This is a genomic window from Buttiauxella sp. AC142 (genome assembly GCF_979253435.1).
Genome location: NZ_CEEDCH010000001.1, coordinates 1,842,010 through 1,956,565 on the forward strand (window position 1 = coordinate 1,842,010; position 114,556 = coordinate 1,956,565).

Below are 114,556 nucleotides of genomic sequence, written 5' to 3' on the forward strand. Positions count from 1 at the left end.
CAAAACTATAGCGTCGCAACATCATCCAGACTCCGAAAGTAAACACCCGGCGAACCGGGTGTTTTTAGCCTACGGGTGAACCCCGATAACCTTATGCAGCTGGCTGAGTTGCAGGTTTTGCTGCTTCAGTTTTAGCTACTGGTTTTTTGTAGTGTTTTTTGGCAGCTTGCGCTTTCTGAGCCGCTGGTTTTGCCGCTTCAGTTTTGGTTACTGCTTTTTTGTGGTGTTTTTTGGCAGCCTGAGCTTTCTGCTCCGTTTGTGCAGGTTTTGCTGCTTCAGTTTTCTTCACTTCTTTTTTGTGTTTTTTAGCAGCCTGAGCTTTTTGCTCGGTAGCAGCTTTTTTATGCTTTTTGTGGTGAGTGGTTTTTGCAGCTGGAGCGTGAGCAGCAGAAGAAGTTGCTGCAGGAGCCGGAGCGGCTGTAGTTTCAGCGGCGAAAGCAGCAGAAGACAGACCCATTGCAGCGGCAACTACCAGAGCTAATACTTTATTCATCTCGACATCCTCGAATTTGTTTATGCCCTTCGTACTTCAAGTTGCTGGTGTGTTGGCTTCATTTACTCACCCGAATCACTTACTAGAGTAAGCTCATCGGGACTCGGTCACTTGCCGCCTTCCTGCAACTCGAATTACTTTGGGTCAATGTTTGAACCCCACTGCGGGGCCGTTGAGATGAACTATAGACTTGTGGATCAAAGGGTTCAGTGAGTAATTGGTATCGGCGTGTAACGGTTTGTACACTGCGCCCGTCATACTTTGAATTGTTGATGCGCTTGCCGCCTTTCTGCAATCCAAATTATTTTGGGCGCGGAAAGGCGGGGAACACTAAAGGTAACGCGCTTCTAAATGTTTACGGAAATACAACGGGTTAAGGTCTTCGCCGGTTGCGTTGGTAATCAATTCTGAAGTGGTGAATCGGCTGCCGTGCTGCCAGATATTCTGACGTAACCAGTCGAACAGCGCGGTGAAGTTACCTTCTGCGATGTCGCTTTCAAGCTGCGGCAGTGCCAGTTTTGCGGAGTTGAACAATTGTGCGGCATACATCGCACCCAGCGTGTAAGAAGGGAAATAGCCAAACGCGCCGTCCGTCCAGTGAATATCCTGCATACAGCCGTTGCGGAAGTTATCTTTAGTCGAAAGTCCCAGCCAATGTTGCATTTTCTCATCCCACAATGCCGGGATATCTTCCACTTCGATATCGCCATCAATCAGCGCACGTTCAATTTCATATCGTAAAACGACATGAGCCGGATAGCTGACTTCGTCGGCATCAACGCGAATAAATCCACGCTCAACGCGCTGATTAACGGCAATAAAGTTCGCGGCCTCGAACGCCGGTTGCTTGCCAAAGCGAGCTGTGACCATCGGCAGCAACAGTTTCAGGAACTCTTTGCTGCGGCCCAACTGCATTTCAAAGAACAGACTTTGTGATTCGTGGATAGCCGTGGAACGCGCCAGTGCAACGGGTTGGCCGAGCCATTCCCGCGGCAAGTTTTGTTCATAACGCGCGTGACCCGTTTCGTGGATGACACCAAACAGGGCGCTAACCAGGTCGGATTCATCATAGCGCGTGGTGATACGCACATCTTGTGGCACACCGCCGCAGAACGGATGCGCACTGACATCGAGTCGCCCGCCGTTAAAATCAAAGCCCAATAGCTTCATGGTTTCCAGACCCAGTTCACGTTGGTCCTGGGTGGCAAACGGGCCAGTCGGCGTAACAACCGTTTCCTTTTCTTGTTTATCAACCACTTTTTGCAGCAAATCGGGCAGCCAGGTGCGTAAATCTCCGAACAACACATCGAGTTTAGCGCTGGTCATGCCGGGTTCGTAGATATCTAACAACGCGTCGTAGCAGGATTTCCCTTTCGCATCGGCACGCAATTTTGCTTCTTCGCGGCTGACGCGTACCACTTCTTTCAGATTGGCCGAAAACCCCTGCCAATCGTTTGCTGGGCGCTGGGTACGCCAACCATGTTCACAGCGTGTGCCGACCAGTGATTTCTCTTCCACCAGAGAAGCGGGCAGTAAAATAGCCTCCTGGTACTGGCGCGTCATTTCACGCAAGTTAGCACGCTCGACATCATTCAGATTCTCCTGAACGGCCGCCTGCAACAGCGTGGCAATTTTTTTATCCGTCAGGATCTGGTGGCGCAAAACGCTGAGTTCAGCCAAAGCGTCGCCTCGCGCGGCGCTACCGTTGGGAGGCATATTGGTGAACATATCCCAGCCAGCGATGGCTGAAAGATGCTCAAATCTTGAAAGACGCTGGAAGGTGCGGGTGAGGTGGTTGTAATTTTGCTTTTCCATATGGCCTCGAGAAGAGATGATTTTCGCCTGTGAAAATAGCAAAAAGCATCCACTAAAACGAGGCTGTAAGCCGCTTATTGTGCGCGATGATGCAAACGCGTCCCCACCAGTAATGACAAGACCAACAGCGAGCCGATAAAACTCGCCACACCTGCCCAACCAAACTGGTGCCAGAACACACCGCCGAGTGTCCCCGCAAGGCTTGAACCCAGGTAATAACTGAATAAATACAGGGAAGAAGCCTGGCCTTTTGCACGTTTAGCCCGTGGGCCAATCCAGCCGCTGGCGACCGAGTGCGCGGCGAAAAATCCTGCTGAAAAGAGCAGCATTCCCGCAAAAATAACTGGCAAGGGGGAGAACACCGTTAACAGCAGGCCGGTCAGCATGATGGCGGTGGAAAAAATCATCACCGGGCCGCGACCAAATTTAGCCGTCATCGCGCCTGCTTTTGGGGAACTCCAGGTGCCGGTTAAATAAGCCACCGATAGCAATCCCACCACCGCCTGGCTTAAATACCACGGCCCTTGCATCAGTCGATAACCGATGTAATTAAACAGCGTCACAAACGCGCCCATTAGCAGAAACCCTTGGGCAAACAGCAGCGGCAAACCCCGGTCGCGCCAGTGCAGGCGGAAGTTGATAAACAGTGTTTTTGGCCGCAAAGAAGAAGGGCGGAAATGCTTCGAGGCCGGCAAAATCTTCCAGAACATTAAAGCGGATGCGAGCGCGAAACAGCCAATCGCGGCGACGGCAATGCGCCAGTTAAAGAAGTCGGTTATTACACCGCTCAGCAAGCGCCCGCTCATGCCACCAATGGAGTTCCCGCTGATATACAACCCCATCGAAAAGGCCACTACGCTTGGGTGAATCTCTTCGCTCAGATAGGTCATGCCGACTGCCGCCACACCGCTGAGCGACAACCCAATCAGCGCCCGCATCATTAAAATGCCGTGCCAACTGGTCATCATGGTCGAAAGCAGTGTGCAAATTGAGGCCAGCAAAAGCGCTGTCACCATCACGGGTTTACGACCTATCGCATCGGAAAGTGGCCCGGTAAACAGCAGGCCGATGGCCAACGTGGCGGTAGAAACGGATAACGAAATACTGCTGCTGGCAGGGGATACACCAAATTCATGCGACAGAACCGGCAAAATGGGTTGGACGCAATAAAGCAGAGCGAAGGTGGCGAGTCCGGCAGAAAATAGCGCCAGCGTGACGCGCATAAACTGAGGTGAACCACGTTTGATAAAGCTCGTCGGCTGGGGCAAAACTCTTTCGTCAACGTCCTGTGCCGGGGCGGTGTTGACGAGGGTTGTACGACTCAAAATGGGTCCTTATTGTGCAGGTGTGGTCGAATTCTCAGAGTAGAAAAACATGAATGTTCTGTCTAATATATTAATAATCTCAATTGATATGTTTAAAGTATGAATATTGAATTACGTCACCTGCGCTACTTTATTGCCGTTGCTGAAGAGTTACATTTTGGCCGTGCTGCCGCACGCTTGCGTATCTCGCAACCTCCTCTTAGCCAGCAAATTCAAATCCTTGAACAACAAATCGGCGCGCGTTTACTGGCGCGCACCAACCGTAGCGTTAGCCTGACAGCGGCGGGCAGTCAGTTTTTGCTCGATTCACGGCAGATTTTAAACCAGGTAGATGCCGCCGCTGGGCGTGCCGCGAGATTGCATCAGGGCGAAACGGGGGAGCTGCGTATCGGTTTTACTTCATCGGCACCTTTTATTAAAACGGTGTCCGACAGCCTGTCGACTTTTCGTCGTAGTTACCCTGATGTTCATCTCCAGATGCGTGAAATTAATACTCGTGAGCAAATCGCGCCATTAAATGACGGTGAGCTGGAGTTGGGTTTGATGCGCAACACCCGCCTTCCGGATACGCTCGCCTGGAGTGTGGTATTGCGTGAACCGCTGATGGCGATGGTACATCGGGATCACCCTCTGGCGGCGTGTTCAGCCATTTCCCTGCACCAACTGGCGCAAGAGCCGTTTGTCTTTTTTGACCCGCATGTGGGAACGGGCCTGTATGACGATATTCTCGGCTTGCTGCAACGCCATGGGATTTCGCCCTACATCACGCAGGAAGTGGGTGAGGCGATGACGATTATTGGCCTGGTATCCGCAGGATTAGGCGTTTCGATACTTCCGGCGTCATTTAAGCGGGTACGTTTATCCGAAGTGGTATGGCTGCCGTTGAAAGAGGCCGAAGCGCAGTCGGAAATGTGGCTGGTCTGGCCTAAACATCGTGAGCTTTCTGCCGCCGCACTTCGGATCTCCGCCTTGTTAACTGAGTCAATAACGGTGTTAAAAGAGCCGTAAACCGGCGGAATATGTGCGGTAAATCACAACCCTACGTAAATATTTGACTCCTTCACTTGAAGTGTTTCACCATAGCCCAAAGTTTATTTCGCAGCGCGAAAATAAAGGGAGTCGCAAGTGGTTGCTGATAGCCAACCGGGCCATATTGATCAGATCAAGCAAACTAACGCTGGCGTAGTTTATCGCTTGATTGATACCCATGGGCCGGTGTCGCGCATCGATCTTTCTCGCCTGGCGCAACTGGCTCCAGCCAGTATCACGAAAATTGTTCGTGAGATGATTGAAGCCCATCTGGTGCAAGAAACGGAAATTCAGGACCCGGGTAGCCGGGGGCGTCCTGCTGTGGGGCTGATGCTGGAAACGGAAGCATGGCACTATTTATCTGTGCGTATTAGTCGCGGGGAAATCTCACTCGGCCTGCATGATTTAAGCAGCAAGTTGATTGTCGAAGACACCGTCGAGCTGGCGGTTGAAGACACGCAACCGCTGGTCGAGCGCATCATCGCGCAAATCGACCAATTTTTTATCCGCCATCAACACAAACTCGAACGCCTCACCGCCATCGCCATCACCATGCCTGGGATTATTGATACCAAGCGCGGCATTGTGCACCGTATGCCGTTCTACGAAGTTTGCGATATGCCGCTGGGCGAGATTCTGGAAAATTACACCGGCGTGCCGGTTTATATCCAACACGACATCAGCGCATGGACGATGGCAGAAGGGCTGTTTGGTGCCTCAAAAGGGGCGCGAGACGTCATTCAGGTGGTGATTGATGATAATGTCGGCGCAGGTGTAATTACCGACGGGCGTTTGCTTCATGCCGGAAGCAGCAGCCTGGTCGAAATCGGACATACGCAAGTCGACCCTTACGGAAAACGCTGTTATTGCGGCAACCACGGTTGTCTGGAAACCATCGCCAGTATCGACAGCGTGCTTGAGCTGGCGCAGCTTCGTATGAGTCAGTCTATGGGTTCTATGCTGCATGAACAGCCGCTGACGGTGGAGTCACTGTGCGATGCCGCATTAAACGGCGACTTATTAGCGAAAGATATCATTTTGGGTATCGGAACCAACGTCGGCCGAATTCTGGCGATCATGGTCAATTTGTTCCATCCACAAAAAATCCTGATTGGTTCGCCGTTTAACCGAGCCGCGGATATTCTGCATCCGGCTATTACAGACTGTATTCGCCAGCAGGCGTTGCCCGCCTATAGCGAACACACTTACGTCGAAAGCACGCAGTACAATCACCGTGGAACCATGGCGGGCGCGGCGCTGGTAAAAGACGCAATGTATAACGGTTCGTTATTAATTCGTCTGCTGCAAGGCTAATGTCGTTGGTTGATCCACTAAAAATTGCGCTATCTCAAACTGGTCAAATCACTATTCTTTTAGACTTTCACTCCTGAATTATTCAATTTTTAATCACTTTGAGCATCACCTCGGGAGTTCGTCATGCTTACGCGTTTCTTTATAACGGGTACCGATACCGCAGTCGGGAAGACTGTGGTTTCTCGCGCTTTGTTGCAGGCTCTTGCAGCCAGCGGCAAAAGCGTCGTCGGCTTTAAGCCGGTAGCCAAAGGCAGTAAAGAGACGCCAGAGGGACTTCGCAATAAAGATGCGTTAGTTCTGCAAAGTGTTTCTACTGTCGATGTGCCTTACGAAGCCATCAATCCTATCGCGCTGAGCGAAGAAGAGAGCAGCGTTAGCCACAATTGTCAGATTAACTATTCGCTGCTGTCTGATGGGCTACAACGCTTAACTGCGCAAGCGGATCACGTTGTGGTCGAAGGTACGGGCGGCTGGCGTAGCCTGATGAACGATTTACGCCCATTATCTGAATGGGTGGTTCAGGAACAATTACCGGTGTTGATGGTTGTGGGCATTCAGGAAGGCTGTATTAACCATGCTTTACTGACGGCGCAGGCCATCGCCAATGACGGTTTGCCGTTGATGGGTTGGGTCGCGAATCGTATCAATCCGGGTCTGGCACATTACGCCGAAATCATCGACGTCCTAAGCAAAAAATTGCCAGCGCCGCTGGTGGGTGAGTTGCCTTACTTGCCACGTGCAGAGCAGCGCGAACTGGCGCACTACATCGATTTATCCCGCCTTAGCGGCGCTTTGATGGTAGACCGTTTGCGGGCGTAACCAGCGCGAAAGTGCTGAAGCAATCACGCATGCCAGCAGTAATCCGGGGAGCAATGAAAACTCCCCGGTCATTTCACAGACCATCAGCGTTGACATAATCGGGGCATGAGTCGTAGCCGCCAGAAGGGTTGCCATACCGGTTAAAGCCAGCAATATCGCCACGTTATCGCCGCTCCACGTCCAGATCCCAAACCATTGACCCACGACCATTCCCAGTGCAGCACCGACGAATAGCGTCGGGGTAAAGACGCCGCCTGGCGCACCCGAACCGCTACTTGCCAGCACCGCAGCCAGTTTGTAAACCAGAATCCCGGCGACGAAGAGCAATGCCGGAGGCTGCGAAAGAAACGACTGCACTACGCTGTAGCCATTTCCCCAAACGAGCGGTGTGATCAATGAAAGTAGCCCGACCAGCAATCCGCCCAGCGCCAGTTGTAATGGCGGCGTTAAGTGCAAACTCTGGAAAAATTGACTACTTTTCGACATCAACCACAGGAACAGTGGCCCAGCAATCCCGGCTATTAAACCGAATGTCGCCATCAGCAAATATTGGATGGGCTGCGGAGCGTTTAACGTGCGCACGGCATATAACAGCGCTTGTTGGTCATTCAATAAATGAGTCACCAGCAAAGCGCTGACGGCGGCAATAACCACCGGGCCGAGTGAGGCGAGCATCAGGGTGCCAAACAGAATCTCTGCGATAAACAAACTGCCCGCCAGCGGCGCGTGATAGGCGCTTGCCATCCCGGCGGCGGCACCGCAGGCCACCCATAATTTCCATTCATCTTTGTTTGAACATCGCTGGGCGAATACCGAAGCAAAAACGGTTGCCAGCAGCACCATCGCACCTTCACGGCCAATGGCGCTTCCGCTGGCCACCACAATCAGCGATGCCGCCGATTTGACCAGGCTTGCGGAAACATCTAACCGACCATCGCCCGTTTCAATGGCTTCCATATAATCGGTAGGTGCAGAAGGGCGCTGACGCGTGGCGCGTTGCCAACTCCAGAGCAATGTCCCGGCCAGTAAACCGCCGAGTGCCGGTGTCAGTAAACGTCGCCATGAAGGTAACGCCGCGGCAGCGGCGACCAGGCTTCCACTGTGGTCGCCCAAAAACAGGCCTTCAAGAAGATACATCGACTGGCGGAACAGCCAGACCACCACCGCTGAGGCGATGCCAATCCAGACGGCAAAAATGAGCCGTCGTAACATGCCTTTCATGTCGGGGAAGTGGTTTAAGCGGTGCATAGCAAGCATTGTAGGGTGGATACGCGCAAGCGTCATCCACCATTTACACCATCCGCCAACGATGAATTATGGCTGATAAATATTTAACGCCCGACGCGTTCGCCCTGAACTGAGATAATCGGCAATATAATCCTGCGAAATCTCGCCGCTGTAACGGCCATCTTCGTCGGTAATGGGCATCCACACCATGTTGTGCTCATAGAGTTTCGACAGCACGATACGCAGGTTATCTTCGGCGCGTCCGGTAATACGGAACGGGTGCAGGATATCGGCACATGTTCCGGTTGCGCCACGCGCTTCCCGGCGTTTCACGAAACCTAACGGTTTGCCTTCGCCGTCGACTACGGTAATCGAACGCATATCGTTGTCATCCATAGTGGCGAACGCTTCCGGCAGCGGCGTGGATTCGCGAGCGGTAATAGTCGGCTGTTGGTCCGTGACATCCCCGGCCTGAACCAGCAGTAGGCGTTTGAGTGTGCGGTCCTGGCCGACAAACGAGCCAACAAATTCATTGGCCGGTTTAGCAAGCAGCTCATCGGGGCTGGCGCACTGCACGATTTTGCCCTGACGGAATACGGCAATACGGTCGCCTAATTTCAGCGCTTCGTCGATATCGTGGCTGACCAGCATGACGGTTTTCTTCAACTGGCGCTGCATTTCAAGAAACTCATTCTGAATCGTTTCGCGATTGATCGGGTCGACGGCGCCAAAAGGCTCATCCATCAGCAGTACCGGAGGATCAGCCGCAAGTGCCCGAATCACGCCGATACGCTGTTGCTGGCCGCCGGACATTTCACGTGGATAACGGTTCAGGAACTTGCTCGGGTCGAGCGCCACCATGCTCATTAATTCGCTGGCACGCTCTTTACATCGGGCTTTGTCCCAACCCAACATGCGCGGCACAACGGTAATGTTCTCTTCAATCGTCATGTTCGGAAACAGGCCGATTTGCTGAATAACATAGCCAATATTGCGGCGCAGCGTCACGGTATCCAGCTCGTTGGTATTTTTACCGTTAATCAGAATATTGCCGCCGGTCGGGGCAATCAGGCGGTTGATCATTTTCAGCGTGGTGGTTTTGCCGCAGCCGGAAGGGCCGAGCAATACGCACATTTCGCCTTCCGGCACGTTCAGGCTGACATTATCCACGGCGTTAAAAGTCTGACCGTTCTTCTGAACAAACTGTTTCGTGAGGTTTTCTAGTTTAATCATTATCGAATCCCCTTAGGAGTCAGCACCAGCTGTAAACGATGCAATAACCAATCAAGCACAATAGCCAAAACACAAATCATGACGGCACCCGCAATCAACATGCGAATGTCGCTACTTCCGATGCCGTTAAGCAGTAACAAACCCAAACCGCCCGCGCCGATAACCGCAGCGATGGCCATTACGCCAATGTTCATGACCACGGCGGTTCGGATACCGCCAAAAATCACCGGCAGAGCCATTGGGATTTCGACCCAGCGCAGGCGTTGCCAGAACGTCATGCCGATACCGCGTCCGGCTTCACGCAAACCTGGCGGCAGGCTGTCGAGGGCGGTATGGGTATTACGGACAATCGGCAGCAATGAATAGAGGAAAACGGCCGTGATCGCAGGCAACACGCCAATCCCTTGCCCGACCATGGAAAACAGCGGGATCATCAACCCAAACAGGGCGATAGAAGGGATGGTCAACACAATAGTCGCAATACCCAACACGGGTGTGGCGAGCCATTTGTGGCGCACGATTAAAATGCCCAGCGGCACGCCAATCACAATCGCCAGCCCCACAGCTAAAAGCACTAACCACAGGTGTTGCAGCGTTAAACTGCCCAGATACCCTGCGTTATCCATCATATAATTCAACGTTTCCATGATGCCTCCTTAGAGCAAACCTTTCTGTTGCAGGAACTCTTGCGCTACTTTTTGTGGGGTTTCATGGTCGATATCCACTTTGGCATTCAGGGTGGAGATCACGTCGTTGTTGAGCAGGCCGGAGAGGGTATCAAGGGCATCTTCAAGGCCAGGATTGGCTGCCAGCGTCTCTTTACGCACCACAGGCGTGACGGCATAACTTGGGAAGAAACCTTTATCATCTTCCAGCACTTTCAAATCGAAGCCTTTTACGCGGCCATCGGTGGTGTAAATCAGACCCGCGTCAACGAAGCCATCGCGCACCGCGTTATACACAAGACCTGGGTCCATCTGGCGAATCTGCGGGCGGTCGAGCGGCATGCTATAGGCTTGCTGTAACGGTTTCATACCGTCGCTGCGCCCGGCGAATTCCAGGTCCAGGCCGAGCATCCAGTTGTTATCTGGGTCGGTTTTGCGAACCTGTTCTACTTTGGCTACCAGCTCCGACATGGTGTTAATGTTCTCTTCCTCAGCGCGTTTACGCTGCATCGCAAAAGCGTAGGTGTTGTTCATATCCGCCGGTTTTAGCCACACCAGCCCCAGTTTCGCATCAAGCTTTTTAACCGTGTCGTAGGATTCCTGAGGACTCATACGCTTGTTGATATGGTTAAAAATAATCAGCGAGGTGCCGGTATATTCCCAGGTCATATCGACCTGTTTGTTAATCATCGCGTTACGCGAAATTACCGTGGCGATGTTGGTTTGCGGAGTCACCTGGAAGCCTTTTTTACGCAGGTACTGCGTTGTCATTGCCGATAAAATATGCTGCTCGGTAAAGCTTTTCGTCGCCAGCACAATCGGCTCGGCTTTGGCTGTGCCAGCCAGGAGTAGCGTTGCGGTCAGCGCCGCAATCAGGGGTTTAATGGATGTCATTATTCGCTCCTTTTTATTGTTGTTATTTCGCTGTGTGGGGGCTTAAAACACGGCCTAAGCCCGCAAGTGCAATATCAAGAATCAGGGCAAACATGGCTGTGGCGGCGGCACCTAATATCAGGGTCGGGAAATCGTTAAGATATATCCCCGGGAAAATCAGTTCGCCGTAACTGCTGGCACCAATCAAAAATGCCAGTGGCGCGGTGCCCACATTAATCGCCGTCGCAATGCGGATCCCCGACAGAATGACAGGCCAGGCGTTGGGTAGTTCGACCTGGCGCAGACGCTGCCATTTCGTCATGCCGATACCATTGGCGGCTTCAATGAGCGAAGCCGGAACGCCGCATAAACCCGAATAGGTATTACGAACAATTGGCAGCAGTGAGGCGAGGAACAGCGCGATAATCGCCGGTTTGTCACCAATCCCGATGAACACCATCGCCAGCGCCAGCACAGCTAGCGGGGGCAATGTATTGCCGACGTTAAATATCTGCATCACGTATTCGGCCCAGCGGCGGGCGGCAGGGCGGCTGAGCAGAATGCCGCTCGGGACACCGACTAACAGCGCCAGCGCCATCGAGCTAAACACTAAAATCAGGTGCTGTTGCCCGAGATAGAGCAAATCGACCTGACGGGCTTTGATCGTCTCCGGGCCAATTCCCCAGACGAGCAGCCCGAGCACGACGATCAGTGCCAATGCACCTGCGCAGGTGCGTTTAACGAGTGATGAATTTTGCATTGCAGTGTGTCTCCCTGTTGCACGTGTTATAGCCACCGCGCGGGTCGCCTGTTGTTATGCCTTGTGTCGGCAGGGTGTTTTGACCTATAGCAACGTGAGGGGAATGATTCCAGTTTATGTGGAATTTAGCAGGCTTATGATTTCTGTGGGAATGACGAGTTTGGCCTTGTGCCGCCTCGCTTGAGGAGGAAGGTAAAGAATTGTCTTAAAATGGATTTATAGAAGTTACGGTGTAACTTTTATTGTTTTGGTAAGTGTCGGATGTCGCTGCGCTAATCCGACCTTCAAGGGATGATTTTAGAGGGTGGATGACATCCACCGCTTCTCAGATTCTTAGGCGTGTAATTCTTTGGTTGCGACCGGAATCAGCAGGTCTGTGCGCCAGTCAGCAAGGGTGATTTGGGTTAACTCACCTAATGCCTGATAAAACGGGTGTTCGGCATGGGCGATAAACAGCTCCAGAAAACGCCCACTCCACGGCAAAATGTGCCATGCCAGCAGTTCATCGACTTTCTGCTGCAAGCCTTCTTCAGCAAGCCAGGCGGCCAGCATCAGTAACAAACCGATGTGATCTTCCGGTTCATTGCTCTCTTGCTCATTGGAAATATCGTTTTTGCGCATCCAGCGGCGCAGTTCCAGCATTGAATCGCCAAACAGGACACTTTCTTTATCGAGATAAACCGAACCCCACGGAGAGGCAGGTAATGCGTAAGGGCCAATAAACAGGCGTTGCCAGGCTTCGCTAAGTGTTTCTTGCGAATAATCCAACCCGTCAGTCATGCGTTGTGCAATCGCTGCCAGTTCATCGTGCTGCACTGGCCATTGCTCGGCCCATTTCGGGTCAGCCAGTGAGGCGTATAGCGAGGCGACGTCCCGGCTTTTTGGTTCTTGATAATAAAGCGCACCCAGGACTCTACCTGTCAGGGCGATAGTCGCCAGGCGTTGTGTTGTTGCCGACGTACTTTTAGACATTCTTCTCTTCCTTAATTGCGCGGGTTTTCCCGCGCATTTTGTACCAATTAACCGGCCACCGCCATGCCGACGGTCATATGCAGGCCATAAAAAATCCCGCGACCAATACATTCACCGACAACGATCAGGATAAACCCTATCAACAAGCCAGGCGTTTTAGGCTTAACGCGGCGTAAAAGCGGGCAAATCCAGCAGCCTAAACCGAGCGCTAACAGTGCGATGCGCCAGACCTGAAGCGAGGCGTAATCAGGAACCAGGGCGCTGGCATGCTGAACGGAACTTTGAATTGCCGCGAGTTCACTGCCTTGCAGGACGATAATCGCCACCGCCACAAATAACGCCAGCACGCTCAGCGCGGCGAGTTTTATGTGGTGGAAGGAGTAATCGACGGCGCGTAACAGCAAAGTCCCAAGCAGAGGGCCACCCAACACCACGGTGATAAAGAAACTCAGCGTGGTGTAGCTATTGTGCCAGGTCGGAACGGTGTCAATCTGGTAAACGCGAGTCATTGCCCAGACAAAAACCAGCCCCAAAACCATCGTTGCGGCAAGCCATACCCGGCCAATCGCCAGCGGCATTTTCTTCAGCACTGTTATCAGCCACCAGAAACCACCCACCGCGAAGAACACTGAACCGCTGGCAATTTCATTGCTCAATGCCGACTGCCCAACGCGATTGAGCGAATTAAACGCCCGTAGCGGTGAACCGAGGTGCATGACCGATGCCAGAAACGCAATGCCCATCAGCACCCAGATAAAGAACATGGCGCGAACCATTTTTTGCTGTAACTCGCTATTATTACTCGCCGAGTTCCACGCCAGCCCCATCACAATGACAGCGCCCACCACGCACTGGCCCAATACGGTAAATAACACTAACGGCCATTCATGCCATCCGCTTCCCATCTTAGACCTCCAGAGGATTGGCCAGATAACCGGTTTTATCCCCACAAGGGCGGCTGTTGGCGTTGGGTTTAATAACAATATTGGGCTTGGTGAAATGCGCAGAAGGCAGCGGCGCGATTGCCGCCTGGTTGCCATATTTTTGACGCAGTTCAGCAATCGGAGCCATATCCAGAGCACGAAGCGGGCAGGATTCGACGCAAACAGGTTTCTTGCCTTCCGCGATGCGTGAATAGCAGCCATCGCATTTGGTCATATGGCCTTTTTCCGCATTGTATTGCGGCGCACCGTACGGGCAGGCCATGTGGCAGTAGCGGCAACCAATGCAAACTTCTTCATTCACCACCACAAAACCATCTTCACGCTTGTGCATCGCGCCGCTCGGGCAAACCTTGGTACACGCAGGGTCTTCGCAGTGGTTGCAGGCAATCGACAGGTAATAAGCAAACACGTTTTGCTGCCAGACACCGTTGTCTTGCTGCCAGTCGCCGCCTGCATATTCATAAATGCGGCGGAAACTGACATCCGGGCCTAAGTTTTTGTAATCCTTGCAGGCCAGTTCGCAAGTTTTACATCCGGTGCAGCGGCTGGAATCTATGTAAAATCCGTATTGAGTTGTCATTCGCTATTCCTTACGCCTTCTGGATATCAACGAGATTGGTATGTTGTGGATTGCCTTTCGCCAGCGGTGAAGGGCGCTGCGTGGTCAGCGTGTTGATACACGAACCGTGGTCAATGCGATCGCCGGTCATATTGGCTTCGTGCCAGGCGCCCTGGCCCATGGCGGTCACTCCCGGCATGATGCGCGGGGTGACTTTCGCCGGGATCCGCAACTCGCCCCGGCTGTTAAACACGCGCACCATATCGCCACTGGCGATACCGCGAGCCTGCGCATCAATCGGGTTAATCCACACTTCCTGGCGACATGCGGCTTTGAGGACATCAATGTTGCCGTAGCTTGAGTGGGTGCGGGCTTTGTAATGGAAGCCGAAAAGTTGCAGCGGGTAAGTGCTGCGTTCAGGGGCATCCCAGCCGTCAAAAGTGGAGGCGTAAATGGGCAGTGGACTGATGGTTTCGTCTTTTTCCAGCTCCCAACTGGCGGCGATTTGCGCAAGCTGGCTGGAATAGATTTCGATTTTACCGGACGGCGTTTTCAACGGATTGGCATCCGGATCTTTGCGGAAATCTTTATAAGCGACAAAATGCCCGTTCGGATCTTTACGCTTAAATATTCCCATCGCGCGCAGTGCTTCATACGACGGCAGTGCGGGATCTGTTGCCAGCATCTTGGCGTAGAGATACTTCAGCCATTCTTCCTGGGTACGGCCCTCGGTAAACTTCTGGTAGATATCCGGCCCGAGGCGACGGGCGATTTCGCTGGTTATCCAGTAAATCGGCTTGCGTTCGAACTTCGGTTCAGTCGCCGGTTGGATGAAGATCAGATAGCCCATATTCCCGGCGTAATCATTCGGGATAATGTCTTCTTGTTCGACAGTCATTAAATCCGGCAGCAGGATGTCGGCGTATTTCGCTGATGAAGTCATAAAGTTTTCGATGACCACAATCATTTCGCATTGGCTATCATCTTGCAGAATATCGTGGGTTTTATTGATGTCGGAATGCTGGTTAGTAATGGTGTTTCCGGCGTAGTTCCAGATGAATTTGATGGGCACATCGAGCTTATCTTTGCCACGCACACCGTCACGTTTGGCGGTCATTTCTGGCCCGCGAGCGATGGCATCAGTCCAGCTAAAGCAGGAAATCTGCGTTTTCACCGGGTTCGTCAACACCGGCATGCGTTCAATGGTGATGGTGTAGGTGGACTCGCGTGCGCCACTGTTACCGCCATTGATACCCACGTTGCCGGTCAGAATCGGCAGCATGGCGATGGCTCGTGAGGTTAATTCGCCGTTGGCCTGGCGTTGCGGCCCCCAACCCTGCGCGATATACGCCGGTTTAGTGCTGCCAATTTCGCGGGCCAGTTTGATGATTTTATCTGCCGGAATACCGGTAATCGCCGACGCCCATTGCGGGGATTTTTCTACGCCGTCCTCGCCCTGACCGAGAATATAGGCTTTGTAATGCGAGTTGGCGGGCGCGCCTTCCGGCAGGGTTTTCTCATCGTAACCTACGCAGTATTTATCGAGGAAAGGTTGGTCGACGAGGTTTTCGCGAATCAAAACGTGAGCAATACCGGCCACCAGGGCGGCATCCGTACCCGGACGAATCGGCAGCCATTCATCTTCGCGCCCGGCTGCGGTGTCTGTGTAGCGCGGATCGATAACGATCATGCGTGCGTTGGAGCGCTCGCGAGCTTGCTCCAGATACCAGGTAATCCCGCCGCCGCTCATGCGCGTTTCGGCAGGGTTATTACCGAACAACACCACCAGTTTGCTGTTTTCAATATCAGACGTGCTGTTGCCGTCGTTGCTGCCGTAGGTGTAAGGCATCGCGCAGGCAATTTGCGCGGTACTGTAAGTGCCGTAGTGGCTGAGGAATCCGCCATAGCTGTTCATCAGGCGGGCAACCAGCGAGGCGTAAGGTGACGAACGCGTAATATTCCCGCCGACGATCCCCGAGGTGTAGTTGATATAAACCGCTTCGTTGCCGTACTTTTCCACCGTGCCTTTCAGGCTTTTGGTGATGGTGTCCAGCGCTTCATCCCAGGAGATGCGTTCGAACTTCCCTTCACCGCGAAGACCTACGCGCTTCATCGGGTAGTTCAGGCGTTCCGGGTGATTGATACGGCGACGAATCGAGCGTCCACGCAGGCAAGCGCGTACCTGATGATCGCCATACACGTCATGCCCGGTGTTATCGGTTTCAACCCAGGTGACTTCATTATCGCTAACGTGCAAACGCAGGGCGCAGCGACTTCCGCAGTTCACTGAACATGCGCCCCAGACCACTTTATCTTCAGTATTTTGATTTACCGCAGCGCCAACAGCCGTGGCTGCGGCCCGCAAGCCAAAGGGCAGGGATATTCCACTGACCGCAAGGGCAAGCCCACCAATGGCGCTGGTTTTCACCAGGCTTCGACGGGTGATTCCATCAGGGCAACTTTGGTTCGACATAACTCACTCCATGACATTTTATTTCAGGTCGGGATGTCATTGTTTTTGTAGTTTTAGGTGTAATGACAGCGGCGCGAAAAATTGCTTATCAGGCGAATATTTTCGTCAGGAAGGAGTTTTACTCATTTAGGGGTAGCGTTTGTTAACACGGGTCAAAGTTAATGCGGAGTTTTGAATGAAAGTTGACTTGTATGGTGCCAGGGAGAGAGCGGGGCTGTGATGCCCCGGTTTAAGAGATTACTGCGGCTCGGTTTGTGTTCCATCCTGAGTGGTGCTGCCACTTGCCGGATTGTTGCCGCTGCTGGTCCGCGTATATAAGATTTTCTGCGTATCATTAGCGCAATGTCCTACGACCTGCGCATCGGGTTGGTCGGCCTGGTCGTTAGGGACAATCGTCAAACTAAATCCCGACTCAGGGACACCGTTATTAATAATCTTTTGCTGAATGTCGGCCTTAACTTTATCGCATGATGTCTGCGCGGCTAACACTGGAGTGGTCGCGATTAACAGACATACACCCAGCCAAATCGAGTGTTTCATGATCTCTTCCTTATGTTGAGAGTGCTATTAAAGAATAGTCGCTTTAGTGTAAATCGCTGTATTTGCTTATATCATGATTGTTACCTATCAAGTCGATGACAGGATTTACGTGAATAAAATCATTATCCTCTGTGCCCTGGCGGTGTCTATTGCCGGGTGCGACAATCAGAACAGTACCCTTTCCTACACGCCTGAAATGGCGAGTTTCTCCAATGAATTTGATTTCGATCCGTTGCGCGGGCCGGTTAAAGATTTCAGCCAAACGCTCATCAATGAAAAGGGCGAAGTGATTAAACGCGTGGTGGGTTTGGTGTCAGAGGAAGGGTGTTTCAACGAACTCGAATTTCACGATCTGGAAAATAATACCGGAGCCACGCTGGTGCTCGACGCCAATTATTACCTTGATTCGGTGAGTCGGGAAAGGCGAGTCAAGCTGCAAGGGAAATGCCAACTGGCTGAATTACCGGGCGCTGCCGTAACGTATGTGACGGACGATAACGGTTTTGTGGTCGCGGCTCACGGCGAAGGCACCGCCATCACTTATCAATATGATGCGCAGGGCTATCCTTTAGGTAAAACGACGACGGTAAAAACCGAGACTCTCGCCATCACCGCGAAAGCCGGTAGCGACGATAAGAAAAAGCTCGATTACACCTCTGAAAGTACGCTCAACGGCAAAGCGATTGCGGTGGTTAAGCAAACCTGCGATTACGATGGCCATTTCAACCCGCTGGAATGTGTTTTGCGCATTACCGATGAAAGTGTCGAACCGCCTAAAGTTGAAAGTTACACCATCAAAAACAGTATCAATTACTATTAATACTCTGGGTAAAACTTGCTTTAAGGAAGCCGGATGAATTGGTTGCAGCGTCTGAAAATTGACACATTTTTGCTGATTATGATTGGCGTGGTCGTAGTGGCTTCACTCTTCCCCTGCGAAGGGGCCATCAAAACGATGTTTGAATATCTGACAACCGCCGCGATTGCGCTGCTGTTTTTCATGCATGGAGCCAAACTTTCGCGCGAGGCCATTGTGGCGGGAGCGGGGCACTGGAAATTACACCTTGTCGTGTTTCTCAGCACCTTCGCACTGTTTCCGTTATTAGGCCTGGCGATGGGTTTTCTCTCGCCCGCCATTCTTAATCAGCCGCTGTATATGGGCTTCCTCTATCTTTGTGCGCTACCTGCCACGGTGCAGTCGGCCATTGCATTTACTTCGGTCGCGGGCGGCAACGTTGCGGCGGCGGTGTGTAGCGCATCGGCCTCCAGCATTCTGGGGATTTTCCTGTCGCCCGTTTTAGTTGGTGCGCTGATGAATACCCAGGAAGGAAGCACTGACACGTTACATGCGATTGGGAAAATCGTCCTGCAATTGATGGTGCCGTTTGTGGTGGGACATTTGTCGCGTCCGTTGATTGGCCGCTGGGTCGATAAACATAAGAAATTGATCAGCCTGACTGACCGCTCATCCATACTGCTGGTGGTGTATGTGGCGTTTAGCGAAGCGGTGGTGGAGGGCATCTGGCAGCAGGTGAATGGCACCGCGCTGCTCGGTGTGCTCGGTTGTTCTATTGTGTTGCTGGCGATTGTGCTGGTGATCAACACCTGGGTTGCACGCTTAATGGGTTTCATTACGGCAGACGAAATTACCATTGTGTTTTGTGGCTCGAAGAAAAGCCTCGCCAATGGCGTGCCGATGGCAAACGTGTTGTTCCCGGCGAGTGCCGTGGGGATGATGGTGCTGCCGCTGATGATCTTCCACCAGGTGCAATTGATGGTTTGCGCGGTGCTTGCGCAACGCTACGCGAAAAAAACGGCGAAGGAAAAAAGCGAGCTTGAGTCAGTTTCCTGACCCAAGCTGTAACAGGTTTAAGCCGCGCGAACTTTAGCGATCAGCGCCTGCTTTTCTGCGTCGGACAAGAAAGCAATTTTCAAACCATTCTCTTGTGCGGTGCGAATCTGCGCCGCACTCAAACCCGCCTGCGGTGCGGCAACCGTGTATTCATGAATAATATCGATGCCCTGAACCGCCGGGTCATCGGTATTAATCGTCGCCAGTACGCCTTTCTCGAGGAAGGTGATTAACGGATGCTTATCCAACGACGCGATGGTGCTGGTCTGGATATTCGACGTCAGGCAAGACTCAATGCCAATACCGTGTTCGGCCAGGAAATCCATTAACGCGGGATCTTCGATGGCTTTCACACCGTGACCGATACGCTCGGCACCCAGTTCACGAATCGCCTGCCAGATACTTTCCGGGCCTGCGGCTTCACCTGCATGAACGGTGATATGCCAGCCTGCGTCACGTGCGCGGTTGAAATGGTTCAGGAACAGGCTTCCTGGGAAACCCAACTCATCACCCGCCAGGTCAAGAGCAGTAATGCTATCGCGATGGGCGAGCAGCGCTTCGAGTTCGGCAAGGCATGCGGCTTCACCGAAAGTACGGCTCATAATGCCAATCAAGCGCGCTTCAACACCAAAATCGCGGCAACCCTGGCGTACGCCTTCAATAACGGCTTCCACCACGCCCGCAACCGGCAGGTTATGCGTCATCGCCATGTAGCCCGGTGAAAAACGCAGTTCAACATAATGCAGGCCGTTACGCGCGGCATCTTCAATATTTTCCCACGCCACGCGGCGACAGGCATCAAGGTCGGCCAGGACTTTCACGCCCCAGTCCAGCTTTTGCAGGAAACTCACCAGGTCCGGCGCAGTTTCAACGACTTGTACATGAGGACGAAGGGCTTCAAGGGAATCCGCCGGCAGCGGTAAATTAAACTGGCGGCCGAGATCGAGAATGGTTTGTGCACGAATATTGCCATCAAGGTGGCGGTGCAAATCAGTTAGCGGCAGGGTGGTATCAATCATGGTCGCACTCTTTTTTTGATTAAAGTGCGTAACAGTATAAAAACAAACGCACCTAAATAGCTACGTTGCGCAAATAATAAAGGGGAAGTTTAATTCCCCTCGTTGTTATTTCACGGCAGATTATTGCAGGGACTTAATCGCTGCAATCAGGCGTTTTACACCTTCTTCGAGCTTCACTCGCGGGCAACCCGCATTCAGACGCACGAAGCCTTTCCCTTCCTCGCCGTAAGTGTATCCCGGCATGATAGCGACTTTTTGCTGCTCGATTAACGCAGTTTGCAGCGCATTGTCATCAATACCCAGCGGGCGTAAATCAATCCACGCCAAATACGTTGACTCTGGCGGCTGCCAGTTCAGTTGCGCAAACTCAGCGTTGAGTGCATCGGCCACATAACGCAGATTACTTTGCAGGTAAGTCCGCAGTTCATCCAGCCATGCCGCGCCTTCCTGGTAAGCAGCAATATGGGCAATCACCGCAAGAATAGCGGGTGAGGAGAGACCGTCCTGGCCTTTGAGCACATTCAGGTATTTCTGGCGTTCATCGGCGTCATTAATCAGGCCATATGCCCCGGTTAATGCCGGAATGTTGAAGCTTTTGGAACCCGAAGTGAACAGTGCCCACTGGCCTTTTCCGACTTCATTCCAAGGGGTATGACGGTGGCCTTCCCACACCATATCCATATGGATTTCATCGCTAATAACACGTACACCGTGGCGTTCGCAAAGCGTTGCCATGGTATCGAGTTCCGCCCGCGTCCAGACTTTACCGGTTGGGTTTTGTGGGCTGCACAGCAGCATGATTTTGCATTCAGGCTTCGCCAGTTGTGCTTCAAGCGCTGCCATGTCGCACATCCAGCCGCTTGCGGTTTTATGCAGCGGCGCGCTAAATACCTGGCGCTTATTGCCCTCGATGGCTTTATAAAAGGCGTCGTAGGCCGGAGTGTGAATAAGCACGGCGTCGCCTGGTTCTGACCACTGGCGAATCAATTGTGAGACCATATAAATCACTGACGGGCCGTACACCACAGATTCTTTATCAATGAGGCTGTTAAAACGGACGTTGTACCAGTGAGCAATCGCCCCGAGGAACTCTTCATTCTTCCAGCGGCTGTAGCCTAAAACGCCGTGAGACAAACGTTTTTGCAGGGCATCGAGAATGACCGGAGCGGTAGGGAAATCCATATCGGAGATAGTGAAGGGCAGGAGATCGGCGGCACCGAAACGGTCTGCGACATAATCCCACTGGGTACACCAGGTTCCGTGACGGTCAACGGGGGTGGAGAAATCGAACATATCACCTCGCAACAAAGGGCGCCGAAGCGCCCATTGTGGTTTACGCCTGAGCAGTTTGCATCAGGTGCGCCATTTCATCTTTCACCGACTGGACCTGCGGCCCAATCACCACTTGCAGATTATGCTGGTTGAGTTGCACCACACCAATTGCGCGCAGATTTTTCAATGCAGCACTGTCCACCAAAGCCATATCTTTCACCGACATACGCAGACGCGTGATGCAGTTATCGAGTGAGACAATATTATCCGCACCGCCGAGGGCTGCCAACATCGCTGGGACATTGTAGCCAGATTTACCGACCTGACCGGCGATGGCTTTTTCAGCGCTGGTGGTGGTGTCAATATCGCGACCTGGTGTTTTGATATTGAAGCGCGTAATGGCGAAGCGGAAGATGGCGTAGTACGCCGCAAACCAGATAGCTGCAACCACTGGCACCATATACCATTTTGTTGCCAGACCGTGCAGGATACCAAACACCACAAAGTCGATAACGTTGCCATCGGTATTGCCGATTGTCACGCCAAGAACAGCCATGATGGTAAAGCCAAGGCCGGTCAATAACGCGTGGATAACATACAGAACCGGAGCCACGAACAAGAACAGGAACTCAAGCGGTTCAGTGGTGCCGCCAATCACACAAGCGATCACACCAGAAATCAGCAGGCCTTTAATTTTATGACGGTTTTCTGGGCGAGCACAGTGATACATCGCCAGTGCCGCACCCGGCAAACCCCCGAGGAACGCAGGCATTTTACCCTGAGACAGGAAGCGGGTCGCACTTTCGGAGAAGCCATGAACACTCGGGCAACTCAACTGCGCCTGGAAGATGGTCAATGCGCCGCTGACGCTATGACCACAAACATCCATCGTGCCGCCTGCATCCGTAAAGCGAATCAGCGCAACAAGGATGTGGTGTAAGCCAAATGGCAGCAATAAACGCTCGCCCGTCCCGAAGATCATCGGGCCAAACATGCCTGCGCTGTTGATCATATTGCCCAGTGCGTTGATCCCGGCTGCAAAAACAGGCCAAATCAACGGGATAACCAGACCTACCAGCCCCATAACGACTGTAGTAATGATTGGCACAAAGCGCGTACCGCCGAAGAAGGCTAAAGCATCTGGCAGGCGTACATTGTGGAAACGTTCGTGAAGCAGGAAAACGATGATCCCGACAATGACCGCACCCAAAATACCGGTATCAATAGACTGAATACCCAGGATATTTTGAATGTTGTTTGCTTTCAGGATTGCTGCATCAGTGGTTGGCAGAATGCCTTTGGCGGTTAGCCAGAAGTTCACCGCCAGGTTCATTACCGCATAACCGACAAAACCGGCAAACGCAGCAACACCTTTGTTTTCACGCGCAAGGCCGAGTGGGATGGCGATACAGAACATGATCGGCAGGAAACTAAAAGCAAACGAACCGACTTTGCCCATCCAGGTGAAAATCAGTTGTAAAACGGGATTACCTAAAGCCGGAAGTAATGTAACAACATCGTGACTGCTTAGTGAACTGCCGATACCGAGCATGATGCCGCAGAATGACAACAATGCCACTGGCAACATAAACGTTTTGCCAAGGTTTTGAAAAAACTCCCAAAGCGTAATTTTTTGTGGTGTATTAGCCGCCATAACGACTCCTTTAACCCTGGTTAATAAATGAGTAGTGGTACAAAACGAGACGGATGATAAAACGTTTTACCAAGCTTTATTGAGTGTTAGTTCACAGATCCAAAGCGCAGTACAGTGCCTAATATGCTCATACGGGTTAAACGTTTTATCACCCAATTTGCTTCATGGAGGATTCGTCTGACTAATGACGATTCAAGAAAAGAAAATAACCATTCACGAAGTCGCTGAAGCCGCAGGGGTTTCTGTCACGACAGTTTCGCTGGTGCTTAGCGGCAAAGGTCGCATCTCTCCGGCGACCGGGTTACGCGTGAATGAAGCCATCGAAAAATTAGGATTCGTGCGCAATAGACAAGCTGTTTCATTGCGTGGAGGCCAAAGCGGCGTGATTGGTTTGATCGTGCGCGATCTTTGTAACCCTTTCTATGCGGAGCTGACGGCAGGCCTGACGGATGAACTGGAGAAGCAGGGCAAACTGTTGTTTCTGACGCAAAGCGGCGCGCAAGGGCAGCATATGCAGCGTTGCTTTGACATGCTGGTGGCGCAGGGCGTGGACGGGATTATTGTGGCAGGCGCGGCAGGACAGGGGGCAGATATGCGCGCCATTGCCGAACAAAAGAACCTGCCGCTGGTGTTTGCCTCCCGCGCCAGTTATCTCGACGAAGCCGATATCATCAGGCCTGATAACATGCAGGCCGCGCAGCTGGTGACCGAGCATTTAATCAAACGCGGGCACCAGAGGATTGCGTGGCTGGGTGGCGACGGATCGTCATTAACTCGCGCCGAACGCGTCGGCGGCTACTGCGCCACATTGCTGCAATACGGTTTACCATTCCACAGCGAGTGGATTATTGAATGCGAACCGAGCCAGAAAAAGGCAGCAGACGCCATTACCACATTGTTGCAGCATAACCCGACCATTACCGCCGTGCTTTGCCACAACAGTATTGTGGCGATGGGCGCATGGTTCGGTTTACTGCGAGCGGGGCGGCAAAGCGGCGAGGGAAGTATCGACAGTTACTACGACAGGCACGTGGCGCTGGCAGCTTTCGCGGAAGTGATGGACGACGAACTGGATGATTTGCCCTTAACCTGGGTGTCAACACCGGCCCGAGAAATCGGCCGCAGTGCCGGGCAGCGGATTATTAAACGAGTGCAAAACGATAACGAAGAGGCTCGGAGTCAGATTATGCCGGCGAGATTAGTGATACGTAAAAACTAAATTGAGATCCCTGATGTAAATACCCTGCGGCATCGCTGCCGCAGGGTATGCATTTATGGCGTAACGATATTGAACCAGAACTCAAACTTGTCCATATAGCCCAACATCTCATCGAGCTTCGCACCATTACCGGTGACTTTAACCTCGCCTTTATCTTCAGCCTGCTTCAGGGTTTCTTCTTTCAGGATGATTTTATTCAGCGTGTCACGGTTCAGAGCAATCGTGGCATCAGCATCTTTCGCTTCGGCATTAGGCGTGTGGTTTAGCACGCCGTTTTCCAGCTCCAGCTTGTACTTACCGCCGTCGCTACCCAGGTCGATATTAAATACCGCTTTGGCATTACCCGCTTTTTCACCGTTGATATGTACCGCCAGGAAATCGAAGAACATTTCAGGCGTCATCGCACGAACGGTATCCGGGCTTGCCGTATTCGGTGTTGGGCCTTTAACCACACCATTGCGCAGCTCCTGAGCACCGGTCAGGTAGAAGTTACGCCATGGGCCAGACTCTGCCTGATAACCCAGTTGTTCCAGTGCGTCCGCTTCCAGGTTACGCGCATTCTGGTTATTTGGATCGGCAAACACCACTTTACTCACCACCTGAGCAACCCAACGGTAGTTACCCTGGTCAAAGTCGGTTTTCGCTTTCTGAAGAATCGCATCGGCACCGCCCATGTACTCAACAAATTTCTTAGCCGCTTCTTCCGGCGGTAATTCATCAAGCGTTGCCGGGTTGCCATCGTACCAGCCGAGATACAGCACATAGGTCGCTTTTACGTCATGGCTGATGGAGCCGTAATAGCCGCGGTTAGCCCAGGTCTTCGCCAGGCTGTCTGGTAGTTTGAAGTTGGCAGCAATTTCATCGCGTGTCAGGCCTTCGTTAGCCATGCGCAGGGTCTGGTCGTTGATATAACGATACAGGTCACGCTGGCTTTTCAGCAGGCCAACCACGTTTTCGTTACCCCATGTCGGCCAGTGGTGCTGAGCCATAATGATTTCGGCTTTGTCACCCCAACGCACAATGGCTTCGTTGATGTATTTCGACCATGGTAGCGGTTCACGAATTTTCGCGCCGCGCAGAGAGTAAGTATTGTGCAGAGTGTGAGTCACATCCTCTGCGGCTTCGATGAGTTTCTTCTCTTCGATATACCACAGCATTTCAGACGGGGCTTCTGAACCCGGTGCCAGCATGAAGTCATACGTCAGACCATCAATGACTTCCTTCTGACCATCTTTCTCGATGATGTTCGTTGGGGCAATCAGCGTCACGGTACCCGCTGAGGTGGTGGTGCCCAGACCCGCGCCGACCTGGCCGGTGGCTTCAGGTTTCAGGAGGTTGCCATACATATAGCTGGCACGGCGGCTCATGACATTGCCCGCCATAATGTTTTCCGCGACCGCTGCTTCCATGAAGCCTGCTGGCGCATAAACTTTTACCTTCCCGGATTTCACATCCGCTTCATCTACCACACCACGCACGCCGCCATAATGGTCAACGTGGCTATGGGTATAAATGATGGCGACGACAGGTTTATTGCCGCGATTTTTGAAGTACAAATCCATGCCGACTTTTGCTGTTTCTGCTGAAACCAGCGGGTCAACGACGGTAATCCCTTCTTTACCCTCAATGATGGTCATGTTGGATAAATCGAGGTTACGGATCTGGTAAACGCCCTCAGTCACTTCAAACAGACCGCTGATATTGATCAACTGAGACTGTCGCCAGAGGCTCGGGTTTACGGTGTCAGGGGATTTTTCCCCTTCTTTAATAAATGCATACTGTTGCGGGTTCCAGATAACATTTCCCTGCTCGCCTTTAATCACCTCCTGAGGTAAAGCGGCGATAAAGCCTTTGTGAGCATTCGTGAAATCGGTGTTATCGGAAAAAGGAAGCTGGTTATAAAGTGCATCGTTAGCTTGCTTTGTTGACGCTGTGGCACCTTTTGGTGCTACCTGCGCGAACAAAGGTGTCAGTGCAGTGGAGGAAAGCAACCCTGCCAGTGCAAGACTTTTGACGATCAACGTAAGTCTCATTTGTACCCCTCATGTTAAAACCTTCTAACTACTCAGCTTCTTCGAGTAATCACATCTGGAAATTATTTGGTCGCTTAAGTGATAAGAATCACTGCTAAGCATTTTCGTTTTATAAATATAACCAAAGAGTTACATTTCGCCACTTAAGAATACAAATAATTTATGTTTGTGCTACTGAGGGGGATTCTGTTTAAAAAGATTTTCAAAAATGCACCATCAACGGAAACAAAAGCGCGTTACCGCCAGTGCCAGAATGTGAATCGAAGGATGCGATAAACGAAAAAGCCTCCCGTGGGGGACTCACTACCCCCTTGATACACAAGGGGGTCTATAACAATCAATGAGTTAACTTTTCAAAGTCGAGCTAACAAGCACTAACTAGTACAGGATTGTGGACATTCTATGGACACTGAGACTAAAGGATTTCGACTAACAGCATCATGTAAATGGTCTGGTGCAAAATGAGCATAGGCCATCGTTTGTTGTATGGTTGCATGACCAAGAATTCGTTGCAGGGTGATAATATTTCCCCCGTTAATCATGAAGTGTGTTGCAAACGTATGGCGCAAAACATGAAGTGCCTGCCCGTCTGGTAAATCAGGTTTCATGGATTTAAGTACATTTCTTACTCGCTGATAGTTAGCCATGAGTAATTTGCCGCTTTGTTTGAGCTTGATCCTTTTCTCAAGTTCAGCTGATATCGGAACAGCACGACGTCTGCCGCTTTTGGTTTGGTTAAAAATAACTTTACCTCCGATGATGTTCTCAGCTTTTAACGACGAAACCTCTCCCCATCTCCCACCAGTTGCGAGACTTAGAAGAACGACTTTCAGATCATCACCCTCTAACAGGGTAAGTAGTTTCTGAATCTCCTCAGTCGTCAGATAAGTCATTTCGCTTACCTGTTCTTTGAGGCGCTTAATTCCCCTGAAAGGGTTATCGTTCTGAAATTCGCCAGCATTAACCAACTTTGTGAACATGCCACTAAGGAAAATGTGGTGTCTGTTGACACTGGTATTTTTCAATCCGGCATCAATCATTTTCGCTCTGTAGCTCATGATTGATTTTGTCGTGAGTTGGTCTGCGCGAGTGATGCCCATTTCAGCTAAATAGCCGATAATCGTCGTCAGTCGTTCTTTGTCCTTCTCACCGCGAGCATGTGAACGCCCAAAATACAACCACCATAAATCAAGTAATTCAGTAAGCTTACGCCTATCTGCTGCCTTTGAGAGCCAGGGTTTGTTATGCATCTGGCTTATTGTGTGGCGCTCAAAAATCTGTGCTTCACCTTTAGTATTAAATTTCCGCCTGATGCGCTTTCCGTCGGCACCTTGCGGTCGAATGTCCACTTCATAACGACCATCATCAAGCTTCTTAATCGACATAGCGAAGCCCTCCGATAGTGTTTAAATCAAAACTAGGTTTATTAAAAAATATTCGCCCACTCAAACAGTTAGGTTGTAAACAAGTTGAGCATTCCTGCAATGCACTTATCGTCAGCCAGTCTTTTTGTCTGAGGACGGTAATGTTGTTACGTCTTGCCCAAAGTGTGCGAGAGCCGGTGCTATTTGACCGGCCGCAGGATCTACTTCATCGAACATAAACCAATCACGGTATTTGCGAAAACGTGGGTGTTTAAAGAGCTTAATTCCTGCCTCCATGGACATTTTAGCTTTGCCTGACTCATAGCCATGGTAGCTGGAATAATTTAATCCAACTAATTCAGCAACTTCCTTGGATTTTAGGCGTTCAGAGTCCCTGATTAGCTTTAATTTCTCGGATTGATCAATTGACATTTAATCGCATATCTCCCATTATTTTGGATATCTAGACTTTGAAAGGCACCAACTAGATCTAAGTGGTTCTAATTGGAAATAAGAAATCAAATTGGAGAATAGCAAAATGATGTCTGAATCTGAAATGCTTCAATCAATTACCCTTGTTGATAAAAAAGTTAACGAGGAGAAAGGACAGAAAAAACTGGTGGGTTTATCCCCAGTACCATCAGAACTTCTCTCAAAAGAGGGCTTTGCTCTTTATGTAGGTAAGACCACAACAGCTGTAGTTGCAATGGCAAAAGCAGGCAAATTACCAGCTTTTTACATGGCTGATCCTAGTAAACCCGGTGGACTTGCTGAATTGTGGATTCACAAAGGGGAATGGGATAAGTACGCGCGGCAGTTAGTCGATAGTGCTCCCGAAGAATGGCACGACTGGAAGAACCGCATAAGCGCAAATAAACCTCGTCGTCACCATGCGGCATAAGGGGAAGGGCATGTCAGAACCAAGATGTATTGCTCAACTCCTGCATAATCATCAGGCCACTCGCCCGATGGATTTCACTATTACCCACGGTAAAGGACGTCGAGGCGTAATTATTCGTCAGGCTCGTCGTTATAAAATTGCCGGTGCTTTTCAGCGATGCCTGAAAGTGGCAGGGAGACTATTTAAATGACAGTCATGACATTTGCAGTAGTGAAAAATCAACCGGCTGGTCTGCGTGGCCTGGTTGCTAAACATCTGGCAAAACCTCGCTGGGTTGAATCCTGTAATTTCTACAATGACATGCTGGAACGTGAACGCCTTACAGTTTGCTTTCACGCTCAGTTAAAACAACGCCATTCTGTCATGCGTCTGGAAGAAATGAACGATTGTGATCGTGAGCGTATTGTCTGTGCCATTGATGAACTACGCGGCGCATTCACAAAACAGCGAGCTATAGGTGTAAGCAAAGCAGGATTTATAGGTCGTCTTACTGTGAGCCAGCGGCGAACACTGTTTTTACATGCCGGACTGTCGGAAGACGAATTTAATCAACCTTATTGGTATATAGAAAACGAACAATGTACCTGGCGGGATGCTTTAATAAGGGCATTGCGCGAGCTATTTAATTTATTTGAGTACACGCCAGCAATATTGACAGCGGTTAAACCTGAACAATATCTCCATTAATTAACCGGTAGAAAAAATTAACACACTTCACTGTGTGGGGCTTTTTATTATCTGGAGTCAGGGTTTATGCAAAAAGAAATTAATCATCAATGTAATACAGTACAGTTAAATTCACTTCTCACTCATGCCCGAGCGGAAGCTAGGGCAGATGCGGCTGTTAAATACTCGTCACATATTGATGGGCTTATTCGCCACATTACGAAAAACGAATTATCGGGTGTTGAGATTGTGGATCTACTTCACCAGGAATCTCAGAAGCTGCATAAGTCAGGTCTCAGCTATCAGAGAGGGCTGGCCTGTGAGTAGCCGCCGGATTATCGTCAAAAACTGGTATGCGGTTTCGAAGCTGAATGGCTCCTTTGTCCTGGCTGATGTTAAACACGATAAGGACACCGGCGTAGTTTCTTATCCAACGGTCGCAATTTATTCCAGTGAGTTAAAGCTGATTTCCGACCTGATTAACCTGATGGTCAAACGGGCTGTTTATCTGAAACGAGTCAATAACACCCGCGAGCTTTTAAAAGAGATAAATCATTGTGGCGAACTGTGTCAGACCGTCATGAATAAAATCAATAATAGTGAGAGTTAATTATGTCTGTTCATATTCAGGTTAGCGATAAGTGGGTCATTACCAGCGACCAGTATCAGTTTATTTTGCAGGAAAAGAAGATTGCGAAAACAGGCAAAATGGCGGGCAAAGAATGGTTAGATACTATTGGTTATTACCCGAAGATTAACCAGCTTGTAACCGGTCTGATCCATCATCACATCCAGACCTCGGTTGTTGATTCGGTTGAGGCAATGGCCGCAGAAATTGCGCGTATTGCACAGGTATGTGAAAACGCTTTTAATGCCAATGCTCAATAATGAGCGGGGGCGTATCGCTCCTTCTGCCACACCTCTGAATCAAGGCACCGGCAAATCATTCGTCGGTGCTTATCCCTGGAACGCACCACGCGAGGCTATCTCGCGAGATCCCTATGACAGACCGCTTACACGTGATGAACACCGTCAGGTGCAAGCGGTTTTAGCTGAAATAAATACGCTCCCGCATAACCTCAGCACCAAATTCAGTAACCGCTATGACTGGCTGAAACGCCACTCAAGCCAGCTTGATGCATTGCGGTTCCTGACCTCCACTTTCAAGCGGCGCTTATGGCCACGCATTGAACGCGTAAATCGCAATCACCGGATGAACACCGACGCTTCAATACGTTTTTTGTCCGAACAGGATGCTTACTCACATCTGCCGGGTATGAACGATAAAGCGCTGGAGAAGTTCGCGGGACGGATAGCGGCTCAGTTATTCAGTGCATATGAAGAACTCAGCGACAGCTATGCCAGCGAACATGAGGGCGAAAAAAAAGAAGTGCTGTTTACCGATGAGGCTCAATCCTGGCTTTACGGTGAAATTGCGGGGGCAGCCCGCGCGTTCAATGTCACGCCGCTGCACTGGAAAAAGTATCGCAAAGGAAAGCTGACTGCACGTGAAGCGTTTTCAGCCGTTTTCCGTCTGATTACCGATGACTGGTGGGTTGCTCAGTTTAAAGCACAGCGCACCCGATGGAATGAAGCGCTGTTAATTGCGGTCGGCGAGGTCAGTAAAAAACGTTCACCTTACGCCAGCAAACAAGCCATTCGGGATGTACATGCGCGTCGCCTGGCTAATCTGGAATATCTGAAAAGCCGCGAACTAGAGAACGTGGAAACCGGCGAGCGAATCGACCTGATTGATAAGGTGCTTAAAAGCATTTCTAACCCTGAAATCCGCCGCATGGAATTAATGAACACTATTGCGGGTATTGAGCGTTACGCCTCCAGCAAGGGTGATGTCGGAATGTTTATTACCATAACGACCCCATCCAAATATCACCCGACACGCGTCGCAGGTGCGGATAAAACCGTCCTGCTTAACCATAAATGGAACGAAGAAGCCTACAGCCCGAAAGATGGTCAGCGCTATCTGTGTGGCATCTGGAGCAAGATGCGCACTGCATTCAAAGACAATGACCTGAATGTGTATGGCATGCGCGTCGTCGAGCCTCATCACGATGGCACACCGCACTGGCACATGATGCTTTTCTGCCAGCCTGACCAGCGTCAGCAGGTTATCCGGATCATGAGTCGTTACTCTTTAAAAGAAGATGGTGATGAACCTGGGGCGGCGAAAAATCGCTTTGAATGTAAGCACCTCAACAAAGGTGGGGCGGCGGGTTATATCGCAAAATACATCGCGAAGAATATCGACGGTTACGCTCTGGATGGCGAACTGGATAAAGACACCGGCAAGCCGTTAAAAGACACCGCAGCAGCCGTTAATGCCTGGGCGTCCACATGGCGCATCCCTCAATTTAAACCGATTGGTGTGCCGACAATGGGCGCTTATCGCGAGCTGCGTAAATTACCGCGTGGCGTGAGCATCGCCAGTGAGCTTGATGAGCGAGTCGAAGATGTCAGAGCCGCAGCCGACGGCGGTGATTTTGACTTGTACATTGCTGCACAGGGTGGGGCAAACGTACCACGTGACACGCAGACTGTCCGGGTTGCCCGTAAGGTGGCTGACGAGCTTAATGCGTATGACGAGGAGGTGCAGAAGGTTGTGGGCATTTTCGCCCCGCATCTTGGTTCTGACAATGTTCATGTTACGCGTACAACTCAATGGCGCATCGTTGCAAAAGCCGTTGACGTTGACCTTAATCTTTTGACCGTAAAGAGCGGCTCTGCCGCGACTCGGAGTCCTGTCAATAACTGTGGGTTAGGTGGTTTGAATAGTGAAATGGAAAGAGCACTTACGGCGTCGGAGCAAGGTGTGGAGGTGCTTAATCTGCTGGATTGTGACAATGTTAGCTGGGGTAATATTGATGTTAGAGCAGAGCTCTGGAGTATATTAAAGACAGGGCCATCAGGCTTCCCTGCTACCTAAAAATATAAAATCATGATGTAATATTTCTATGTAATAGTTGTGATGATTCTTAAGAGATATTTGTGAAGGTTTGGAATGACCACGTGGTTAATAAGGTTGGTATGTTAATAGAGCTATAATGTTTAAATAAAATGTAAGGTATTACGTATGAAAATGTGCGTGCAGACATTAGAACGCACGCACATATCAACTTTACACTGCTAATTTATCTACTACAGTATACTGATTCAGTACTGATGCCGGTAAAGCTGGCCAGTCTCTAAAGCGAAAAAGATTCATATAATCACGTTCAATGCACAACTTTAATTGTTTTTTCGCATTAAGCTCATCTCCGAGGATAAAGAAAGCGCACATTGCGACCTCACCTTTGGATTGGCGGTGTGATAGAATACTTTGCAATTCATTTTTTTTGTTTTCTAATCCCAACGCTTTTTTGGCCACTTCTCTATTTATAATGAGAACATCTTGGTCTCTGTAGTTATTAACTTTTTCAAGGTTATCATTAACAATTTTAATTGTTTCTTGATAGTTTTTTGCTTTGAGGTTTATATATGCCTTCGCCATCGTGTACCGTGTTATCGACCATTGGTGATGATATGCATTTTCAATATGTTTCAATGCTGATTTGTAATCGCCACGTATGATTTTAATGTCTGATCTTAGCTTCTCTACTAAAATTTCAGATGTGTCTTTTTCAACAGAATCCAAGAACTCGTCTACTATTTCAATATTTGATTCGTCAATTAGTAATATATCTACAATTGCCTCAACATAAGAATTGCGCCAAGGGCTGTCCATTGCTTCTTTTGCAAGTTTTATTCCTTCCGCAATATTTTTATTACAACCAATCTCATAGCGAGCTCTGAAAATCAAGAATGGTGCAGTTGATGATTCTTCTTTGTCAGGTGTATACATATCAATGAAACGACACATTAATTCATCATTTCTGTCATCAGTGTCTAAATCAAATAGGCAAAGGTGTAATTGAGTAAGGTGTTTAATGATATGTTTTTTGAATTTTCTAGAAGATTTCTCATATCGCTCATTTAATGTATTAATACATTCTATGATAGCATCCTTTGAAAGTCGGTCACACACTGCGGAAGAATACACATAAAAATAGTTGTCATGTGTAGGGTTGATACTTTTCATTGTGTCAAGAAGAGAGTTTGTTAATTCATCTCTGATTTTTTTATCAAAGCTATGCGCATGTTCTGATTTAATTGCATCATATTTAAGGCGCCAGGCTTGGTTATCCAAGCTAGCATCCTGTTTAAAACTTTGCTCTATCCATGAATATATATCCTTAAAGGTAACAATAGGATCTTGATGTTTATCTCTTAAATAATTTATGGCATATCTGGCTAATTCATTCTTAAGGGCTATGCTGTACTGGAATTTATCTGAGAGCCCTCTGAGATATATTATTTTTTCTTTGCTTTCTTTTAATAGATTGCACTTTGCGAAAGTGTAGTTAATATTATATTCGTCTAATGCAATTAATCGGTCACTTTGTTCTAAAGCGTTCTTAGTTTCACCTTTATCATCATAAACATCTATTAGACGATGTAGGTATTTTGCTTTCATATCGTCTTTCACATTACTACTCAGTAATGTAATAATTTCTTTTTCTGCAACATCATAAGAACCATTTCGCACTAAGTTATCTACAGCTAAAAGATTTTTAAAATCTTCCTCAGGTATTTTTGAATCGTTGTCATCATTGTTTGATAACTCATTGATGAGAGATGAGATATCTTGAGTGTATGTGAATTTTCTTAATTCTTTCAAATCTTCTGATATTCTCGGGTTTTTTTTCAATTCAAATTCATCTTTGATGAAATTACTTATCATCCTCTCTCGCTTGGTTGACTTATTAGAACCACCTAGGGATAATCCTTTGCCCATTTCATGCGATAATTCAGCCATGAGTTCATCAAAGCCATCTATTTCAACCCAGTAAACCTTTTCATGGTTTAACAGTTTAAAAAGCTCTGAGCTGATGACGTCACCTTTACGTTTGCACCAATATATTCCATTTTTAAGATAGTCATCTTGTTTTAATAAAAACTTCAATACATCCATTATTGAGTTGTCATTGCCAGCATAACCTACAAAAATCAAACCATATTCTTTCGTAAACTCAAGTAGTTTTTCTTTTGTGTTACTTTCTAATGATTCGGTTTCTCGCAATGAACTCTTAATGCTATCGAATAAATAGTCCCCATGTAGTTTAATTATTTTTGGTCTGGATGAGGTTACAGAAATTCCTTTAATAGAGGAGTCATGGGCACATAGAAGTGGTCTATCTGAGGAGAATTGATAAAATGCTTCATTAATCAGGTCATCAAAGTTGGTTGTGAATACCGTATCAAAACATTTAGATTCAAATAGTTCGACTAAATATGCGTATCCAATAGATGGTAATTTTTTATCGACTTGTAGCTCAACAAACCGTCTTCTTTGTGATGGTAGGTCAAATTTTTTCTCAAATAGTGACGAATATTCATTTCCTGGTTCATACCAGTCAGGATGATGGTTTTTAAGCCAGTCTTGAGCTTCTTTATCCGAATTGTACGGAGTATGCGCAAGTCTTGTGAATATTTCTCGACGCCATCCATTGACAAGCTCAACCGCAGTATGAATCCCTGAGGTAACAGAAGCACCTGCGCCTAAAAAAAGACAATAATTTGGTGAGTTGCCGGAGCGAGTTCTAATATAGTCAGCTAAATCTTTAATGGTACGCTTTTTAATTTCCAATTTTTTTTCTGCCGCGGACTGCTCTAACATTATGTAATCCTTAATTTTTTATTTTAGAGGTTGATTTTTATGCTTATCCAAAGTGTTTAGATGTTGTCATAGAAACAATAGATGCCCATTGCTGTGTGGACGTTAAAATTATCTATCAACGATTGTCTACTGTAAAAATTTAATCGCAGAAAATATGATCACGGAACGATAAAATCTTTTAGAGTTGCTGCATTTATTTGCATGCGCTTTCTTCATCTTTTTTTAAACTAATGAAGTGACGGGGGGTGGCATGAAACGAGAGATGCACCTGCATTAAAACCGACCCATGAAGCGGGCAGGCGTGGCGGGGATAGCATTGCGCGCTGGAGCATTTAATTATTTTATTTTCCACCACATGAACGCCTCGCTGAGGTGTTGAGCGATGCGCAGGTATGCACGTTGTGGTTGTGGCGTTACGCGGTGTGAGGGATGTCTGAGTAAGCGAGAAGAGGGCGTTGAAAATGCGCTACCTGAGTTGGTGATACCATGGATTATGCGGCGGGTGTCAGTTCAAATGTATTAGCTTAGATTTGAACTGACAATGGTACAGCATAGGGCTAAACATAATCTGATGGGCCGCTCTGTGCCAAAAGCGGATGTTGCAAAGCCACGCTAGTTAGGTTTACATATTGTATTCCCAATGGATATGGATTCTACACATGAAAATACGATTGTTACTGCTTATATTTATCATCAGTTCCCAGTCGTGGGCAAGTCAGCCCTCCCCAAAGGAGCAAGCTAAACAAATGGCTGAAGCAGCATGCCTGTACCAATATAATGTCATCTACTCTCGCTTTGCTTTGGGTTTTTCTGAGGAAAAAGCAATTCAAGCATCGTCTAAAATACTAACTAATTATCTGGAGAGTCATAAAACAAACGCAGGCGATTTTTTTCTCTCATCGATTCATAGAAGTACAATTGCACAATTACGGGAATTAGAAGTAAATAAAGAGGCAGTGCAGCAACTAAGATCTCCCCCGCCAAGTTTTAAGGATGATTTTTTATCGTCTTGCAATGAAATGAAAACCGAGCAGTTGGAAACTATGCATGTTTTTGGTTAAATTCAGCAGATATGCAGATATGGTTTTTGAGGACCATCACATTTGTTATTTATGTTCCTCGCTCATAGCGTACCGGGCAGCCGTTTGGACTGTCCGCTCAGTGCCAGGAGCGGACGACCAGATAAAAAAGCATATTAACGTTGAATGATTTCCTGGATGGCATTGGCTGATTAGGTCTTTACTCGACCGCATGACATATTGGCCCGATTTCATTGATTCCTGGCGTGCAGCCCACTCACTGACTACTCATCACTCTCCCTATAATGGCAACGTCAGCAGGCCATTAGCTCATCTTTCTCATGAAAAATCGCCTTGTTCAAACCTGATCGCCATCCTGGCCCAGCATCTTTCTGAGTGACGCAACCTTAACTCAGTCAGTAATAGTCACTGAGACTGAAATTGTAATGATGCTTAATTTCGTGTCTTTCGGAGCTTCAAAAAAATGAGGAATATGCATCGACAGGTCCTGATACTTGCAGGTTCTCAGGCCATCTTTCAATCCATAGCGGTACTGATAATGACTATCGGTGGGCTTGCAGGTGCGCTTCTTGCCCCCGGCCCCGCGCTGAGCACCGTACCGCTCGCAATGGCAAGTCTTGGCACTGTGTTAGTGATGTTTCCTGCATCGTTATGGATGAGCCGGATAGGCAGGAAAACCGGCTTTATAACCGGTGCTCTGAGCGGAATTATGTCGGCTATTATTTCCATGGCGGCAATGATCCAATATTCCTTCATTCTGCTGTGTATTGGTATGTTCTTTCTGGGGATTTATCAGGCGTTCGCTCAGTTTTATCGCTTTGCCGCCGGTGAAGTCGTTCTCCCGGCATTCCGGACTAAAGCTATTTCGCTGGTATTGGCTGGAGGTGTCGTTGCCGCTCTGCTTGGCCCGTTTCTGGCAAGCTTCGGAAGCGCATTTTTTAGCGTTTCCTATGCAGGGTCATTCCTCTTTATGGGAATAATGGCTTCGGTGGGTCTGTTGCTATTATCACGTTTACAGATACCGGTTCAGTCAATGGAAGCTTCTGAACACGTTATCGCGAGGTCATGGAAAAAAGTCGTTTTTCAGCCCGCTTATCTTGTTGCCCTTTTTTCCGGCGCGTCAGGATTTGGAATTATGGTACTGGGCCTGACCGCGACACCTATCGCGATGAAGCACTACGATTTTGACTTGCCTCAAATTGCTACCGTGATACAGCTCCACATACTGGGCCGGTTTGTACCGTCATTCTTCACCGGAAAACTGATCGACCGATTTGGCGTCATTAACATTATGCTGGCGGGCATTCTTCTCATGCTTGCTTACCTTGCTCTGGCGTTTTCAGGCGTCACCTGGGGAGTGTTTACGGGTGCATTAATATTGATGGGAATCGGTTGGAACTTTCTCTATGTCGGCGGAACCAGCTTATTGGCAACAACTTACACTACAGAGGAAAAGGGGGTTGCGCAGGCGACCAATGACATGAGCGTCTTTATCTTCAGCCTGATTTGTTCGCTGGGTGCCGGCCCACTGCTAAATGCTTATGGCTGGAAAACCATGCACCTCCTTTTAGTACCCTGGGTCCTGTTTCTTATGGTGCCGCTACTGTGGCTCGCTGTGCGTAAAAAACGTCAGGATAACGCTGAGAATGAGGTCACTTTACCACTGCAGTAAATTGACTCTGTGAACCTTCCAACCAATAAACCCCAAGGACTCAACATGAAAAATGCTCTGATTGTTATTGATATTCAGAATGATTATTTCCCGGGCGGAGCCTTTCCGCTTGAGGAGCCTGAGCTAGCCTGTAAAGCTGCAATGACTGCGATTGAAAAAGCGCGCAAAGAAGGTTGGCTTATCGTCGGCATCCAGCATATTGCAACGCCCGAAGCTCCTTTCTTCAAACCTGACAGTAAAGGCGCGAACATTCATCCGGATGTTGTTGCTGCACTGGGAAATGCACCCGTGATTATCAAGAAAGAGGCAGACAGCTTCTTCGAAACCAGCCTTGAGCAGTTGCTACGTGAGAATGGCATCACTGATATCTATCTTACCGGCATGATGACGCAGCACTGTGTCACACATACTGCGCTTTCCCCGCAAGCTCAGGGCATGAAGATGCATATCATTGCGCAAGCATGCGCTGCACCCACCAAAGCTCTGAGCGATCTTGCCCTGTTCGGACTGAGTGCACGCTGCAATGTGAGTTAACCAACTGATTTTGTTAAGTACAGGCCTATCCAGGGGATGTGTTTTTTCAGATAACACATCCCTTTTTTATTTCATTTGAACCGTCATTGGGTTGTAACGGAATACCACTAAACCCTGCGCATTACGATTGACCTGATTTCATCGGTTAATGACCAGAGAGCATGTCACGACCTCTCCCTTCCTCATTTTATAGTAAGCCCACTCGCATCCCCCCGGCAGCACAACAGCCAATACGGTGGGTGAATAAATCTGATTAATGACTGGAGCAATAAATGAAATTAACGCAAATCCGCAACGCCACGCTGGTACTGGAATATGCCGGTAAAAAATTCCTTATCGATCCTATGCTGGCCGAAAAAGAAGCCTGGGACGGCTTTGCTGGAAGTGCACGCCCACATCTGCGTAATCCAATGGTGGCCTTGCCTGTGGCCGTTAAGGATTTACTGACGGTTGATGCCGTTATCCTGACTCACACCCATACCGATCACTGGGATGAGGCTGCCCAGCAGGCTATTCCCAAAGACATGCTTATCTACACGCAGGATGAAAAAGATGCGGCACTTCTCCGCTCTCAGGGCTTTCTCAACATTCGCGTTCTGAAAGAGGAAAATCATTTCGTAGACGGCATGACTATTTACAAAACCGACGGCCAGCATGGCAGCAACGAATTGTACGCTGATGCCCAGTGGGGTGAGCTACTCGGTGATGCATGTGGGCTGGTCTTCACTCACCATGATGAAAAAACGTTGTATATCGCGGGTGATACTGTCTGGGTTAAGCCTTACGCAAAAAACCTGCAACGTTTCAAACCGGAGATTGTGGTGCTGAACACCGGTTATGCGGTAAATGACCTTTACGGTCCGATTATCATGGGCAAAGAGGACACACTGCGCACACTGAAAATGTTGCCCAATGCCACCGTCGTGGCGTCTCATATGGAATCGATTAATCATTGCCTTCTTACCCGTGCGGAACTTCGCGAGTTCACGCTTGAACATGGTATTGAAGATAAGGTTCTGATTCCCGCAGACGGCGAGACAATGGCTTTCTGACAGGCCATCCCACCTGACCTGATGAGGAATGCCATTACTACTGGTCACCTGTTATTGTTTGGTCAGTTAAAATAAGCGTTTTAGCCGCCGGTAAGCCGGTGGCTATCATTTACGGTAAGGTTAACGTTATGTCTGCACTGACGGTCGCCGTGATTGCCACGGCCGGATTTAGCCCATTTCACTTTTCAGTCCCTTGTATTATTTTCGGGCAGTCTATGCCGCAACCGGATTTATTCTGCGTCGAAATCTGCGCTGAAAACCCTGGCGTTGTTATGTCTGATATGGGCCTGTCCATCAACGTGGAGCATGGACTTGAGCTGCTGGACACCGCAGACATTATTATCGTGCCTTACTGGAATCATCCGGAAGAAAAACCATCTCAGGCCCTGCTGGATGGGTTAATAAAAGCATGGCAGCGTGGTGCAGAAGTGGTGGGACTTTGTCTCGGTGCTTACGTACTTGCCTATTCCGGCTTACTGGATGGGCACCGTGCTGCCACACACTGGGAATACGAACAGGACTTTATTGAACGATTTCCTGCTGTCCATCTGGACAGCAACTCGCTGTATACCAGTGATGAACGTCTGATTACCTCAGCGGGCACCGCCGCCGGTATTGATTGCTGCCTGAATATTATCCGTGACCATTACGGTTCTGCTATAGCTAACCGGGTGGCAAGAAGAATGGTTGTTCCACCTTACCGGGAAGGTGGCCAGGCCCAGTTTATTGAACGCCCGGTCCCGGTATCGACCCGGGATAGCAAAATGAATGAACTGATAGAGTATCTGCGCCGTAACCTGGACAAGCCTCATGATCTCGACTCACTTGCCGGGTTTGTCAGCATGAGTCGACGAACGTTAACGCGTCATTTTTTCAGGGCAACCGGAACGACGCTTGGCGATTGGCTGAACGCGGAACGCCTTCAGAGAAGTCAGGAGTTACTGGAAACGACAAACATTAGTATTGAACGTGTATCCGAAATGGTGGGTTTTCAGTCGCCAGTCTCATTTCGTCAGAGCTTCAAAGCGAGATTCAGCGTCAGTCCAAGCGAATGGCGTAGAGCTTTTCGAGGGCCTGCGCCTGTTGATGTCGACGTGAAGTGAGAGCCAACCCCTACCAGTTTAAATCCTCTTAGCTAGAAGGTTTGTATCACGTCCGTTCCTCGCTCTTAGCCGACTGTAATTCTAATCTCGCATTGCCGTATCACACAGTCAGAAAAGGATTCGGCTTCTACAGATTATTATTGTCTCATTGCATCGTCGTGGGATTTTTTAAATATACTGCTGCGTTTGGTTGTAGCTATCAGCAGATTGCTTTGTGGAGCGTCTGAGGAAGTAAGGTGAGGGTGTTAAAAGCCGCTTCGTGAGCGGCTTCAATCAGATTTATTCGGCGGTAGTCAGCTCGTAAGGTTTAAAGCGGATCACCTCTGCGCCAATCCACTCATTCACCTCTTTAATTCGCTCCTGCAAAGGCGTCAGCTCGTTACGCACAAACACCTGTGCAGCTTTGACCACGTCACCAAACCCGCCGGTATTATTGGGAATAACACCCATCATTTGAGGTGGTACGCGGTGCGCACTCATTAAATCCTCGGCGCTGGCTTTCTTGATGTTAAAGAAATCATCCTTCGTCGCCACTTCACTGAGCGGTACGATTTTAATGCCGTCCGGTTTCCCGTTCGGTGCGTAGAAAAACAGGTTCTTAAAATTCCCTAATCCCTTCGAGCTGCGCATTGCCTCGCGCAGTGCTTCCACGTCGGTGCTGCTCTGGGCGGCATCGGTCACATACATGATGTAACCGGCGTGCGCACCGTTCTGGTAATACTTGCGACGGAACAGCGTCGCCGACTCATTCAGCCAGGCGGAGTTAAGCGCGCTGAGGTATTCCGGCAGGCCGTAAAGCTCCTGGTTAATATCCGGTTCCAGCAGATGAAACACGGAACCGGGTGCGAACTCATGCGGGGTGACAAACGACTGCACGAACCAGTACGCATCCTCGCCGGTGCCTTTACGGGTGTATTTGGCCGGTGAGGTTTCGAGCCTTAACAGCTTGCCGGTGACGCTCATCCGCTTTTCCAGAAAAGCATTACCGAACACCAGAAAATCCAGCGCAAAGCGGCTGAAATCCTGTTGCGAAAGTAACGGATGCGGGATAAATGTTGAGGCGAGAATATTGCGTTTCACGTAAATCGGCGAGCTGTGGTGAACGGCGGCGCGCAGCGTTTTCGCGAGCCCGGTAAAACTCACCGGCGGCTCAAACCATTTGCCGTTACCGACGCACTCGGTGTAGTCGAGAATATCGCGGCGGTCGAGCACCGGCGACGGCTCACCAAAGGTGAAGGCTTCCATTTTTTGCGGTGCCGCAGCCGGTGTCGTGAGTGTGTTTTTTGCTGCATGATGTTTGCGTTTCTTCGCCATCAGTTGAACTCCAGAATTGAGGTGGATGCCTGACCGCTTCCTGCGGTTAATGGCTCATTTAACAGCGCGTGCATGGTCGCCCACGCGACATCGGCATGGCTGGCTTCTTCACTGCGGCTGGCTTCATAGGTGGCACTGCGCCCGCTGCCGGTCATGGTTTTGCGGATAGCCATAAACGAGGCGGTGATATCGGTGTAACTCACGTCGTACTCCAGGCACCCACGGCCAATGGTGTCTTTGGCTTTGAGCACCATCGCGGTTTTCACCTCCGGGCTGTAACGGATTTCCCGCGCGGCCGGGTAGAAGGCTCTGACGAGCTGGTACACACCCTGACCGATGCCGGTCGCATCGATGCCGATGTACTCGACGTGGTATTTTTCGGTCAGTTTTTTGATGGATTCGGCCTGTGTGGCGAAGTCCATTCCCTTCCACTGGTGGCGCTCCAGAATGCGGAATTTACCTCCCGCCACCACTGGTGGTGCCAGCACCACACACCCGGCACTGTCGCCGGTGTGTGAAGGATCGTAACCAATCCACACCGGACGATAACCAAACGGGCGCGTCGCGAACGGCTGCCAGTCATCCGCCCAGGCTTCCATACTGTCGACCATGCAGCGTTGCAACTCCTCAAACGGGAATACCGAGGCTTTGTCGTCGACAAACTCGCACATGAATAAATTGCGGAAATCATCGGCGCTGTTTTCGCGTTTCAGCGTGTCCAGATTAAACAGGTCACAACCCCCGGCGAGCGCATCCTCAATGGTGACAATCTGCCGCCACTGACCGTCTGCACAGGCCATGCCATTTTTTAATGCTGCGTGGCTGATATCCAGATCCACACACTCGCTTTTATCCGACCGACCTTTGTTAAACAGTTCCCCTGACCAGAATGGATAAGCCCCATGCGCCAGCGTGGACGGGGTGGAAAAATAGGTCGAGCGCAGGTGCTGCTGTGACGCCATGCCGGATGCCACTTTGCGCAGCTTCTGAAAGTTGGGGATCCAGAAAATCTCATCGACCAGCAGGTCGCCGTTATGGCTCTGCGCGGTGCTGGAATTGGTGCCGAGAAAAATCAGTTTTGCCCCGTTGTTGCCGATGACAATCGGGTCGCCGGTCAGGTCAACATCGACCAGGCGCGCAAACTGGATGATGTACTCGCGGAATACATACGCCTGCGTCTTGGATGCGGAGAGGAAAATCTGGTTATGGCCGGTTTTCAGCGCACGTAACAGCGACTCGCGCGAGAAATAAAACGTCGCGCCAATCTGACGGGATTTGAGAATATTGCGGATGCGGTGCTGGAGTCCCGCCTGATGCCAGCCGAGCTGATATTCGAAGGATTCAGCAAAGAAAATCTCTTCCAGTTTCTCGATTGCCTCGTCGCTGAAATAGTTCTTTTTCGGCTTCTTACGCTCACCCTTATTGCGGTTCGCCACATTCGGATTTAAATCCGCTTCACTGCCGGTCTGGTTGTAACGGTTCACCCGCGCCAGCCGCTCAATCTGTCGGCCTAACAGGTCGATTTCTTTAAAGTCGCCACCGTCTTTTTTGGTCTTGGTGATGAGCTGAATTAACCGTGCTTCAAGGCTGTTTTCCACGCGGGTAATGGGCGCAATGCCGTCCCAGCCGTCGCGCTGTTTCCAGCTTTGCACCGTCGGGCGTTTCTGTCCGAGCATTTCAGCAATCTGCGGCACGGAAAACCCCTGCCAGTAAAGCAGTGACGCCTGTCGACGTGGGTCAAGAGTCAGGGAGGTGTCTGTGATGATGGTCATGATTGCCTCGCGTTATTCGATAGAGGCAAGGCTACTTAAGCGGCGGGTGATGTGCGCTAAGGTGCTGTTGTGTCAGGGGTAAGCCATCCGGGATGAATGGCAGGCCGGGTGCGGAGTCAGGAAACTAAGCCTGACCCAATCACCCCACACTCAGGACTCCTGACCATGGCAAAAAAAGTTTCTAAATGGTTCCGCATCGGCGTCGAAGGTGACACCTGTGACGGTCGCGTCATCAGCGGCACCGACATTCAGGAAATGGCCGATTCATTCGACCCACGTGTTTACGGCGCACGCATCAACCTCGAACACATCACCAGTGTGTTACCCGACAGTCCTTTCTGCCGATACGGCGATGTCACCGAGCTGAAAGCTGAAACCATTGATGATGATTCAGCGCTGAACGGCAAGCTCGCGCTGTTCGCCCGCATCACTCCGCTGGCGAACCTGGTCGAAATGGTCGGTAAAGGCCAGAAGGTCTATACCTCCATGGAAATTCGCCCGAATTTCTCCAACTCCGGCAAGTGCTATCTGATTGGCCTGGCTGTCACCGACGACCCGGCAAGCCTCGGTACGGAATATCTGGAATTCTGCTCCCGCGCCAAAACCAATCCGCTGTCTGGCCGCAAAGAGCGCCCGGAAGATTTGTTCTCTGTCGCCACCCTGGCCGAGCTGGAATTTGAAGACCAGCCCGACACCCTGCTGACCAAACTCACCGACACCGTGAAAGGCATTTTCAGCCGCAAACAGGCCGATGATGACGCGCGTTTTAACGACGTGCATGAGGCGGTGACCGTTGTCACTGAGCAGGTGCAGGCCAACCACGACGCCACTGAGCAGCGCATTTCCGCCATGGAGCAGTCATTCAGCACCCTCAAGGGTGAACTCACTACTCAGCTTGAAGAAAGCCAGCAAAAACTGTCGGCGCTGGAAACGTCGCTGGATAAAACCGAGAGCTTTGCGCAGCGCCGCCGTGAACCGTCGAGCGGCGGCAATGGCGACTCAATGCTGACCAACTGTTAAGCCCGGACACACTGCCGAACAAAACCAACACTCATTCAGGAATAACGATGAAGCCACAGACCCGATTTAAATTTAATGCCTATCTCACCCAGGTGGCGAAGCTCAACAACGTCGACGCCGGTGACATGACCAAAAAATTCAGCGTCGACCCGTCCGTCACCCAGACCCTGATGAACACCATGCAGGAGTCATCCGACTTTCTGACCCGCATTAATATGGTGCCGGTCGCGGAAATGAAGGGTGAAAAAATCGGTGTCGGTGTTTCCGGCTCGATTGCCAGCACCGCCGATACCGCCAGCGGTGATGAACGCAAAACCGAAGATTTCACCGCGCTGGAGTCCAACAAATACGAATGTGACCAGATTAACTTCGACTTCCATATTCGTTTCCGCACCCTCGATTTATGGGCGCGTTTCCAGGACTTCCAGCTCCGTATCCGCAACGCCATTATCAAACGTCAGTCACTCGATTTAATGATGGCGGGTTTCAACGGTATCAAGCGTGCGGCAACCTCTGACCGCAGCAAAAATCCGCTGTTGCAGGATGTGGCGGTCGGCTGGTTGCAGAAGTACCGCAACGAAGCGAAAGCGCGCGTGATGGATAAGGTCACCGCCGACGATGGCAGCATTATTTCTGATGTGATCCGCGTGGGGAAAAACGGCGATTTTGCCAACCTCGACGCGCTGGTGATGGATGCAACCAATAACCTGATTGCGCCGTGGTATCAGGAAGATCCGGATTTAGTCGTCATCTGTGGCCGTCAGTTGCTGGCGGATAAATATTTCCCGATTGTGAACCAGGAGCAGGCCAACACCGAAGCGATGGCGGCAGATGTGATTGTCAGCCAGAAGCGCATCGGCAACCTGCCTGCGGTGCGAGTGCCGTATTTCCCGGCCAACGGTCTGATGGTGACCACACTGGAAAACCTGTCCATTTACTACATGGACGACAGCCACCGCCGCATCATCGATGAGAACGGCAAGCTCGACCGCGTCGAAAACTACGAATCAATGAACATTGATTACGTGATTGAAGACTACGCCGCCGGTTGCCTGGTGGAAAACATCAAACTCGGTGAGTTCCCTGAGCCGCCGAAAGACGAACCGGCTCAGGAGGCATAAGCCATGACGAGTCCCGCCGCACGTCACATGATGCGGGTCTCGGCCATTGTGACCGCGCAGCGGGACGATAACCCGCTGCGTCATGCAAGTGCTTACGAGCAGATGCTGGTCAAACTGGCTGCCGACCAACGCACGCTAAAAACTATTCATTCCATCGAGCGCAAGGCCGACAAAAAGCGTGCGCTGTTGCCGTCCTATGCGCCGTGGGTTGCCGGGGTGCTGAGTGAGGGCAAAGGCGCGCAGGATGACATCGTGATGACCGTCATGCTGTGGAAGCTTGATGCCGGTGACATTGCCGGTGCGCTGGAGATTGCCCGCTATGCCATGCAGTACGGTCTCACCATGCCCGCCCTGCATAAGCGCACCACGCCGTATGTGCTGGCCGAGGATGTGGCACTGGCGGCCATGCGTGCACACGCTGCCGGTGAGCCGGTGGATATCGGTCTCCTGCTGGCTACCCAGACCCTGACCAGCGCCGCCGATATGCCCGACAAAGTGCGCGGACGCCTGCACAAAATCACCGGGCTGGTACTGCGTGATGCGGGACTGCTGGCGGATGCGCTGGAGCACCTTAAGCGTGCGATGCAGCTCGATGCCCAGGCGGGTGTGAAAAAGGACATTGAGCGCCTCGAAAGTGCGCTGAAACCCAAACCTGCACCGGTTAAAAAGCCAAAGACAAAACACGGAGCGCGTAAACCTGCGACCACACCAGGCAAACGCGGTCGCCCCCGCAAAGTGGATAAAACCACCGGTTAAGAATGCGCCCCGCGCCGGACGGCACGCCGGTTGAGACTGGATTAATTCCTCATCGATACCGGCGTCCACCGTCCACCTATTTTGAGGTTGTCATGACGACAGTGATTATCAGCAAGCCCGATGTTTCGCCGGGTGTGGTTATTCCCCCGCAGCCGGTGCGCGAGCCGGTTATCAGCAACACCTTCTTTTTCCCGTCAGTCGACCCGGTGCGCGTCCGGGAGCTGATGCGCCTTGAGCACACCGTCACCCCGGAACGCCTGCGCGTGGCGATTAAGGACGGCATCGCCGAGACCAACGCCGAGTTATTCGAGTACCGCAGCGCGCAGATGGTACTCGGCTTTGAGTGCCTGGCCGATGTACCTGCCGAAATACTCGACGGCGAAAGCGTGCGTTGTTTTTACTACCTGCGTGCGGTGGTGGCGATGACCACCGCGACCCTTTACGAGCGTTATCGCGGCGTGGATGCAAGCGCCAAAGGCGACAAGAAAGCTGACGACGTGGAAAGCACCATTGATGAGCTGTGGCGCGATATGCGCTGGGCGGTGTCCCGCTTGCAGGGGAAATCACGCTGCATCATCGGGCAAATCTGATGAGGGTGATTGCCCTCCAGGGCGACACGCTGGATGCACTCTGCGCGCGCCATTACGGGCGCACCGGTGGTGTGGTCGAGGCGGTGCTGCTGGCGAATCCCGGTCTCGCCGGGCTGGGCGAGGAAATGCCCCACGGCACCGCCGTTGAGCTGCCGGATATCGATTCTTCCCCTGTTGCGGAGACGCTGAACTTATGGGACTGACAATGGAAAAAATCACGACGTTTGTCACCTACTGGCTGTCGGTGGCACTGGCGTATTTCGGGACGCAGACGCCGGAAAAAATGGCGCTGTATGTCGGCGGCGGCTGCGCGATTTTCACCGCGCTGGTGAATTTCTGGTATCGCCGTCAGACCTTCCGCTATCTGCGCACGATGGGGCTGGATGAGGGGGTAATACGTGGCATCAATCGTTAAACGTTGCAGCCTAGCCGTGGTGCTGGCGCTCGCCGTCCTGGTGCCGGATTTCCGCTTACTGAAAACCTCACCCGACGGGCTGGCGCTGATTGCTGACCTCGAAGGGTGCCGCCTGAAACCGTACCAGTGCAGCGCCGGTGTCTGGACGTCGGGCATCGGTCATACCGTCGGTGTCACGCCGAAAGGCGATATCACCGAGCAGCAGGCCGCGCAGAACCTGGTCAGCGATGTGCTGAATGTTGAGCGCCGTCTTGCGGTCTGCGCACCGGTTGCCATGCCGCAGCCGGTGTATGACGCGGTGGTGAGTTTTGCCTTTAACGTCGGCACCGGGGCGGCCTGTCGCTCGACGCTGGTCTCGTTTATCAAGCGCCAGCAGTGGGCGCAGGCGTGCAACCAGCTCCCGCGCTGGGTGTTTGTCAACGGGCAGAAAAATACCGGGCTGGAAAACCGCCGCGCACGCGAGCTGGCTTACTGTCTCAAGGGGGCGCAATGAAAACGTTGATTATTCTGCTGGTGCTGACCGTCGCCGGTCTGGTGTGGATGAAACGCGAAAACAGCACGCTGGCCCGCTCGTTTGAAAAGGCGAACCGTGTCGCCGGTGAGCAGAAAACCCAGATAACCATGCTGCGTAATCAGCTCGACGTCGCCGCAGGACTCCGGCAGCGGAACGAGCAGGCGCAGGTCGATTTACGCAATAAACTCGCCACTGCGAACACACTGGCGGCGAACCGTGTAAACACCGTGACGAGGTTACTCAATGAAAATAAAGCGCTGCGTGAGTGGTATGAGTCTGATTTGCCTGATGACGTTATCCGGCTGTACACCCGTCCCGCCTTCACCACCACCGCCGATTATTTACAGTGGCTGTCCGAAAGTGGCGCTGTGCCAGATACCGGCAAGCCGTCCGCGCACTAACGGTGATTTAAGCGCGGATATTCGCCAGCTTGAGGCGGCACTGGTGAGCTGTGCCGCTCAGACTGAAACCATCAGACACTGCCAGGACGAACTCGATGCTCAAGCCCGCCAGTTTACGCAAAGCCCTCTGTGACGCAGCGCCGGTGCTGCGTAATAACCCGGATATGCTGCGCATTTTTATCGACAGTGGGAAAATTGCCGCAACACTTGCGACCTCGCTGTCGTTTGAAAATCAGTACACGCTCAACATCGTGGTCACCGATTATCACGGCGATCTCGATTACCTCATCGTGCCGGTCAATGCCTGGCTGCGGGAAAACCAGCCCGACATCATGACCACCGATGAGGGGAAGAAAAGAGGCTTCACCTATATCGCCGATATTAACGATGACGAAAGTGTCGACGTAAGTATCAGCCTGTTGCTGACCGAGCGCACGCTGGTCAGGCAGGAAGGTGAAGCGCTCCACGTGAAGCATGTCCCAGAGCCGCCATTACCGGAGAATGTCACCCGCCCGATGGAACTCTACGTACACGGCGAGCTGGTGAGCCAGTGGCATGAATGAATTTAAACCCTTTGAGGACAAGCTCGCCGGGCTGATTGCCAGCCTTTCCCCGGCTGCGCGTCGCAGAATGACGGCTGAGATTGCTAAGCAGTTGAGAGCCTCGCAGCAACAGCGCATTAAACGCCAGCAGGCACCGGACGGCACGCCGTATGCCGCTCGAAAGCGTCAGCCGGTGAAGGGTAAAAAGGGTCGGGTGAAGCGTGAGATGTTCACGAAGCTGCGCACCAACCGGTACATGAAAGCGAAAGGCACTAATGATGCTGCGGCTGTGGAGTTTGTCGGGAGGGTACAGCGTATGGCTCGGGTGCATCAGGAGGGGCTTAAAGACAAGCCAAACCGGTATAGCGAGACCGTGCAGTATGAGGCGCGCCAGTTATTGGGATTCAGCCAAGAGGAAAAAAAAGTGATTGAGGAGATAGTCGCCAGCAACTTTGCACTATAAACAACGTATAAAATAAACACTGCGGCTCAACTTCGAGCCGCAGATGTAGTACTTTAAAAAAACACGCAACATTAACTCTGTTTTTTGCCCTCATGTTTAGATGTATTATTCGCTCTGAAGTCAAAGAATATATTTTTGTATAATTGCTTTTTTCTCCATTTTAATTCTGATGCTTTGAAAGCGTAAAAACTATTGTTTATATCTCTATAAATTGCATATGACAAAACTATCAAAAATCCAATCGTGAAGAAAAATAACACAGTAAAGTTAATTGCTGTTTTGTTTTTGTTGGTTTTTTTAATTGCTGTTGTTAATTCTTTTTTTATAGATTCATCCTTTGAAGTAATGTAATTGCATGCGGTTTTTAATGGGTCTTTATTTTTACTGCTGAGTTGTAAGCAGTCTTCTTTAGAAAGAGTCTTATCATCTTTCGGGATGTAGATAGAGTCATGAGAAATATAAATTTTTTCATTGTTAGTAGTGATGGATACATGATTATACTTCAGCTCTCGGGTGTCGTTGTAAGCGAAGCACGTGGCTGTAAAACAATAGGCAAATGCAATGCCAATCATAACCAACTCAACATTACCATGTTTTGACTTACCAATTGGTGGGCAAAATAACATTAGCCATGCTTTTTGGGGGCGCAATTTTTTGCGTTTTATTGCCAGTGCAGCCAGCTCCGCATCTTCAATGTTTGTCACGTTTATTCCGTGATAAAGTTTGAGTAATTGCAAATCAAGTAATTTTTCATCTATTTCTTTTATTGAGTTATTTGAAATGTCGAATTTAAGCGGCTTTGCGATCATTCGAAAAAGTAAGCCAAACCCTCCAGTGAAAATCAAGTGCACAATTATTAATAGCCAAAGGACTTTGTACAACCCATCAATACCACTTCCAAAATAATCAAACACATTGAATTCCTTTTGTATGCAATTTTGTAGTGACGATACTCCATACTCAATATGTTGTGTAGTGTCTTATCCATTGGTTAGAAATTGTCGGAGCACTTGTATCGCGGCATCCTTTCCCCATGAATACTCTCTCATCACTCCAGGATTTTGCGCGCCTCCTGCGCAACCTTATCCGCACCGGTATTGTGACCGACGTCGACACCGTGCGGGCATTATGCCGTGTGGAAACCGGAGGTATCACAACCGACTGGCTGCACTGGCTGACATCCCGCGCCGGTCGCTCCCGTACATGGTGGGCACCCTCTGTCGGTGAGCAGGTTTTAGTGCTGGCAATTGGCGGCGAGCTGGACACCGCTTTCGTTTTACCTGGCATCTTTTCCGATGACAACCCCGCGCCGTCAGCGTCTGCCGATGCGCTGCACATTTCCTTTCCTGATGGTGCCGTTATCGAATATGAACCGGAAACCGGCGCACTGACCGTGTCGGGCATTAAAACCGCCTCGGTGACGGCATCCGAATCCGTGGTCGTCACCGTGCCGCTTGTGACCGTCAAAGCCAGCCAGAAAATCACCCTCGATACCCCGGAAGTGGTCTGCACCAGTAAGCTCACCACCGGCACGCTGGAAGTGCAGAAAGGCGGCAGCATAAGCGGCAACATCGCGCACAGCGGCGGCACCTTCAAATCCAACGGCGTGCAGGTTGATGACCATAAACACGGCGGTGTCGAGCGCGGCGGAAGCCGGACGGAGGGAACCCAATGACCGTGCTTTATCTCGGCATGAATCGTGCCACCGGTCTGAGTGTGTCCGATTCCGTACATATCAGTCAGAGCGTGCGCGACATTCTTATCACCCCCATTGGCTCACGCGTGATGCGCCGCGATTACGGCTCGCTGCTGTCGGCACTCATTGACCAGCCCGATAACCCTGCTCTGCGCCTGCAAATTATGTCCGCCTGCTACATGGCAATCCTGAAATGGGAGCCACGCATCCGGCTGACGACCATCACCTTTGAGAGCACCACCGCAGGCACGTTATTTGTCGACATCACCGGCGTGCGCACCGGCACCGGTGGCGCGTCATTTTCCTTAACCATTCCCCTGAGCTGAGATTATGGCAACCATTGACCTGAGCCAGTTACCCGCCCCGGATGTGGTCGAGGTGCTGGACTATGAAACCCTGCTTTCCGAGCGCAAAGCGACACTGATTTCCCTCTATCCCGAAGAGGAGCAGGAAGCGGTCGCGCGCACGCTTGCGCTGGAATCCGAGCCGATTGTGAAACTACTGGAGGAGAACGCCTATCGTGAGCTGTTGCTTCGCCAGCGGGTTAACGAGTCGGCACTGGCCGTGATGCTGGCGCACGCCAGGGCAAACGACCTCGATGTGCTCGGCGCAAATAATAACGTCACCCGTCTGGTCATTACCCCTGCCGATGACACTGCTATCCCGCCGGTGGCTGCGGTCATGGAATCTGACAGTGATTTCCGTCTGCGTATTCAGCAGTCCTTTGAGGGGCTGAGTGTGGCGGGGCCGGTCGGGGCTTATCAGTTCCACGGCTGCAGTGCTGACGGGCGGGTCGCGGATGTGTCGGTTATCAGTCCGTCACCGGCCTGCGTCACCATTTCGGTGCTGTCGCGTGAAGGCAACGGCACCGCCAGCGCTGAGCTGGTGAATATCGTCTGCCTGGCGCTCAACGATGAGAACGTGCGCCCGGTGGCCGACCGGGTGACGGTGCAGTCGGCGCATATTGTCGACTATGAAATTGATGCGACCCTGTACCTTTACCCTGGCCCGGAAATGGAGCCGGTCAGGCAGGCCGCCGAAGCAAAGTTAAAAGCCTACATCACCGCGCAGCACCGCCTCGGGCGGGATATCCGCAAATCCGCTATTTATGCCGCCCTGCATGTGGAAGGCGTGCAGCGCGTCGAGCTGGCAAAACCGCTGGCCGATATCGTGCTTGATGACACTCAGGCCTCGTACTGCACCGATTATCGCCTCGTTATCGGTGGCTCCGATGAATAGCGTCCGCCTGCTGCCGGTCGGCTCGTCCGCGCTTGAGCTGGCGGCAGCAAAAGCCTGCGCGGAACTCACCCGTGTACCGGTGCCACTGCGCCAGCTCTGGAACCCTGAGACCTGTCCCGCGCCGCTACTGCCCTATCTGGCCTGGGCATTTTCCGTCGACCGCTGGGATGAAACGTGGCCGGATGAAATCAAGCGCAGCGTGATTAAAGCCGCCAAATACCTGCACAAACATAAAGGGACGATTGGTGCCATTCGTCGCGTGGTCGAGCCGCTCGGCTACCTGATTAACGTCACCGAATGGTGGCAGACCGGTGAAGCACCCGGCACCTTTCGCCTCGATATCGGCGTACTGGAAAGCGGCATCACAGAGGAGATGTATTACGAAATGGAGCGGCTGATTGCGGATGCAAAAGCGGCGAGTCGTCACCTGACCGGCCTGAACATTATTCAGGATATCCCCGGCAATCTGTACACCGGCGGCGTCAGCTATGACGGCGACATTATCACCGTTTACCCCGGATAAAAGAGGCCATCATGACCGTGAAATATAAAACACTCATTACCACCGCCGGGGCGGCAAAACTGGCCGCCGCCACTGCCAGCGGCACCAAAATCACCCTCACGCATATGGCAGTGGGTGACGGTGGCGGCACACTGCCGGTGCCGGATGTCGGGCAGACAAAACTCATTGCGGAGAAATGGCGTGCCGCACTCAATAAAATCAGTGTTGATGCGAAGAATAAAAATTATGTGGTGGCCGAGCTGGTCATTCCGCCGGAGGTGGGCGGATTCTGGCTGCGCGAAATGGGGCTGTATGACACCGACGGCACGCTGGTTGCCGTGGCGAATATGGCGGAGAGCTACAAGCCGGAGCTGGCCGAAGGCTCGGGGCGCGCGCAGACGTTGCGCATGGTGATTATTGTCAGTGCGCTGGAGTCCGTCGAGCTGGTTATCGACACCACTACCGTGATGGCAACCCAGGACTATGTCGACGATAAGCTCGCGGAGCATGAACGTTCGCGCAGACACCCGGATGCTTCGCTCACCGCAAAAGGTTTCACGCAGTTAAGCAATGCGACCGACAGCAGCAGCGAGGTTCAGGCCGCCACACCGAAAGCGGTCAAAGCTGCATATGACCTTGCCAGCGGTAAATACACGGCACAGGATGCGACCACCGGGCGCAAAGGCATTGTGCAGTTAAACAGCGCGACCGACAGCACCAGTGAGGTACAGGCCGCCACGCCGAAAGCGGTGAAAGCCGCGTATGACCTGGCGAACGGAAAATACACCGCACAGGATGCGACTACCGGGCGCAAGGGGATTGTGCAGTTAAGCAGTGCGACGGACAGCGTCAGTGAGGTGCTGGCTGCCACCCCGAAAGCCGTCAAAGCGGCGAATGATAATGCCAGCGGTCGCGTACCGGCGGCGCGCAAGGTGAACGGGCATGCACTGACCGGGGATATCAGCGTCACGTCACAGGATATTTTTGATGGTCAGAGTCAGCAGATTGGGGCAAATCAGGATCTGAATGGTTATAAAACCCCGGGTCTCTATCATCAGCCGATGAATGCCAACACCAGTGCGGCACTGCACTACCCGGAAAACCTGGCCGGGACGCTGGTTGTGTTAAAAAATGCCGGGGTCACGCAGGTCTATCATGTTTACGACTCGTCACGCCGTTATTCCCGCAGCCAGTATTCGACAGGTAACTGGACGCCGTGGACGCCGGATGATGTCTTTCCGGTGGGCGCACCGATTGCCTGGCCGTCGGACACGGTGCCGATGGGATTTGCCATCATGCAGGGGCAGACCTTTGATAAAGCCGTTTACCCGTTGCTGGCTGCGGTTTACCCGTCGGGTGTCATTCCTGATATGCGCGGCTGGACAGTCAAAGGCAAACCCGCCAGCGGGCGTGCGGTGCTGTCTCAGGAGCAGGACGGCATTAAGTCACACACCCACAGTGCCAGTGCCTCCAGCACCGATCTGGGAACCAAAAACACCGCGGCGTTTGACCATGGAACGAAAACGGCCAGCACCTTTGATTACGGGACAAAATCCACCAGTAACACCGGCGCACATACGCATAACTTTGCCTACAACAACACCTCGGCGTACGCCGAAACCCCCGGCACCGGGGGCGGCATGCACGCGACCAACGTCAGCAAAAATGCCAATAACCGGGTGCTCAGTGCCGGGGCGCACGCCCACACGGTGGGGATTGGTGCACATAACCATACTGTCGGCATTGGTGCGCACAGCCACAGCGTGACGCTGGGTGCACACGGACATACCATCACGGTGAATGCCGCCGGTAACGCTGAGAACACCGTCAAAAACATTGCGTTTAACTACATCGTGAGGCTTGCCTGATGACCTTTAAAGTAACCGGCGAAAGCCGCACCATCACCGTTTATAACCTGCGTGCCGATACCGGCGAATTTATCGGCCCGGGGGAGGCACTTATCCCGGCCTTTACCGGGCTGCCCGCCAACTGCACCACCGTCAGACCACCGGACACCACTGCCGGATTTATTCTCATTTTTGATGCGGACAAAAAGCAGTGGCTGGCCGTTGAAGACCATCGGGGGGAAACCGTTTTTGATACCGCAACCGGTCATCCGACGGACATCACGCAACCGGGGGCATACCCGCCAGGCACCACGCCATTGCCGCCTGCTAACGCCTGGCAGAAATGGGACGGCAGTCAGTGGGTGGCGGATGCACAGGCCGAACACGCCGCTCAGGTCAGCGACGCGCAGGGCATGAAAAACGGCCAGATGAAACAGGCCGGGGATGTGATTGCCACCCTGCAGGATGCGGTGGATTTTGAAATGGCGACCGAAGAGGAAACCGCCTCGCTGATGGCCTGGAAAAAATACCGGGTGTTACTGAGCCGGGTCGATCCGGAAATGGCACCGGATATCGTCTGGCCGGAGATGCCGTAATCATGCAGGCGGGCAAATTGCCCGCCTTTTCTTTGTCCGTGGTTGTGTCATTCCCCATCCATCCCGCATCAATAGCCCGCTTTCCCCGTACCCCCGAAAATACACTCACCCATAACCCACGGAGTTAACCGGATGAGTGATTACCACCACGGCGTGCAGGTTGTTGAAATCAACGATGGTACGCGTGTTATTTCCACGGTCTCCACCGCAATTATCGGCATGGTGTGCACCGCCAGCGATGCCGATGCGGCGACCTTTCCCCTGAATGAACCCGTTTTAATTACCAACGTGCAGGCCGCCATCGGCAAGGCCGGAAAAAGTGGCACCCTGGCCGCCTCCTTGCAGGCCATTGCCGACCAGTGCAAACCCGTCACCGTTGTGGTGCGCGTGGCCGAAGGTGTCGACGATGATGAGGAAGTGGCGCACGCGCAGACCCTGTCCAACATCATCGGTGGCACCGACGCGACCGGTAAATACACAGGTATTAAAGCGCTGCTGACCGCCGAAGCGGTGACCGGTGTGAAACCGCGCATTCTCGGCGTGCCGGGGCTGGATTCGCAGGAGGTGGCGGTCGCACTCGCCTCGGTGTGTGTCAGCCTGCGTGCCTTTGGTTATGTCAGCGCCTGGGGCTGTAAAACGATTTCCGATGCCATCAAGTACCGCGACAATTTCAGCCAGCGCGAGCTGATGGTGATCTGGCCGGACTTTATCGCCTGGGACACAGAGAAAAACGCCAGCGCGACAGCGTACGCCACGGCGCGCGCACTCGGCATGCGTGCCTTTATCGACCAGACCGTCGGCTGGCACAAAACCCTTTCAAACGTGGGCGTGCAGGGTGTCACCGGCATCAGCGCATCCGTGTTCTGGGATTTGCAGGCACCCGGCACCGATGCTGACCTGCTGAATGAAGCCGGTGTCACGACCCTTATCCGCAAGGACGGTTTCCGCTTCTGGGGTAACCGCACCTGTTCTGACGACCCGCTATTCCTGTTTGAGAACTACACCCGCACCGCGCAGGTCATTGCCGACACCATGGCCGAGGGGCATATGTGGGCGGTGGATAAACCGATCACCCCGGTGCTTATTCGCGACATCGTTGACGGCATCAAGGCCAAATTCCGCGAGCTGAAAACCGCCGGTTATATCGTCGATGCGGATTGCTGGTTTGATGAAACGGCCAACGATAAAGAGTCGCTCAAAGCCGGGAAGCTCTATCTCGATTACGACTACACGCCGGTGCCGCCACTGGAAAACCTCACCCTGCGTCAGCGCATCACCGATAAATACCTGGTGAACCTGATTGCGTCGGTTAACGGATAAGGAGCCTGAAATATGGCAATGCCCCGCAAGCTCAAGTCATTAAACCTGTTTAACGACGGCCTCAGTTACATGGGGGTGGCGTCCTCTGTCACGCTCCCCAAACTCACCCGCAAGCTGGAAGCCTGGCGCGGTGCCGGGATGAACGGTGCCGCCCATGTGGATTTTGGTCTCGATGATGACGCGCTGACATTTGAATGGACGCTCGGCGGCTTCCCGGATGAAGAACTCTGGGCGCAGTACGCGCTGCCGGGTGCGTCCAGTGTGCCGCTGCGTTTTGCAGGTTCTTACCAGCGCGATGACACCGAAGAAGAAACCGCCGTCGAGGTGGTGGTGCGTGGCCGTCACAAAGAATTTGACGGCGGCGACAGCAAGCAGGGTGAAGACACCGAGACCAAAATCACCACGGTGTGCACCTACTACAAGCTGACGATGAACGGCAAAGAGCTGATTGAAATCGACACCATCAACATGATTGAGAAGGTCAACGGCATCGACCGTCTTGAGCAGCGCCGCCGCAATATCGGCCTGTCTTAATGGACTTGCCGGTCAGGTTTGCTGGCCGGTTAACCCTGAATAAAACCACGGAATAAATATCATGAGCAAAGTCAAAACCGACAAGAAAACCGCAGAAAATCCGAACCTCATCACCCTGGAAACCCCGGTTAAGCGTGGGGACGAAGTGATTAAAACCCTGACGTTCACGAAGCCAAATGCAGGCACCCTGCGCGGGGTGAGCCTCGCCGATGTCGCCAGCTCGGATGTGAACGCGCTGATTAAAGTGCTGCCGCGCATGACGTATCCGGCGCTGACCGAGGCCGAAATGATCCGTCTGGAATTGCCGGATATGATGACGATTGCTGCAAAGGTGATTGGTTTTTTGGCTCCGGCTTCGGCGGATTAAGTTTCCCGCCGGGTTTATCGGTCGACGACCTGATGGCGGATATCGCGGTGATATTTCACTGGCCGCCGTCAGAACTCTACACCCTGAGCCTGAGCGACCTCATCACCTGGCGCGCGATGGCGCTGAAACGGAGCGGAAATTCTCATGAGTAATAACGTCAGAATCGAAGTGCTGTTAAAGGCGGTTGACCAGGCAACGCGCCCGTTTAAACACATCCAGACAGCAAGCAAGACGCTGTCGGGGGATATCCGCAATACGCAGAAATCCCTTAAAGAGTTAAACGGCCAGGCATCGCGTATCGAGGGGTTTCGTAAAACCAGCGCACAGCTTGCGGTCACCGGTCAGTCACTGAATAAAGCGAAGGCCGAAGCCGAAGCGCTGGCGATGCAGTTTCAGAACACTGAACGCCCGACCCGCGAGCAGGCGAAAGCCCTGGCAGCGGCAAAAGCAGCGGCAGACGGCTTGCAGACTAAATTTAACAGCCTCACCGAATCGGTGAAGCGCCAGCAACGCGAACTCGGCCAGTCTGGAATTAATACCCGCAATCTCACCCGCGACGAGAAAAGCCTGAAAGGTCGCATCAGTGAAACCACGAACCAGCTAAACCGGCAGAAGCTGGCGCTCGAGCAGGTCAGCGCGAAACAGGCCAAACTCAACGCGGTCAAAAACCGTTATCAGGCCGGGAAGGAGCTGGCCGGGACGGCGGGTGCCGTCGGTGCCGCAGGTGTCGGTATGGCAACGGCGGGCGTGGCGGCAGGTGTGGGTATTCTCAAACCCGGCTATGACTTTGCGCAGAAAAATTCTGAGTTACAGGCCGTACTCGGGGTGGAAAAAACCTCACCGGAAATGGAGGCTTTACGCCGCCAGGCGCGCCAGCTCGGGGACAACACTGCCGCCTCTGCCGATGACGCCGCCGGTGCGCAGATTATTATCGCCAAATCAGGCGGAGACAGCGCTGCGATTCAGGCAGCAACGCCGGTCACGCTGAATATGGCGCTCGCCAATCAACGGACGATGGAAGAAAACGCCGCGCTGCTGATGGGGATGCGCTCGGCTTTCCAGCTCTCAAACGACAAGGTCGCACACATCGGGGATGTGCTCTCGACCACCATGAACAAAACCGCCGCTGACTTTAACGGGCTGAGTGATGCGCTCACCTATGTCGCACCGGTGGCGAAAAATGCCGGTATCAGTATCGAAGAAACCGCTGCCATGGCCGGTGCGCTGCATGATGCGAAAATCACCGGCTCGATGGCAGGCACTGGCAGTCGTGCGGTTATCAGCCGCTTGCAGGCTCCGGTCGGTCAGGCAAAAACCGCACTCAGTGAGCTGAAAGTCAGCACCGCAGACCGCCAGGGCAACATGCGCCCGCTGTTTACCATCCTCAAAGAAATGCAGGGCAGCTTTGAGAAAAACAAGCTCGGTACGGCACAGCGTGCGGAGTACATGAAGGTCATCTTTGGTGAGGAAGCCAGCTCCGCAGCCGCCGTGCTGATGACCGATGCCATGACCGGCAAACTCGACAAACTCACCGCCACCTTTAAAGCCTCGGACGGCAAAACCGCCGAGCTGGTGAAGGTGATGCAGGACAATCTCGGCGGCGACTTTAAAGAGTTTCAGTCGGCGTATGAGGCGGTCGGGACTGACCTGTTTGACCAGCAGGAATCTTCCCTGCGCAAACTCACGCAGACCACCACCAAATATGTGCTGAAACTCGACCACTGGATTGTGCAGAACAAAGGGCTGGCGCAGACGCTGCTCAAGGTCGGCGGTGTCGCACTGGCCGTGATTGGTATGGTCGGGGCAATTGGTCTGGTCGCCTGGCCGGTGATTGCGGGCATCAATGCCATTATTGCCGCCGCCGGTCTGCTCTGGACGGCATTTACCGTGGCAGGCAGTGCCATCATCACGGTGCTCGGGGCGCTCACCTTGCCGATTGTGGCCGTGGGTGCGGCAGTCGTCGCCGGTGTGATACTCATCCGCAAATACTGGGAGCCGCTGGGTGCGTTTTTCTCAGGTGTGGTGGAAGGTCTGAAAGCCGCCTTTGCGCCGGTGACTGAGATGTTTGCGCCACTGGCTCCTGTGTTTGAGGCGATTGGGCAGAAAGTTCAGCAAGTCTGGCAGTGGTTTAAAGAGCTGATCGCCCCGGTGAAAGCCAGCAAGGACACGCTCGACAGTTGCAAAGAATCCGGCGTGGCGTTTGGTCAGGCACTGGCCGGTGCTTTCCGGTTAGCCATGACACCGTTTACCGCGCTGCGCGACGGTATCGAGTGGGTGCTCGACAAGCTCGGTATCATCAATCAGGAATCCAGTCAGCTTGATGCGAAAGCCGAGAAGGTTAATGCATACGCTAACGGTTCCGGTGCGGGTTATTCCCCATCCGGTGGCGTACTGACCGGCGGTTTTGGCAGTTATCAACCGGTGACGGCAAACGCGGGTAAAAGCTACACCGACCAGAGTCGCAACGAATATCACATTGCCATCGGTGGTGGTGTGCAGAACGGCGGCGAGCTTGACCGCCAGCTCCGTGACAGCCTGGAAAAATACGAGCGTGAAAAGCGTGCCAGACAACGCGGCAGCATGATGCACGACTAAGGAGACCGAACCATGATGCTTGTTCTTGGCATGTTTGTTTTTCAGTTACAGACGTTGCCTTATCAGAGCCTGCAACGCGATGTGGATTACCGCTGGCCGTCAAACAGTCGCGTCGGCCAGCGACCAGCGATGCAGTTTCTCGGTGTCAACGAGGAGAAAATTGTCTTAAGCGGAAGTCTGTTGCCGGAAATCACCGGCGGCAGATTGTCACTGCTGGCACTCAACCTGATGGCCGATGAGGGGCGCGCCTGGCCGCTGCTCGATGGCAGTGGCACCATTTACGGCATGTTTGTGATTAATTCGGTGAGCGAGAGTTACACCGAGTTTTTTGCTGACGGCTCGGCGCGCAAAATTGATTTTAACATCAACCTCACGCGCGTGGATGAGTCGCTGACGGCGATGTTTGGCGACATCCAGAAACAGGCCGACAGTCTGGTCGGAAACGTGCAGAGCAAACTCGGAGGGTTATTCTGATGCTGACCGGAATGACGTTAGATGCCGGGGCGACAATGGCACCGGCATTTATGCTTACCCTGAATAACCAGGACATCACGCGTAATATCAGCGACCGCCTGATTAGCCTCAGTCTGTCGGATAACCGGGGCTTTGAAGCTGACCAGCTCGATATCGAACTCGATGACAGTGACGGTTTAGTTGAGCTGCCGACGCGCGGTGCGGTGCTGTCGCTGTTTCTCGGCTGGCAGGGTTCGGCGCTACTCGGCAAAGGGCAATTCACGGTCGATGAAATTGAGCACCGGGGCGCACCGGACACGCTGACCATCCGGGCAAGAAGTGCAGATTTTCGCGGCACACTCAACTCTCGCCGTGAAGCGTCCTATCACGACACCACACTCGGTGAAGTGCTGAATACCATCGCAAGCCGCAACAAACTGACCGCCAGTGTTGCGCCACAGTTTGCCGCGATTGATATCCAGCATATCGACCAGACGCAGGAGTCCGACGCGAAATTCCTCACCCGCCTGGCGGAGCGCAACGGGGCCGAGGTATCGGTCAAAGCGGAGAAACTGCTGTTCATCAAAGCTGGTGCAGGTATTACCGCCAGCGGAAAGCCTATTCCGCAGATGACCATTGAGCGCCGTGACGGTGATCGTCATCAGTTTGCGATTGCCGACCGGGGCGCTTACACAGGCGTGACGGTGAAATGGCTGCACACGAAGGAGCCAAAAGAGCAAAAGCAGCAGGTCAAACTCAAGCGCAAGGCAAAGCCGCAGAACCTGCGCGCGCTGCAACATCCGAAGGCAAAGCCGGTAAAAGCAAAGAAAGCACCAAAGGAAAAGGAAGCACGCGAAGGTGAGTACATGGTCGGTGAGGAAGATAATGTCTTTGCCCTGACCACTATTTACGCCAGTAAAGCGCAGGCGATGCGTGCGGCTCAGGCTAAATGGGACAAGTTACAACGCGGCGTGGCGGAGTTCTCCATCAGTCTCGCCATGGGGCGGGCAGATCTCTACCCGGAAACACCGGTCACGGTCTCAGGCTTTAAGCGCGTCATAGACGAGCAGGCATGGACGATCACAAAGGTGATGCACTCGCTCAGTAATAGCGGCTTCACGACGTCCTTAGAGCTTGAGGTACGGCTTTTAGATGTGGAGTATCAGGAGGCGGGGGGAAGTAAATGAATGGTTATAAGTTATTGTTAATAAATGATTTAATGGTTAAAATATCAACATAAAACGAACTTAGTTGAGGTGTTGAAATGTTCCATTGCCCATTGTGTCAGACCGCCGCCCACGCTCGAACCAGCCGCTATCATTCCACGGAAACAAAAGAGCGTTATCACCAGTGCCAGAATGTGAATTGCAGTGCGACATTTGTGACGCTGGAGACCGTGAAGCACTACATCGTTAAGCCTGGTGAGAGAACGCCGGTGCTGCCTCACCCGATGCCCGGAGGTCAGCAAACAATGTGGATGTGATAAACGAAAAAGCCTCGGAAAACCGAGGCTTTATTTTTGATGTGGTCATTATGTGGACGTGACCTGAAATAAATCCTTTTATTTCAATGGGTAATAACTAAAAATAAGCCTCCCGTGGGAGGCTTTAGACTGCGGGCAAAACAAATAATTACTGCTGGGGAACCGCTGGAACAGCCGGAACGACCGGTGTTTCCAGTTCAGGTGCTGGAGCTGCTTCTGGTTCGCCAGGGGCCGCCATACCAAACATGCCTAACAATTCGCCAAGCGGCATTTTCTGGCCGTTCAGTGTGACCTGACCGTTTGAGTATTGCAGGCTGGAAACGACTTTGTTGTCTTCCATGGTGGTCACGCGGAACATTTGTCCCATCGCCGCCAGGCCTTTGATTTGTTGATCGGCAAGTTTTGCGGCTTCAGCAGGCTGGTAACCTTCAAGCTGCGCGACCTGAGTCATCAATTCAGTTGCCATATCCACTGGAATAACCAGTTTGCTGTCGAGTGATTTTACGACGCGATCAAGCTGCTGTTCTGGAGTGGTTGGCTCGCCAGTCGCCTGCGCCGGATCTTTCAGGAACAGGGAAAGATTAAAGCTGCTTTCGCCTTTCGCATTTTTCCAGCTTAACGGCGCAACGGTAATGACCGGGTCACCTTTTAACAGCATCGGCAAGTTTGCAGCAAATAGCTCCACAATACGCTGCTGATAAGCTTCTGGATTCTGCGCAAGATTCGGGTCGGCCAGCAGTTTTTGCGATTCAGCGTTATATTTCTGGCTGAACTCATGCACCGCTGCACCGTCGAGATTGCCGATTTTGATCGTTAACTTGCCGCTACCAATATCTTTATTCTGTACTTTCAGCGAGTTCAGGGTGTAATCAATTTGCCCGGAAAGATGTTTTTTATCTTCCTGAAGCTCAGATTTAGCATTGATATTCAAACCTTCGAACACCGCCATTTCTTTGCCTTCAACAGTCACCGCCAGCTTTTCAATAGAGGCTTTTTGGCTGCCGATGCGTTCGACAAATTCGCTGCGCGAGCTTTCACCGTCGGTTTTGATGCCGTTGAACGTCATCTGCACGTGCTGACCGTATTCATTAACGGTATTCACCAGCCCGCTTTGCGCTTCACCGCTGACGGCAATTTTGTCACCCTGACCATCAACATCGGCCTTGAACTGACCGCCGCTGAACGCCACTTTCTCTTCGCCTTTTTCGTAATTCAATGGCAGTAAATCGATATCGGAAGAGGTGTCGCCGTTGTAGCCAATACGCGTTTGTGCATCAATAAAGGACTGACCTTTAGCGATATCAAACAAAGGCTTAGTGGTTGGGTTATTCACAAGCGTGGTGTGAACTGATGCCATAGAGGGGATCAGATTGAATTTTTTCAGTTGAGCGAACGGGAATGGACCGTGATCGATTGTTTCGTTGAAGACGATACTTTGATCAGGTTTCAGAATGGCGCTTGTCTGCCCGGCGGTCGGTTTCACGACCAACTGCATGGAACTATGGAACAGGCCACGATGATAATCCTGGTAGCTCAGCGTCAAACCAGCTTCCGGCGAGGCTTTGTTCAATTCGGCGTTAGCGTTACTAACCATTTCAGCCATGCGGCCTTCGAGCTGCTTACCGGTGTACCAGGCTGTGCCCGTCCACACCACACCCAGAGCCACAATAACACCTACAGCAACCAGTGATTTTTTCATTCTGTCGTAGTCCATATTAAGTGCACCTGCCGGGAGTCCTCCGGCAGGCGAAAGAAATACCTTTTACGCGGCATCGTGTAGATGCTTGGGTAGAGGCATTTAAGAAACTCATCCTAAAGCTTAGCAATCTTGCTTCAAAAGATCAGTAAGTTGCTTATAACTCAGATTTTGGAATAAACCCGCGCGACACGACCCACACCACTGATTGAAACCGGAGATTCCTGTGCAGAAATAAAGGCCGATTCGCCAGGTTTAAGCACCAGTTGCTGCCCATCTTTGCTCAACACCGCTTCACCTTCAGTACAGAACACAATAGCGGCGCTCGGCTGCGCAAGATTTGTCTGCTGCGTACTCAGGTCGTGTAAAGAGAAAGCAAAGTCATCAACCGGAATAGGGAAGTCGAGTTCGCCCGCATGTTTCTCAGGCTGAGTCAGTAACTCAGCGGCTGGTTTTGGTTCGAATTTAACGTTGGCGACCAGCTCTGGAATGTCGATATATTTTGGCGTTAATCCCGCACGAAGGACGTTATCGGAATTCGCCATGACTTCGAGAGCGACGCCTTTGAGATAGGCATGTGGGGTTTCAGCGAACAGGAACATCGCTTCACCTGGCTGTAATTTCACCACATTGAGCAACAATGGCGAGAACAAACCGCTGTCGTCCGGGTAGAACTCGGAAATGACGCGAATGGTTTCCCACGGTTCGCCTTGCTGATTATTCAGTGCGGCTTTCAACACGCCGAGTGCGAGTGATTTCTCTTCACCTTTCATGTTCAACAGGCTGGCAAAAAGCTGCGACAGGTATTCAGCATTCGGCTCTTGCAAGAAATGAGCAATCGCCGGGTGCGCGCCGGAAACTGGCTGTAACAGAGAGACGATATCGGAGAACTCGCGGAATGCGTTCATAGCGAGGAAGGGCGTTAGCGCAAACACCAGCTCTGGCTTATGGTTTGGATCTTTATAATTGCGCTCGGCGGCATCCAGTGGAATACCCGCGGCATTTTCTTTGGCAAAGCCTAATTCAGATGCCTTTTTGTTAGGATGAACCTGAATGGAAAGCGGTTGATCGGCACACAGCACTTTGAAGAGAAAAGGTAACTCACCAAAACGCTCTGCAACGGCCTTGCCTAAAAGTGTCGGCTTATCAGCGTCAATCACATCACGTAGCGATTGCACCTGGCCGTTGTTAAGAATTTTTGAGCTGCTTTTTGGATGTGCGCCCATCCATAGTTCTGCCATTGGCAGATTTTCAGGATTTTCCACACCATAAAGTTCTGTTAACGCAGTTTTACTTCCCCAGGCATAGTTTTGCACTGAGTTAATGAGTTTTTGCATCAGTAAGCCCTATAGTAATCTAAACAAAGTTACTGCTATTAAACCAATTATCCGCAGTGAAGTAACCAGGGGATTAAAAAGTCGGTTTAGTCTCAGTTTTTGTTAAAAAATTGTGTAGCATGTTAGGCCCGTTATCTTTCAAGCCACAGCGGGGTTGGCTCCGGCTTGAAATATAAAGGGTATAAAAGATAATAATTAACGTAGTAAGTGAGAGAACAATGCCGAATAAAGACTTTCATTATCAAGAACCATTCCCGTTAAAAAAAGACGAAACCGAATACTACCTGCTCAGCAGCGATTATGTTTCCGTATCAGAGTTTGAAGGGCAGGAAGTCCTGAAAGTTGACCCTAAAGCCCTCACGTTACTCACCCAACACGCCTTCCACGATGCCTCGTTTATGCTGCGCCCGGCGCATCAGCAGCAGGTGGCTGATATCCTCAATGATCCCGAAGCCAGCGAAAACGATAAGTATGTCGCGCTCCAGTTCCTGCGTAACTCCGAAATCGCTGCAAAGGGCATTTTGCCAACCTGCCAGGATACCGGCACAGCCATCATCATGGGTAAAAAAGGCCAACGCGTCTGGACCGGGGGTGGTGATGAGGAAGCGTTGTCTCGTGGCGTTTACAACACCTTTATTGAAGATAATCTGCGCTACTCGCAAAACGCGGCGCTGGATATGTACAAAGAGGTGAATACAGGCACTAACTTGCCTGCGCAAATCGACCTCTACAGCGTAGATGGCGCTGAATACAAATTCCTCTGCATCGCCAAAGGTGGCGGTTCAGCGAACAAAACTTATCTCTACCAGGAAACGAAGGCGCTGCTGAGTCCGGGCCGTCTGAAAGAATACCTGGTGGAGAAAATGCGTAGCCTCGGTACGGCTGCTTGCCCGCCGTATCATGTGGCGTTTGTAATTGGTGGAACCTCTGCCGAAGCAACGCTAAAAACCGTGAAACTCGCGTCGACTAAATATTACGACGGCCTGCCAACAGAAGGTAACGAGCATGGCCAGGCGTTCCGTGACGTTCAACTGGAAGAAGAGTTGCTGAAAGAAGCGCAAAACCTCGGTCTGGGTGCGCAGTTTGGCGGTAAATATTTTGCTCACGATATTCGTGTTGTGCGCCTGCCACGCCACGGCGCGTCTTGCCCGGTAGGCATGGGCGTATCGTGCTCTGCGGACCGGAATATCAAAGCCAAGATCAACCGCGACGGTATCTGGATCGAGAAACTTGAGCACAATCCTGGCAAATTTATTCCGCAGGAATTACGCCAGGCGGGTGAGGGTGAGGCGATCAAAGTCGATCTCAACCGCCCGATGAGTGAGATCCTCAAACAGTTGTCGCAATACCCGGTTTCCACTCGACTTTCCCTGAGCGGGACAATTATTGTGGCGCGTGATATTGCCCACGCTAAACTCAAAGAGCGTATCGACAACGGCGAAGGTTTGCCGCAATACATTAAAGATCACCCGGTTTATTACGCAGGCCCGGCTAAAACGCCAGAGGGTTATGCATCGGGTTCTTTAGGGCCGACCACCGCCGGACGTATGGATTCCTACGTGGATTTACTCCAGTCAAACGGCGGAAGCATGGTGATGCTGGCAAAAGGCAACCGAAGCCAGCAAGTGACCGACGCCTGTCATAAACATGGCGGGTTCTATCTTGGCAGTATCGGCGGCCCGGCGGCTGTACTGGCGCAACAAAGTATCAAGAGCCTGGATTGTGTCGAATACGCAGAGTTGGGAATGGAAGCCATCTGGAAAATCGAAGTCGAAGGTTTCCCAGCCTTTATTCTGGTCGATGACAAGGGCAACGACTTCTTCCAGAAAATACACGCCTCCCAATGTACGCGATGCGTGAAGTAAGACACTCAAGCCGCCCATAAGGGCGGTTTTTTTTACCCCAAATTCTTTGGGGATGCTCAAATCTAAGGAGAATGAAATGGTAGCCGTTCGTAGTGAAAAAGACTCAATGGGCCCAATTGACGTCCCGGCAGATAAACTGTGGGGCGCGCAAACTCAGCGCTCCCTTGAGCACTTCCGCATTTCCACGGAGAAAATGCCCACCGCGCTGATTCACGCGCTGGCGCTCACCAAACGCGCAGCGGCGAAGGTGAATATGGATCTGGGTTTGCTGGTTTCCGGTAGCGGCAAGGCGATTATGGATGCGGCAGACGAAGTTCTGGCCGGTAAACATCCGGATGAATTCCCGCTGGCAATCTGGCAGACCGGTTCCGGTACCCAGAGCAATATGAACATGAACGAAGTGCTGGCAAACCGGGCGAGTGAAATCCTCGGCGGGGTGCGCGGCATGGAACGTAAAGTCCACCCGAATGACGACGTGAATAAGAGCCAAAGTTCGAACGACGTCTTTCCAACGGCGATGCACGTTGCGGCGGTGATTGCGGTGCGTGAACAACTGATCCCGCAATTAAACGTGCTGAAAGAGACGTTGCAGGGTAAAGCAGAGGCTTTCAAAGACATCGTAAAAATTGGCCGCACCCACTTGCAAGATGCCACGCCGTTGACCCTCGGGCAGGAGATTTCAGGCTGGGTCGCGATGCTTGAACAGAGCCTCAAACATGTTGAAAACAGTTTGCCGCACGTTGCCGAACTCGCCTTGGGTGGTACGGCGGTGGGGACAGGGCTGAATACGCACCCGGAATACGCTGTACGTGTAGCAAAAGAGCTGGCTGAAATTACTGGCCAGTCGTTTGTGACGGCCCCCAATAAATTTGAAGCGCTGGCGACGTGCGATGCCCTGGTTCACTCTCACGGTGCATTAAAAGGGCTGGCCGCGTCACTGATGAAAATTGCCAACGATGTGCGTTGGCTATCTTCCGGGCCACGCTGCGGGATTGGCGAAATTGCCATTCCTGAGAACGAGCCGGGGAGTTCGATTATGCCAGGTAAGGTCAATCCGACGCAGTGCGAAGCCATGACCATGCTGTGCTGCCAGGTGATGGGCAACGATGTGGCGGTCAATATGGGCGGCGCATCGGGCAATTTTGAGCTTAACGTCTATCGCCCGATGGTGATTCATAACTTCCTGCAATCGGTGCGTTTATTGGCTGACGGAATGGAAAGTTTCAATGAGCATTGTGCGGTGGGTATCGAGCCGAACCGTGACCGCATCACACAATTGCTTAATGAGTCGCTGATGCTGGTGACGGCACTCAATACGCATATTGGTTACGATAGAGCCGCCGAAATTGCCAAGAAAGCCCACAAAGAAGGGCTGACATTGAAAGCCTCGGCACTCAAACTCGGTTATCTCACCGAGGATGAGTTTGATGCGTGGGTACGCCCTGAAGAAATGGTCGGCAGTATGAAGCAGTAAGTTTCACCGCGTCTGCGTTTATGTCTCGCAATACAAATGCAGACGCGGGATCACCAGCTGTAGCGGCTGTGCATCCGGCTTATAACGATGGCGAATATTATCCGCATCGTAATTCAGCAATTCCCCCATCTCTGGTGGCACTTCGCCATTATCCCGGTTACACAACACGATTAAAGGCGATGGACATGCGTGCTGCACCTGCTTTTTGCGCTCCTGATACCAGGCGCGTGCGACGGGCTGTACTTTCACCGGGCGCTTAATCTTCAGGCGCACGTTATCCGAAAGACGGGTGATTGAATTTAGCTCGCGGGTGATTTGCTCTGCCCATTGTTCGCGGGTGTATGGGGGCACCGAACGATTCGCCTTCAGGCTCTTTTCCAGAATGTCGATAACTTCTCGGCGGGTGTAATTCTTGATGATTTGTTTATTCGCCCAGCCAAAATTCAGCGTGTCAGGGTTGTCGAGTAACGTAATCGTGCGATAAGCGTTGAGCGTAATCAGCCCTGGAAGCTGGCGGTGAACCCATTCAAAGCGTTGCACGCTGGGCAATCCCGACTCCACGCTGATAATGTTTTCCAGCTCTTGTTTTAATTGATTAATCCGCCCAACCAGCCTCTGAGTCTCGCTGCGTTCTGTTTCGTCTACCTGATAACAAAGAGCTCCCGGCAGGCGAGTCGCTGCTTTGCTGCTGGTTTTTTCCGACTGTTGCTGAATAAATAAACGAGTGAAATGGGTGAGGGTTGCCTGATGCGCCGCTTTACCGAGCAGTTGCGCCACCTCAATTTTAGTCACCGAATCGTGCTCTTTACCTTTATCAACAGCGGGTAACTGAAAGACGCGGCCAACCAATAAACGATAACTATCAAGCTGTTCCTGCAACTGGTGCAGGTCGTGTTCAAGCTCGCGAAAAGTACCGTTCAATCGATCAATCAAATCATACTTTGCCATTTCACCCTCCATTAGTTACAACATACTAAAGATTTATAACACAGGGAGACGAACCTAACCACCTGCGCCGTTTTTGGTCAGGCAGGTGAGAATGTGTTTTCTAGCGGCGAGGTGTGATGGATGCCAGTGGCAAAGGGGATTCAGTTTTTATCGGCCAGCTAAAGCGGAAGCGAGCGCCCCCCAGCGAACCGCTATCGACGACCACGGAGCCTTCCATCGCTGTCGCAACAGAATGAACAATCGCCAGGCCCAGCCCACAACCACCCGTGGCACGGTCACGACTTGGGTCCAGACGCACAAATGGCTCAAATACCCGTTCCCGTTCCTCAGCTGGAATGCCGGGGCCGTCATCTTCCACCTGCAAAATCGCGGTATCAGCATCCAGCCACAGGCTCACGCGAAGCCGTTTTTTGCTATAGCGCAGGGCGTTATTGATCAGGTTATCGGTGACGCGTTCCATCAGGCGCAGATCAATCAGGCCAAAATTGCCAGAGGCGGGCGTATCAAGCTGAATATCGAGATGCGGATGAATAATTCTGACATCGGCGATGTGTTCATCAAGCCAACGCGGAACATTCACGTGCGCCAGTTGCAGCTCGGTTTGCGGACGATCCAGTCGGGCGTAGGTGAGTAACTCTTCAATTAATGCTTCCAGCTGACCAATGTCACGATTGAGCGCCAGCAGTTCGGCTTCGGTCAGGTTGTCGCTCATCTCAAGGCGGTAACGTAAACGCACCAGAGGTGTACGAAGCTCGTGGGCAATACCGTCAATCAGCAGCTTCTTACTGGCGATTTGCGCGTTGATGCTGTCAGCCATCTGGTTAAACGCAACGCCTAAACGTTCAAAACTTGAAGCACTGTCGAAATGGATGCGTTCATCAAGATGGCCTGTACCTAATCTTTGCGCGGCGGTTTCCAGTTTAAGCATGTCCTTCCAGTGCGGACGCATCCAGATAAACACCGGGAAGGCCAGAGAGAACGCAATAAACGCCATCAGCGCAACATCCAGCAACCGCATTTGATGCAGGAAAAACAGATACGGTATCGGCCCGACTGCCAGAACATAATGGCTGCGGGGAATGCGCTGAATAAAAGTGTATTCATCGTCGAGGGCGACGATTTCCCCGGCACGCAGATGGTGCATGGTCATTTCGTCGAGTTTGAATTTATCAATCGGTTCAATATTAAGCTTAAAGGACAAATTCAGGTCGAGATCTTTAATTGTGCGGTTCCAGTCCCGTGGCGGGATCTCGCGTAATTCGCTGCGCATCAAATACAGCGAGCTTTTCATTAAATCATCGAGTGACTGGCGACCCGCGCGTTCGGCGGTAAATTTATAGACCAGGCCAACCAGCATGGTCATTACCAGGAAGCAGACGAACAGCAGAAGATAAAACTGAATAAACAGCTTTTTCATCAGGCTTCACTTTCCCAGGCGTGGGGTGCGAAAAGATAACCTTTGTTACGCACAGTTTTGATACGGAAGGGTTCGGTGGCGCTGTCGTAGAGTTTTTTTCTCAGGCGCGAAATGGCGACATCGACGCTGCGATCCAGACCATCATATGTCACGCCACGCAGGTTTTTAAGTAACGCGTCGCGGTCCATAATTTGCCCCGCATGAGTGGCTAATTCCCACAACAAGTCAAAATCCGCAGTGGAAAGGGTAATGTTTTCAGCACCGAGCGTGACCTGACGATTCACCGGGTCAATACATAGCGTCCCAAAACGCATGGCTTTGTGGGGTTTGAGTGCGCCAGGATTGCTTTCAACGGTATGTTGCGCTGAAACGCGTTGGCGCAAATGCAGACGTAAGCGCGCCAGCAAAACAGCAGGCGGAGTGGTTTTAAGAATATAATCGTTAGCCCCCATCTCCAGCGATAAAATATGGTTCATATCGCTGTCCAAAGAGGTGAGAAGAACAATCGGGCCATCCCATTGCGGACGCAGATCGCGGCACAACGTCATGCCATCTTTGCCGGGTAACATGACATCGAGCAACACAAGGTCAGGGCGTTGTTGTTGAATCGTCTCTTCGGCGCGGTCGCCACGGCTTTCAACAATCACATCAATGTCATGTTTGCCGAGATAAGCGGCAATCAACGCTCCTACTTCTGGATCGTCTTCTACGTATACGATTTTATTCATAGCCCGGCACTTCAGATCAAAAGGGAAACATACACTGCTAAATGTTTTTACACCATAAATCATGGGTAAACAGATTTAACGCAATGGGCGACCGCCATCTACCGCATGCGTTCGGCCAGTCACATACTCGCTATTCAACAGGTATTCTACCAGCCCAATGATTTCCTGCTCGCCCGGGGCGATTTTCATGAGCGACTTATTCAACGCTGCCTTGCGGTATTCGGCATCGTCATGTTCGTTAAACATGATCATCGCAGGCGCGATGGCATTCACTTTTACCTCGGGTGCCAGCTTACGGGCAAAAGAGCGCGTCATATTATCCAGCGCCGCTTTACTGGCCGCATAAGCAATATGCTTATCACTTCCACGTTCCACGACATAATCGGTGAAATGAATAATGTCCGAACCCGCCTGGCCATGGCCGCGCAATAACGGCTCAAGATATTGATTCAGCAAATAAGGCGCGTTGACGTGAATTTGCAGCATGGCGGCCAGGGTTTCCGCAGGGGAAAAGTCTGGTGATTCCGCAAGCCAGGCGCTGGCATTATGTACAATGGCGCGCAGCCCGTCGCAATGTTGCTTTACCTCAGCGGCAAATTGTTTGATGCCGTCATTGGTAGAAAAGTCACCGAACAAACAAATTGCACCAGCCTGTTCCAGTTCAGCGACCGCCGGATACCGCGTGCGGTAGCTGATAATCACAGGCTGTTGCTGGGCTAAAAAGTGTCGTGCTAACGCGAGGCCAATCCGTTTACCGGCACCGGTAATCAGAATGGGACGAGCTGATGTTTTAATCTCCATCGACGACTCCTTAATGTACTTATTTCACCAACATCCACGTTGCAGGGAACGCTGCCACCAGCATCAGGAAAATGACTGATTTTTCCTTTAAATTCAGTTTGATGTCATGCTTATGCGTGCTGCGTGTATACATAAAGACTAACAAGCCCGGCGCATACAGTACCACCGAAAGAAGTAAATGCATTGGGCCTGACGCATAAAGCAGCCATAAGCCATAAATACATGCACCTAATCCAATCGCTTTATGCAATGGGCGGGTCGAAACTTTCAGCAAAAATGCACCGACCAGGAAATAGGGCACCAGTATCATTTCTGAGGCAATCGTCAGCAGCGTGTTGTAATCCGAACCCGTCAGCCAAATCAGCACCAGGCAAATCTGGATACTAATATTGGTGAGCCAAAGAGAAGCCGAAGGCGCATTGTTTTCATTCTGACGCGCAAAAATTTTCGGGAAGGCTTTATGCGTGGCGGCAAGAAAGGGCACTTCGGCGGCCATAATCGTCCAACTCAGATAGGCTCCACATACTGAGACAATCAGCCCAGCGGCGATAATTATCTCACCCCACGGCCCCATCATTTCGACCATCAAACCGGCCATGGAAGGATTGCGCATTCCGGCAAGTTCAGGGCGGGCAAGCACGCCCAACGAAAGCAATGTCACCAGCAGGTAAACCCCTAACGCGGCAATGACCGCCAGAAGGGTGGCGCGACCGACATCATTTTTATTCCGGGCGCGAGCTGAAACGACCACGGCACCTTCCACACCGATGAAGACCCAAAGGGTAATCAGCATGGTGTTTTTGACCTGCTCCCAAACCGGAACACCCAGCGCGATGCCGCTGAAATCGAGGCTAAAAGTCGAAAGTTTGAAAGCCATGGCGGCCAGAACGACAAACAAACCTAACGGCAGCAGCTTAGCGAGAGTGGCGACCAGGTTAATGCTGGCTGCGGTTTGCACGCCGCGAAGCACCAAAAAGTGCACCATCCATAGCAATACCGATGCACCCACAATCGACTGCCAGGTATTTCCGTCGCCAAACAGGCGCAGTTCAGGCGTATCGGTGAAGAAACTGAGTGCAGAGAAAACAATCACCAGGTACGAAACGTTAGCGATAACGGCACAAAGCCAGTAGCCCCATGCCGAGAAGAAACCGATTAGCTCACCAAAACCTTCGCGTGCATAAGTAAAAATGCCGCCGTCAAGGTCGGGGCGCAGGCGGGTTAACACCAGCATTGCCAGGGCCAACAACAGAATGCCCGCACCGGTAATCGCCCAGCCAATCAACAATGCTGCGGGACTTGCCACGCTCGCCATATTTTGCGGCAGGCTAAATACACCCGCGCCGAGCATGGAACTCAATACCAATGCCGTTAACGCAGCGAGGCCAAGCTTCTTTTCCATAGCAGTCCCGTAAAATTCAAATTAAAAACCCAGAATAATTATTATGCTTTTGTGCATAAAAATGGTGGGTAACACTAAGGCGCGGGATTTTACGGAGTGTAAGAGCTGCTTGCAATGACATGAGCCATAAAATGCTCGGCGGAATAAAAAAAGGGCGGCAAAGCCACCCTTTTTAGGATTATATGAAAACTTATTTGTACAAATCAGCGCTGACAGTCAGGTTGCCGCCACGCTCTTCCCATTGACGGGTGATGTGGTAGAACTTAGCACCTTTCTTAGCGGCACGTTTCGCCACCTGGTAAGACACTTCAGTGCTGCTACCGTAATGGCCAGTGAACTTCACACTATCGAATGGAACCATTTGCGCCGCGGTGATTTTATTCACTTCTTCGATTTTGGTGCCATCAGGAAGCGTTACGGTGTAACGTCCGCCTTTAGTGGTTTGTGTTTCAAAGAAACGACCTACGTCCGAAGTTGGGGTACTGGTTGTTGCAACGCCTGGGATTTCAACTGCGGCTGCCGCAGCGCCTCCGGCTGCCAGCGCGGCTTTACCTGCCTCTGAGTTCGCAGGGATCGCATCAGGGCTTTGCAAAACACGTTTCTTAGCGTCTTTTTTATAGATGAAAGCCGTAATGCGCTGGTTGCCGCCTGAGTTTGCGTCAATCTGGCGCACGATGTAGAACGAATCTGCACCTTTCTCTTTAGCTGCGCGAGTGATTGCTGCGTTAACATCGGGCTGACTGCGATAAAAACCCTGGACTGTCACGGTATCGAACGGCTCAAGAGCATAAGCTTGATCTTTCGGTAGCTCAGTCACGCCGTTGATCACGCGATTGGTGTTTTCTTCAGCCTTAGGTGCATCAGCGTGATAGACATCTGCAACCACACGCCAGTTACCGCTGCTGCCAGTATCGTTGGTGTCCTGAACATAGAAAGAAGCTGCGCCAATTTTATCTGCACGTTTGGACACGGCATTTACCGCTTCGCCAATCGAGTTAAAACGGCCAGTGATGGTAATGCGATCAAATGGTTTAAGAGCAGCAGCTTGATCAGGAGTCAGTTCCGTTGCTGCCTGAGCGGACAGCGTAGTCAGGGAAATCAGTGCTGACGCCAGAAGGGTGTTCTTGAGCTTCATAAAAATAATCCTTCGCCTTGCGCAAAATGAATACAAATACCGCATTCTCTGTGGGTTACTTGCTAGCCGCCGATTATGGCATTGAACACTGCAACTGTCTGCGGCATTTTTAGGGTTGCAACGGTTGGTTGCAGATATTTTTCATAACTAAAATTTATATGTTAATAAAAGAACGCTTTGACCAGTAAAAGCGGTAAAGCTTACAACTTAATTAGTTAATACAATGTTAAATATGCAATTTGCACCGGAGCAGAATCGTGAATTGCGGCTTCGCTTAAGCGGATTATCAGGTCTCACAGATGAAAATCAGTCAGAAATAGCTGTCTGAAGTGCTTAGCGCTAAACTTTTACGATAATGATACAAATACTGAGATCCTGATCTGGATCACAGGCGTTATTTTCAGTAGGTTATAAAAAGTTTTACAGATGTATTTTTTCATTGTTTTGGACTTGGCCACGCCGATTGCCAGGACGATGTCTGACAAACCATCAACAAAAAAACAGATGGAAGGGAATACTATGCGTATTGGGGTACCAAAAGAGCGGTGGGCGGGTGAATCCCGAGTGGCCGCCACGCCAAAAACAGTGGAGCAATTGCTGAAGCTGGGTTTCAGCGTCGCAGTCGAAAGCGGAGCGGGCAAACTGGCTAGCTTCGATGACGAGGCGTTTGTCCACGTTGGGGCAACCATTTCAGATACTGCTGACGTCTGGCAATCTGACATTATTTTGAAAGTGAACGCTCCGCAGGATAGCGAAATCGAACTGCTGCGTGCGGGCTCGACGCTGGTGAGTTTTATCTGGCCAGCCCAGAATCCAGAATTACTCAAAAAACTGGCTGCCAAAAATGTCACCGTGATGGCGATGGACTCCGTGCCGCGTATTTCTCGTGCTCAGTCTCTCGATGCTCTTAGCTCAATGGCAAACATTGCGGGTTATCGCGCAATTGTTGAAGCTGCTCATGAATTTGGTCGTTTCTTTACCGGGCAAATTACCGCTGCGGGTAAAGTACCGCCGGCAAAAGTGATGGTTATCGGTGCTGGTGTTGCAGGGCTTGCGGCAATCGGTGCGGCGAACAGCCTTGGTGCGATTGTGCGTGCGTTCGACACGCGTCCGGAAGTGAAAGAACAAGTGCAAAGTATGGGCGCTGAGTTCCTTGAACTGGACTTTAAAGAAGAAGCAGGCAGCGGTGATGGTTATGCCAAAGTTATGTCCGAAGCCTTCATTAAAGCCGAAATGGAACTGTTCGCAGCACAAGCAAAAGAAGTCGATATCATCGTCACCACGGCGCTGATCCCCGGCAAGCCTGCGCCAAAACTTATCACCCGCGAAATGGTGGATTCCATGCAAGCGGGCAGTGTGATTGTCGATTTGGCCGCGCAAAACGGCGGTAACTGTGAATATACCGTTGCCGACCAGGTGACTGTTACGCCAAACGGCGTGAAAGTCATCGGTTACACCGACTTGCCAGGCCGCCTGCCAACGCAATCTTCCCAGCTTTACGGTACAAACCTGGTTAACTTGCTCAAATTGCTCTGCAAAGAGAAAGACGGCAATACCGTGGTTGATTTTGAAGATGTTGTCGTGCGTGGCGTGACCGTCATTCGTGATGGCGAAGTCACCTGGCCGGCTCCGCCAATCCAGGTGTCTGCTCAACCACAGGCTGCTGCCAAGAAAGTGGCTGCACCGGTAGAAGAGAAAAAGCCTGCCTCTCCATGGCGTAAATACGCGTTTATGGCGCTGGCAATTATTCTTTTTGGCTGGCTTGCAGATGTGGCTCCAAAAGAATTCCTCGGCCACTTCACCGTATTCGCGTTGTCATGCGTGGTGGGTTACTACGTGGTGTGGAACGTTTCTCATGCTCTGCACACGCCGCTGATGTCGGTCACTAACGCCATTTCAGGGATCATTGTGGTTGGCGCGTTATTACAAATTGGCCACGGTGGCTGGGTTAGCTTCCTGAGCTTTATTGCGGTGCTGATTGCCAGTATCAATATTTTTGGTGGTTTCACCGTCACTCAGCGCATGCTGAAAATGTTCCGGAAGAACTAAGGGGTAACACATGTCTGGTGGATTAGTTACAGCAGCATACATTGTTGCCGCAATTCTGTTTATTTTCAGCCTGGCAGGGCTGTCAAAACACGAAACATCTAAACAAGGTAACTTGTTCGGCATGGCGGGTATGGCTATCGCGTTAGTCGCGACCATTTTCGGGCCTGAAACCGGCAATGTTGTCTGGATTATTGTCGCAATGGTAATTGGTGGTGCCATCGGTATTCACCTTGCGAAGAAAGTTGAAATGACCGAAATGCCGGAGCTGGTGGCAATTCTGCACAGCTTCGTGGGTCTGGCGGCGGTTCTGGTAGGCTTCAACAGCTATCTGGATCATGCGCCGGGTCTTGAGCCGGTGATGGAAAACATCCATTTAACGGAAGTGTTCCTCGGTATCTTCATCGGTGCGGTGACCTTCACAGGTTCCATCGTGGCATTTGGCAAACTGCGCGGTAAAATCTCATCTAAGCCGTTGATGTTGCCAAACCGCCATAAACTGAATCTGGCGGCAATCGTGGTTTCCTTCGCGATGCTGATCATCTTCGTGCGTACCGAAAGCGTTGGCTTGCAGGTTCTGGCGTTGTTGGTGATGACTATCATCGCGCTGGTTATCGGCTGGCACCTGGTGGCATCGATTGGCGGCGCAGACATGCCGGTTGTCGTTTCCATGCTGAACTCCTACTCCGGTTGGGCAGCGGCAGCGGCGGGCTTTATGCTCAGCAACGACCTGCTGATCGTCACCGGTGCGTTGGTGGGTTCTTCTGGTGCAATCCTGTCTTACATCATGTGTAAAGCGATGAACCGCTCCTTTATCAGCGTGATCGCTGGTGGCTTCGGTACCGACGGTTCCTCTACGGGTGACGACGAAGAAGCAGGCGAACATCGTGAAATCACGGCGGAAGACACTGCGGATATGCTGAAAAACTCGACCTCGGTGATCATCACTCCGGGGTATGGTATGGCGGTGGCGCAGGCACAATATCCGGTAGCTGAAATTACCGAAAAACTTCGTGCGCGTGGCATCAAGGTTCGTTTTGGTATTCACCCGGTTGCAGGGCGTTTGCCAGGCCACATGAACGTTTTGCTGGCAGAAGCGCGTGTGCCTTATGATGTCGTTCTGGAAATGGACGAAATCAACGATGACTTCGCTGATACTGATACCGTTCTGGTTATCGGTGCGAATGACACCGTAAACCCGGCAGCGCTCGAAGATCCTCGCAGCCCAATCGCGGGTATGCCAGTGCTGGAAGTGTGGAAAGCGCAGAACGTTATTGTGTTCAAGCGTTCTATGAACACCGGTTACGCAGGTGTGCAGAATCCGCTGTTCTTTAAAGAGAACACTCAGATGCTGTTTGGCGATGCCAAGGCGAGTGTGGAAGCGATTCTTAAAGCGCTGTAGTTGTTCGCTAAGATTGCGAGCCGTTTCCAAAACCGCTTCTCGGGGCGGTTTTTTTACGTCTGAACATCAATGACGTGAATGCAATATTACATTTAACCCACTGAATCTATAGAAAAATAATGTATGCGAGAGACAGGGCGAAGAGTAAAGTATAGCCGGGTGCTGAAGCTGTAGGCTTCGATCCCAATGGTGAAAAGCAGACAGAAAAAAGCCCCGAGTTAGTTAAACCAACCCGAGGCCCTCTCATGCTAGACACCATGATAGTAGCCTCTTCATTTTGTGTTTGCAACGCAGGAGGCGAAGATGTCGTCAAAGAACAGGTTGTTCAGCGTAATAGTTATCTGTTTGACAATTCTCATGATTATTTTTCTGTTGAGGGATTCACTGTGTGAATTCCACTATCGAAAAGGAGGCATGGAAGTGGCGGCATCATTAGCCTGCATCAGGCCGTAAGCACTAAATTTCAGAGGACAGTGGCGGGAGTTTTTCCCGCCACTCATGGAAATCTGGCATTAGGTTCAGCACTCCACCCAAAAAAAAGCCCGTTCATGAATTTGAACGGGCTTTTCTTTACTACATGGACGACAAATCAATCGTCTTCGTCGTCATCCAGTTCTACTGGTGTTTGATATTCATCAGGCTTGATGACCAACAAATCGCAGCGCAGATGGTCGATAACTTGTTCGGCAGTGTTACCGAGGAACGCGGCGGATAGGCCAGTACGGCCCACCGTACCAAGTACCACAATACCGGCCTGCAAATGCTCGGCGAGATCGGGAATAACCTCTTCAGGTAATCCTTTTTCAACGTGAGTCATTTTTTCATCGATACCAAATTTTTGACGTAACGCTTTCATCGCAACCAGGTGTTGGCCGCGAATCGCATCGTTATAAACGCTTGGGTCAAAATCAGGAAGTTCGATGGCGATATTAATCGGGGTGACAGGGTAGGCGCCGACCAGGTGAACTTCGGTGTGGTTAACATCGTCGGCCAGGCGAATAGTCTCTTTAACCAGTTTTTCATTCAGAGCGTTATGGTACTGCTCTTCACTTGCCAGGTTAACGGCAACAATAGCTCGACCGCCTTCAGGCCACGGTTTTTCATTAACCATCCACACAGGGCATGGGCATTTACGCAGCAGATGCCAGTCGGTTGGAGTGAAAATAACCGCTTCAAGTTTGTCATGTTGGTGCGTCATTTTGAGCACTAAGTCGTGATCGCTGCCGATCACTTCCTGAATAATCGCCTCGAACGGACGGTTATGCCAAACCACTTTAATTTCAATCGGTACGCCCGAGTCGATGTAATACTGGGCTTGTTCTTTAATCCAGGCCGCACGTTGGCTAATCACACCTTTGCGCATAGCGGTGCGTTCATCTGGCGACAGAAGGGTGGTCATTTCGTAGGAAAAATCATAGATGGGCAGAAAAGCTTTGATCCTGCCACCAATCCGTTGATGCAAATAAACAGCACGCCGCAGGGCGGGTTGATCGTCCTGATTAGGATCTATCGCGACTAGCATGTTTTGATACTTTGCCATACAGGTCTCCTTACAACTGCTTAACCACAGTCTGTTTATTAAGACTAACCTATATGTGATGAATGAAACAGGTGATAAGCCATTGCCGGATCAATAAACGACTAAAATTTAGTGATCCGGCACAGGTAAAGAGAAATCAGGCAACGTTACGCGATTGACCCGCGAGTTGAGAAAGAATATCAATATTCTCGATAGTGATGTACTTACCTTTCACCGCTAACATACCGCTTTTCTGGAAACGACCGAGCAGACGGCTGATGGTCTCCACAGTCAGACCCAGATAGTTACCGATATCGCCACGCGTCATGGTCAGACGGAACTCGCGAGGCGAGAAACCGCGCTGGGCAAAGCGACGTGAAAGATTATAGATAAATGCGGCCAAGCGCTCTTCTGCATTCTTTTTGGAAAGCAGCAGAATCATATCCTGATCGCCCTTAATTTCGCCGCTCATCAAACGCATCATCTGCTGGCGCAGGTTGGGCATTTTACCGGACAAATCATCAAGCGTTTCGAATGGAATTTCGCAGACCATGGACGTTTCGAGCGCTTGCGCGAAACTTGGGTGCATCCCGGTACCGATGGCATCAAAGCCCACCAAATCACCCGCTAAATGGAAACCGGTAATTTGCTCATCACCTTGCTCAGTAATGGTATAGCTTTTAATGGTCCCTGAACGAATAGCGTACAGCGACTTCAGCTCATCACCTGCTTTAAACAGGGTCTGTCCCTTCTGAATAGGCTTTTTACGCTCAATAATATTATCAAGCTGATCAAGCTCATGCTCGTTAAGCGTGAAGGGGATGCATAACTGGCTGATGCTGCAATCCTGGCAATGGATAGCACAACCGCCAGACTGAATGCGTCGAATAATTCGCTTTTCAGGGATCATAGATATGCTCGGCGTTATTGATATTGGTCAATTTTAACATCTTTTTCTTGAGCACGTAAGTATGATGAATGCCCATTCAGAATTTAACAAACAATAACGCCAGGGTTATAGAGCTATCCTATTGAAATTACTGGAGCTGTATATTAATGCGTATTATTCCACGAAGAATTAAGAATAAAATTCTGCAATGTAGAAACTACAGCAGCAAATATCCTTCGTGACGCAATAACCATTCTTTACGTCCTACGCCACCCGCATAGCCTGTCATCGTGCCGTTGCGCCCAATAACACGGTGGCATGGAACCACCACGCTCACCGGATTTGAACCATTCGCGGCACCGACTGCACGTGCAGCACCCGGTCTGCCAAGTTGGTCCGCTAATTGCCCGTAATGCATCACCTGCCCGCAAGGGATAGAGCGCAAGGTTTGCCACACTTCACGCTGGAAGGGGGTTCCCGCCGTGGCGGTAGGGAGCGTTTCAATCACGGCCAGATCACCGTCAAAATAATCGCGTAGCTTGTCACTTAACCCGTCAGGATTTGCGCAAGCCACGCGCTGATAGCCGCCAGCACCGTAATGAAGACCCAACAACTGCACCATTCTGTCGCTATGTTCTTCCCATTCCACTGCCCGCAAATGGTACTGCTCATCGCAAATTATCCATAACGGCCCTAATGGGGTAACGATCTTGTCTTCCAGCAGTGTCAGCATTCTTCGCTCCGGTTAATTAGAGATGCGGGTAAACTCCCGGCCCTATAGGCAAGCCAACAAGATACCACGCCACCAGTAGCAGCAACCAGACACCCAAAAAGATGAGGGGGTAAGGTAATACTAAGGAGTAATAGGTCCCTAATTTAGCGTCAGGTTTATAGCGTTGCAGGAAGCCTAAGAATAAGGGAATAAACGGTGACACCGGTGCCAGGGGGATCACGGAAGAATCTGCCACACGGAACAGAATTTGCGCGAAAGCGGGGTGGAAACCCAGCAGCATAAACATCGGCACAAAAATCGGTGCCAGAATCGACCAGATGGCCGAGCCGCTGGCAATAAACATACAGAGGAATGACGAAAGCAATGCCAGGCCGAGGAACGCGGGGATACCGTTCAGCCCGGAGCCTTCCAGCACATCGGTAAGTCCGACGGCCATAAACTTGCCCATATTGCTCCAGTTGAACATCGCCACAAATTGCGCCAACGGGAACACCATCACGATAAAACCGGCCATTTCCTTCATCGGTTCAATCATCAGTTGCGGCAAATCGGCCTGCTTGCGTATTTTCTTCGTGGCGATGCCATAGGCCAGGGAGATGACGAAGAAGAACAGAATAATCAGCGGCACAATTCCGCTAATAAATGGCGACGGAATAATCGTGCCTTTTACCGGGTCACGCAGTAAGCCGTTTTCTGGCACCAGCAGCAAAGCGATAACCGCAATAAACAGCAGCGACACAATGCCGGTAACACGCAAACCAAAGCGCTGAACATCATCAAGCTGTTGCAGCTTTTCTTTGTTTTCGCCTTGCCAGGTACCCAGACGCGGCTCGACGATTTTATCGGTAATCAGCCCGCCAACAATCGACAGCACAATCACAGACGTCGCCATAAAGTACCAGTTATCAATCACGCTAACGTGCATCAGCGGGTCGATGGTGTGTGCCGCTTCGGTACTGATCCCCGAAAGCAACACATCGGTCGTCACAATCAGTAAATTCGCCGTAAAACCACAGCCGACACCCGCAATCGCTGCCAGCAAACCGGCTACCGGATGGCGACCCACGGCGAGGAAAATCAACGCGCCCATCGGCGGCATGATAACCAACGCCGCGTCAGACGATATATGGCTAAAGAAAGCGATAAACAGCACCATATAGCTGGCATAACGCGCACTCACATGCGAGGCCATTTTCACCATCAAACTCGGTAACAACCCAACGCGTTCGGCCAGACCTGCACCTAAAACCAGCGCCAGAATGGCCCCTAATGGCGCGAATCCGCTGAAGTTTTTAATCACGTTAGGCAAAAACCAGTGCACCCCTTCGGCGCTCAACAGGTTTTTGACCTGCACCAGGCTGCCGTCCGCAGGGTTACGAACGCTGACGTTAAACGCAGAAAGCACGGCGGTGCTCACGGACAAAACAACAATCAAATACACGAACAGCAAAAAAGGATGGGGCACTTTATTGCCAATTTTTTCTACCAGTCCGTACAGCTTGCCAGAGCCGGAAGGGGTCGGTAAGGATGAAAGACTCATGGGCGGGCCTCGATCAGTTATGAAGTTGTGTTTTTATTAGATTATTTTAAAGGTGACGGTGTCACACCTGCTGGGATCGGGCACTGGTACGGGCGTTCGGCGAGTTGTGCGTGCAACTCACTTTGGCAAGCTTCCAGCGTCTGTGGACTGATAAATAATTGCAGCGCGGTCGCCGCCATGACTTTGCCTGCGTGCAACATTCCTTTATGCGCGATTGAGGTGCGCCCCTGGCTCACCAATTGCCAGGTGTGCAGCGGGGTTCCCACGGTAAAGCACGGGCTAAAACATTGTGCGACCGGCACTTTCCAGCTCACATCACCCACATCCGTTGAACCAGGCAGGATTTTGTCATTTGGGGCGTATGGCGCAATTTCGTTAATCAGCAACGTTTCACGATGACGACGCGCAAAGGCTTTTCCCTCTTCATTGGAGGTATTGGCAATATTATTTAAGCTATTTTGCAGGTCGTTTTCAGTCAGCGTGGCGCGGATTTTTTTAGCAAATGCGAGCTCTTCTTCGCTCCATTGCGGCACACCAAGCGCCTGTAACGCCTCATACATCACGCTTTCAAGGTGGCGATTGGGCAGGTAATTCGAACAGGCTTTATCAAAGCGCACATTCACCGTGGTTTCCGTCATCAGCGCTGCGCCTTCGGCAATTTTATTGATGCGCTCGAAAATATGCTGTGCCTGCGCCATTTCCGGGGCGCGAATCAAATACAGCACCTCGGCTTGCGCCTGCACCACGTTTGGCGAAATCCCGCCGGTATTAGTGATGGCGTAATGCACACGGGCTTTTTCAATGATGTGCTCGTTGAGGAAGTTGCTGCCGGTGGTCATCAGCGTGACGGCATCTAACGCACTGCGGCCAAGGTGTGGTGAATTTGCGGCATGTGCCGCAATTCCGTGGAAGCGATAAGCCACCTGAATATTGGCCAGTGAACTGGTGCTAAACATTCCGGCGTACGCTTCCGGGTGCCAGGTGACGGCAGCGTCAACATCGTCAAATAAGCCTTCGCGCACCATAAACGTTTTGCCGGAACCGCCTTCCTCGCCTGGGCAGCCATAGAAACGCACGGTGCCGCCAGAGCCATATTGTTCAAGCCAGTTTTTCACCGCTACCGCGCCAGCAAAGGCCGCTGTACCCAGCAAATTGTGGCCGCAGCCGTGGCCGTTAGCATCTTCAACCAGCGGCTCGGGTGACGCTTCGCCAGAACACTGGCTTAATCCCGCGAGCGCATCGTATTCACCGAGCAGCGCGATAACAGGTTTGCCCGAACCGAAACTCGCCACAAATGCGGTTTCGATATTCCCTGCATTGCGTTCGACGCTAAAACCTTCTGCCTCCAGCGCGCAAGCCAGACGTTCCGCAGACCAGTGCTCTTCAAAACGGGTTTCTGGATGATCCCAGATATCATCTGCAATGGCGGTAAACTCGCCACGCTTCGCTTCAATAGCGTCATCAACAAACTGATAAATTGAACGCATTACACACCTCGCTGCCAGGGAAAATTAAGAACGAGGCGCGCCATAGTGCTGACGGCAACTTCCATCACTTTTTCATCAAAATCAAACTTCTCGTTATGATGTCCGGCGCTCAATTCGGTGCCGAATACCATATAAGACGCTTTACCGCCTTGTTCCTGCACGCGAGCCATCATCAACGTCGCATCTTCTGAACCGGCGGCCCCTTTCACTGTATCGACCACTTCCGTTACGCCGTGGACTTCAAGCGCCTGTTGATGGATAAACGCCACCCATTCTGGCGATGGCACGCTGCTGGTTGCCGCGCCCATCAGCTTCACTTGCGCTTCAATGCCATACATCGTCGCCGTGCCGCGAATAATTTCCTGCGCCCGGTCAAACACATAGTCGTTGATAACATTGGTTTCGCCACGGGTTTCAACTTTCAACAAAGCCGATGCCGGAACCACATTGCGCCCGCTACCTGCCTGCAATACGCCCACATTGACGCGTGATGCACCTGCGCTGTGCGGAGCAATACCGTGCAACGCCAGCGCGGTTTGGGCGGCGGCGAGCAGGGCGTTACGACCTTCTTCTGGCTTACCGCCCGCGTGTGCGGCGACGCCAGTGAACTGCACATCAAACTTAGTGGTCGCCATAAAGTTATCGCTGCCGCACACCACGGTGCCGGAAGGGACGCCAGTGCCAATATGAATCGCTGTAAAGTAGTCGATGTTATCGAGCGCACCCGCTGCAACCATGGCGCGAGCGCCACGAGTCCCTTCTTCGGCGGGCTGGAAAATGAGTTTGATTGTGCCGTTGAGCTGGTCTGCAAACTGTTGCAACACGCTGGCAAGGCCGAGGCCAATGGCGGTGTGCCCGTCGTGGCCGCAGGCATGCATCATTCCTTCGTTACACGAGGCAAAACCTTCGGCAAACGGGCGATGTGCCGGTTGCAACATCTCACCTAAATCCAGCGCGTCCATGTCCACGCGAAACGCGAACGTTGGGCCTGGGCGACCGGTTTCCAGCGTGGCGACAATCCCGGTAAATCCGCCGGAAAAATGCGTCAGCCATTGCGGTAATGCGCCTTGTTCCAGCGCACGTTGTTCCTCGCGTGCCAGCACGTCTGGCGATGGCAGCCCCATGCGTGCTGCGCCATCCACCACATCCCGGCCTAACGCCAGCTGATAACCTAATTGATGCAGCGTTTCGGCAACGAGGGTGGCGGTGCGAAATTCCAGCCAGCCGGACTCGGCGAAATGGTGAAAATCGCGCCGCCAGTGCTGCATGCGCGGTGCCAGTTCATGTACAGCCAGTTCAATTTGCGTCATAAAACATCCCGTATAAGCATCTTCTGTGATCAACTTCACGCTGTGATAGTTTTTACTTATCGCTCAGCGAAATTTGGTAGTTTTCGCCGTCATGGGATTACCCTGGCACAAGAGTTTCAATTACAGTAGATGCTAAAATCTTTCGTCTGATAGCTATTGGTTATCAGGAGGCAATGTGACCTTCCAGGTTAAGCTCCACCAGATTCGTGCGTTTGTGGCTGTGACGCAAAATGGCAGCATTCGCGGAGCCAGTCGGGCGTTAAATCTTTCTCAACCCGCGCTCACAAAAGCGATAAAAGAATTAGAAGAAGGGTTATCGGCACGTTTGTTTATCCGGCGCAGCCAGGGCGTGGCGTTGACCGAATGCGGGGAAAGTTTTTACCAGCATGCTCAATTAATTCTCGAAGAGTTACGCGCCGCGCAGGAAGATATTTTGCAGCGTCAGGGGCAACTGGCAGGGCAAATCAATATCGGTCTGGGAGCGAGTGTTTCCCGCACGCTGATGCCGCCGGTTATCACCGCGTTTCATCAAAAACACCCGAAAGTAAAAGTACGAATTATGGAAGGACAACTGGTGTCGATGATCAACTCGCTGCGCCAGGGCGAGCTGGATTTCACCATCAACACCTATTATCAAGGCCCGTATGACCAGGAATTTACCTTTGAACGGCTGTTCGAAAAACCCTTCGCGGTATTTGCTCGCGAAGGCCATCCAGCGATTGGCGCGACATCATTAAAAGAACTGCTGCACTATGACTGGACGCTGCCCACGCCACGCGGCAGCTATTACAAACAACTGGAAGAAGTGTTTCAAAAGCGCTCAGAAATTCCCAATATCAGCGTCTTCTGTGAAACGTTTTCTGCCTGCATTAGCCTTATCGCGCAAAGTGATTTCCTCAGTATCCTGCCCGCCGAATTAGGCCACGACCCGTTGCTGGCACACAGTTTAAAACAGATAAATATTACTGAAACGTTGCCGCAAGCCACCTACTATTTGATTCAGCGACGTGATGTGACTCAGGCACCGTTAACCACGGCGCTTATCAATCAATTTCGTCGCGAGTGCCGTTAATCCGGCATTGAGCCACGGCACATCGGCAGCTATAGTGACTTCAGAATCGAGCCTGGAGGATTTGCACATGAACCTTGACGAAAAATCGCTGTTTCTCGATGCGATGGAAGACGTGAAACCGCTGAAAGATTGCAACAGCAGCCAGTGGTTGAAACCGGTCAAAGAGAAGGTCGTGCAAAAAACCGACACCCTTCAGTTGGATAACTTCCTGACCACCGGTTTTCTGGAAATTATTCCACTCAACACCTTGCTTGAATTCAAGCGAGAAGGGCTGCAAAACGGCGTGCTGGATAAACTTCGACTGGGTAAATACAAACAGGAGGCGAGTTTAAACCTGATTCGCCAGCCGGTTGAACAGTGCCGTCAGTTGCTTTTTGCCTATATTCAGGAAGCCAAAAAAGACGGCCTGCGTAATTTGCTGATCGTTCATGGCAAAGGCCGTGAAGATAAATCCCACGCCAATATTGTGCGCAGTTACGTTGCGCGTTGGCTGGCGGAGTTTGACGAAGTTCAGGCGTTTTGCAGCGCGATGCCGCACCATGGCGGCAGCGGGGCATGCTATGTGGCGCTTAAAAAATCCGACCAGGCCAAAGTCGAAAACTGGGAACGCCACGCAAAACGCAGCCGCTAAGTGATGTATCGCCATCCGACACTGCCCCCAACATCACGACTTCAACAACAACGACAACTCTTGCGCCGCTTCCTGCAACTTCGGCAATACGCGGCTGCGCAACTCCTGCGCGGAAACCTGGCCTGCATGAACACCGACGTTTAACGCGGCAACCACCGTACCTTCCGGGTTAACCAACGGTACGGCGATAGAACGTAATCCCATCTCCAGTTCCTGGTCATTGAGCGCGTAGCCTTGCTGGCGCACGCGCTTTAGCTCCTCACGCAATTTGCTCACCGAATCCACCGTCTGCGGCGTGTAGCGAATCATCGTTATGCGAGCCAGGAAATCATTCAGCTGTTCTTCCGGCAAATAACTCAGCAACACGCGCCCCATCGACGTTGACCATGCGGGCAATCGGCTGCCGATATCCAAATCAATCGTCATGATGCGCGAGCTGGAAGCGCGGGCGATATACAGAATATTGTCGCCATCAAGTGTGGCAATCGAGCAGGATTCGTTGAGCATTTCACTCAAATGCTTGAGCACCGGCTGCGTCGATTTTGCCAGGGGAGTAGAAGCCAGATAAGCATGACCGAGGGACAAAATTCGCGGGCGAAGTTGGTAGTTTTTGCCATCATCCGCGTAGACAAAACCGAGCTTGCTCAGGGTATACAAACAGCGACGCACCGCTGCCCGGGGGATCCCCGTTTTCTGGCTGATTTGTGAAATAGAGAGCTGCCTGCGCTGCGGGGTAAACGCCTGGATAACCTCAAGCCCACGCGCCAGTGACGCCATAAAATTGGGGTCGCCCTTAAACGGATCGACTTCCGCCGTTAACTCATCACGTTGAATTTCCATCTCGTTCTCCTCAAATTTTCGCCGTTGATCACAGTCTGAAAACAAAGATACATGATGTTCGATAATCGCACCATATTTCGATTATCGCCCTTGACCAGCTTCGTTAAGCGGGTCACATTTTGTTCAAGAAACGCAATCTTGTGCGAATAACGCACCCTCAGGGAGAACCGTGATGATCAACAAAAGTGTGGCGACGCTGGAAGCGGCAGTCGCCGGAATTTTCGACGGCGCCACCATCATGATTGGTGGTTTTGGCACCGCCGGGCAGCCCACCCATCTTATTGATGCGCTCATTGCTCAAGGCGCAACTGACCTGACGATTATTAATAACAACGCGGGCAACGGTGAAGTGGGCCTGGCTGCACTTCTGAAAGCCGGGCGGGTGCGCAAAATGATTTGTTCATTCCCTCGCCAGGTGGATTCACAGATTTTTGACGACCTATATCGTCGCGGAAAAGTTGAGCTGGAACTGGTGCCGCAAGGCAACCTGGCCGCGCGTATTCAGGCGGCGGGTTCTGGATTAGGTGCCGTATTTACGCCAACCGGTTTTGGAACGCCGCTCGCGCAAGGTAAAGAAACCCGTGAAATTGACGGGCGTCAGTACGTCCTCGAATACCCGCTGAAAGCTGATTTTGCCTTGATCAAAGCGTATGAAGGCGACCGTTGGGGAAATCTGGTGTACCGCAAAGCGGCGCGTAACTTCGGGCCAATCATGGCGACAGCCGCCACCGAAACTATCGCGGAGGTGAGCCGAATTGTTCCGTTAGGCGCACTGGACCCGGAAAACATCGTCACCCCTGGGATTTTCGTCAAGCGCCTGGTGGCGGTCGAAAGTGCCCTGGCACAAAGCGCATAAGGAGCTTGATGTGAAAAAACTAACCCGCGATGAAATGGCGCAGCGTGTGGCTCGCGATATCCCCGAAGGCGCTTACGTTAACCTCGGTATCGGATTACCAACACGCATTGCCAACTACCTTCCGGCCGATAAAGAAATCTTCCTGCACAGTGAAAACGGTTTGCTAGGCATGGGGCCAAAACCCGCGGAAGGCGAAGAAGATCCTGAGCTTATCAACGCCGGGAAAGAGTTCGTCACGTTGCTGACCGGTGGCTGCTTTTTCCACCACGGCGACTCGTTTGCCATGATGCGCGGTGGCCATCTCGATATCTGTGTTCTTGGTGCCTACCAGGTGTCAGCCCAGGGCGACCTGGCAAACTGGAGCACCGGCGCGCCGGATGCCATTCCCGCTGTCGGCGGGGCGATGGATCTTGCGATTGGCGCCCGCCAGGTGTTTGTGATGATGGATCATTTAACCCGCGACGGTGAGTGCAAGTTGGTGGAAACCTGCACTTATCCGCTCACCGGAATCGGCTGCGTCAGCCGTATTTATACCGACCTCGCGGTGATTGATATCACCGAAAAAGGCCCGGTGGTGCGCGAGATCTTCAATGGCCTCTCTTTTGAAGAATTACAACGTATTACCCCGGTCGCACTTGGCTTCGAACAACTGGCAGAAAGCGCGTAAGGAACTATGATGAATCAAGCATTTATCTGTGATGGAGTGCGGACTCCGTTTGGTCGTTTTGGTGGCACACTCTCCAGCGTTCGCAGCGATGATTTAGCCGCGTTGCCGTTGAAAGCGTTACTCGAGCGCCATCCGAACCTGGATTGGTCAGCGATTGACGATGTGATCTACGGCTGCGCAAACCAGGCCGGGGAAGATAACCGCAACGTCGCCCGCATGGCGCTGTTACTGGCAGGATTACCCGAAACCGTACCGGGCAGCACCATCAACCGTTTGTGCGGCTCAAGCCTTGATGCATTGGGTATAGCGGCGCGGGCAATCAAAAGCGGTGAAACGCATTTGATGATTGCGGGCGGGGTGGAAAGCATGTCGCGCGCACCGTTTGTGATGGGCAAAGCCGAAAGCGCGTTTAGTCGCAGTATGAAAATGGAAGATACCACCATCGGCTGGCGGTTTATTAATCCGCTGATGAAAGCGCAATACGGCGTGGATCCGATGCCAGAAACGGCTGAAAACGTGGCGACGGATTTCAACATCAACCGGGCCGATCAGGACGCATTTGCATTACGCAGCCAGCTTCGCACCGCTCGCGCTCAGGAAACGGGGATGTTCGACGACGAACTGATTCCGGTTTCCATCGCCCAGCGCAAAGGCGAAGCGGTGCTGTTTAGCCGCGATGAACATCCGCGCTCCACCTCTATTGAAGCGCTGGCGAAACTCAAAGGCGTGGTGCGGGCGGAGGGCACCGTCACCGCCGGGAATGCATCCGGCGTAAACGATGGCGCATGTGCTTTGTTGTTAGCCAGTGAACAAGCGCTAAATACCCACGGATTACAGCCGCTGGCGCGTGTCGTCGGCGTGGCAACGGCAGGGGTTGCGCCCCGGATTATGGGTTTTGGCCCGGCTCCCGCAGTGCGTAAAGTGCTGGCGCAAACGGGCTTAACGCTGGCGCAGATGGATGTGATTGAATTAAATGAAGCCTTTGCCGCGCAGGCACTGGCTGTGATGCGCGATCTAGGCCTGCCGGATGACGCTGAACATGTGAATCCGAACGGCGGCGCGATTGCGCTTGGGCACCCGCTTGGCGCGTCAGGTGGGCGTCTGGCGATGACCGCCGCGTATCAGCTCAAGCGCAGCGGCGGACGTTACGCGCTATGTACTATGTGTATTGGTGTCGGTCAGGGGATTGCACTGATAATCGAACGCGTTTAAGGAGCAGGCATGACACTGTTTACCCCCATGTTGCGTGCATCACCGTTGAGCGAAATTTTCAGCGATGACAACACGTTACAAGGGATGCTGGATTTTGAAGCGGCACTGGCGCTGGCTTGTGCGAAATGTGGCGTGATCCCGGAATCGGTTATCACCGTGATTTCCGCGCAGTGTCAGGCCGATAAACTCGACCCGCAGGCGCTGGCGCAAGCGGCGGCTGGAGCCGGAAACCTGGCGATCCCGCTGGTGAAACAGCTCACCGCTAACGTAAAGCGTCAGGATGAACAGGCCGCGCGGTACGTTCACTGGGGAGCAACCAGCCAGGATGTGATAGATACGGGCCTGGTTCTGCAACTGCGGGAAGCGTTTTTAGTTTCTGAAGTGCTTATCGAACAACTCATCCGCGCGTTAATCGAACAAATTCAACACCATCAGCACAGCGTCATGGCGGGCCGCACCTGGATGCAGCACGCGCTGCCGATCACTTTTGGTCTGAAACTCGCAGGAACGCTTGATGCGCTATTGCGCTGGCAGCAACGCCTGCATGAAATCAAACCGCGTGTGCTGGTGCTGCAATTCGGCGGAGCCGCCGGAACGCTGGCCTCGCTGAAAGAGCAGGGAATTACGGTGGCGCAGGCGTTGGCAAACGCCCTGGAGCTTCATCAAGCCGATACACCCTGGCACAGCCAGCGCGACAGGTTGCTGGAAACCGCCGCCTGGTTCGCTGGTGTGGCGAGCACGCTCGGGAAATTTGCCAGCGATTTTTCGTTACTGATGCAAACCGAAGTTGCCGAAGTCGGCGAGCCGATTGCAGAAGGGCGCGGTGGTTCATCAACCATGCCGCACAAACGTAACCCGGTAAGCTGCGCGGCAATTTTAACGGCAAACACACGCATTCCGGGGCTGATGGCGACGATGTACGCCAGTCAGAATCAGCAGCATGAAAGGGCGCTTGGCGGTTGGCAGGCTGAATGGGAAGTGCTGCCGCAACTGATTACGCTTGCGGGTGGGGTGATGCAAACGTCGCTGGAATTACTCAACGGCATGCAGGTGAATACCGTCAAAATGCGCGCCAATCTGGATATCACTCACGGCCTGATTATGGCGGAATCCGTGACGCTGGCCCTGGCGGAGTTTATGGGCAAACAGCCTGCGCATCACTTAGTGGAACAGCTCTGCCACCGTGCGCTGGATGAAAACCAGCCGCTTGCGGCATTGCTCGCAGAAAACCCACAAGTCACGCCATATCTTTCTTTGACTCAAATCGAACATTTGCTCGACCCGCAACACGCCCTCGGCAGCAACGACGCGTTTATCCGCCAGGTTCTGGCGCGGGCGGCACAACAAACCAGGAGGGCAACATGAGCCTTTATTATCAACTGGAAGGGCGCAGTGGCGCACCGGTCGTGGTGTTGTCGAACTCGCTGGGTACCACGCTTGAGATGTGGCAGCCACAAATGGCGGCATTGCTTGAGAATTTCCGCGTGCTGCGTTACGACACACACGGCCACGGACGCACCACCAAAAATGGCAAAACAACGCTGCCGCAACTAGCGGAAGACGTCATCAGCGTGATGGATGATGCAGGCGTTAAACAGGCGCATTTCTGCGGGATTTCCATGGGCGGGCTGACGGGTTTATGGTTGGCACGTTTTGCCCCGGAGCGTTTTCTTTCCGTCACCGTTGCCAACAGTGCGGCGAAAGTGGGCGAACAAAACGGCTGGCTTGAGCGCGCACGAACCGTGCGTCATGACGGTATGGAGGCCATCGCTAACAGTGCGCCACAGCGCTGGTTTACCGAAGATTTTGTGAAACATCACCACTCGCAAGTTGATGCCCTGTGCGCAACCCTTGCGGGCATTGATACGGAAGGTTATGCCTCTTGTTGCGAAGCGCTTGCCGCCGCCGATTTGCGGGGTGAAATTGGCAACATCACATTACCGATGCAGTTTATCGCCGGAGCCAGTGACCCGGTTTGCAGCGTCGCCGACAGCGAATTTATGCATCAGCAAGTCCACGGCTCACATCTCGTCACGCTTGAATCCTCGCATCTTTCCAATGTCGGCGACGCTCATGGTTTCAATGTGGCGCTGCTTAACTTTATTCAACAGGACGACTGACATCATGAAGGACGAAGAACACTATCAGCAGGGCATGGAAGTGCGTCGTGCGGTGCTGGGTGACAGCCACGTAGACCGTACACTGTCCCAGCTCACGCCGCTGAATGACGAGTTTCAGAACTTCATCACGCGCTATGCATGGGGTGATATCTGGACACGGCCGGGGCTTGAGCGCCATACCCGCAGCATGATCACCATCGCGATGTTGATTGCGCTAAACCGTGAAGCCGAGCTGAAAATGCACCTTCGCGCCGCATTTAATAACGGCGTGACGCGGGATGAGCTTAAAGAGTTGATCATGCATTCGGCGCTGTACTGCGGTTTACCCGCAGCCAACGCCACCATGCATCTGGCACAACAGGTGTTTGATGAGTTGGATGCCGCCGGTTAATTCATGTCGGATGACGCTAACGCTTATCCGACCTACGAAAACAGTGTTGTAGGGTGGATAAGCCATAGGCGTCATCCACCATTTTTCACCCCGGAATCGATTTCCGAATCGACGACAGTAAAATCTGCGCTGCTGGAGACAGTGGCGTATCCACCCGCGTTAAAACCCCAATCGGCTCGCCAACACCTTGCGTAGTGACCGGTAGCGAAGTCAGCGTTCCCTGACGCAAATCCTCTTTCACGGCACCTGAAGGCACAAACCAGACGTAGTTGTAATCGACGGTCAACTGGCGCGAAAGCGAAGCAGACAGCGTTTCAACACAGGTGGCCGACATTTTACACCCCTGGCTGACGAGCAGCGTTTCCGCGTTCTGACGTGGAATCGTCCCCTTCGGCGACACCACGACGGGCCACTCCATCACGCGACTCAGCGTGATATTTTCATGCAGCAGCGGATGCCCAGGGCGCACCACCAGTTTTAATGACTCGAGGAATAACAGCTCATAATTCAGCCCGGTCATCAATTCCGGGTCTGACATACGGCCAATACCCAGGTCCAACTCGCCCGATTTCAAACCAGACAGCAGCATGGTGTTATTCATGGTCGCCACTTGTAACGTGACATCGCTTTGCTGCTTATGAAACTGGCCGATAACTTTAGGTAATATCCCCAGCGCCGCCGTGGGCAGTGCGCCGACGCGAACCACAGTGGTACTTTGCCCATCTTTCTGATTTAGCGATTGCCCGGCGTGATTGAGTGCATCGAGCACCTTCACAGCATGCGTCAGGAACTGCTCGCCCATCAGCGTCATCTGCGCGCCAAGCCGCCCACGCTCAAACAAACGCGTGCCGGTGAGTTGCTCAAGCTCATTAAGCGTCTTTGAAAGTGCAGGCTGGCTAAGATTAAGAGTTTCAGCTGCGCGCCCCAGTGTTCCCTGTTGAGCGACAGCCACGAAAGTATGAAGATGGCGCAAGCGAATGCGCTGACTGAACAAACCGTTTTTTTCCATAACCTGATGTTAAAAACAGACGCGTGGCACTGACAAGATAAGTTGTTTAATTTTGATAACTTGCTAGCAAAATTTCATTAACAACTGAGTTTTATTGATAACAAATGGTGAGGGTGGGGTTATCGGCGGGGCCTTTGCCGGAATGGTGTTTGTTCCGTTCACTAACCGTTCAGTGATCCCTGTAGTTACCGAAACGGTGAACGTGCAAAGGGTGCTAACCGCAGCACCCTTTGCAATCCCGGCTCCCGGCGTTTAAATCGCCGCTGCGCGGTAAACCTCCGTTTTTCCTTTCAGTCCCAGGGGCGGTTGTGACTCGCTCCCGGCGCTCACAACCTCTCGCCGTTCCTGACGGCTCGACCCGGCCTTACAGTCAAAACGGAGGCGATTTATGCCGGACTCAAAGGTCAACGTCAAAAGCTAAGGTCAAAAGCCGAATCGGTTTTGACCTTGTCCCCGGTATAAATTGCCCCAGCGTTACCCATAAGTCAGGGTTGAGCTGCCGGGAGCAGCGAAAGAGAGCGATCGCCGGGAGCGAGTCGCGAACGACCCTGAACGTTGGGGATAAGCTGGGGTTTACCGCGCAGCGGCAATTTAATTACCGGGCGCCAGGATTGCCAAGGAGAGGGCGCTCTCTCCTTGGCACGTTCACCGTTCACAGAACAATGTGGGAACGAATTGCTTTCGGGTGAACGGAACACTGCGATCTTGCCAGAAAACGGTGCCCCACCTATACATCAAAAAACACCGTCTCCTTCTCCCCCTGAAGATAAATATCAAACGTATAAACAATCTCAGATCCGCGCTGCTCGCGTTTGCCAATCAAGGTATTGCGGCGCACTTCCCACTCGATAAGATTCAGCACCGGGTCGGTTTCATTTGCCGTTTGCTCGTCAGAAAAATACATCCGCGTATTCAGGCCGATGTTAATTCCGCGAGCCACAATCCACAGGTTCAGATGCGGAGCCATTAATCGCCCATCGCGCCCGACAACCGCACCAGGCTTGATGGTGTCAAAACGCCACACACCGCTGTCAAAATCTGAACACGTGCGGCCCCAGCCACGGAAATCCTCATCCAGGGCTTTCTTCGTTTGCTGGTCAGCAGGGTGGTTGTAACGCCCGGCAGCGTTGGCTTGCCACACTTCCAACAGCACATCACGCACCGGCGTGCCGGAGCCGTCGAACACCCGGCCTTCAACGACAATGCGTTCGCCCTGGGTGTGGGAGTTGGTCAGCACATGGCTGAAGTTTTTCTCGAAAATGTTAAATCCGGCAGCCTGTGGAGCGAGACCAATGTGCACATACGGGCCTGCGGTTTGCGAGGCGGTTTCGGCTAAATAATCTTTCATCACACGGCTCCTTGAGTGCGATTTTCAAACAGCGTGGCACGTTGACCGCGCAGCACTAAATCAAAGCGATACGCCAGACAATCGAGCGGCACCGCGGCGTGGGTATCCAGTTCGGCAATCAGCGTGCGGATGGCGTCATCGTTATTAATCGTTTTCACAATCGGACACTGCTTGATCAGCGGATCGCCTTCAAAATACATCTGTGTAATCAGCCGCTGGGCGAAGGCGTCACCGGAAAGTGAAAAGTGAATATGTGAAGGCCGCCAGTCGCTGGCCTGATTACGCCACGGATACGGGCCGGGCTTGATGGTGCGGAAAAAGTAATAGCCATTTTCGTCGGTCAGCACGCGCCCACAGCCGCCAAAATTAGGGTCGATAGGCGCTAAATATTTGTCTTTCTTGTGGCGATAACGCCCGCCCGCATTGGCCTGCCATACTTCAACCAGCGTGTTTTTCATCGGGCGACCAAAGCCGTCGCGCACATAGCCATGCACAATTATACGCTCGCCAATCGGCAGGCCGTCTTTGGCGTAATTCATGATCAGATCGTTATCGAGCGGGTCGAGATCTTTTGCGCCAAAAATCGGCCCGGTTATCTCAGAAAGGGAGTTCTGCAATGAGATAAGCGCGTTGCGCGGCGAGCGTAACACACTGGTTTTGTAGCCCGGCGCGAATGCCGGTGGGTGCGAATCGTAATCACGATGAACCAATTCACGAGGTTGCCAAATCTGAGACATAGCCAGCTCCAGTTGTAGGGTATGCAGGGGCGATATGTTGTGGTTTTAAAAATCGCCACAGCCAGTCTCAGTTAATAGGTTGTTAAATTAAAGTGAATTTAAGCGTGGTTTTACATAGCTTTTAGTTATGTAACCGGCGGTTAGCATTACTTCTGATGTACGGCTGTATAGTCGGTCACAAAACGAAAATTCTTCCCCCAAAACCCCCGCACGACATTCTACGCTTTCAGCAATATTCACTGGAGATACGACATCATGGCGAACAACATCACGGCTGATGATATTCAGGAAAAATTTTCGCAAGCAATGTCGGCGATGTACCAGCAAGAGGTGCCTCAGTACGGCACCTTGTTAGAGTTAGTGGCCGACGTGAATCTGGCGGTGTTAGAAAACAGTCCCGATTTGCAGCAACAGCTAGAAAATGCTGACGAACTGGCGCGTTTGAACGTTGAACGCCACGGGGCAATCAGGGTGGGGAAAGCGGAAGAACTGGCGACGTTGCGCCGCGTTTTTGCCGTTATGGGCATGGTTCCGGTCGGCTATTACGACCTCTCCCAGGCTGGTGTTCCGGTGCATTCCACGGCGTTTCGCCCGATTGAGGATGCGGCGCTGGCACGTAACCCGTTCCGCATTTTCACCTCGCTGCTGCGTTTAGAGCTGATTGACGACGAAGCGTTGCGTAAAACCGCTGCGGCCATTCTCGCAGAACGTGACATTTTCACCCCGCGTTGCCGGGCGTTGCTCGATATTTACGACCAGCAGGGTGCATTTACTGAAGCGCAGGCCGACGAGTTTGTGACTCAGGCGCTGGAAACGTTCCGCTGGCACAGCCATGCCACGGTGGATGCGCAGACCTATCAGGCGTTTCATAATCAGCATCGTTTAATTGCCGACGTGGTCTGTTTCCGTGGCTGCCACATTAACCACCTCACGCCACGCACGCTGGATATCGACCGCGTACAAGCGCTGATGCCGGAATATGGTATTGCGCCGAAAGCGATTATCGAAGGTCCGCCACGACGCAACTTCCCGATTTTGCTGCGTCAGACCAGCTTCAAGGCGCTCGAAGAACCCATCATTTTTGCGGGCGTTCATCACGGCACGCATACCGCACGCTTCGGTGAAATCGAGCAGCGCGGTGTTGCGCTCACCCCGAAAGGGCGCGCCTTATATGATGAATTGCTTAACGAGGCGGGCAGCGGCCAGGATAACTTCAGCCATCAGCAGCATTTGCAGGAAATATTCAGCCGCCTGCCAGACAGCGAAACGCTGATGCGCTGCCAGGATCTGGCGTATTTCCGTTACCGTTTAACGCCGGTGGGTGAAATGCACCGCCAGGCGATTAAACCCGGCGATGACCCGCAACCGTTGATTGAGCGCGGCTGGCTGGTGGCACAACCGATCATCTACGAAGATTTCCTGCCGGTGAGTGCGGCTGGGATTTTCCAGTCAAATTTGGGCAGCGAAGGCGGGGCACGCAGCCACGGCCATTCCAGCCGCAACGCGTTTGAAGAAGCGCTCGGTGCGCCCGTTGCCGACGAATTTGAACTGTATCAGCAGGCATCAGATCGCAGTAAAAAACGCTGCGGGTTGCTGTAAGCCGTTGTCGGATGACGCTGGCGTTTATCCCCCTACAAATGCATGATTTTGTAGGGGGGATAAGCCGCAGGCGTCATCCACCATTTACGCAGCATCCGCCAAAATAAACATGCCATACGGATGGATCTCGAGATAATAATTATCCCCCACATCAGGCTGTAAGCGCGTGGCATTCACCTGCAACAGCAGCGACTGCCCATGCCATTCCACCGTCACTTCATATTGCGGCCCCATATACGCCACATGGCGCACCACGCAGCATTGGCTTTCTTCGCCGTGTTCACTCAGCGTTATCGCTTCCGGGCGTACGCCAACCGTGCCTTGCGCCTGAGTGATGGTCAACTGCGGCGGGCGCGGCAAACGGTAGCCGTGGATCTCGACAAAATCGCTGCCAAAGCGTGCCGGGAAGATGTTGGCATCGCCCATAAAACTTGCCATAAAGCGCGATGCTGGCTGGCGATACAGAGTTTGCGGGCTGCCAATCTGCATGATTTCGCCTTTGTTCATCACCAGCACCGTGTCCGACACCGCAAAGGCTTCGCTCTGATCGTGAGTAACGTACAGTGACGTGATGTTGAATTGCTTTTGCAGTTCGCGGATTTTGTCGCGCATGCTGCGGCGCAGGTTGGCGTCAAGATTACTTAACGGCTCGTCAAACAGCAGCACTTTGGGTTTGAGGATCAACGCGCGCGCCAGTGCCACACGCTGCTGCTGGCCGCCGGAAATCTGGTCAACGAAACGGTCTTCGAAACCGTCTAAGTCCACCATCGCCAGCGCCTCTTTGACGCGTGTTTTAATTTCCTCTCGTGGTGTGCCGAGCATCTTCAGCCCGTAACCGACGTTATCGCCCAGCGACATATGCGGGAACAGGGCGTAGGACTGGAACACCATGCAGATGTCACGCTGCTGAATGGAACGGTGCGTCACGTCTTCGCCATCAATAAAAATCTGCCCTTCAGTGGGTTTTTCAAGCCCGGCCACCAGGCGTAAAACCGTGGTTTTCCCGCAGCCTGACGGCCCAAGCAACGTCACCATTTCACCCTTTGGGATCGCCAGATTAATGCCTTCAATGACGGTGTTATTGCCAAACCGTTTCGTGACATTGCGCAGTTCTACAAAATGAGGTTGTGTCATGTTTTACTCCGTAATCACGCGTTGGTTTTGGCTTTTGAGCGTGAGATTCGCGCTTCACCAATCAGCCAGTCAAAAATGAAAATAATGGTCAGCATTACGACGATAAGAATCGAGCCGTAGGCAATCGCCACGCCATATTCGCCATCTTCCACGCGGTTCAGAATGTAGGCGGTAGCCACTCGCGTATCCGGCGTGACGAGGAAGACGATTGCACTAACTGTCGTAATGGCGCGCACAAAGCTGTAGATCAGCGCGGATAAAATCGCCGGGCGCAGCAGCGGTAGCAGAATGTTGATAATGGTGCGCATCGACCCTGCTCGCAGGCTCAACGAGGCCTCGTCGAGCGATTTGTCGATTTGCCCAAGCCCAGCAATCCCGGCACGAATCCCCACGGGGACGTTACGCATCACCATCGACATAATCACAATCGCCGCCGTTCCGGTCAGGTAAACCGGGGCGCTGTTAAACGCCAGGATATACGAAACGCCCGCCACGGTGCCTGGAACGGCAAAGCACAGCATGGTGGTGAACTCGATAGTCTTTTTGCCCCGGAACTGCTGGCGCACCACAATCCAGGCAATCAACAAGCCGAAGAAAGCGGTGATCGGCGCGGCAATTCCGGCGTACAGCAGGGTGTCGAGCAGTGAAGGCCACGCGCCATCGCTCATGCCCTGGCCGAACAGCTTGATGAAGTTATCGAAGGTCAGCGTGTAATCCACGCCCCAGTTGACGGTGAAACTGCCGTAGAAAATGCTGCCATAGAGCAGGGCGTTAAAGGCAATCCACACCGCTAATAACGCGACCACCGCCCACACCAGCGTCACGGGCAGCGGCTGAACATCGCCACGGTTGGATTTACCGGAAACGGTGACGTAGGAACGTTTGCCAATCCACATGTACTGGATGCAGAATACCAGCAGCGAGAACAGCAACAGGAACGCGCCGAGGGTACTGGCGGCCTGGTAATCCAGCTGTGAACCGGTGATGTAGAAGTAGATTTGCGTGGCGAGCACGTCAAAGTTGCCGCCTAACACCAGCGGGTTACTGAAGTCCGCCAGCGATTGCACAATCACAATCAAGAAGGCGTTTGCCAGCGCGGGTTTCAGCAGAGGTAAAAACACCCCTTTGAAGGTTTTCCAGCGCGTCGCACGCAGGGTGTAAGAGGCTTCTTCCAGCGACGGGTGAATGGTTTTAATCGCGCCGTCGAGGATCATAAAGGCCATCGGCGTGAAGGCCAGAACCTGCGCCAGCCAGATGCCGGTAAAACCGTACAGCCAGTTGGTGTTGGTCAGCCCGAACCAGTCCACCATCAGCTCGGTGATATACCCCGAACGACCCATCATCAACGTGACACCAAGGCCGACCACAAATGGCGGCGTGACAATCGGCAGAATCGAGAAGATACGGCCAATAATCGCACTGCGTTTTGCGATGCGGGTGGTGTAGATCGCCAGCACCAGACCGAAGAACGTACAGCCGATCCCCACCGCAATCGACAGCGCGATGGAGTTGATAATCACCTGGATGATATGCGCCTGGCTGAGTACCGCCATAAACGCCAGCGGGGCAAATTCCCCGGCATCATTGGTAAACATCGGAATGAAAATGGCGACACTCGGCCAGACGATAAACACGCCAATCAGCGCCACAATCGTCACCAGGGAACCAATCACAAAGCTGTCGCCACCCAGCCATTCGAGGCGGGTCAAGGCGAGTGTGATCACCATGCCGAGGGCGATAAACAGCACGATAGTGGCGTAGCCCATACCGCGCTCGGTTATGGTTGCGCTGATGACCACAAACGCCATGCAAAACAATGCCCAACCGGCGTCAAAGTAGTGGCGCTGGCGCTTTTCTGGCCCCAGTTCATTGAACGGGCGCAGCAGCAACAGCGAAGGCAAAACGTACCACAGCAGACTAATATTGATGCCCGACCAGCTATAAGCCGCGATCAGTTCTTCGCGGGTCGATTCAAACAGGCCGTAATCCAGGCTCCAGCTTGGCAGCAGGGCGAAAGCCAGCCAGCAAAGCGCCACCCACCAGAGAATAGCGTCCCGCTTTCGAGGCGTACGCAAAAGTAAAGTTTCAGACATAAGTGCCTCATCGGCCGAAAGAAAAAGAGGAACAGGTGACGTGACAATGTCACCTGTTGATGGGTTAGTTACCCATTTTCACTTCGCTAACCCATTTATTGATCAGCGCTTTACGCATGTCGGTCGCACCGTATTTATCCATGTCGTAGTTGATCAGTTTCAGGTCATCGAGCTTGAGCGACAGCGGGGAGCTTTCAGCCGTGGTGTTGGTCAGAATTTGGTAAGACTTGCCTTTTTTCCAGGAGAGTTCCTGCGCTTCTTTGGACAGCACCCAGTCAACGAACAGTTTGGCGTTGTCCATGTTGCGTGCGCCTTTCAGAATGCTGACACCGCCGATTTCATAGCCGGTGCCTTCGCATGGGGAAATCAACTCCAGCGGCGCGCCGTTCTCTTTTTCCAGCGAGTAATCGTGCAGGAAGCCAATGCCGATGGCGGTTTCACCGCGGGCGGCGTTACGCGCCGGGGCGATACCCGATTTGGTGTACTGGGAAATATTGCCGTTGAGTTTTTTCAGGTAATCGAACGCCTGATCTTCGCCCCACAGTTGGGCGAATGTCGCCAGCGCGGTATAGGCGGTGCCTGAGCTTTGCGGGTCAGCAACCTGGATTTCGCCTTTATAGATTGGGTTGGTCAGATCTTTCCAGCACTTCGGCACCGGCAGGTTCTTCTCTTTCAGGCGCTGGGTGTTGACGCCAAAACCGAGAATGCCGATGTACACCGCCGAGGAATAGTTGCCTTTGCGTTTGGCCGGGTCCTGGAACTTCGGCATAATTTGCGCAAGATTGGCTGACTTGTACGGCTCCAGAAGATCCATTTCCCCCGCCTGAGATTGCGGGTCCAGCGTGCCGCCGTACCACACATCGGCCTGCGGGTTTTTCTTCTCGGCATCGACTTTCGCCAGCGTGCTGCCTGAACCGTTGCGGATAAACGAGGTTTTCACATCGTATTTTTCGCCGAAGGCTTTGGTTTCGGTTTCACACATTTCGTTGGTGGCGCTGCAATACACCACCAGACGGCCTTTGGCCTGCGCGGCACCGGACAGGGTAGCCAACGCCACACCCGCAGCAACCAGAGAAGAGAGCACGGTCAGTTTCATATTATTATCCTATTTGTCCTGAGATAAAGGGTCCTGAGGTAAGGTCACTGCCGGGTCCATGGCGCCAACACTCCTGTCCTGCGCGCTGATGCCCGCCATTAACAGGGGCATCAGCAAAAATCCAATCAGTGCGGCGGCCACGGTTAATAACGCGAACATCCCAGACCAGCCGTAACGCTCAATCACTTGCGACAGCGGCCATCCCGCCAGTGCCGCACCCAGATAGGCAAATAAACCTAAGAATCCCGTGACGCTACCCGCCGCCTGTTTATGGCTACATTCCACGGCGGCAAGGCCAATCAACATCTGCGGGCCAAAGACAAAAAAGCCGATGGAAAAAAAACACACCGCCAGCAGCGCGTAGTGGTGAACCGGCGATAACCACAGTGCGGCAACCGAGACAAACAGCCCGAGTGCGAACAGTAAAATCATCGGCCCGCGCTGGCCGCGAAACAGCAAATCTGAACCCCATCCAGCAAACAGTGCGCCCAACAATCCACCCATTTCGAACAGCATCACCGTGGCGTTGGCGCTGAGTAAATTCACGCCGTGGCTTTCATAAAGCCAGATGTTGCCCCAGTCGTTGAGCGCGATACGAATCAGATAAACCAACACGTAACTCACGCCGAGCAGCCAGATCATCGGGTTTTGCAACACCGTGCTGCGAAACATTTGCCACTGCGGCATCGGCGGACTGAGCTGCTGCTGGCGCATTTCCAGCGGGTCATGTCGCCAGACGCCGACCGGGGGTAATCCCAACTCTTGCGGCGTGCCGGTTAAGCTGCGACACAGCCAAATGCCAATCACGATGCCGATGGCACCAGAAACAAACAACGACGCCTGCCAGCCGAACCACAGCGCCATCAGCGCGGAAATCAGCGGAACGGCAGCGCCACCGAGGTTAATGGAGGTATTCCAGCATCCCCACCAGAAACCGCGTTCGTTACGCGAATACCAGTGCGTCAACAACCTCGCGCATGGCGGCCATCCCCAACCCTGGAAGAAGCCGTTCAATGTCCAGATAATCAGCAACATCGGCAGGTTTGTGCCGAAGGCAAAAAGAATATTCAGTACTCCGGTTGCCAGTAATCCCGCACCCATAAACCAGCGAGCGCCCCGGCGGTCGTGCCACAATCCTGCGGCAAATTTCGACAGGCCGTACGAGAGATAAAACAGCGTACCTAATAAGCCGATATCGCCTTTGCTTAACGCCAGATCGACCTGCATTGCCGGGAGCACGAAGCTGACGCTTTTGCGCGTCAGGTAAAATGCGGCGTATCCCACGACCATCGACAGCAGCAAACGTGGGCGCCAGTAACGGTAATCACGACCGATAGTTTGCTCGGAAATCATGCTCGCCCTCCGGGTTGAAATGACTATAGAAAACGCTGATAGAAAGGGGATGAGACAAGGTTTTAGCCAACCAGGAATTATTCCTGGTTATCCCTGTTTTTGTTCAAAAAGTGTGGGCAGGTTAACAATTACACGTGTACCGGACTGGCTTTCGAGCTGTAAATCTCCCCCTAAGGCGTGGATCCGCTCGGCAATTCCCTGCAAACCGTGGCCGTTATGGGTAGTGCCGCTAAAACCAATCCCATCGTCTTTGACTTCCAGGCGCACGCCTTGTGGTTGTTGAGTTAAAGAGATTTCAATCAGGCTGGCATCGGCGTGCTTGAAGATGTTGTTCAACAGTTCCTGCACCAGACGGTAGAGCGTAAACACCACCGGGTCGCTGGTCGGCTGGCCGGGTAAATCGTAGTGAAAACGGCAAGTAATTCCGCGCTCGGCAAAGGCGAACTCCTGCATCAAGTGATGCAGCGCTTTATCGAGAGAAATTTCGTCTAAAACCGGCGGGCGAAGCTGGCGCAACAGGTGGCGAGTCGAGTGGTGGATTCGTTGGGCAAGCTGGTTGATTTGCTCGGCGGCGAGTACCGTGGCATCGCCGCTGGCGGTGCGTTTCACCAGCATCGACTGAATTTGAATCGCAGTAATATTCTGGCCAATTTCGTCGTGCAGCTCACGCGCCAGGTCTTTGCGCGTGTCCTCTTCGGTGTGCACCAGTTGTTCCATTAGCTCGCGCCGCGCCTGCAACTCAATCTCAAGGCGTTGGCGATAACGGTGCAGATTATTGGCCAGATGCTGCTGGCGGCTTATCGCAATCCCCAGCCCAATCCCCAAAAGCGCCTGCGTTGAAAGGAACAGTTCCATCTCCATCAGGCCGTTAAAGCCGCTGCCAATTTGCCGGGCGATGGTAATCATCATGCTGCCGAGCAGGGCTGCCAGCACGCCGCCTTGCCAGCCAAATTTGTAGGCCATCACCACGTTTGGCAAAAACACCACAATCAACAACAGCCGCTCGATTTCTGGCGACACTACCATTTGCGCACCGACGCCAATGATAAAAAATAGGCTGCACCAGATGAGCAATGAAGTGCGCAGCGGCGGATTCGGCGTTTCCTGAGCCAGCAGGCTTTCCAGGTGTTGCTGGCGCAGATATTCATAAATCAAATAGACGAAGGGCGTCAGTACCACGCCGCCGGTAAATGCCGCCAGGAGCGTTTGCGATGGAGTGCTCGAAAGAAAAGGTGTCAGCACTAATGTGTGCAGCAGCGCGTCGCTGGTAATCGCCGCCATTAACAGCGAAAGTCGCTGCCAGTAAAGCGTGTAGCGGTGCCAGTAATGTTGAACAACCAGAGCGGGAACGGCGCTGAGGAAGGGCGAGAGTAACATCACCGGCTCGGTCATCAACTGCTGTTGCCAAAGCCCGCCGAGCAGGCCCAGCACCGGAATAAACAGCGCCGGCCAATAGCGGCGATGCAGCAGAATCAGCAGTGCAAGATGCACGCCTTGCGGTAGCAACAGCGTGGCTTGCTGACCGTTATCGGTGAGATAAAAACTGATCGTCCAGAGTGCAAGCCAGGTCAAACCCCAGGCAAAAACAATAAACAGCGATAACAGCAGATGACGCCACGAACGAGACATTTAGTGCCCGGCTAACAGTTGGTGTTCGAGGGCAAAATGCACCAGGTCGATAGTGCTTTCGCATTGCAGTTTGCCGAGGATATTAGCGCGATGAACATGCACCGTTTTGTGGCTCAGGTTGAGTTGCTCCGCGATGTGTTTCACGCTTTCGCCTTTGACCAGGAGATCGAAGACTTCATGCTCGCGTGGCGTGAGAACTTCCAGCACTTTGGCGGGCTGGCCCGCATGGCGCAACGCTCGCAGGGCATCAGCACACAAATAATGCCCGCCCATCCCGACGGTACGCACCGCCTGCACTAACTCTTCCGGGCCGCAGCGTTTGGTAAGATAACCGCTGGCCCCGGCGTCGAGCGCGCTTTGCACAAAGGCGGTGGTGTCATAAATGCTCAGAATAATGGCGCGAAATCCTGGACGCTGCTGGCGCAGGCGTTTAAGCAAACTCAGCCCATTTTCGTCCGGCATCGCAACATCAAGCACCGCGACATCGGGCTGGTTTTTTATCAACGCAGGAAATGCTTCGGCGGCGCAGCTGTATTGGCCAACGATTTTGATATCGGTTTCAAGGCTGAGTAACTGCGCAAATCCAGAGCGCACCACCACATGGTCATCAACTAAAGCAACGGCAATCATCGTTCTGCTCAATAAGGGGAGTCTGGCGACATCATGCGTGTGAATCTATTCCTTGCAATGGAGATGTAGGGAATATGTTACGGGGGTAACAGAAATGGGGGCATGTCTATGCCGAGAACGGTGGTGTTCCGTTCACCTGAAGGTTATTCGATCCTTCATAAATCTGCGAACGGTGAACGTGCCAGGTGGATAACGACATCCCCCTGGCGACCCCGTCGTCCGGCAAATCAATCGCCGCAAGCGGTAAACCTCTATTTTGCCTCGGTGTCCGGGTCGGTTGCGATTCGTTCCAGACGATCGCGCCCTCCAGCCGTTCCCGACGGCTGGACCCGGCCACCTGGAGTCAAAATGGAGGCGATTGAAGCCGGAACCCAAGGTCAACGTCAAAACCGAAAGACCACACCGAGCTGGTTTTGACCTTGTCCCCGGCTTCAATCGCACCGTTTTTCACCCAACATTCGGGGTCACGTGGCCGGGAGCCACGTGAGAGAACGATCGTCGGGAACGAGTCGCGAACGGCCGCGAATGTTGGGTGAAAAACGGTGTTTACCGCGCAGCGGCGATTGATTTGCCGGGCGCCAGGATTGTCAAGGAGAGGGCGTTGTACTGAACCCCAGATCCTGGACTTTGTATCCAGTATCTGGAGGTTCAAACCATGAAATATCCTGTCTCAGTCCGGCTGTCTGCCGTTCAGTATTATCTTTCCCGAAAAGGGACACTCAATGAAACAGCCCTTTTGTTTGGTGTCGGAAAATCGCCCCTGGGTCGATGGATCCGTGCATTCAGGCAGCAAGGCGAAGCCGGGCTGGAGCACCGACTTTCCCGCACTTATACTCAGGACTTCAGGCTCGGGGTTATTCGCTACATGATGAAACACAAATGCAGCAGTGCCGAAGCTTCTGCGCACTTCGCCATTCCTAATGAAACGCTCATCCAGCAATGGTTGAAGCGTTACCGTGAAGGAGGGGCGGAGGCGCTTCATCCTGTTAAAAAAGGAGTCTCTGTGCCCAAAGCAAAATCCCCTCCTGGCTCAAAACCCTTCTGTGAGATGACCCACGCTGAACTGCAGGAAGAGCTCGAATATCTGCGTGCGGAAAACGCTTATCTAAAAAAGCTGAAAGCCCTGAGAGAGGAAAATGCCCTCAGGGAGCAGCAGAAAAAACAAAAATAGTGCAGTCACTGTTACCCGCGCACCGGCTTGTTTTTCTGCTCCGTGCAGCCCGACTGGCGCGGAGTTCGTACTATTACAATGCCACGAAGCCTGCAGCGGAAACCGACAGATATGCTGGTATTGTGCGGGCTATCATGGCCATTAATGTGTGTCATATGGGGCGCTACGGTTACCGGCGTATGACGCTGGCGTTGAGAAAAGAAGGTTTTACGCTGAACCATAAGACAGTCCGCAAACTCATGAAGCAGCACGGCCTGACCTGCCACATTCGCCGCAAAAAGTATCGCTCGTACATGCCCGGTGGCGGACCAGCTTCAGATAATCTGCTGGCCCGTAACTTCAAAGCGGAAAGCAGCGGCATGAAATGGTGTACAGATGTCACGGAGTTCCGGGCCGGAGAGCATAAGCTTTATCTGTCGGTTGTCCAGGATCTGTATAGCCATGAAATCGTGGCCTGGCATACGTCGCGCAGCCCGTCTCAGCGTCTGGTATGCAAAATGCTGGATGATGCACTGAAGGTGAACTACCGGAAAAAAGGACTCATACTTCACAGTGATCAGGGCTGGCATTATAAAACGCTGATGTGGCGGGCGATGCTGGCAGATGGCGGGGTAACGCAAAGCATGTCAAGGAAGGGTAATTGCCTGGATAATGCCGTAATGGAAAACTTTTTCAGTCATCTGAAAGCGGAGATGTACCACAGGAAACGATATGACTCTGTGGAAGTGCTCAAACGAGATGTTATTGATTATATTAATTATTATAACAATGAGCGTATTAGTCTGAAAACGGGTGGAGTGAGTCCGGTAGAGTACCGGACTCAGATGGAAATACAGCAATAAACTACGTGTCCAGGTTTTGGGGTTCAGTACAGCGTTCTCTCCTTGACACGTTCACCGTGCACTGGAATTTATGGGATCGAATAACGTTCTGGTGAACGGAAAATCACCACGTCGATATAGATAGATCGCTTAACTGCCAGCTAACTTACCGCCAATAACCCCCGCTTAAACGCCTCAAGCTCTGCGCCATTCTCACAGCCAGGCCGCAGCGCCAGACAATAACACGCCCCCGTCTTCACGCTGCCCACGAACGGCTGCACCAACCTTCCACGATGCAAATCCTCCGCCACCAGCGTGGCATCGGCAATCGCAATGCCAAAACCCTGAATGGCGGCGCTGATGGCTAAGTCCATGGTGTCGAAGTGTTGATTTTTATTCATAACAGGCGGATGAGCTACATTCTGCGCAAACCATAGCGACCAGTCGGTGCGATCGCGCGTCGGGTGCAGGAAGGTATAACGGCTTAGATCCTCAGGCGTTAATGCGTTTTCAGGCAATAAATGCTGGCTTATCACCGGCGTAAGGCGCTCCTCAAACAGCAATGTGCCGCTGGCGGAAGGCTTACCAAAAGTAATCGCCGCATCAAAGGGTTCGTTATTAAAGTTCACGCCATGTTCCACCGTCGTGGTCAATGCCACCTGGATATCCGGCGACACGCTTTCCAGTTGCACCAGTTTAGGCACCAGCCAGCGCATGGCGCAGGTTGGCGCTTTCAGGCGGATAACGCTTGGCTTGTGAGCGGCATCGCTCGCCACATTCAGCAGATGCTCGAACGCTTGCTGTAACTCAGGGAGCAGGGCGCTACCTTGCGGCGTAAGATGCAACCCCCTGGCATGGCGGTCAAACAGGGAAAAACCCAGCCACTCTTCAAGGGTGGAAATTTTACGGCTCACGGCACCTTGTGTCAGGCAGAGTTCCTTCGCCGCGCGAGTGAGATTGAGATGTTTGGCCGTCACCAGGAAAGCATCAACCGTATTAAGGGGAAAATTGCGCCGCATGTCTGGTTACTCTCCGCTGAGCCATGAATTTTTTGCATGGCTATTATGACAACAATTCGGTTGTGGTCGCAACCTGTTACAGTTTGAATAGTTATGCAAATCGCGCATTCACAGGAGCGGCCATGACTATGCAAACCCCGGTGCAATTTCGTTCAAAATTACCGGATGTTGGAACCACCATCTTTACCGTTATCGGCCAACTCTCGGCGCAACATAACGCCATCAACCTTTCTCAGGGCGCGCCAAATTTTGCACCGGACCCCAAACTTATCGCCGGTGTGACCAAAGCGATGCAGGATAATCATAACCAATACGCATCGATGACCGGTTTCAGGCCGTTAAAAACGCTGATCGCAGAAAAGGTCGCCACGCTTTACGGTTCTCATTATGACGTTGACGATGAAATCTTAATTACCGCCAGCGCCAGCGAAGGGCTTTATTCGGCGATCAGCGGGTTAGTGCATCCGGGCGATGAAGTGATTTATTTCGAGCCATCGTTTGATAGCTACGCGCCAATTGTTCGCCTGCAAGGCGCGACACCCGTGGCGTTGAAACTGGCGCTGCCAGATTTCACCGTCGACTGGGATGAAGTGCGTGCTGCCATTACTCCGCGCACCCGCATGATTATCATCAACACGCCACACAACCCAAGCGGGCAGGTGTTCAGCGCCCACGATCTGGATATGCTGGCGGAACTGACGTGCAACACTGACATCATTATTCTTTCCGATGAAGTGTACGAACACATCGTGTTTGATGGCGAGCGCCATCACGGCATGGCGACGCATCCGGCGCTGGCCGAGCGCAGCGTGATTGTTTCGTCATTCGGCAAAACGTTCCACGTGACCGGCTGGCGCGTAGGTTACTGCCTGGCTCCGGCTGAACTGATGAATGAAATCTGCAAAGTGCATCAGTTCCTGATGTTCTCAGCGGATACACCGATGCAGTATGCGTTTGCTGAATATATGGCGAACCCGGAAACCTATTTATCGCTGGCGGCGTTTTACCAGCGCAAACGCGATTTAATGCAATCATTGCTGGTGGACTCACCGTTTAAACTGTTGCCAAGTGCTGGCTCATTCTTCCTGCTGGCGAAGTTCGATCATTTCAGTGATGAATCTGACAGTGAAATGGTGAAGCGTTTAATCACCCAATACGGCGTAGCGACGATTCCGCTCTCCGCGTTTTATACCGATGGGACAGACAACAAATTGATTCGTTTGTCATTTGCGAAAGATGAAGCTACGTTACGTGCGGGTGCTCAGGCACTTTGCCAGGTTAAGCCACGCTGATACGAGGTCATAATGAAAAAAGTTTATGCGTTAAGTTTGTTGGTTGGGATGTGCGCTTCTTTCGCGGTATCTGCGGCAAGCGAGTTGCGCTATGGCGTGGAAGCCGAGTATCCGCCATTTGAAAGCCGTAATTCGGCGGGCGAACTTGAAGGGTTTGATATCGATTTAGGCAACGCGATTTGTAAAGCGGCGAGCCTGAAATGCTCATGGGTCGAGACGTCGTTTGATGCGCTGATCCCAGGGCTGATGGCGAAGAAATTCGATGCGATTAACTCCGCCATGAACATCACCGAGCAGCGCCGTAAGAGCATTGATTTTACCCAGCCAATTTACCGTATTCCGTCACAACTGGTCGGGAAAGCGGACAGCGGTATGGAAGCCACTCCCACAGGGCTGAAAGGCAAAACCATCGGCGTTCTGCAAGGTTCCATTCAGGAAACTTATGCGAAAGAGCATTGGGAAAAACACGGTGTGACGGTGGTTTCTTACAAAGACCAAAATATGGCGTGGGGTGATTTGCTCAATGGCCGTATTGATGCCTCGCTGGTGATGTCGGCCGCAGGTCAGGCGGGCTTCCTGAGCAAGCCACAGGGCAAAGGTTTTGGTTTTATCGGCAAGCCGGTGAGCGACGATACAATTCTGGGAAGCGGTATCGGCTACGGTCTGCGTAAAGGCGATGAAGCCACCAAGAAACAGCTTGATGCGGCTATCGACAAAGTGCGTGCTGACGGCACGATTACTGCGCTTGCGAAGAAATATTTCCCGGGTATTGATGTCGCCGTCAAATAGGCAGACACCAAGCCGTTCTTAGGTCGGGTAAGCGTAGCGCCACCCGACAATGGGGTGGATGATGCATACGCTTATCCACCCTACAAACTCCCCCCTACAAATATTGCGTAAAGGTCTGTGTCTCTGATTGGTTTTTCAGTGATTTTTGTCTAGAGTGTGCGGTCTAGATTTTGCCGCTGTTCTGCCTCTCGTGGGGTGAAACACATCGACAATGAAGGACAATTTTTCAGGCATGAACCGCAGACGTTTTATCAAAGCCTCAATGGCTCTCGCCGCAGTCAGCGGCACTACTTCAATTGCCACGCTCTTCTCGCGCGCAGCCTATGCGAGCGAGTCTGAAATTGCCGATGGTCGCACCACTGAATTCGATTTCTCTGTGCTTCAGTCCATGGCTCATGACCTGTCGAAGCAACCGTGGGTTGGCAAACCGCGTCCGCTGCCGGATACGCTGGCAAACTTGACTCCACAGGCTTACAACGCGATTCAGTATGATGCTGAACACTCGCTGTGGAACAACATCGAAAACCGCCAACTTGACGTGCAGTTCTTCCACGTTGGCATGGGGTTCCGCCGCCGTGTACGCATGTTCTCCGTAGATGCAGCCAGCCATCAGGCGCGTGAAATTCACTTCCGCCCTGAGCTGTTCAACTATAACGATGCAGGCGTGGATACCAAACAGCTCGAAGGCCAGATCGATCTTGGCTTTGCGGGTTTTAAAGCGTTTAAAGCGCCAGAACTGGCGCGCCGTGACGTGGTTTCATTCCTCGGTGCGAGTTATTTCCGTGCGGTTGATAACACATACCAATATGGTCTGTCCGCACGTGGCCTTGCGGTAAACACTTATACCGATCAGCTCGAAGAGTTCCCGGACTTTACTTCGTTCTGGTTTGAAACGGCGAAAGCAGGCGACACCAAATTTGTGGTCTACGCTCTGCTCGACAGCGCCAGTGTCACCGGGGCATACAAATTTACTATCAATTGTGAAGCGCAGCGCGTGGTGATGGATGTCGATAATCACCTGTATGCGCGTGAAGATATTAAGCAATTGGGTATCGCCCCGATGACCAGTATGTTCGCCTGCGGCACCAATGAACGCCGCATGTGTGACACCATTCACCCGCAAATTCATGACTCCGATCGCCTGGCGATGTGGCGTGGTAACGGTGAGTGGGTGACGCGGCCGCTCAATAACCCGCAGAAGTTGCAGTACAACGCCTATACCGACAATAACCCGAAAGGTTTTGGTCTGCTGCAACTCGACCACGAGTTTGCTAATTATCAGGACATTATGGGCTGGTATAACAAGCGCCCAAGCCTGTGGGTGGAGCCGCTGAACAAGTGGGGCAAGGGCACCGTTGGCCTGATGGAAATCCCGACTACCGGCGAAACGCTCGATAATATCGTCTGCTTCTGGCAGCCGGAAAAATCAGTCAAAGCCGGTGACGAACTGGAATTTAAATACCGTTTGTACTGGAGCGGTTTGCCGCCAATCCAGTCGCCGCTGGCGCGTGTTTACGCCACGCGTACCGGCATGGGCAGCTTCCCGGAAGGTTGGGCGCCAGGCGAGCATTTCCCGGATAAATGGTCGCGCCGTTTCGCGATTGATTTCATCGGCGGGGATTTGAAAGCTGCGGCACCGAAAGGTATTGAGCCGGTGATTACCCTGTCTAACGGCGAAGCGCGTCAAATTGAAATTCTGTATGTCGAGCCATTCGACGGGTATCGCATTTTGTTCGACTGGTATCCAACGAACGACTCCACCGACCCGGTAGATATGCGCATGTTCCTGCGCTGCCAGGGTGATGCCATCAGTGAAACCTGGTTGTATCACTACTTCCCGCCAGCGCCGGATAAACGTAAGTACGTTGATGATCGTATTATGAAGTAAAAGCTGAAGCCCCGCATTCGCGGGGCTTGTCACGTGGTGGATGACGCTAACGCTTATCCCCCCTACAACTGCCGTTCGTGATTCGTAGGTCGGATAAGCGCAGCGTCATCCGACAACTAACATCTCCAACCTCAAAACCTACTCCAGCGGCCCGCCGAGAATGGTTTCCCGCATGCCGGAAAGCACACGCTCACCGGTTTCGCTTTTCAGCTCTTCATACCAACTGTGGGTGACGTTCATATCTTTGCCGTGAGTCACATCGCAGCGTTTACGGGCTTTAAGCACCAGATCTTTCACGCGATACGCCCGCTTTTCCTGGTAACGCAGCAGGGCATCTTCCACGCCTAATGAGTTGGTTTGCAGCGCCATCGCCAGCACCACGGCATCTTCCATGGCAGCGCATCCGCCCTGGCCGATATCCGGCGTGGTACTGTGGCCTGAGTCACCAAGTAGTGCAACACGTCCGCGCACCAGTTGCATAAATGGTTCAATATCATGAATTTCTATGCGATTGGTGGTGTCGGGGTTAATAGCAGAAATGAGTTTTTGAACCGGTTGTGCCCAGCCAGCAAAATAGCGCGTCAAATCGGCCTTCACCGTGGTGCGGTCTTCTGCCAGCCCTTTGTCTAACGGCACGTCAAAGAAGAAGTAAAAGCGATTCCCTGCTACCGGCATGAGCGAAACGCGTTTTCCTTCACCGACAAACGTTGTCCACTGATTCGCCGGAGCGATAGATTCGTCGATTTCGACCAGACCATTCCAGTTAACATATCCGGCATAACGGCGTTCGGTTTGATGGCCGAGGACGTAGGGGCGAATCACCGAATGAGTGCCATCGGCGGCAATCAACACATCGCCCTCGGCCACGTGGCCCCCTTCAAACCAGGCTCGCACGCCGCCGTCGAATTCTTCAATACGCGCCACACGCTGACCAAAGCGGATATCGGCACGCCCGTAAGTATCCATCAGCATGTCCTGCAATTCCGCGCGCGCCACCGGATAAGGGCGTTCGCCCACACTTTTGATTAACGGATCGAGACTGAAACGCGTCAACGTTTGGCCGTGAACAAATTCTTTGTAAGCCATATATTCCATAGGCCCGCCCAATTGCTGGAGTGGTTCTTTCATGCCAAGCCAGTTCAGGCATTTTACGCCATTGGGCCAAATTGAAATCGCCGCGCCAACAGGCTTAATTTCTTTTACTGCCTCATAGACTTCGGTCTCAATGCCACATCTTTTCAGGGCAATTGCCGCCGAGAGTCCACCAATGCCGCCGCCAATTATGATCGCTTTCATCTGAGTCTCCTTTGGGTTACAAAGATGTTAAGCAATATCCGTACCAGACCGCGAAGCCGCATGGCTGAACGGGCGTGGCAACGGTAGAATCGATTTGCGCAATGGTGGGGGGCATCAGTGGTGCAATGTGATTTTCTGCACCATTATTTTCCATGATGATAATGTTGTCAGGCGGAAGAACAGAGGAGCAAATGGGTGCGGGATTCAGATAACTGGCAGGATGAAGTGATTGAAGTGGATGACAATCTGACGCTGCATTCCATCCACGAACGTTACGCGGATGAACTTTTTGCCGTGGTGCAAAAGAATAAAGCCTGGTTACAGAAGGCGATGGACTGGCCGCAGTTTGTCGTATCCGTTGAGGATTCACGTAAGAACGCGCAGGGCAATTACATTCTGCATCATCGTGGTTACGCAAAAATGTTTCTGATAATGCGC

General features: G+C 52.1%; 113 protein-coding genes (2 of these 113 running past the window's edge). 63 read left to right on the forward strand and 50 right to left on the reverse strand.

The features are described from left to right. The 4 genes from ydgU to AC0IWZ_RS08445 form a co-directional block, all read right to left on the reverse strand. A protein-coding gene (ydgU, locus tag AC0IWZ_RS08430; RefSeq protein ID WP_471679510.1) for a small membrane protein YdgU crosses the window boundary here: on the reverse strand, positions 1-25 show its start. It extends 59 nt beyond the left edge of the window; 25 of the gene's 84 nt are visible here — the first part of the coding sequence; it begins with the start codon at positions 23-25; its stop codon lies beyond the left edge, outside the window. A gap of 66 nt (positions 26-91) precedes the next feature. Next, positions 92-493 (reverse strand): acid resistance repetitive basic protein Asr, encoded by a 402-nt coding sequence (asr, locus tag AC0IWZ_RS08435; RefSeq protein ID WP_471677627.1) that lies wholly within the window; start codon positions 491-493, stop codon positions 92-94. A 330-nt stretch (positions 494-823) separates the two neighbouring features. Beyond that, complete coding sequence (locus AC0IWZ_RS08440) at positions 824-2,308, reverse strand: carboxypeptidase M32 (protein ID WP_471677626.1); 1,485 nt, start codon at positions 2,306-2,308, stop codon at positions 824-826. Positions 2,309-2,382: 74 nt separating this feature from the next. After that, positions 2,383-3,633, reverse strand: a complete 1,251-nt coding sequence (locus AC0IWZ_RS08445) for an MFS transporter (protein ID WP_471677625.1) — start codon at positions 3,631-3,633, stop codon at positions 2,383-2,385. 99 nt (positions 3,634-3,732) lie between these two features. Between AC0IWZ_RS08445 and AC0IWZ_RS08450 the strand changes: the two genes are divergently transcribed. The 3 genes from AC0IWZ_RS08450 to bioD all read left to right on the forward strand — a co-directional run bounded on the left by AC0IWZ_RS08450 (position 3,733) and on the right by bioD (position 6,795). Then, positions 3,733-4,641: a LysR family transcriptional regulator gene (locus AC0IWZ_RS08450; RefSeq protein WP_410372579.1), complete on the forward strand. Its 909-nt coding sequence runs from the start codon at positions 3,733-3,735 to the stop codon at positions 4,639-4,641. 117 nt (positions 4,642-4,758) lie between these two features. Beyond that, the gene (gene mlc / locus AC0IWZ_RS08455) at positions 4,759-5,976 is read left to right on the forward strand and encodes a sugar metabolism global transcriptional regulator Mlc (protein ID WP_172894471.1); all 1,218 of its coding nucleotides are present in this window, start codon (positions 4,759-4,761) and stop codon (positions 5,974-5,976) included. 123 nt (positions 5,977-6,099) lie between these two features. Next, complete coding sequence (bioD, locus tag AC0IWZ_RS08460; RefSeq protein ID WP_115628968.1) at positions 6,100-6,795, forward strand: dethiobiotin synthase; 696 nt, start codon at positions 6,100-6,102, stop codon at positions 6,793-6,795. Here bioD and clcB read toward each other — a convergent pair. The 10 genes from clcB to AC0IWZ_RS08510 form a co-directional block, all read right to left on the reverse strand. Further along, positions 6,748-8,043 carry a voltage-gated ClC-type chloride channel ClcB gene (gene clcB, locus AC0IWZ_RS08465; protein WP_471679073.1) on the reverse strand — a complete coding sequence of 432 codons (1,296 nt, stop codon included), beginning with the start codon at positions 8,041-8,043 and terminating at the stop codon, positions 6,748-6,750. The genes bioD and clcB overlap by 48 nt on opposite strands. A 66-nt stretch (positions 8,044-8,109) precedes the next feature. After that, a complete protein-coding gene (gene osmV / locus AC0IWZ_RS08470; protein ID WP_471677624.1) occupies positions 8,110-9,255 on the reverse strand; it encodes an osmoprotectant ABC transporter ATP-binding protein OsmV in 1,146 nt (381 codons plus the stop codon). Further along, complete coding sequence (gene osmW, locus AC0IWZ_RS08475; RefSeq protein ID WP_034495020.1) at positions 9,255-9,902, reverse strand: osmoprotectant ABC transporter permease OsmW; 648 nt, start codon at positions 9,900-9,902, stop codon at positions 9,255-9,257. Before osmW ends, osmV begins: the two co-directional genes overlap by 1 nt. Positions 9,903-9,911: 9 nt before the next feature. After that, a complete protein-coding gene (osmX, locus tag AC0IWZ_RS08480) occupies positions 9,912-10,814 on the reverse strand; it encodes an osmoprotectant ABC transporter substrate-binding protein OsmX (RefSeq protein WP_471677623.1) in 903 nt (300 codons plus the stop codon). A 22-nt stretch (positions 10,815-10,836) separates the two neighbouring features. Beyond that, positions 10,837-11,553, reverse strand: coding sequence for an osmoprotectant ABC transporter permease OsmY (gene osmY / locus AC0IWZ_RS08485; protein WP_471677622.1), 717 nt, complete (start codon positions 11,551-11,553; stop codon positions 10,837-10,839). Positions 11,554-11,886: 333 nt separating this feature from the next. Next, on the reverse strand, positions 11,887-12,525 hold the full coding sequence (gene dmsD / locus AC0IWZ_RS08490) for a Tat proofreading chaperone DmsD (protein ID WP_471677621.1): 639 nt from the start codon (positions 12,523-12,525) through the stop codon (positions 11,887-11,889). A 47-nt stretch (positions 12,526-12,572) separates the two neighbouring features. Next, on the reverse strand, positions 12,573-13,430 hold the full coding sequence (locus tag AC0IWZ_RS08495) for a dimethyl sulfoxide reductase anchor subunit family protein (RefSeq protein ID WP_471677620.1): 858 nt from the start codon (positions 13,428-13,430) through the stop codon (positions 12,573-12,575). A gap of 1 nt (position 13,431) precedes the next feature. Further along, complete coding sequence (locus tag AC0IWZ_RS08500) at positions 13,432-14,049, reverse strand: DMSO/selenate family reductase complex B subunit (RefSeq protein ID WP_034495025.1); 618 nt, start codon at positions 14,047-14,049, stop codon at positions 13,432-13,434. Positions 14,050-14,059: 10 nt separating this feature from the next. Beyond that, positions 14,060-16,501, reverse strand: coding sequence for a selenate/tellurate reductase subunit YnfE (ynfE, locus tag AC0IWZ_RS08505; protein ID WP_471677619.1), 2,442 nt, complete (start codon positions 16,499-16,501; stop codon positions 14,060-14,062). Between the two features lie 237 nt (positions 16,502-16,738). Further along, entirely contained in the window at positions 16,739-17,041 is a 303-nt protein-coding gene (locus AC0IWZ_RS08510) for a DUF1161 domain-containing protein (RefSeq protein ID WP_034495027.1), read from the reverse strand. A 109-nt stretch (positions 17,042-17,150) separates the two neighbouring features. Between AC0IWZ_RS08510 and AC0IWZ_RS08515 the strand changes: the two genes are divergently transcribed. Together AC0IWZ_RS08515 and AC0IWZ_RS08520 are read left to right on the forward strand one after the other, a co-directional pair. Continuing rightward, on the forward strand, positions 17,151-17,861 hold the full coding sequence (locus AC0IWZ_RS08515; protein WP_034495029.1) for a YnfC family lipoprotein: 711 nt from the start codon (positions 17,151-17,153) through the stop codon (positions 17,859-17,861). Positions 17,862-17,894: 33 nt separating this feature from the next. Beyond that, the gene (locus AC0IWZ_RS08520) at positions 17,895-18,893 is read left to right on the forward strand and encodes a bile acid:sodium symporter family protein (RefSeq protein WP_471677617.1); all 999 of its coding nucleotides are present in this window, start codon (positions 17,895-17,897) and stop codon (positions 18,891-18,893) included. Between the two features lie 17 nt (positions 18,894-18,910). Here the strand turns inward: AC0IWZ_RS08520 and add are convergent, their stop codons facing one another. The 3 genes from add to malX all read right to left on the reverse strand — a co-directional run bounded on the left by add (position 18,911) and on the right by malX (position 22,838). Then, positions 18,911-19,912 (reverse strand): adenosine deaminase, encoded by a 1,002-nt coding sequence (gene add / locus AC0IWZ_RS08525; protein ID WP_034495032.1) that lies wholly within the window; start codon positions 19,910-19,912, stop codon positions 18,911-18,913. A 120-nt stretch (positions 19,913-20,032) separates the two neighbouring features. Continuing rightward, a complete protein-coding gene (locus AC0IWZ_RS08530) occupies positions 20,033-21,205 on the reverse strand; it encodes a MalY/PatB family protein (protein ID WP_471677616.1) in 1,173 nt (390 codons plus the stop codon). Between the two features lie 40 nt (positions 21,206-21,245). Continuing rightward, positions 21,246-22,838, reverse strand: coding sequence for a maltose/glucose-specific PTS transporter subunit IIBC (malX, locus tag AC0IWZ_RS08535; protein WP_034495036.1), 1,593 nt, complete (start codon positions 22,836-22,838; stop codon positions 21,246-21,248). 184 nt (positions 22,839-23,022) lie between these two features. On the opposite strand from malX, the gene AC0IWZ_RS08540 reads away from it, so the two are divergent. Then, positions 23,023-24,057, forward strand: coding sequence for a Mal regulon transcriptional regulator MalI (locus tag AC0IWZ_RS08540; protein WP_471677615.1), 1,035 nt, complete (start codon positions 23,023-23,025; stop codon positions 24,055-24,057). Positions 24,058-24,110: 53 nt separating this feature from the next. On the opposite strand, the gene AC0IWZ_RS08545 is transcribed toward AC0IWZ_RS08540, so the two are convergent. From AC0IWZ_RS08545 to AC0IWZ_RS08555, 3 genes are all read right to left on the reverse strand, one after another. Then, the gene (locus AC0IWZ_RS08545) at positions 24,111-26,090 is read right to left on the reverse strand and encodes an alkyl/aryl-sulfatase (RefSeq protein ID WP_471677614.1); all 1,980 of its coding nucleotides are present in this window, start codon (positions 26,088-26,090) and stop codon (positions 24,111-24,113) included. Positions 26,091-26,464: 374 nt separating this feature from the next. Beyond that, positions 26,465-27,475, reverse strand: a complete 1,011-nt coding sequence (locus AC0IWZ_RS08550; protein ID WP_471677613.1) for a phage integrase — start codon at positions 27,473-27,475, stop codon at positions 26,465-26,467. Positions 27,476-27,586: 111 nt separating this feature from the next. Continuing rightward, on the reverse strand, positions 27,587-27,886 hold the full coding sequence (locus tag AC0IWZ_RS08555; protein ID WP_471677611.1) for a helix-turn-helix domain-containing protein: 300 nt from the start codon (positions 27,884-27,886) through the stop codon (positions 27,587-27,589). A gap of 106 nt (positions 27,887-27,992) precedes the next feature. Between AC0IWZ_RS08555 and AC0IWZ_RS08560 the strand changes: the two genes are divergently transcribed. The 7 genes from AC0IWZ_RS08560 (at position 27,993) to AC0IWZ_RS08590 (ending at position 31,965) form a co-directional block, all read left to right on the forward strand. Next, positions 27,993-28,355, forward strand: a complete 363-nt coding sequence (locus AC0IWZ_RS08560; protein WP_471677610.1) for a Cox family DNA-binding protein — start codon at positions 27,993-27,995, stop codon at positions 28,353-28,355. Between the two features lie 10 nt (positions 28,356-28,365). Next, positions 28,366-28,545, forward strand: a complete 180-nt coding sequence (locus AC0IWZ_RS08565) for a hypothetical protein (protein ID WP_471677609.1) — start codon at positions 28,366-28,368, stop codon at positions 28,543-28,545. Beyond that, positions 28,542-29,042, forward strand: coding sequence for a replication protein B (locus tag AC0IWZ_RS08570; protein WP_471677608.1), 501 nt, complete (start codon positions 28,542-28,544; stop codon positions 29,040-29,042). The genes AC0IWZ_RS08565 and AC0IWZ_RS08570 overlap by 4 nt, the downstream gene beginning before the upstream one ends. Positions 29,043-29,108: 66 nt before the next feature. Then, the gene (locus AC0IWZ_RS08575; RefSeq protein WP_471677607.1) at positions 29,109-29,348 is read left to right on the forward strand and encodes a DUF2732 family protein; all 240 of its coding nucleotides are present in this window, start codon (positions 29,109-29,111) and stop codon (positions 29,346-29,348) included. Next, entirely contained in the window at positions 29,341-29,631 is a 291-nt protein-coding gene (locus tag AC0IWZ_RS08580) for a DUF5405 family protein (RefSeq protein ID WP_471677606.1), read from the forward strand. The genes AC0IWZ_RS08575 and AC0IWZ_RS08580 overlap by 8 nt, the downstream gene beginning before the upstream one ends. A gap of 2 nt (positions 29,632-29,633) precedes the next feature. After that, a complete protein-coding gene (locus AC0IWZ_RS08585) occupies positions 29,634-29,909 on the forward strand; it encodes a DUF5405 family protein (RefSeq protein ID WP_471677605.1) in 276 nt (91 codons plus the stop codon). After that, the gene (locus AC0IWZ_RS08590) at positions 29,893-31,965 is read left to right on the forward strand and encodes a replication endonuclease (protein WP_471679072.1); all 2,073 of its coding nucleotides are present in this window, start codon (positions 29,893-29,895) and stop codon (positions 31,963-31,965) included. The genes AC0IWZ_RS08585 and AC0IWZ_RS08590 overlap by 17 nt, the downstream gene beginning before the upstream one ends. A gap of 192 nt (positions 31,966-32,157) precedes the next feature. Here the strand turns inward: AC0IWZ_RS08590 and AC0IWZ_RS08595 are convergent, their stop codons facing one another. Further along, complete coding sequence (locus AC0IWZ_RS08595) at positions 32,158-34,755, reverse strand: SIR2 family protein (protein WP_471677604.1); 2,598 nt, start codon at positions 34,753-34,755, stop codon at positions 32,158-32,160. 659 nt (positions 34,756-35,414) lie between these two features. Here AC0IWZ_RS08595 and AC0IWZ_RS08600 point away from each other — a divergent pair. The 5 genes from AC0IWZ_RS08600 (at position 35,415) to AC0IWZ_RS08620 (ending at position 40,156) form a co-directional block, all read left to right on the forward strand. Then, positions 35,415-35,816: a hypothetical protein gene (locus AC0IWZ_RS08600; protein WP_034496762.1), complete on the forward strand. Its 402-nt coding sequence runs from the start codon at positions 35,415-35,417 to the stop codon at positions 35,814-35,816. 517 nt (positions 35,817-36,333) lie between these two features. Then, positions 36,334-37,467: an MFS transporter gene (locus tag AC0IWZ_RS08605; RefSeq protein ID WP_241973932.1), complete on the forward strand. Its 1,134-nt coding sequence runs from the start codon at positions 36,334-36,336 to the stop codon at positions 37,465-37,467. A gap of 45 nt (positions 37,468-37,512) precedes the next feature. Beyond that, on the forward strand, positions 37,513-38,001 hold the full coding sequence (locus tag AC0IWZ_RS08610; RefSeq protein WP_016246481.1) for a cysteine hydrolase family protein: 489 nt from the start codon (positions 37,513-37,515) through the stop codon (positions 37,999-38,001). A 272-nt stretch (positions 38,002-38,273) separates the two neighbouring features. Continuing rightward, a complete protein-coding gene (locus AC0IWZ_RS08615) occupies positions 38,274-39,053 on the forward strand; it encodes an MBL fold metallo-hydrolase (RefSeq protein WP_016246480.1) in 780 nt (259 codons plus the stop codon). Positions 39,054-39,181: 128 nt separating this feature from the next. Further along, positions 39,182-40,156 (forward strand): GlxA family transcriptional regulator, encoded by a 975-nt coding sequence (locus AC0IWZ_RS08620; protein WP_034496757.1) that lies wholly within the window; start codon positions 39,182-39,184, stop codon positions 40,154-40,156. Positions 40,157-40,435: 279 nt separating this feature from the next. On the opposite strand, the gene AC0IWZ_RS08625 is transcribed toward AC0IWZ_RS08620, so the two are convergent. Both AC0IWZ_RS08625 and AC0IWZ_RS08630 read right to left on the reverse strand, forming a co-directional pair. Continuing rightward, complete coding sequence (locus AC0IWZ_RS08625; RefSeq protein ID WP_471677603.1) at positions 40,436-41,470, reverse strand: phage portal protein; 1,035 nt, start codon at positions 41,468-41,470, stop codon at positions 40,436-40,438. Continuing rightward, a complete protein-coding gene (locus AC0IWZ_RS08630; protein ID WP_471677602.1) occupies positions 41,470-43,242 on the reverse strand; it encodes a terminase ATPase subunit family protein in 1,773 nt (590 codons plus the stop codon). The genes AC0IWZ_RS08625 and AC0IWZ_RS08630 overlap by 1 nt, the downstream gene beginning before the upstream one ends. A gap of 165 nt (positions 43,243-43,407) precedes the next feature. Here AC0IWZ_RS08630 and AC0IWZ_RS08635 point away from each other — a divergent pair, with 165 nt between their 5' ends. The 11 genes from AC0IWZ_RS08635 (at position 43,408) to AC0IWZ_RS08685 (ending at position 49,064) form a co-directional block, all read left to right on the forward strand. Further along, entirely contained in the window at positions 43,408-44,262 is an 855-nt protein-coding gene (locus AC0IWZ_RS08635; protein ID WP_471677601.1) for a GPO family capsid scaffolding protein, read from the forward strand. A gap of 47 nt (positions 44,263-44,309) precedes the next feature. Beyond that, positions 44,310-45,383 carry a phage major capsid protein, P2 family gene (locus AC0IWZ_RS08640; protein ID WP_471677600.1) on the forward strand — a complete coding sequence of 358 codons (1,074 nt, stop codon included), beginning with the start codon at positions 44,310-44,312 and terminating at the stop codon, positions 45,381-45,383. A 3-nt stretch (positions 45,384-45,386) separates the two neighbouring features. Beyond that, positions 45,387-46,139, forward strand: coding sequence for a phage terminase small subunit (locus tag AC0IWZ_RS08645; RefSeq protein WP_471677599.1), 753 nt, complete (start codon positions 45,387-45,389; stop codon positions 46,137-46,139). A 92-nt stretch (positions 46,140-46,231) separates the two neighbouring features. Next, complete coding sequence (locus tag AC0IWZ_RS08650) at positions 46,232-46,729, forward strand: head completion/stabilization protein (RefSeq protein WP_471677597.1); 498 nt, start codon at positions 46,232-46,234, stop codon at positions 46,727-46,729. After that, positions 46,729-46,932, forward strand: coding sequence for a tail protein X (locus AC0IWZ_RS08655; RefSeq protein ID WP_471677596.1), 204 nt, complete (start codon positions 46,729-46,731; stop codon positions 46,930-46,932). Before AC0IWZ_RS08650 ends, AC0IWZ_RS08655 begins: the two co-directional genes overlap by 1 nt. Further along, a complete protein-coding gene (locus AC0IWZ_RS08660) occupies positions 46,923-47,144 on the forward strand; it encodes a primosomal protein (protein WP_471677595.1) in 222 nt (73 codons plus the stop codon). The genes AC0IWZ_RS08655 and AC0IWZ_RS08660 overlap by 10 nt, the downstream gene beginning before the upstream one ends. Further along, positions 47,128-47,637: a lysozyme gene (locus AC0IWZ_RS08665; RefSeq protein ID WP_471677594.1), complete on the forward strand. Its 510-nt coding sequence runs from the start codon at positions 47,128-47,130 to the stop codon at positions 47,635-47,637. The genes AC0IWZ_RS08660 and AC0IWZ_RS08665 overlap by 17 nt, the downstream gene beginning before the upstream one ends. After that, positions 47,634-48,059: an Rz-like lysis system protein LysB gene (gene lysB, locus AC0IWZ_RS08670; protein WP_471677593.1), complete on the forward strand. Its 426-nt coding sequence runs from the start codon at positions 47,634-47,636 to the stop codon at positions 48,057-48,059. The genes AC0IWZ_RS08665 and lysB overlap by 4 nt, the downstream gene beginning before the upstream one ends. Then, a complete protein-coding gene (gene lysC, locus AC0IWZ_RS08675) occupies positions 47,947-48,192 on the forward strand; it encodes an Rz1-like lysis system protein LysC (protein ID WP_471677592.1) in 246 nt (81 codons plus the stop codon). Before lysB ends, lysC begins: the two co-directional genes overlap by 113 nt. Next, positions 48,155-48,622 (forward strand): phage tail protein, encoded by a 468-nt coding sequence (locus AC0IWZ_RS08680; RefSeq protein ID WP_471677591.1) that lies wholly within the window; start codon positions 48,155-48,157, stop codon positions 48,620-48,622. The genes lysC and AC0IWZ_RS08680 overlap by 38 nt, the downstream gene beginning before the upstream one ends. After that, positions 48,615-49,064, forward strand: coding sequence for a phage virion morphogenesis protein (locus AC0IWZ_RS08685; protein ID WP_471677590.1), 450 nt, complete (start codon positions 48,615-48,617; stop codon positions 49,062-49,064). The genes AC0IWZ_RS08680 and AC0IWZ_RS08685 overlap by 8 nt, the downstream gene beginning before the upstream one ends. Positions 49,065-49,135: 71 nt before the next feature. On the opposite strand, the gene AC0IWZ_RS08690 is transcribed toward AC0IWZ_RS08685, so the two are convergent. Further along, entirely contained in the window at positions 49,136-49,978 is an 843-nt protein-coding gene (locus AC0IWZ_RS08690) for a hypothetical protein (protein WP_471677589.1), read from the reverse strand. A gap of 119 nt (positions 49,979-50,097) precedes the next feature. Between AC0IWZ_RS08690 and AC0IWZ_RS08695 the strand changes: the two genes are divergently transcribed. The 14 genes from AC0IWZ_RS08695 (at position 50,098) to AC0IWZ_RS08760 (ending at position 61,696) form a co-directional block, all read left to right on the forward strand. Then, positions 50,098-50,739, forward strand: coding sequence for a phage baseplate assembly protein V (locus AC0IWZ_RS08695; RefSeq protein WP_471677588.1), 642 nt, complete (start codon positions 50,098-50,100; stop codon positions 50,737-50,739). Then, positions 50,736-51,086, forward strand: coding sequence for a GPW/gp25 family protein (locus AC0IWZ_RS08700; RefSeq protein ID WP_471677587.1), 351 nt, complete (start codon positions 50,736-50,738; stop codon positions 51,084-51,086). Before AC0IWZ_RS08695 ends, AC0IWZ_RS08700 begins: the two co-directional genes overlap by 4 nt. 4 nt (positions 51,087-51,090) lie before the next feature. After that, on the forward strand, positions 51,091-51,999 hold the full coding sequence (locus tag AC0IWZ_RS08705; RefSeq protein WP_471677586.1) for a baseplate assembly protein: 909 nt from the start codon (positions 51,091-51,093) through the stop codon (positions 51,997-51,999). Then, a complete protein-coding gene (locus tag AC0IWZ_RS08710) occupies positions 51,992-52,522 on the forward strand; it encodes a phage tail protein I (RefSeq protein ID WP_471677584.1) in 531 nt (176 codons plus the stop codon). Before AC0IWZ_RS08705 ends, AC0IWZ_RS08710 begins: the two co-directional genes overlap by 8 nt. Before the next feature lie 11 nt (positions 52,523-52,533). Then, complete coding sequence (locus AC0IWZ_RS08715) at positions 52,534-54,369, forward strand: phage tail-collar fiber domain-containing protein (RefSeq protein WP_471677583.1); 1,836 nt, start codon at positions 52,534-52,536, stop codon at positions 54,367-54,369. Next, entirely contained in the window at positions 54,369-54,944 is a 576-nt protein-coding gene (locus AC0IWZ_RS08720) for a tail fiber assembly protein (RefSeq protein WP_471677582.1), read from the forward strand. Before AC0IWZ_RS08715 ends, AC0IWZ_RS08720 begins: the two co-directional genes overlap by 1 nt. 132 nt (positions 54,945-55,076) lie before the next feature. Beyond that, complete coding sequence (locus AC0IWZ_RS08725; protein WP_471677581.1) at positions 55,077-56,264, forward strand: phage tail sheath protein; 1,188 nt, start codon at positions 55,077-55,079, stop codon at positions 56,262-56,264. A 12-nt stretch (positions 56,265-56,276) separates the two neighbouring features. Further along, positions 56,277-56,798 (forward strand): phage major tail tube protein, encoded by a 522-nt coding sequence (locus tag AC0IWZ_RS08730; RefSeq protein ID WP_471677580.1) that lies wholly within the window; start codon positions 56,277-56,279, stop codon positions 56,796-56,798. 61 nt (positions 56,799-56,859) lie between these two features. After that, positions 56,860-57,165: a phage tail assembly protein gene (locus AC0IWZ_RS08735; RefSeq protein ID WP_471677579.1), complete on the forward strand. Its 306-nt coding sequence runs from the start codon at positions 56,860-56,862 to the stop codon at positions 57,163-57,165. 32 nt (positions 57,166-57,197) lie between these two features. Beyond that, complete coding sequence (locus AC0IWZ_RS08740; RefSeq protein ID WP_471677577.1) at positions 57,198-57,317, forward strand: GpE family phage tail protein; 120 nt, start codon at positions 57,198-57,200, stop codon at positions 57,315-57,317. Then, positions 57,310-59,760: a phage tail tape measure protein gene (locus tag AC0IWZ_RS08745; protein WP_471677576.1), complete on the forward strand. Its 2,451-nt coding sequence runs from the start codon at positions 57,310-57,312 to the stop codon at positions 59,758-59,760. The genes AC0IWZ_RS08740 and AC0IWZ_RS08745 overlap by 8 nt, the downstream gene beginning before the upstream one ends. A 12-nt stretch (positions 59,761-59,772) precedes the next feature. After that, positions 59,773-60,234: a phage tail protein gene (locus tag AC0IWZ_RS08750; RefSeq protein ID WP_471677575.1), complete on the forward strand. Its 462-nt coding sequence runs from the start codon at positions 59,773-59,775 to the stop codon at positions 60,232-60,234. Then, positions 60,234-61,400, forward strand: coding sequence for a phage late control D family protein (locus AC0IWZ_RS08755; RefSeq protein ID WP_471677574.1), 1,167 nt, complete (start codon positions 60,234-60,236; stop codon positions 61,398-61,400). The genes AC0IWZ_RS08750 and AC0IWZ_RS08755 overlap by 1 nt, the downstream gene beginning before the upstream one ends. 77 nt (positions 61,401-61,477) lie before the next feature. Continuing rightward, positions 61,478-61,696: a DNA-binding transcriptional regulator gene (locus tag AC0IWZ_RS08760; RefSeq protein ID WP_471677573.1), complete on the forward strand. Its 219-nt coding sequence runs from the start codon at positions 61,478-61,480 to the stop codon at positions 61,694-61,696. Between the two features lie 148 nt (positions 61,697-61,844). Here the strand turns inward: AC0IWZ_RS08760 and AC0IWZ_RS08765 are convergent, their stop codons facing one another. Together AC0IWZ_RS08765 and manA are read right to left on the reverse strand one after the other, a co-directional pair. Then, entirely contained in the window at positions 61,845-63,395 is a 1,551-nt protein-coding gene (locus AC0IWZ_RS08765; protein ID WP_471679071.1) for a YdgA family protein, read from the reverse strand. Positions 63,396-63,556: 161 nt separating this feature from the next. After that, complete coding sequence (gene manA, locus AC0IWZ_RS08770; protein ID WP_471677572.1) at positions 63,557-64,729, reverse strand: mannose-6-phosphate isomerase; 1,173 nt, start codon at positions 64,727-64,729, stop codon at positions 63,557-63,559. A 218-nt stretch (positions 64,730-64,947) separates the two neighbouring features. Here manA and fumA point away from each other — a divergent pair, with 218 nt between their 5' ends. After that, positions 64,948-66,594 (forward strand): class I fumarate hydratase FumA, encoded by a 1,647-nt coding sequence (gene fumA / locus AC0IWZ_RS08775; RefSeq protein WP_471677571.1) that lies wholly within the window; start codon positions 64,948-64,950, stop codon positions 66,592-66,594. A 76-nt stretch (positions 66,595-66,670) separates the two neighbouring features. Next, entirely contained in the window at positions 66,671-68,068 is a 1,398-nt protein-coding gene (gene fumC / locus AC0IWZ_RS08780; protein WP_471677570.1) for a class II fumarate hydratase, read from the forward strand. Positions 68,069-68,086: 18 nt separating this feature from the next. Here fumC and tus read toward each other — a convergent pair whose 3' ends face one another. From tus to ydgH, 6 genes are all read right to left on the reverse strand, one after another. Beyond that, a complete protein-coding gene (gene tus, locus AC0IWZ_RS08785; protein WP_471677569.1) occupies positions 68,087-69,016 on the reverse strand; it encodes a DNA replication terminus site-binding protein in 930 nt (309 codons plus the stop codon). 100 nt (positions 69,017-69,116) lie between these two features. Then, complete coding sequence (gene rstB / locus AC0IWZ_RS08790; RefSeq protein WP_471677568.1) at positions 69,117-70,433, reverse strand: two-component system sensor histidine kinase RstB; 1,317 nt, start codon at positions 70,431-70,433, stop codon at positions 69,117-69,119. Continuing rightward, positions 70,433-71,161: a two-component system response regulator RstA gene (rstA, locus tag AC0IWZ_RS08795; RefSeq protein WP_034495050.1), complete on the reverse strand. Its 729-nt coding sequence runs from the start codon at positions 71,159-71,161 to the stop codon at positions 70,433-70,435. Before rstA ends, rstB begins: the two co-directional genes overlap by 1 nt. A 75-nt stretch (positions 71,162-71,236) precedes the next feature. Next, positions 71,237-71,962 (reverse strand): dihydromonapterin reductase, encoded by a 726-nt coding sequence (gene folM / locus AC0IWZ_RS08800; RefSeq protein ID WP_471677567.1) that lies wholly within the window; start codon positions 71,960-71,962, stop codon positions 71,237-71,239. Positions 71,963-71,981: 19 nt separating this feature from the next. After that, entirely contained in the window at positions 71,982-73,364 is a 1,383-nt protein-coding gene (locus tag AC0IWZ_RS08805; RefSeq protein WP_034495053.1) for an amino acid permease, read from the reverse strand. A gap of 190 nt (positions 73,365-73,554) precedes the next feature. Next, on the reverse strand, positions 73,555-74,499 hold the full coding sequence (ydgH, locus tag AC0IWZ_RS08810) for a DUF1471 family protein YdgH (protein WP_172894434.1): 945 nt from the start codon (positions 74,497-74,499) through the stop codon (positions 73,555-73,557). 519 nt (positions 74,500-75,018) lie between these two features. Between ydgH and pntA the strand changes: the two genes are divergently transcribed. The 3 genes from pntA (at position 75,019) to AC0IWZ_RS08825 (ending at position 78,400) form a co-directional block, all read left to right on the forward strand. Then, positions 75,019-76,548 carry a Re/Si-specific NAD(P)(+) transhydrogenase subunit alpha gene (gene pntA / locus AC0IWZ_RS08815; RefSeq protein WP_471677566.1) on the forward strand — a complete coding sequence of 510 codons (1,530 nt, stop codon included), beginning with the start codon at positions 75,019-75,021 and terminating at the stop codon, positions 76,546-76,548. A gap of 10 nt (positions 76,549-76,558) precedes the next feature. After that, positions 76,559-77,947: a Re/Si-specific NAD(P)(+) transhydrogenase subunit beta gene (pntB, locus tag AC0IWZ_RS08820; RefSeq protein WP_034495055.1), complete on the forward strand. Its 1,389-nt coding sequence runs from the start codon at positions 76,559-76,561 to the stop codon at positions 77,945-77,947. 303 nt (positions 77,948-78,250) lie between these two features. Further along, positions 78,251-78,400: a Hok/Gef family protein gene (locus AC0IWZ_RS08825; RefSeq protein ID WP_072011160.1), complete on the forward strand. Its 150-nt coding sequence runs from the start codon at positions 78,251-78,253 to the stop codon at positions 78,398-78,400. A gap of 136 nt (positions 78,401-78,536) precedes the next feature. Here AC0IWZ_RS08825 and uspE read toward each other — a convergent pair whose 3' ends face one another. The 6 genes from uspE to AC0IWZ_RS08855 all read right to left on the reverse strand — a co-directional run bounded on the left by uspE (position 78,537) and on the right by AC0IWZ_RS08855 (position 85,425). Further along, the gene (gene uspE / locus AC0IWZ_RS08830; protein WP_115628918.1) at positions 78,537-79,487 is read right to left on the reverse strand and encodes a universal stress protein UspE; all 951 of its coding nucleotides are present in this window, start codon (positions 79,485-79,487) and stop codon (positions 78,537-78,539) included. A gap of 136 nt (positions 79,488-79,623) precedes the next feature. Continuing rightward, entirely contained in the window at positions 79,624-80,376 is a 753-nt protein-coding gene (fnr, locus tag AC0IWZ_RS08835; protein ID WP_034495059.1) for a fumarate/nitrate reduction transcriptional regulator Fnr, read from the reverse strand. A 196-nt stretch (positions 80,377-80,572) separates the two neighbouring features. Then, positions 80,573-81,088 carry a methylated-DNA--[protein]-cysteine S-methyltransferase gene (gene ogt, locus AC0IWZ_RS08840; protein ID WP_034495060.1) on the reverse strand — a complete coding sequence of 172 codons (516 nt, stop codon included), beginning with the start codon at positions 81,086-81,088 and terminating at the stop codon, positions 80,573-80,575. A 16-nt stretch (positions 81,089-81,104) separates the two neighbouring features. Then, on the reverse strand, positions 81,105-82,628 hold the full coding sequence (gene abgT / locus AC0IWZ_RS08845) for a p-aminobenzoyl-glutamate transporter (RefSeq protein WP_034495062.1): 1,524 nt from the start codon (positions 82,626-82,628) through the stop codon (positions 81,105-81,107). A gap of 41 nt (positions 82,629-82,669) precedes the next feature. Then, entirely contained in the window at positions 82,670-84,115 is a 1,446-nt protein-coding gene (locus AC0IWZ_RS08850; RefSeq protein WP_471677565.1) for a M20 family metallopeptidase, read from the reverse strand. After that, positions 84,115-85,425, reverse strand: a complete 1,311-nt coding sequence (locus tag AC0IWZ_RS08855) for a M20 family metallo-hydrolase (protein WP_471677564.1) — start codon at positions 85,423-85,425, stop codon at positions 84,115-84,117. Before AC0IWZ_RS08855 ends, AC0IWZ_RS08850 begins: the two co-directional genes overlap by 1 nt. A gap of 175 nt (positions 85,426-85,600) precedes the next feature. On the opposite strand from AC0IWZ_RS08855, the gene AC0IWZ_RS08860 reads away from it, so the two are divergent. Continuing rightward, positions 85,601-86,497, forward strand: coding sequence for a LysR family transcriptional regulator (locus AC0IWZ_RS08860; protein ID WP_034495067.1), 897 nt, complete (start codon positions 85,601-85,603; stop codon positions 86,495-86,497). Between the two features lie 67 nt (positions 86,498-86,564). Beyond that, a complete protein-coding gene (gene smrA, locus AC0IWZ_RS08865) occupies positions 86,565-87,128 on the forward strand; it encodes a DNA endonuclease SmrA (RefSeq protein ID WP_471677563.1) in 564 nt (187 codons plus the stop codon). Between the two features lie 33 nt (positions 87,129-87,161). Here smrA and AC0IWZ_RS08870 read toward each other — a convergent pair whose 3' ends face one another. Then, positions 87,162-87,968 carry an IclR family transcriptional regulator domain-containing protein gene (locus AC0IWZ_RS08870; RefSeq protein WP_471680492.1) on the reverse strand — a complete coding sequence of 269 codons (807 nt, stop codon included), beginning with the start codon at positions 87,966-87,968 and terminating at the stop codon, positions 87,162-87,164. A 172-nt stretch (positions 87,969-88,140) separates the two neighbouring features. Here AC0IWZ_RS08870 and AC0IWZ_RS08875 point away from each other — a divergent pair, with 172 nt between their 5' ends. The 6 genes from AC0IWZ_RS08875 to pcaC are packed head-to-tail and all read left to right on the forward strand — an operon-like array spanning position 88,141 to position 93,214. Continuing rightward, entirely contained in the window at positions 88,141-88,824 is a 684-nt protein-coding gene (locus AC0IWZ_RS08875; protein ID WP_034495072.1) for a 3-oxoacid CoA-transferase subunit A, read from the forward strand. A gap of 10 nt (positions 88,825-88,834) precedes the next feature. Then, positions 88,835-89,491, forward strand: coding sequence for a 3-oxoacid CoA-transferase subunit B (locus tag AC0IWZ_RS08880; protein WP_471677561.1), 657 nt, complete (start codon positions 88,835-88,837; stop codon positions 89,489-89,491). Between the two features lie 9 nt (positions 89,492-89,500). Continuing rightward, a complete protein-coding gene (gene pcaF, locus AC0IWZ_RS08885; RefSeq protein WP_471677560.1) occupies positions 89,501-90,703 on the forward strand; it encodes a 3-oxoadipyl-CoA thiolase in 1,203 nt (400 codons plus the stop codon). A 9-nt stretch (positions 90,704-90,712) separates the two neighbouring features. Beyond that, positions 90,713-92,068, forward strand: coding sequence for a 3-carboxy-cis,cis-muconate cycloisomerase (locus AC0IWZ_RS08890; protein ID WP_471677558.1), 1,356 nt, complete (start codon positions 90,713-90,715; stop codon positions 92,066-92,068). After that, positions 92,065-92,823 carry a 3-oxoadipate enol-lactonase gene (pcaD, locus tag AC0IWZ_RS08895; protein ID WP_034495078.1) on the forward strand — a complete coding sequence of 253 codons (759 nt, stop codon included), beginning with the start codon at positions 92,065-92,067 and terminating at the stop codon, positions 92,821-92,823. Before AC0IWZ_RS08890 ends, pcaD begins: the two co-directional genes overlap by 4 nt. A 4-nt stretch (positions 92,824-92,827) precedes the next feature. Continuing rightward, positions 92,828-93,214: a 4-carboxymuconolactone decarboxylase gene (gene pcaC, locus AC0IWZ_RS08900; RefSeq protein WP_115628896.1), complete on the forward strand. Its 387-nt coding sequence runs from the start codon at positions 92,828-92,830 to the stop codon at positions 93,212-93,214. Between the two features lie 85 nt (positions 93,215-93,299). Here pcaC and pcaQ read toward each other — a convergent pair whose 3' ends face one another. From pcaQ to pcaH, 3 genes are all read right to left on the reverse strand, one after another. Beyond that, a complete protein-coding gene (gene pcaQ / locus AC0IWZ_RS08905; protein ID WP_034495082.1) occupies positions 93,300-94,223 on the reverse strand; it encodes a pca operon transcription factor PcaQ in 924 nt (307 codons plus the stop codon). 727 nt (positions 94,224-94,950) lie between these two features. Further along, positions 94,951-95,571: a protocatechuate 3,4-dioxygenase subunit alpha gene (gene pcaG, locus AC0IWZ_RS08910; RefSeq protein WP_471677557.1), complete on the reverse strand. Its 621-nt coding sequence runs from the start codon at positions 95,569-95,571 to the stop codon at positions 94,951-94,953. After that, the gene (gene pcaH, locus AC0IWZ_RS08915) at positions 95,571-96,308 is read right to left on the reverse strand and encodes a protocatechuate 3,4-dioxygenase subunit beta (RefSeq protein WP_034495085.1); all 738 of its coding nucleotides are present in this window, start codon (positions 96,306-96,308) and stop codon (positions 95,571-95,573) included. The genes pcaG and pcaH overlap by 1 nt, the downstream gene beginning before the upstream one ends. Positions 96,309-96,563: 255 nt before the next feature. Here pcaH and hglS point away from each other — a divergent pair, with 255 nt between their 5' ends. Beyond that, positions 96,564-97,907 carry a 2-oxoadipate dioxygenase/decarboxylase HglS gene (gene hglS / locus AC0IWZ_RS08920; protein ID WP_471677556.1) on the forward strand — a complete coding sequence of 448 codons (1,344 nt, stop codon included), beginning with the start codon at positions 96,564-96,566 and terminating at the stop codon, positions 97,905-97,907. 84 nt (positions 97,908-97,991) lie between these two features. On the opposite strand, the gene fbpC is transcribed toward hglS, so the two are convergent. The 6 genes from fbpC to AC0IWZ_RS08950 all read right to left on the reverse strand — a co-directional run bounded on the left by fbpC (position 97,992) and on the right by AC0IWZ_RS08950 (position 105,842). Beyond that, the gene (gene fbpC / locus AC0IWZ_RS08925) at positions 97,992-99,041 is read right to left on the reverse strand and encodes a ferric ABC transporter ATP-binding protein (RefSeq protein WP_471677555.1); all 1,050 of its coding nucleotides are present in this window, start codon (positions 99,039-99,041) and stop codon (positions 97,992-97,994) included. Positions 99,042-99,055: 14 nt separating this feature from the next. After that, complete coding sequence (locus AC0IWZ_RS08930; protein ID WP_471677554.1) at positions 99,056-101,134, reverse strand: ABC transporter permease; 2,079 nt, start codon at positions 101,132-101,134, stop codon at positions 99,056-99,058. Positions 101,135-101,198: 64 nt separating this feature from the next. Beyond that, positions 101,199-102,230 (reverse strand): ABC transporter substrate-binding protein, encoded by a 1,032-nt coding sequence (locus AC0IWZ_RS08935; protein WP_034495116.1) that lies wholly within the window; start codon positions 102,228-102,230, stop codon positions 101,199-101,201. Between the two features lie 9 nt (positions 102,231-102,239). Continuing rightward, on the reverse strand, positions 102,240-103,583 hold the full coding sequence (uhpC, locus tag AC0IWZ_RS08940; RefSeq protein ID WP_410372551.1) for an MFS transporter family glucose-6-phosphate receptor UhpC: 1,344 nt from the start codon (positions 103,581-103,583) through the stop codon (positions 102,240-102,242). Positions 103,584-103,670: 87 nt separating this feature from the next. Continuing rightward, positions 103,671-105,212, reverse strand: a complete 1,542-nt coding sequence (locus AC0IWZ_RS08945; RefSeq protein ID WP_410372550.1) for an MASE1 domain-containing sensor histidine kinase — start codon at positions 105,210-105,212, stop codon at positions 103,671-103,673. Continuing rightward, positions 105,213-105,842 (reverse strand): response regulator transcription factor, encoded by a 630-nt coding sequence (locus AC0IWZ_RS08950; RefSeq protein WP_172894395.1) that lies wholly within the window; start codon positions 105,840-105,842, stop codon positions 105,213-105,215. A gap of 102 nt (positions 105,843-105,944) precedes the next feature. Between AC0IWZ_RS08950 and AC0IWZ_RS08955 the strand changes: the two genes are divergently transcribed. Both AC0IWZ_RS08955 and AC0IWZ_RS08960 read left to right on the forward strand, forming a co-directional pair. After that, a complete protein-coding gene (locus tag AC0IWZ_RS08955) occupies positions 105,945-106,259 on the forward strand; it encodes a hypothetical protein (RefSeq protein WP_471677553.1) in 315 nt (104 codons plus the stop codon). 238 nt (positions 106,260-106,497) lie between these two features. Then, a protein-coding gene (locus AC0IWZ_RS08960) for an IS3 family transposase (protein WP_471677552.1) occupies positions 106,498-107,855 on the forward strand; the annotation gives its coding sequence in 2 pieces (ribosomal slippage) (positions 106,498-106,948 and positions 106,948-107,855; 1,359 coding nt in all). 140 nt (positions 107,856-107,995) lie between these two features. On the opposite strand, the gene AC0IWZ_RS08965 is transcribed toward AC0IWZ_RS08960, so the two are convergent. Then, a complete protein-coding gene (locus AC0IWZ_RS08965; RefSeq protein WP_471677551.1) occupies positions 107,996-108,853 on the reverse strand; it encodes a LysR substrate-binding domain-containing protein in 858 nt (285 codons plus the stop codon). A 122-nt stretch (positions 108,854-108,975) separates the two neighbouring features. Here AC0IWZ_RS08965 and AC0IWZ_RS08970 point away from each other — a divergent pair, with 122 nt between their 5' ends. The 3 genes from AC0IWZ_RS08970 (at position 108,976) to AC0IWZ_RS08980 (ending at position 112,822) form a co-directional block, all read left to right on the forward strand. Continuing rightward, on the forward strand, positions 108,976-110,145 hold the full coding sequence (locus AC0IWZ_RS08970; protein WP_471677550.1) for a methionine aminotransferase: 1,170 nt from the start codon (positions 108,976-108,978) through the stop codon (positions 110,143-110,145). A gap of 12 nt (positions 110,146-110,157) precedes the next feature. Next, positions 110,158-110,934: a transporter substrate-binding domain-containing protein gene (locus tag AC0IWZ_RS08975; RefSeq protein WP_034495128.1), complete on the forward strand. Its 777-nt coding sequence runs from the start codon at positions 110,158-110,160 to the stop codon at positions 110,932-110,934. Between the two features lie 232 nt (positions 110,935-111,166). Continuing rightward, a complete protein-coding gene (locus tag AC0IWZ_RS08980; RefSeq protein ID WP_471677549.1) occupies positions 111,167-112,822 on the forward strand; it encodes a glucan biosynthesis protein D in 1,656 nt (551 codons plus the stop codon). A gap of 138 nt (positions 112,823-112,960) precedes the next feature. On the opposite strand, the gene hpxO is transcribed toward AC0IWZ_RS08980, so the two are convergent. Further along, positions 112,961-114,118: an FAD-dependent urate hydroxylase HpxO gene (gene hpxO / locus AC0IWZ_RS08985; protein WP_471677548.1), complete on the reverse strand. Its 1,158-nt coding sequence runs from the start codon at positions 114,116-114,118 to the stop codon at positions 112,961-112,963. 195 nt (positions 114,119-114,313) lie between these two features. Here hpxO and rimL point away from each other — a divergent pair, with 195 nt between their 5' ends. Further along, positions 114,314-114,556, forward strand: partial view of a 50S ribosomal protein L7/L12-serine acetyltransferase gene (rimL, locus tag AC0IWZ_RS08990; RefSeq protein ID WP_471677547.1) — the 5' portion only. The gene runs 312 nt beyond the window's last position; the window shows 243 of its 555 coding nt (coding positions 1-243); its start codon is at positions 114,314-114,316; its stop codon lies beyond the right edge, outside the window.

Bases quoted from the DNA above. Each gene is read 5' to 3' on its own strand.
- asr (WP_471677627.1), bottom strand. From the start codon at position 493: ATGAATAAAGTATTAGCTCTGGTAGTTGCCGCTGCAATGGGTCTGTCT.
- AC0IWZ_RS08440 (WP_471677626.1), bottom strand. From the start codon at position 2,308: ATGGAAAAGCAAAATTACAACCACCTCACCCGCACCTTCCAGCGTCTT.
- AC0IWZ_RS08450 (WP_410372579.1), top strand. From the start codon at position 3,733: ATGAATATTGAATTACGTCACCTGCGCTACTTTATTGCCGTTGCTGAA.
- bioD (WP_115628968.1), top strand. From the start codon at position 6,100: ATGCTTACGCGTTTCTTTATAACGGGTACCGATACCGCAGTCGGGAAG.
- clcB (WP_471679073.1), bottom strand. From the start codon at position 8,043: ATGCACCGCTTAAACCACTTCCCCGACATGAAAGGCATGTTACGACGG.
- osmV (WP_471677624.1), bottom strand. From the start codon at position 9,255: ATGATTAAACTAGAAAACCTCACGAAACAGTTTGTTCAGAAGAACGGT.
- osmW (WP_034495020.1), bottom strand. From the start codon at position 9,902: ATGGAAACGTTGAATTATATGATGGATAACGCAGGGTATCTGGGCAGT.
- osmX (WP_471677623.1), bottom strand. From the start codon at position 10,814: ATGACATCCATTAAACCCCTGATTGCGGCGCTGACCGCAACGCTACTC.
- osmY (WP_471677622.1), bottom strand. From the start codon at position 11,553: ATGCAAAATTCATCACTCGTTAAACGCACCTGCGCAGGTGCATTGGCA.
- dmsD (WP_471677621.1), bottom strand. From the start codon at position 12,525: ATGTCTAAAAGTACGTCGGCAACAACACAACGCCTGGCGACTATCGCC.
- AC0IWZ_RS08495 (WP_471677620.1), bottom strand. From the start codon at position 13,430: ATGGGAAGCGGATGGCATGAATGGCCGTTAGTGTTATTTACCGTATTG.
- AC0IWZ_RS08500 (WP_034495025.1), bottom strand. From the start codon at position 14,049: ATGACAACTCAATACGGATTTTACATAGATTCCAGCCGCTGCACCGGA.
- ynfE (WP_471677619.1), bottom strand. From the start codon at position 16,501: ATGTCGAACCAAAGTTGCCCTGATGGAATCACCCGTCGAAGCCTGGTG.
- AC0IWZ_RS08510 (WP_034495027.1), bottom strand. From the start codon at position 17,041: ATGAAACACTCGATTTGGCTGGGTGTATGTCTGTTAATCGCGACCACT.
- AC0IWZ_RS08520 (WP_471677617.1), top strand. From the start codon at position 17,895: ATGAATTGGTTGCAGCGTCTGAAAATTGACACATTTTTGCTGATTATG.
- add (WP_034495032.1), bottom strand. From the start codon at position 19,912: ATGATTGATACCACCCTGCCGCTAACTGATTTGCACCGCCACCTTGAT.
- AC0IWZ_RS08530 (WP_471677616.1), bottom strand. From the start codon at position 21,205: ATGTTCGATTTCTCCACCCCCGTTGACCGTCACGGAACCTGGTGTACC.
- malX (WP_034495036.1), bottom strand. From the start codon at position 22,838: ATGGCGGCTAATACACCACAAAAAATTACGCTTTGGGAGTTTTTTCAA.
- AC0IWZ_RS08540 (WP_471677615.1), top strand. From the start codon at position 23,023: ATGACGATTCAAGAAAAGAAAATAACCATTCACGAAGTCGCTGAAGCC.
- AC0IWZ_RS08545 (WP_471677614.1), bottom strand. From the start codon at position 26,090: ATGAGACTTACGTTGATCGTCAAAAGTCTTGCACTGGCAGGGTTGCTT.
- AC0IWZ_RS08550 (WP_471677613.1), bottom strand. From the start codon at position 27,475: ATGTCGATTAAGAAGCTTGATGATGGTCGTTATGAAGTGGACATTCGA.
- AC0IWZ_RS08555 (WP_471677611.1), bottom strand. From the start codon at position 27,886: ATGTCAATTGATCAATCCGAGAAATTAAAGCTAATCAGGGACTCTGAA.
- AC0IWZ_RS08560 (WP_471677610.1), top strand. From the start codon at position 27,993: ATGATGTCTGAATCTGAAATGCTTCAATCAATTACCCTTGTTGATAAA.
- AC0IWZ_RS08565 (WP_471677609.1), top strand. From the start codon at position 28,366: ATGTCAGAACCAAGATGTATTGCTCAACTCCTGCATAATCATCAGGCC.
- AC0IWZ_RS08570 (WP_471677608.1), top strand. From the start codon at position 28,542: ATGACAGTCATGACATTTGCAGTAGTGAAAAATCAACCGGCTGGTCTG.
- AC0IWZ_RS08575 (WP_471677607.1), top strand. From the start codon at position 29,109: ATGCAAAAAGAAATTAATCATCAATGTAATACAGTACAGTTAAATTCA.
- AC0IWZ_RS08585 (WP_471677605.1), top strand. From the start codon at position 29,634: ATGTCTGTTCATATTCAGGTTAGCGATAAGTGGGTCATTACCAGCGAC.
- AC0IWZ_RS08590 (WP_471679072.1), top strand. From the start codon at position 29,893: ATGCCAATGCTCAATAATGAGCGGGGGCGTATCGCTCCTTCTGCCACA.
- AC0IWZ_RS08595 (WP_471677604.1), bottom strand. From the start codon at position 34,755: ATGTTAGAGCAGTCCGCGGCAGAAAAAAAATTGGAAATTAAAAAGCGT.
- AC0IWZ_RS08600 (WP_034496762.1), top strand. From the start codon at position 35,415: ATGAAAATACGATTGTTACTGCTTATATTTATCATCAGTTCCCAGTCG.
- AC0IWZ_RS08605 (WP_241973932.1), top strand. From the start codon at position 36,334: ATGACTATCGGTGGGCTTGCAGGTGCGCTTCTTGCCCCCGGCCCCGCG.
- AC0IWZ_RS08610 (WP_016246481.1), top strand. From the start codon at position 37,513: ATGAAAAATGCTCTGATTGTTATTGATATTCAGAATGATTATTTCCCG.
- AC0IWZ_RS08615 (WP_016246480.1), top strand. From the start codon at position 38,274: ATGAAATTAACGCAAATCCGCAACGCCACGCTGGTACTGGAATATGCC.
- AC0IWZ_RS08620 (WP_034496757.1), top strand. From the start codon at position 39,182: ATGTCTGCACTGACGGTCGCCGTGATTGCCACGGCCGGATTTAGCCCA.
- AC0IWZ_RS08625 (WP_471677603.1), bottom strand. From the start codon at position 41,470: ATGGCGAAGAAACGCAAACATCATGCAGCAAAAAACACACTCACGACA.
- AC0IWZ_RS08630 (WP_471677602.1), bottom strand. From the start codon at position 43,242: ATGACCATCATCACAGACACCTCCCTGACTCTTGACCCACGTCGACAG.
- AC0IWZ_RS08635 (WP_471677601.1), top strand. From the start codon at position 43,408: ATGGCAAAAAAAGTTTCTAAATGGTTCCGCATCGGCGTCGAAGGTGAC.
- AC0IWZ_RS08640 (WP_471677600.1), top strand. From the start codon at position 44,310: ATGAAGCCACAGACCCGATTTAAATTTAATGCCTATCTCACCCAGGTG.
- AC0IWZ_RS08645 (WP_471677599.1), top strand. From the start codon at position 45,387: ATGACGAGTCCCGCCGCACGTCACATGATGCGGGTCTCGGCCATTGTG.
- AC0IWZ_RS08650 (WP_471677597.1), top strand. From the start codon at position 46,232: ATGACGACAGTGATTATCAGCAAGCCCGATGTTTCGCCGGGTGTGGTT.
- AC0IWZ_RS08655 (WP_471677596.1), top strand. From the start codon at position 46,729: ATGAGGGTGATTGCCCTCCAGGGCGACACGCTGGATGCACTCTGCGCG.
- AC0IWZ_RS08660 (WP_471677595.1), top strand. From the start codon at position 46,923: ATGGGACTGACAATGGAAAAAATCACGACGTTTGTCACCTACTGGCTG.
- lysB (WP_471677593.1), top strand. From the start codon at position 47,634: ATGAAAACGTTGATTATTCTGCTGGTGCTGACCGTCGCCGGTCTGGTG.
- lysC (WP_471677592.1), top strand. From the start codon at position 47,947: ATGACGTTATCCGGCTGTACACCCGTCCCGCCTTCACCACCACCGCCG.
- AC0IWZ_RS08680 (WP_471677591.1), top strand. From the start codon at position 48,155: ATGCTCAAGCCCGCCAGTTTACGCAAAGCCCTCTGTGACGCAGCGCCG.
- AC0IWZ_RS08685 (WP_471677590.1), top strand. From the start codon at position 48,615: ATGAATGAATTTAAACCCTTTGAGGACAAGCTCGCCGGGCTGATTGCC.
- AC0IWZ_RS08695 (WP_471677588.1), top strand. From the start codon at position 50,098: ATGAATACTCTCTCATCACTCCAGGATTTTGCGCGCCTCCTGCGCAAC.
- AC0IWZ_RS08700 (WP_471677587.1), top strand. From the start codon at position 50,736: ATGACCGTGCTTTATCTCGGCATGAATCGTGCCACCGGTCTGAGTGTG.
- AC0IWZ_RS08705 (WP_471677586.1), top strand. From the start codon at position 51,091: ATGGCAACCATTGACCTGAGCCAGTTACCCGCCCCGGATGTGGTCGAG.
- AC0IWZ_RS08710 (WP_471677584.1), top strand. From the start codon at position 51,992: ATGAATAGCGTCCGCCTGCTGCCGGTCGGCTCGTCCGCGCTTGAGCTG.
- AC0IWZ_RS08715 (WP_471677583.1), top strand. From the start codon at position 52,534: ATGACCGTGAAATATAAAACACTCATTACCACCGCCGGGGCGGCAAAA.
- AC0IWZ_RS08720 (WP_471677582.1), top strand. From the start codon at position 54,369: ATGACCTTTAAAGTAACCGGCGAAAGCCGCACCATCACCGTTTATAAC.
- AC0IWZ_RS08725 (WP_471677581.1), top strand. From the start codon at position 55,077: ATGAGTGATTACCACCACGGCGTGCAGGTTGTTGAAATCAACGATGGT.
- AC0IWZ_RS08730 (WP_471677580.1), top strand. From the start codon at position 56,277: ATGGCAATGCCCCGCAAGCTCAAGTCATTAAACCTGTTTAACGACGGC.
- AC0IWZ_RS08735 (WP_471677579.1), top strand. From the start codon at position 56,860: ATGAGCAAAGTCAAAACCGACAAGAAAACCGCAGAAAATCCGAACCTC.
- AC0IWZ_RS08740 (WP_471677577.1), top strand. From the start codon at position 57,198: ATGGCGGATATCGCGGTGATATTTCACTGGCCGCCGTCAGAACTCTAC.
- AC0IWZ_RS08745 (WP_471677576.1), top strand. From the start codon at position 57,310: ATGAGTAATAACGTCAGAATCGAAGTGCTGTTAAAGGCGGTTGACCAG.
- AC0IWZ_RS08750 (WP_471677575.1), top strand. From the start codon at position 59,773: ATGATGCTTGTTCTTGGCATGTTTGTTTTTCAGTTACAGACGTTGCCT.
- AC0IWZ_RS08755 (WP_471677574.1), top strand. From the start codon at position 60,234: ATGCTGACCGGAATGACGTTAGATGCCGGGGCGACAATGGCACCGGCA.
- AC0IWZ_RS08760 (WP_471677573.1), top strand. From the start codon at position 61,478: ATGTTCCATTGCCCATTGTGTCAGACCGCCGCCCACGCTCGAACCAGC.
- AC0IWZ_RS08765 (WP_471679071.1), bottom strand. From the start codon at position 63,395: ATGAAAAAATCACTGGTTGCTGTAGGTGTTATTGTGGCTCTGGGTGTG.
- manA (WP_471677572.1), bottom strand. From the start codon at position 64,729: ATGCAAAAACTCATTAACTCAGTGCAAAACTATGCCTGGGGAAGTAAA.
- fumA (WP_471677571.1), top strand. From the start codon at position 64,948: ATGCCGAATAAAGACTTTCATTATCAAGAACCATTCCCGTTAAAAAAA.
- fumC (WP_471677570.1), top strand. From the start codon at position 66,671: ATGGTAGCCGTTCGTAGTGAAAAAGACTCAATGGGCCCAATTGACGTC.
- tus (WP_471677569.1), bottom strand. From the start codon at position 69,016: ATGGCAAAGTATGATTTGATTGATCGATTGAACGGTACTTTTCGCGAG.
- rstB (WP_471677568.1), bottom strand. From the start codon at position 70,433: ATGAAAAAGCTGTTTATTCAGTTTTATCTTCTGCTGTTCGTCTGCTTC.
- rstA (WP_034495050.1), bottom strand. From the start codon at position 71,161: ATGAATAAAATCGTATACGTAGAAGACGATCCAGAAGTAGGAGCGTTG.
- folM (WP_471677567.1), bottom strand. From the start codon at position 71,962: ATGGAGATTAAAACATCAGCTCGTCCCATTCTGATTACCGGTGCCGGT.
- AC0IWZ_RS08805 (WP_034495053.1), bottom strand. From the start codon at position 73,364: ATGGAAAAGAAGCTTGGCCTCGCTGCGTTAACGGCATTGGTATTGAGT.
- ydgH (WP_172894434.1), bottom strand. From the start codon at position 74,499: ATGAAGCTCAAGAACACCCTTCTGGCGTCAGCACTGATTTCCCTGACT.
- pntA (WP_471677566.1), top strand. From the start codon at position 75,019: ATGCGTATTGGGGTACCAAAAGAGCGGTGGGCGGGTGAATCCCGAGTG.
- pntB (WP_034495055.1), top strand. From the start codon at position 76,559: ATGTCTGGTGGATTAGTTACAGCAGCATACATTGTTGCCGCAATTCTG.
- AC0IWZ_RS08825 (WP_072011160.1), top strand. From the start codon at position 78,251: ATGTCGTCAAAGAACAGGTTGTTCAGCGTAATAGTTATCTGTTTGACA.
- uspE (WP_115628918.1), bottom strand. From the start codon at position 79,487: ATGGCAAAGTATCAAAACATGCTAGTCGCGATAGATCCTAATCAGGAC.
- fnr (WP_034495059.1), bottom strand. From the start codon at position 80,376: ATGATCCCTGAAAAGCGAATTATTCGACGCATTCAGTCTGGCGGTTGT.
- ogt (WP_034495060.1), bottom strand. From the start codon at position 81,088: ATGCTGACACTGCTGGAAGACAAGATCGTTACCCCATTAGGGCCGTTA.
- abgT (WP_034495062.1), bottom strand. From the start codon at position 82,628: ATGAGTCTTTCATCCTTACCGACCCCTTCCGGCTCTGGCAAGCTGTAC.
- AC0IWZ_RS08850 (WP_471677565.1), bottom strand. From the start codon at position 84,115: ATGCGTTCAATTTATCAGTTTGTTGATGACGCTATTGAAGCGAAGCGT.
- AC0IWZ_RS08855 (WP_471677564.1), bottom strand. From the start codon at position 85,425: ATGACGCAAATTGAACTGGCTGTACATGAACTGGCACCGCGCATGCAG.
- smrA (WP_471677563.1), top strand. From the start codon at position 86,565: ATGAACCTTGACGAAAAATCGCTGTTTCTCGATGCGATGGAAGACGTG.
- AC0IWZ_RS08870 (WP_471680492.1), bottom strand. From the start codon at position 87,968: ATGGAAATTCAACGTGATGAGTTAACGGCGGAAGTCGATCCGTTTAAG.
- AC0IWZ_RS08875 (WP_034495072.1), top strand. From the start codon at position 88,141: ATGATCAACAAAAGTGTGGCGACGCTGGAAGCGGCAGTCGCCGGAATT.
- pcaF (WP_471677560.1), top strand. From the start codon at position 89,501: ATGAATCAAGCATTTATCTGTGATGGAGTGCGGACTCCGTTTGGTCGT.
- AC0IWZ_RS08890 (WP_471677558.1), top strand. From the start codon at position 90,713: ATGACACTGTTTACCCCCATGTTGCGTGCATCACCGTTGAGCGAAATT.
- pcaD (WP_034495078.1), top strand. From the start codon at position 92,065: ATGAGCCTTTATTATCAACTGGAAGGGCGCAGTGGCGCACCGGTCGTG.
- pcaC (WP_115628896.1), top strand. From the start codon at position 92,828: ATGAAGGACGAAGAACACTATCAGCAGGGCATGGAAGTGCGTCGTGCG.
- pcaQ (WP_034495082.1), bottom strand. From the start codon at position 94,223: ATGGAAAAAAACGGTTTGTTCAGTCAGCGCATTCGCTTGCGCCATCTT.
- pcaG (WP_471677557.1), bottom strand. From the start codon at position 95,571: ATGAAAGATTATTTAGCCGAAACCGCCTCGCAAACCGCAGGCCCGTAT.
- pcaH (WP_034495085.1), bottom strand. From the start codon at position 96,308: ATGTCTCAGATTTGGCAACCTCGTGAATTGGTTCATCGTGATTACGAT.
- hglS (WP_471677556.1), top strand. From the start codon at position 96,564: ATGGCGAACAACATCACGGCTGATGATATTCAGGAAAAATTTTCGCAA.
- fbpC (WP_471677555.1), bottom strand. From the start codon at position 99,041: ATGACACAACCTCATTTTGTAGAACTGCGCAATGTCACGAAACGGTTT.
- AC0IWZ_RS08930 (WP_471677554.1), bottom strand. From the start codon at position 101,134: ATGTCTGAAACTTTACTTTTGCGTACGCCTCGAAAGCGGGACGCTATT.
- AC0IWZ_RS08935 (WP_034495116.1), bottom strand. From the start codon at position 102,230: ATGAAACTGACCGTGCTCTCTTCTCTGGTTGCTGCGGGTGTGGCGTTG.
- uhpC (WP_410372551.1), bottom strand. From the start codon at position 103,583: ATGATTTCCGAGCAAACTATCGGTCGTGATTACCGTTACTGGCGCCCA.
- AC0IWZ_RS08945 (WP_410372550.1), bottom strand. From the start codon at position 105,212: ATGTCTCGTTCGTGGCGTCATCTGCTGTTATCGCTGTTTATTGTTTTT.
- AC0IWZ_RS08950 (WP_172894395.1), bottom strand. From the start codon at position 105,842: ATGATTGCCGTTGCTTTAGTTGATGACCATGTGGTGGTGCGCTCTGGA.
- AC0IWZ_RS08955 (WP_471677553.1), top strand. From the start codon at position 105,945: ATGTCTATGCCGAGAACGGTGGTGTTCCGTTCACCTGAAGGTTATTCG.
- AC0IWZ_RS08965 (WP_471677551.1), bottom strand. From the start codon at position 108,853: ATGCGGCGCAATTTTCCCCTTAATACGGTTGATGCTTTCCTGGTGACG.
- AC0IWZ_RS08970 (WP_471677550.1), top strand. From the start codon at position 108,976: ATGACTATGCAAACCCCGGTGCAATTTCGTTCAAAATTACCGGATGTT.
- AC0IWZ_RS08975 (WP_034495128.1), top strand. From the start codon at position 110,158: ATGAAAAAAGTTTATGCGTTAAGTTTGTTGGTTGGGATGTGCGCTTCT.
- AC0IWZ_RS08980 (WP_471677549.1), top strand. From the start codon at position 111,167: ATGAACCGCAGACGTTTTATCAAAGCCTCAATGGCTCTCGCCGCAGTC.
- hpxO (WP_471677548.1), bottom strand. From the start codon at position 114,118: ATGAAAGCGATCATAATTGGCGGCGGCATTGGTGGACTCTCGGCGGCA.